Below are 115,343 nucleotides of genomic sequence, written 5' to 3'. Positions count from 1 at the left end.
GTAATCTTCTGGAATGTAATCATACTTCCCCTCCAAGATTCCCTTAAATCCGGTAACGGTGTCTTGAACGGAAACGTATTTCCCGGGCACGTTGGTAAACGTTTCAGCGACTGAGAATGGTTGCGACAGGAAGAACTGAATCCGCCGCGCGCGACCAACAATCGTCTTTTCTTCGTCTGACAATTCATCCATCCCCAAAATTGAGATGATGTCTTGTAGTTCCCGATAACGTTGCAGCTCGTGTTGTACTTCGCTAGCCACTTGGAAGTGTTCCTCACCCACGATGGCTGGATCCAACGCAGACGAGGTTGATGCTAACGGATCCACGGCAGGATAAATCCCTTGTTGCGTTAAAGAACGTTCCAAGTTGGTCGTGGCATCCAAGTGCGCGAACGTCGTGGCGGGCGCCGGGTCAGTATAATCATCGGCAGGAACATAAACCGCTTGAATCGAGGTAATGGCCCCCTTCTTCGTTGAGGTAATCCGTTCCTGGAGCTGACCCATTTCAGTTGCTAACGTTGGTTGGTACCCTACGGCCGATGGAATCCGACCTAGGAGGGCTGAAACTTCCGTCCCCGCTTGGGTAAACCGAAAAATGTTATCGATAAACAACAACACGTCCTTGCCGGCTTCATCACGGAAGTATTCGGCAATCGTTAGCCCCGTTAAGGCAACCCGCATCCGGGCACCAGGCGGCTCGTTCATTTGTCCATACACCATGGCAGTTTGCTTCAGAACTCCCGAACTCTTCATTTCGAAGTACATATCGTTCCCTTCACGGGTTCGTTCTCCAACCCCCGTAAAGACGGAAATCCCGTTGTGTCCCTGCGCAATGTTATGGATTAATTCTTGAATTAAAACGGTTTTACCAACTCCGGCACCACCGAACAGACCAACTTTTCCTCCCCGAATGTAGGGAGCCAGTAAGTCAATTACCTTAATACCCGTTTCCAACACTTCGGTGGACGGGTTAATTTCATCAAATTTAGGTGCAGCCCGGTGAATACTCCACCGTTCCGCATCTGGACCAAATTTCGGGCCACCATCAATGGTTTGGCCTAAAACGTTAAATACTCGGCCTAGTGTGTCATTACCCACGGGCACTTCAATTGGCTTGCCCGTGTTTTCAACTTCCATGCCACGACGTAACCCATCGGTTCCGTCCATGGCAATCGTTCTGACAACTCCGTCACCCAATTCCAGCGCTACTTCTGTTACTAAAACATCGTCATCGCCTTTTTGGACTCTTAAAGCATCATTAATTTCAGGTAAATCGCCATCTAGGGGAAATTCAACATCGACAACCGGTCCAATTACTTGTAAAACTTTACCAGCACTCATTATGCGTTAATTCCTCCCATCATTAGTGATTCAATGCTTCTTGACCACCCGTAATCTCAGTGATTTCGGTCGTAATCGCAGCCTGGCGGGCCCGATTATATTTTAATTCCAACGAAGAAATTAAATCATCAGCATTGTCAGTTGCCGCTTTCATCGCCATTGAACTAGACGAATGCTCCGCCGTCTTGGCATCCAAGATTGCTCCGTACACCAAACTTTCTGCATACTGAGGCAAAATGGCATGGAGCACTTCCTGTTCAGATGGTTCCACTTCGTATTCCGCCGTCAGAGTTTCCGTTTGAATACTCGATCCTGCTCCGGTCGCCCCATCCATACTCTGGCGAATTGATTCCCGATCCATCGGTAACAATTTCTCCGTCCGAAAGTCGGAACGAACCCGGTTTACAAAGTGGTTGTAGCAGACGTACAGTTCACTAAACAAGTGATCGTTGTACATCTGGGTAATGGTCTTCACAATTCCCTTCACTTCTTGGTACGTCGGAATATCAGAAACCCCGCGGTACTCATACGCCACGTTCGCCTGGTTTTTTTTATAAAAATCAGCGCCCGTGCCTCCAACTGCAAGGATTACGTAGTCATCAACGTTCGGAGTCTGCTCTGCGATGAACCGGTTGGTCCCCCGCAAAACATTACTGTTATAGCTTCCGACCATCCCCCGGTCAGACGTGATTACGAGGTAAGCTGTCGGCCCTTTTTTGGCATGGGCTTGATCATTTGAAGGCTGCTGGCTATCTAATAAGTGTGATTGAGCCAAGTGCATTACCACCGACTTAACCTTCGCAACGTATTCATTATAAGTTGCCGTCTGGCCCTGAATTTGATTCAGTTTAACGGTTTGAACCATTTGCATGGCTTCCGTAATTTGGCGGGTATTTTTAGTGGAGGCAATGCGGTGCTTGACTTCATTCATTGATTCAGCCATTGGTTATCCTCCCTTCAAATTTAAGCTTGCGGTTGGTTCGACGTTTGTGCCGCTGTCGGAGTAAATAGTTTAGCAAATTCACTAATGGCAGTGGTGAGTTGTTGCTCATCAGGTAACTTTCCGGTTTCCTTGATGTGTTGCAACAAGTCTTGGTGCTGATCATCAAAGTAATTAAAGAGTTCATTTTGGAACCGCAAAACGTCGTCAACGGCAATTTTATCCAAATAACCGTGCGTCAACGAATACAAAATGATGACTTGCTTTTCAACGGGAAGCGGATCGTGAAGTTTTTGCTTCAAAACTTCCACCGTCCGAGCTCCCCGATCCAACTTGGCCTTCGTGGCATCATCCAAATCAGAACCAAACTGTGCAAAGGATTCCAATTCATGGTAAGAAGCCAAATCAATCCGGAGGGTTCCGGCCACCTTCTTCATAGCCGCGATTTGGGCGTCTCCACCAACCCGTGAAACCGAAGTTCCAGCATCAATGGCTGGTCGATCACCAGAGTAGAACATGTCGGCGTTCAAGAAAATCTGTCCATCGGTAATGGAAATTACGTTGGTAGGAATGTAGGCCGAAACGTCCCCAGCTTGGGTTTCAACGATTGGCAAGGCCGTCATTGAACCGCCACCTAATTTATCACTGAGTTTAGCAGCCCGTTCCAACAACCGGGAGTGGGTGTAGAAAATATCCCCAGGATAAGCTTCCCGGCCAGGCGGACGTCTCAGAATCAAGGAGAGTTCACGGTAAGCGTTCGCTTGCTTCGTTAAATCATCGTAGACGATTAACACGTGCTGTCCCTTGTTCATGAAGAATTCACCCATCGTTGCACCGGAATACGGGGCAATGTAGAGCAGCGGGGCTGGTTCAGAAGGTCCAGCCGTAACTACGATCGTGTAGTCCATGGCGCCAAACTTCCGTAGCGTTTCAACCTGTTGCATCAACGTGGAATCCTTTTGACCAATTGCAACGTAGATACAGATCATATTTTGATCCTTTTGGTTCAAAATCGTATCAATGGCAATGGAGGTTTTCCCGGTTTTCCGGTCCCCAATGATTAATTCCCGTTGCCCCCGTCCGATTGGAACTAACGCATCAATGGCTTTAATCCCCGTTTGGAGTGGTTCATCAACTGATTTTCGGTCCATGATCCCGGGTGCTTTGTGTTCGATTGGCATTTCGGTATCCGTCTCAATCTTGCCGTTTCCATCAATTGGTTGCCCCAGTGAGTTAACCACTCGGCCTACCATTGCGTTACCAACGGGAACTTCCATGATGCGACCGGTTCTTTTGACGGAATCACCTTCCCGAATCCCGGTATAGTCCCCGAGAATCACGATTCCGACGTTGTTGCTTTCCAAGTTTTGAATCATTCCGTAGATTCCGTTTTGGAATTCAACCAGTTCCCCGGATAAGGCATTATCAAGCCCATAGGCCCGAGCCACTCCGTCACCGATGTAGGTAACGATTCCGGTTTCTGCCACCGTGAGCTCATCTTGATAGCCTGCTAATTGTTTTTTAATTAGAGCGCTGATTTCTTCAGCCTTAATGCTCATAAAAGTTTCACCTCTTTCGTTTGCGAGCTCATCACTGCAGTAATAGCCGTTTCAAGTTGTCTAGTTTGGTTTTAATGCTCCCGTCAAACACAACGTTCTCCGCTTGCAAAATTACTCCACCAATAAGTGCTGGATTCGTGTGTTCTTGCAATTCGACCTGGTTGGCCTGTACCTTGTTAGCAAAGGTTTGCGCTAACTGGTCGCGTTGTTCTGGTGCCAGTGGGACTGCAGTGGTCACGCTGGCAATCACAATTCCGTGTTTTTGGTTATAGATTTGCTTAAATTTATCAATTACAGCTTGTAAGTCACTAATGCGCCCATAATCAAACATCATCTGCACCAAGTTTTTGACTGGTTGCGTTGTCACACTCTCAAGCAACGGTTTTAACAACGCTTCCTTTTGGTCCGGCGACAACGCCGTCGACGCGAGGGCCGTGGTCACCGTTGGATCAGCCGTCAAAATGCTTTGAATGGTGGCAAGGTCAGTTTGTCCGGTGGCAACTTGATCCTGCTCTTCTAGGGTCGCATACAATGCCTTCGCGTACCGATTAGCAACTTCATGCTTAGTTAGACTCATACTTATCCAACCCTTCGATGTAGGAATCAATTAACGTCTTTTGATCATTGGCGTCTAAGTTCTTTTGAATCAGCTTGGAAGCAATTTCAATAGATAAATCAGCTACATCATTCTTTGAGTTGGCTAGGGCATCTCGTTGTTGTTGCTCAATGTCCTTCGCGGCATTCTCTTTAATGGTTTTGGCATCCAAGTTGGCACTACTAATAATCGACTCGCGGCGTTTATCCCCGGTTTGTTGCGCCTTGCTAATGATTTCACTTGTTTCTGCTTGCGAATTAGCCAGCTCCGTCTGCCGTTTTTTCGCCAGTTCCAAGGCTTCGTTCCGCGACTTTTCGGCCGTATCAATGTCATTGGCAATCTTATCCGACCGATCCTGCATCATCTTCGTTACGGGCTTCCAGGCAACCACCTTGATCAGCCACATGAGAATAATGAATAAAACCGCGTAGAATAAGGCATCCCCAATGTTAAATGCTTCTCCAATCACTAACATCTATTGACACCTCCTTTGTTTGTTAATCAACTGGTTTGATTACTTGTTGATTACCAACATTGCAATCACGAAGGCTAAGATGGGCATAACTTCGATCAAAGCGACCCCGATAAACATGTTCGTCCGTAAGGTATTGCTTAATTCTGGCTGACGTGCCATTCCTTCTAGCATCTTCGAAATCAAAATTCCGTCACCGATCCCGGCCCCAACTGCGGCACCTGCGATCGCGATTCCAGCTCCAATTGCACCCATAAATACTTCCTCCTTTTCTTATTCCTCAAGCGTAATTTTATGAGAAATATATACACATGATAAAGTTACAAAAACGTAGGCCTGAATACAGCCAATAAATACTGAGAAGGCCATCCATGCCATTTCAATTGGTGCCGAAATAGCCAGGATTGCAATCCCATGCGAAAATGCCATTTTCGCAATCAAACCTGCCAGCAGTTCACCAGCAAAAATATTACCGTACACCCGAATTCCAAGGGTTAAGAAATTAGTAAACTCTTCCATCAAGTTGATCGGTAACAAGTAGGGAATGGGTTGTAGGTAGGTTTCAAAGTGCTGTTTATAACCTAACTTTTGTACCCCCGAGTACTGAGCAATCAACATTGACATCAGCGCAAACGACATTGCAACGATTGGATCGGCCGTGGGACTCTTCACGTAAACAATTCCACCAACTTCAATGTGGAGGAACAACCCCAAGAGGTTTGCTACCAAAATGAAATAGAAGAGCGTAAACGCCCACAGTCCATAATCCTTGGTTGATCCACTTGGCATCGTCGACTTCACAATTCCGTTCGTAAAGTCAATCATGTACTCCAATAAATTTTGCTTGCCCGTGGGCTTCATTTGAATTCGCCGGGAGCAAACATAAACAAAGCCAAACACAATTGCTGCAACAATTATTCCAGAAATCATGTTTCCCACGTTGAAGGTCAAACCGCAAAATTGAAAAGTACGAGTTGGATCCACTAATTATCACCTCTTTTGCCTTTCAAATAGCGAACGGTTGGCGCCAGATTCACACCTTGCTTTACCATTCATTTTAAGAATAACCACGCAGTAGCTAATCCTAAAATTCATTAGAATGATACCACCAAATGAAATTAAATACAAAGTAATTCCTTTAATTATAACCAGTGCGCTTGCCGGTTTTTTTGCCAATCAAAAAGCAGAAATCCACTGATTTCTGCTTTTTGATTTATTTAGTTCCGAATAACCGATCCCCGGCATCCCCAAGTCCGGGCACAATGTACCCATTTTCGAGGCGATCATCCAGCGCCGCTGCGTAAATTTCAACGTCTGGGTGGGCAGCTTCTAGAGCTTGCACCCCTTCTGGTGCAGCCACCAGGCACACAAACTTAATGTTCTGGGCGCCACGCTTCTTCAAGGCATCAATGGCCATGATGGCAGATCCTCCCGTTGCGAGCATTGGATCAACCACTAAGACTTCTCGGTCTTGAATGTCTGAAGGTAATTTCACAAAGTATTCATGGGGTTCGAAGGTGGTTTCGTCCCGATACATTCCCACGTGACCAACCCGGGCACTCGGTAACAGTTCCAAAATCCCATCAACCATTCCAATTCCGGCCCGTAAGATAGGCACGACCGCCACCTTTTTCCCGGCAAGCTTCTTAGTCGTGGCCTTTCCCATTGGCGTTTCGATTTCCACGTCCTGGAGGGGCATGTCGCGGGTGACCTCAAAGGCCATCAAGTTGGCGATTTCGTTGACAACTTCTCGAAATTCATTGGTTCCGGTTTTCTTATCCCGAATGATACTTAGTTTATGTTGAATCAAAGGATGATTCATTACGTGAAATTTACTCAAGGTCAACACTCCTTTTCTTTCTCCGTCTCATCCTATCATACCATGAACTGGCTTACCGCGTAATTGAATGGATGGCACATAATGCCTGCACGGCTTCACGAACTTCAGTTAGCGTTTGTTCATCATGAGGATGCGTGACCGTCCTTGTGATCAACTGGGCGACCTTGCGCGCATCTGCTTCCGTAAACCCGCGTGACGTGATGGCGGGCGTTCCCAAGCGCAGCCCGCTCGTCACAAACGGGCTGCGTTGTTCGTTCGGCAATGCCTCTTTGTTGGTCGTAATGTGTACTGAATCTAACAGGGCTTGGGCGTCCTTCCCGGTCAGTTCGGTCTGCGTAAGATCAACGTTTAACAAGTGGTTGTCGGTGCCCCCAGATACCACTCGGAGGTGCTCTGTGTGCTGAAATTCATCGGCCATCGCCTGCGCGTTTTTAATTACCTGACTGGCATACGTCGTAAATTCTGGTTGCAAATCTTCATAAAATGCAGCGGCTTTCCCTGCAATCACATGTTCCAAGGGGCCTCCTTGGGTGCGTGGAAAGACCGCCGAATTCAGCTGCTTTTGGTACTTAGCTTGCGCCAAAATCAAACCACCCCGGGGTCCCCGGAGGGTTTTATGGGTCGTCGTCGTCACCACGTCGGCAATCCCAACTGGATTAGGGTGTAAGCCAGCGGCCACTAAACCAGCAATGTGGGCCATGTCGACCATCAAGTAGGCCCCCACTTCGTCCGCAATCTTGCGAAAGGCGAGCCAGTCAATCTCGCGACTATACGCGGAAGCGCCAGCCACAATGAGCTTGGGGTGCACCCGTTCTGCTAGTGCTTGAATCGCCGCAAAATCCAGGCGTTCCGTGGTAGCGTCTAATCCATACGCATACGCCTGATAAATTTGTCCAGAAAAACTAACCTGAGCGCCGTGGGTCAAGTGTCCCCCAGCGTTTAAGTCCATCCCTAAAATGACATCGCCAGGCTGTAAAAAGGCCGCATACGCCGCCTCGTTAGCCTGCGAACCAGAGTGGGGTTGCACGTTGGCATATTCCGCGCCAAATAATTGTTTTGCCCGCTCAATCGCCAGGTTTTCCACGATATCAACGTACTGACACCCACCGTAATAGCGGTGGCCCGGGTACCCCTCGGCATACTTATTGGTTAACACCGAGCCTTGCGCGGCCCGCACGGCCTTTGAAACAATGTTTTCGGACGCAATTAATTCAATCGTATCTGCTTGGCGTTCTGCTTCGTGCTGAATTGCGTCCCATAATTTGGGATCTGCTTGTTGGTAGTTTTCCGTCATGATTTAGTCCCCCTTAGGTGCCTGCTAGCGCAGGTCTGCTGTTGAAAAGTGGTGTTGTCCCGCTGCCTTATTTAACCGGTTCATGTACGCTTCTCCCAGTCCGTTTGGAGAAAAGCCTTCCACGAGGATGGTCGTGATGTCTGGATGCAGGTCAAAGGCCCGTAACCCGGCAAATAAGGCGTGACTGGCCGAGTGAATGTCCGTCCCCAAACTGTAAGTTGCAACGTTCTCCGGCCAGGCATAGTGGTTTAGCACGGCGTCTGTGGCTAAAATCCCCACCGGCGTTGGTTGCTGCTGACTCCAGCTCACAACTGTTGCCCAATCAACCTTCGGATCCACAATCTGCACCGCTGCCGTTGGCGAATAGTGGGTATATTTCATTCCGGGGGCCTTGGGAACTTCATCTGGTTTGACCTGCTTTTGCGAGTCCACAATCGGCCCGAGCACGCGCTCCAAATCGGCTCGAGTTACTGCACCGGGCCGTAAAATGGCGGGGTGCGCGGTCGACATGTCAATCACCGTCGATTCCACCCCCAAGTCCGTTGGTCCAGCGTCTAAAATGCCGCCAATCTTCCCCTTTAAATCATGATAAACGTGTTGCGCGGTGGTCGGACTGGGTTTCCCCGACGTGTTGGCCGAGGGTCCAACTAACGGAACCCCGGCAGTTTTAATCAAGTCCAGGGTCGTAGCTTGGCGCGGATTCCGAAAAGCAGCGGTGGTTAAGCCACCAGTTACCTGGAGAGCCAAGCTTCCTGGTTGTAACGGCAAAATAATGGTTAACGGTCCGGGCCAAAAGGTATCCATTAACCGTTGCACGGCCGGCTGAATGGTGGTAACAAACTGCCGGACAGTGGCCTGATCCGCGACGTGGACAATCAGGGGGTTGTCACTCGGACGGCCCTTCGCCTTGTATACCTTTTCCACGGCGGCCACGTTGGTGGCGTCGGCCCCTAAACCATAAACGGTTTCCGTGGGAAAAGCGACCAACTCGCCCTGCTGGATTAACTCCGCGGCAGCGCTTAAATCCGGCGCTTTAAATATCTTAGTTTCCATCTTTAATCTACCTCTCCTTTTTGCATCCGCACCATCCGCTCGTGACCGGCTAGGTCCTGACGAACCTGCAGCTGCGCCGTTGGAAACTGCTGGTGCCAAATTGCGGACACCGCCGATCCCTGCTGATAGCCAATCTCTAAGTACACGCTGGCGTGCTCAGTTAAATACGGCCCCACTGTCGCGGCCAACCGTTCGTACAATTCTAACCCCTGATGGGCAGCAAATAAGGCCGTTTTCGGCTCATAATTGACGACGGTGGCATCCATTACATCTACTTCCGAACTTGCAATGTAGGGTGGGTTGGAAATCACAATGTCAAAGGGCGGCCGGGGAACCGCTTGCAATAAGTCACTAGCAACAAACTCAATCGCCGTTCCCTGCGCCTGCGCATTCTGCTGGGCCACCTGCAGGGCAGCGGGGGAAATGTCGCTTGCCACCACCGTCCAGTCCGGACGGGCCTGTTTTACCGCAATTGCAATTGCGCCACTCCCCGTGCCCACGTCTAACACCCGCAACGGTTGCTTTCCATGGTCGTAAAGCACCCAGTCAACCAGTTCTTCGGTTTCTGGGCGCGGGATCAACACATCGGGAGTGACCATGAGCGTTAAGCCGTAGAACGGCGCCTGTCCCATAATGTATTGGACCGGTTCACCGGCCGCCCGGCGGTCCACGTTCGTCTGAAACCTGTGAACCTGGTCAGCTGCTAACGGTTCCCGGTAGTGCACTAAAAGTTCCGTTTGGTTCCACCCCAACTGTTCCAGTAACAGGTACCGGGCGTCTGCTGGCGCAATTTCTAACCGCTTCAAACGCAAAGAAGCCCACTGCAGGGCTTCAAAGGGAGTTGCGTGGGCATTAAGCTTCGGCATCGTTTAAATGCTCCAACTTTTCGGCTTGATCAGAGATAATCAAGGCATCAATGATTTCATCCAAATCGCCAGCCAAAACCTTATCCAACTTGTTGAGCGTTAACCCAATCCGATGGTCTGTCACCCGGTTTTGCGGAAAATTGTAGGTTCGAATCCGTTCGGACCGGTCACCGGTTCCAACCGCTGATTTTCGTTGGGCGTTATACTCGTCTTCTTCTTGTTGTTTGTAGTAGTCATACACCCGGGCTCGAAGCACCGTCATGGCCTTCGCTCGGTTTTGTTGCTGGGACCGTTCGTCCTGCATTGCCACTACAATTCCGGTGGGCAAGTGGGTCATCCGCACGGCTGATGAGGTCTTGTTAATGTGCTGCCCCCCGGCTCCAGATGACCGGTACACATCCGTCCGAATGTCGGCCGGATCAATTGTGATGTCAACGTCTTCTTCCTCGGGCATTACCCCCACAGTCGCCGTGGAGGTGTGCACCCGCCCGGCTGACTCAGTTTCTGGCACCCGTTGCACCCGGTGGGCCCCATTTTCATACTTAAGCTTTGAATACACCTTGTTTCCGGTAATCATCAGGACAATTTCTTTAAAGCCTCCAACTTCGGTATCGGCTTCATCAATGACTTCGACCTTCCAGCCCTGCATCTCGGCGTACTTTACATACATATTGTACAAATCCGCCGCAAACAAACTGGCTTCGTCGCCTCCAGCCGCTCCGTGGATTTCCATGATGATGTTCTTATCGTCATTTGGATCCTTGGGAATCAAAAGCACCTTAAGCTGTTGTTCGAGTTGGTCCTTTTCCTGTTCCAAGTCGCCAATCTCACTTTTAACCATCTCGGCCATCTCTGGATCCAGCTTCTCTTGGAGCATTTCTTGATCGTCATCAAGGGCCGTACTCACATCCTGGTAGTGATGGTAGGTTTCTACGGTTTCTCGTAAACTTCCCTCTTCTTTAGAGAGTTTCATAAACCGCTTGGTGTCTGCAATCACTTCTGGATCACTGATCAATTCGTTCAGTTCGTCGTAACGATCGGAAACGGATTGTAATTTATCAAAGATTTCGTCCATTTGATTTTCAGCCATTGTCATCCTCTTTTCTCTGGTTTGCTAAAGGTGGATTGTTGTAGTGAGTCCGGCAGACCGGATAATACGATTCATTGCCACCCATGACGACTTGTTCGCCCTCATACACGGGCTGACCGTTGTGGAGGCGGAGATTCATCGTGGCCTTCTTCTCACAAAACCAACAAATCGTTTTCATTTCTTCGAGTTTATCCGCGTACAACAGTAAGTACTTGGAACCTGCAAACAGGTGGTTTTGAAAGTCGTTTTTGAGGCCAAAAGCCATGACGGGAATCTGCAGTTCATCAACAATCTGCGCTAGTTCTAAGATATGATGCTTTTCTAAAAACTGGGCTTCGTCCACCAGAATACAACTGACGGGGTGCTGGTTAGTCGTCATCGCCTTTTTCACAATGGTAAAGGCGTTGGCCGTTGGTTCGATGGAAACGGCCTTCCGGTTCAGGCCAATCCGGGATTCAATCATCCCGGGCGCCTCACGGGTGTCAAGGGCACTCGTGAGCAAAATCACGCGCTTCCCCTGCTCTTCATAGTTATGTGCTACTTTAATAATTTCGATTGATTTCCCACTATTCATCGCCCCATAGCGAAAGAAAAGCTGCGCCACATAATCACCTTTTTCCTAAAAATTCCGCTGCTTTTCATTATAGCTAATTTCGCAGTTCCCTGCATTAAAATTCCCAAATCAACGCGCGCGTCCCTTATTTTCGTGAAATTAATCAATTTATGCTAAAATCTAAGGGATTGCGCAGAAGAATTTAAAAGGATGTGAACCTGAATGACATTGAGAAGTGAGATTGCAACCCTCGCTGGCCGGTCCTCGTACTGGTTTTTGCATAACTTCATGGGCGGCGGAAGTTCGCTCCCTGGTAAAATCACCACGACCCTTGATCCGGATGTCTTAAAGGAACTAGGTAAAAATTACGAAGTCATCATTGTCAGTGGAACCAACGGAAAAACGTTAACCACGGCTTTAATTGTCCAAGTCTTAAAGGAAAAGTATGACCACATTGTCACCAACAAAACTGGCTCTAACATGGTTCAGGGCATTACTTCGACCTTCTTAGAGGCCAAACGGCCCGCCAAAGGGAAAAAGGGCATTGCTGTCCTAGAAGTGGATGAAGCTAACGTTAAACCAATTGTTAGCCAAATTACCCCCAAGATGTTTGTCCTAACCAACATTTTCCGGGATCAATTGGATCGGTACGGAGAAATTTACACGACCTACCAGAAAATCCTAGACGGCATCAAGCTGGCTCCCGATGCGGTGGTCCTCGCTAACGGAGACGAACCGATTTTCCACTCCAAAGAACTCCCGAACCCGCAGGTTTACTACGGTTTTGCTAACCAACCTGCGACGGGTGACCTAAAGGCTGCCCCGAATACCGACGGAATTCTTTGTCCTGTTTGTCAACACCTGCTCCACTATCACTACTTGGTCTATGCCAACCTGGGCGATTACTTCTGTCCCAACTGTGGCTTCCGCCGTCCAGACCTCCGGTTTAAAGTAACGGACGTTTCAGAACGCACGCCCAAAGCATCGAAGTTTGCAATTGACGGTCATCCATACGAAATCGGAGTGGGCGGAACTTACAACATCTACAACGCCCTCGCCGCTTACGCGGTGGGCCGTGAGGTTGGAATTCAGCCCGACCAGATTCGCCATGCGTTTGAAAATAACCAACGTCTCTTTGGGCGCCAAGAAGAAATTAACGTAGCTGGAAAAGACGTCAGCATTATTCTGGTCAAAAACCCTGTGGGAACCAACCAGGTAATCGATTTACTGGCAACGGAACCAGAGCCCTTCTCCTTTGTGGGGCTATTGAACGCCGACTACGCTGATGGAATTGATACCAGCTGGATTTGGGACGGTGAATTTGAACGCTTACCACAAATGAACATTCAACAATTTGAAACCGGCGGTAAACGTTATAAAGACATTACCTTCCGGTTGAAAGTGGCCGGCGTTAACCCAGAACAACACACCGTGCAACCCGATTTAGGCAAAGTAATCGAAGATATTAAACAGATGCCAACTGACAAGGTTTACATCTTAGCGACCTACACCGCCATGATGGAAATGCGGTCCCGGTTAATGAAACAAGGTTACATCAAGGGAGGAAACTAATTATGACCATGAACTTACGCGTGGCGCACCTGTACGGTGACCTCATGAATACCTATGGTGACATTGGCAACATCCTCACGTTACGGTTTTATGCCAACCAAATTGGCGTAACGGTGACCGACCAGATCATTAGTCTCGAAGACGACTTTCAGGCCGATGACTTTGACTTCGCCGTGTTTGGTGGGGGACAAGACTTTGAACAAATGGTCGTGGCCAAGGATTTACCCAATAAACGTGATGAATTAATCAAATTTATCGAACAGAATAAACCGCTGATTGCCGTTTGTGGTGGCTACCAGATGCTCGGTAAGTACTATGTGGATGCAAGTGGTCGTAAGCTACCAGGGATTCACGCCATGAACCACTACACCGAACAGCAACACGAAAACCGCTTTATTGGCGACATCGAGATTCAAAATGAAGCGACCGGCCAAAAGTACCACGGCTTTGAAAATCACCAGGGCATCACCTTTCTTGGTGATGATGAACATGCCCTAGGCAAGGTGCTCAAGGGCTACGGTAACAACGGTGAAGATCAAACCGAAGGAGCCGTGCACAACAACACGATTGGCACCTACTTCCACGGCCCAATCATGGCCCGAAACGGCAACTTTTCCATCCACATGATGTTTGAAGCCTTACAAAATAAGTATCCTGATTATGATTTCACGGACTTAAAAACCAAGGTTAAACCCGAGTCATACTAACAAAGCTAACCAATTCAAAAATGCTCCCACTAAGCTCATTGTGGGAGCATTTTTAGTTAGTCGAATAGTTCAGCCAGATAACTAGCCAGCATCCGATTTCGTTCGTCCATAAACCTTTCATGGACTTGCGGGTGAACCCGGTTGGACAGAAACACCAAGGCACTGCGTCGCTCCGGAACCAGCATGACTAAGGTTCCCGTATAACCGCCCTGCCAGATGTAACGATGACCCTGATACGTTGCTAAGCGCCAGCCAAACGACCGACTTCCATCCTGCATCGGCGTTTGATCTGCATACATCGCCGTAAACATGGCCGGCGTGTACACCTTCCCCGGTGGAGTTAGCTGTAGCATCCACTGGGCAAACCGCTCCGTGTCACGTAACGAACTAAACAGACCCGCCGACCCACAATCAGATCCTAAGACCTGGGCCTTGGGATCATGCACCACGCCTTGTCGGTTAGTCATTGTGTCTGAATCATACGTGGTCGGCACCGTCCGACGGGGATCCGGATGAAACGTGGAGTCAATCAAGCCAAGCGGTTCTAACACCATGTGTTTAATCAACGGCTGAATCGGTAAACCAGCAACGACCCCGGCAATCCACCCTAAAAAGATGTAATTCACGTCTTGGTAGCGCATTTGCTTTCCTAATTGTGGTCCCACGTCTAGGCTCAGCAAAGCCGTCCGCAGTTGGTTTAAATTTAACTGATCCCGGTTAGGAATGTAGCCCGTGATGTCAGCAGTATGGGTCAGCAAGTGTCGTACCGTAACCCGAGGGTGCTTCCACTCGGGTAAATAGGTAGTAATGGAATCGTCTAACCCAATCTGTTGCTTTGAAACGAGCTGCATAATCACCGGAACGGTTCCCATCACCTTCGTCAACGAGGCCATGTCGTATAACTGGTTGGGCTGTAGGGGAACTCTCGTTGGCGCCACTTGTTGGGCGCCAGCAATGCCATCTTCCACGTTTAACCCCGTGATAAAGGCATACGAAGCTCCCGGAACGACCTGGTCGGTAATCATTTGGTTAATCAGGGCCTGCGTGTGTTCAAACCGCATCGTCACGTCCTTCTTTCTTACGTATTGACCACGAGTTGTTACTGTTCAGCATTTTTAATCTGGCTAGCAATATCATCATGCTCGTTAAAATCTAAGTTTAAAAAGGCCTGGCTGGTAACGGGAAAGTGTTCTTGAAAGTCTGTAAATGGTTCCAAGCTCAGTTCGGCATCCGCAACCTCAAAGTCTAGGACGTGGCCCCCAAAATCATGGTCAGCGGCGAGAAAATGGTAGTGAAATCCACCGACTGCGACCCCATTGTACAGTTGGGGGGCGTAGTAGCCGAGCATCGTCCCGCTAACAGCCTGTTTTTCAAAGACCGCCTGTTCCTTAGCCGCTTGTTCCAGGGTTTGATACGGTTTGGTTTGTTTGTGAACGGAACGGGTCTGCACCCGGCTAAACTGCCCCGTCAACTGAAAGGAATAAAACAGGTTCTGCCATGGATGCGCGGAAGCAATTTGTTGTAACGTGGCGTCTCGGCCCTGTCTCTGAATCCGCATTTCTGGTTGGTAATCAGCAAAGTTCACCGTGGCAAAGGGAACCTGGTCGTTGGGTTGTAAGACGTTGACGTCCCCACTAGCGGTAACTTGGTATAACGTCCCCTGTAAAATGATTAATTCTCCATCTAACCCGTCCCCGGTTCCAATCCCGGTATCACCGTGTTTTAACAGTTCTGCGACAGACATTGTCCCGGTAAATAAACCGGCAGTTAGGTCAGCTAGGGTTGAATGCTGGTATAATAGATTCTGGTTCATATTTTATCCTACTTTCTCAACTAACTAAGGAGTTGTTTTACTTTGACTGATGCAAAAATGAATGGTGCCCAAGCCATCGTCAAATCCATGATTAATCAGGGAATCCAGTACTGCTTCGGAATCCCGGGGGCCAAGGTTGACCTCCTGTTTGAAGCCCTCGAATACTGCGAAGATGAACGGGCACCTAAACTAATTGTAACACGCCACGAACAGGATGCTGTGTTCATGGCTGCTGCCATTGGCCGTCTCACTGGTAAACCCGGGGTGGCCATGGTCACCTCTGGCCCAGGAGTTAGTAACCTAGCCACAGGCTTATTGACCGCGACAACTGAAGGGGATCCCGTCATCGCCCTTGGGGGTCAAGTTCCGCAAGATGACGTTAACCGGGCCACCCACCAGGCAGCTCGCAATGCCGAGATTCTGAAAGACGTTACCAAGAGTAGCGTTGAGGTCCAGGATGCGAATAATGCTTCGGAAGTCTTTACGAATGCCTATCAAACGGCGATTGCACCTAAGCAAGGCGCGACGTTTATCTCGCTGCCCCAAAACGTATTAGCCGCTGAAGTTAACCGGCCAGCGTTACAGCACATTGGCATCGTGGACCACGGCCGGGCTGGCAAAACGACCCTCGCTGAAATCACCGACCACCTTCAACGCGCAGAACGGCCCGTGATTTTAGCGGGAATGCGCGCGTCTGCTCCAGAAAATACCCAAGCAATTCGGGCTTTAATTAAAAAGTACGCCCTTCCGGTGGTTGAAACGTTCCAAGGTGCCGGGGTGGTATCTAAAGAACTCGTTGACCGCTACTTTGGGCGGATTGGGTTGTTCAAAAATCAACTCGGTGATTCAATCCTCCGTGACAGTGATCTGATCCTGACAATCGGCTACGATCCCGTGGAATACGAACCTCGGAACTGGCATGACGATAACACGCCGATCATTAACATTGATGACGTGCAAACGGAACTGTCAAACGAGTTTCAACCAACCATCGATACGCAAACCAGCATTGCTAAAACTTTAGAGTCAATTACTGAGGCCCTTCCAGACCAACCGGACTTCCCGGCCACAACCAAGGCCGAGCTAGACCGGTTACGCGCGGAATACGAAAAAATTGACGAAGAAAACTACCATCAGTACGTAAATAACGAGGACCACCAAACGCGGTTGAATCCGTTGAACCTGTTGGAAGTCGTGCAAGAAAACGTTCACGATGATACCACGATCACGGTTGACATCGGGAGTCACTACATCTGGATGGCCCGCTACTTTAAGTCCTACCAACCGCGAACCCTCTTATTCAGTGACGGGATGCAAACCCTCGGAGTTTCCCTCCCCTGGGCGATTGCCGCTTCACTGGTTCGCCCTAAGCAAAAAATCGTGTCCGTTTCCGGAGATGGGGGCTTCCTCTTTTCTGGTCAGGAACTAGAAACCGCTGTCCGGTTGAACTCTAACATCGTCCAACTGATTTGGAATGATTCCCACTACGACATGGTGCGCTTCCAAGAAATTGCGAAATATGGGAAGGACTCGGGAGTTGATTTCAACAACATCAACTACGCTGAAATCGCCAATGGATACGGCGCCACCGGGATTCGGGTTAACAGCCTCGCCGAATTTGAAACGGCTTTCAAAAAGGCCATGCAAATGGACGGCCCGGTTGTGATTGATATCCCCGTTGATTACTCGAATAACATTAAATTAAAGACGTCGAAGTTGCTGTAAACTTTGGTAACGAAAATACAAAAACACCGCTCCTTGTGAAAGGTAGCGGTGTTTTTCGTTTCTTGTCATGCGAATCAAATTAATGCCCCTGCCTAAAAATAATAAGTTACAAGCCTAAATCAGTAACTATTCTTACCGAAGCAAGCAAAAAAGCCCGCCATAGCGAGTTTTTGCAAGTATATGAAAATCAGTAAAAACACGAAATTGGGTATACTGGATTCGAACCAGTACATTATGGATTCAGAGTCCACTGCCTTACCAGTTTGGCTAATACCCAATAAGTACAATAAATATACTACAATGTTGACTCGTCCTTGTCAAACATTATTTAGATTGACTTTTATCCCGACCCAGAGTAAAATGAAATCGTTATATGATAATTATTGCCCGTTGGTCAAACTGGTTTAAGACGTCGCCCTCTCAAGGCGGAGTTACGAGTTCGAGTCTCGTACGGGTAATTCGCAAAAAAGTCGCTGTTAAAGCGACTTTTTCTTTCTCAATTTTTATTAAATTCAATTATCGAGGTTTTTCATGATTTTACTCTTTTTTCCATTGCTTTTATGCTTAATCATTATTTCGTTTTTTCGCGGCAACTGTTGTGGGTGTCTGAGCTTCCTACTGTTATTATTACTAGTTGGCCTCTTTCTGTCGTCCTTTTGGGTTATCGTGGCCCTGGCTGCCACGGGGCTCTTTATTTATGGAGTCACCAGCTACTTTAACAACAACTAAAAACCGGTAATGATCGCAAGTCTCAGATCATTACCGGTTTTTTATTTCTGCGTGAGTTTTTGGTTAATTTCCGCAATCGTTTGCCGCGCGCGTCTCATTTCAATCGTCCACATCACCACGTAAATGATGATGAAAATGATGGTAAAGTTTGCAAAATAGGAAAATTCCAACGGGAACCATTCTGAGACAACCGCTAAGGTCGAAAAAAGCACGTAGGTTACGATAAAATGCAAAACCGTTTGCTTGGTAATGCTCCAACGCTCGACCCCAAAAATTAAGCTACTCAGTGAAAAGACCATGCCCATTGCCATCCACATCACTCCGGCCACTGCCGTCGCGGTTAGTTCTGAACCAAAATGACTAATAAAATCAGGGCTAGATGGGAACATTTGCTTCAAACCGTTTAGTTTTGAAAATAACATCGCGAACCAAAAACCAATCAATAGTCCGCCAGCTGACCCGCTCACTGTGAGATTCCAAATTTGTCTCATCACTAATCCAACTCCTTTTTCATTTTCTGTACAAACCGGCGGGAGGCATAGCTGACCTGTCCTGTTTTCAGACGAACTTCGTATTGCCCAGTTCGACTCAAGGATAGTCGTACTATCAGTGCCACGTTTACAATTTCCGCACTCGAAATTTGAATAAATTGGTGACGTGGTAAAATTGCCCGTAACTGATAAATCCGTTGTTGGAGCCGATATTTGCCTGTTTGCGTTTCGGCATAAACCGCCTTAGCCTCCGTGTAAATACGCTGGAGATCAGCTATCGGAATTGCAAAAGCTTGTTGGTGCTGATAACCGGTCAGCACGTGCGGTTTGCCCCACTGTTCCAGCTCGGTCGCTAATTTGACTAATTCTGTGTCTCTTTGCTTCGCATGTAGCGTGGCAAAGGGCTGCACAAATTGGGATTGTAAATCAAACTCAACTTTCATCTCCTGCCCTCCTTGATGATTAGCTTACCAAGTTCAAGGGTGAAAACAATGGCTAGGCGGTTAAGTGGTTAATTTGCAGGGATAATTGGTTCTAAAAAAAGAACGGTTCCCCGTTCTTCCCAGAATTAATGCTCTAAATTTGTGCTTCCACACTAATCATCTCCAACAAACCTTGGGCACACTCACTACCCTTGTTGCCAGCTTTCCCACCCGCACGATCAAGAGCCTGAGCCATGTCATCCGTCGTTAGCACGCCAAACAGCACGGGCACTGGACTGGTTAATGATACCTGTGCAATTCCGGCCGCCGTTTGGGCGCACACGTAATCATAGTGCGAAGTGGCCCCGCGGACGACCGCACCTAAGGCAATCACGCCGTCGACTTTGCCCGTCTCACCTACCAACTTGGCAATCCTTGGAATTTCAAAGGCTCCGGGTACCCAGTAAACCTGGATATCGGTTTCTGCCACCCCACATTGTTGTAAAGTGGCAATCGTTCCGTCTAACAGTTTTTGCGTAACCAGTTGGTTGAACTTCGCCACGACGATTCCCACGTGACGGTGTTGCCCGTTTAAACTCCCGGTTTTTACTTCCATAGTTAGTCAATCTCCCTTAATAAGTGCTGCATCTTATGTTTTTTCGTTGCTAAGTAGTCCCGGTTCGTTGCGTGCGGTTTAATTTCTAACGGAATCCGCTTGCGCACCGTAATCCCTGCGTTGGCTAGTTGAGTCAGCTTATCCGGATTGTTGGTCATTAAATCAAGCTCCGTAACCCCTTGATCACGTAAAATGGCCGCTGCCAGCTCGTAATCCCGCTCATCTGGGGCAAATCCCAGTTGCTGATTAGCTTCGACCGTGTCCAACCCCGCTTCTTGAAGCCGGTAGGCTGCCAGTTTGTTGGCTAAGCCAATCCCTCGCCCTTCCTGGCGAAGGTATAGCACCGCACCATGTCCGGCAGCTGCAATTGTTTGGAGCGCTGCGGCCAGTTGCTCACCACAGTCACAGCGCAACGAGCCGAACACGTCTCCCGTTAAACACTCCGAATGAACGCGCAGTAACAGTGGTTCCTCAGCCGAAATTTCTCCCTGACTAATCAGTAACGCTGGTTCTTGATCAGCTGACGTTTGGTAAGCCGTCAGTTGAAACGTCCCGTACTGGGTCGGCAATTGCACTGGGGCTAAGCGCCGAAGCTTCCGTTGGAGCTGCGCTTTTCGATACGCCTGTAATTCTGCAATCGTAATAAAGGGATAGCCGGCCTGACGCGCGAATGCCCGTAACTCGGACTGCCGCATCATGGTGCCGTCGTCCTTTAAAATCTCGATGATGGCGGCGACGGGCATGGCTCCAGCCAACCGAGCTAAATCAACCGCTGCTTCTGTATGCCCGTTGCGGGCTAACACGCCACCTTGGCGAGCTTGTAACGGGAAAATGTGGCCGGGATGATAAAAATCAGCCGGCGTGGTCTGCGGATTAGCTAACTGTCGGATGGTTGTAGCCCGGTCGGCAGCTGAAATGCCGGTCGTCGTGGCTTTGGCATCCGTTCCCTGTAAAAAGGCGGTTCCAAAGGCATCCTGTTCCTGCGCCATTGGCTCCAAACCTAAGCGTTGCACCTGGGCTGGGGCCATCGGAACGCACAATAAGCCGCGGGCTTGCGTCACCATCGTGTTGACCGTTGCGGGCGTCATCTTTTCAGCTAACCCGATTAAATCGCCTTCCCCTTCACGATCCTGATCATCGGCTACGACTACCAGGCCACCCCGCTGTAACTGTTGCAGGGCCCCGTCAATTCGATTGGTTGCTGTCATTGTTCATCCTCCCATTCACATATTTGCCTAATACATCTGTTTCCACGTTAACGAGCTCGCCCACGCCGAGTTGTCCTAAATTGGTCTGGTGCAAAGTATGCGGAATCAGACTAACTTCAAACTCCGTCGCAGTCGCAGCTGTTACCGTTAAACTTACTCCATTGACCGCGACCGAACCCTTTTCGACCACTTCCAGTTGGTAGCGAGCTGGTAATGCGAACCGAATCCGCACCGCATTTTCTTCTTCCGTGATTTGGGTCACCGGAACCGTCATGTCCACGTGGCCCAGCACAAAGTGCCCGTCTAAGCGTTGGGTGGATAACAGCGCTGGTTCTAAGTTAACCATGGCTCCTGGGTGGAGCTGTTGTAAATTAGTCCGCTGGGTCGTTTCCGGCATCACATCCACGTTAAATGCGTGGTCGTTGTAATCAATGACCGTTAAACAAATCCCGTTGACCGCAATGCTATCCCCAATCCGACTGTGCAATTGGCTTGGTAACGAGCTTGCAATCGTCATGCGTCCGGACGAAGTGGTTGGCTCCCAGGTGCGAAGCCGGCCGGTTCCCTGAATAATTCCTGTAAACATCATTTCCTCCTTAGTTCGACGCGCCAGTCTGGGCCGAGGTGCTCTACCTGGGACAGGTTCCAGTGCACCGATGGTCCCTGGTACTCACTAAAAACCGGTAAGCCCGGTCCGAAGATCGTCGGCGCTGTATAAACTACCAAGCGATCGACCAAGTCCGCCGCTAAAAACCGGGACTGGACGACACTACCGCCTTCCACCAAGAGTGCTTGCAGCCCCTCCTGCGCTAATCGCTGCACAACTGTGGCTGGCGTCCACTCCTGATCAACTAACACCCGCACGGAAGCCGGCCACTTTTGGCGGGTCGCGTGCCGAGTCAACAACCAGGTGGGGGCTTGCCCGTCAAACAGGTGCAGGTCCGGGGGCAGTCGATCTGCATCCTCCACCAGCGCCACTCGCACCGGCGGATGATCCACGGATTGCTCCCGCACCGTCAGCTGCGGATTATCCACCAATAGCGTCCGTTCGCCGATTAAAATCGCGTGCTGTTGCGCTCGAAGGCGTTGACTATCTTGGTAAGCAGCTGGGCCGGTAATGAACGTGCGCTGGTTGCCAGCCTGATTCATTTTGCCGTCCAGCGTCTGGGCCATTTTAACCGTCACTAGGGGACGTCGCTGCTGGTAAAAGAAGTTGTAGGCCTGATTCAACTCCCCGGTGTCGTTCATAACGGTGACGTCTATCCCGGCCGCAGCTAACATGCGCTGGCCGCGCCCGGCAACCACTGGATTCGGGTCCAACTGGCCAATGACGACCCGCCTAATGCCGACTGCAATCAATTTAACGGCGCACGGAGGCGTTTTTCCGTAGTGACTGCAGGGTTCTAGGGTCACCACCATCGTGGCTCCCTGCGCCAACGTGGGATCTGGCAACTGTTGTAGGGCATCAATCTCTGCATGTGGTCCCCCAAAGCGGTGGTGATAACCGGTGGCAACCACCTGCCCGTCGCGCACAATCACAGCGCCGACCACTGGATTAGTGTACGTATGTCCCCTTCCTTGCCGGGCCGCTGCTTGGGCTATTCGTAATAGCGCTGGTTCATCCAAATCGTTTCCCCCTCTCATTTTCATACCAAACAAAAAGCCCCGCAGTTAAAAACTGCGGGGCTCCCGTTTTTTAAGTTCGTTAAAAGGACCCGGGGGCACGGTGATCGTCAGGAAAACGACCCACTGCACCTAGGTTCTTTTTGGTTTCTTCTCCCATCCAGACTATACTGTCGGTTCTAGACTCTCACTAGATCAACCGCAAAATGCGGGTCACGGACTTCGACTGCTGTCGTTACCGTCGGTCGGGAATTACACCCTGCCCCGAAGAAACTCATTTAGTTGTGCTTTTAATATACCGGATTTTCGTGCACTTGTCTATCCGGGTTCACTTTAATCCAATCATTGGCATCGACCTGCTGGCCATTAGAAAGCGTGATACGGGCGGGAAGCACGCGATCTAAGTGAAAGCCTGCGCGTTGCGCCACGTGATTACTCCGCTGGTTTAAAACCGCGGCGATGATTGAAATCTGCTCGAGTTGGTACGTTGCAAATCCCAACTGACAGAGCGCCAACACGGCCTGGTGCATGAGCCCGTGGCGCACGGCATGATTGGCAAGCCAGTACCCAATTTCTGCAGTCTGGCGTCCAGCTTCTCGCTGGTAGAAGCGGTTAAATCCCATCATGCCAACGGGGTCCCCCTGCCACACCATGACGAGTTGCAAGGACTGATGCTGATCAGCCTGCTTTACAAGTTCCCTTAAAAAGGCAATCTCACTGGCCTGCGTGGTTTTAGGCACCCACGGCAACCACTGCGCTAACGTTTCCCGATCCCGGGCAATCAGCGCTGCTAGCCGGGGACCATCCGTTTCTGGAACCGGCGTCCGTAAGGTCAACTCGTTCGTCACAATCAGCTCCATCATGATTCCCCCTTTTGGTTAGAATCATCGCACTATTCAGTCAATTGGTCAATTTGGTGCCGTTCTGAGTACTGCAAAATGTAAATTGCCACGATAATGAGGACCGCTCCAATCATTTCCACGACGTTTAAAGTGGCGTGGAACCAGAAAATACTGATGATAAAGGTAATTACCGGTTGAATCGCATCTACTAGGCTAATCGCAGCTGAGGAAGTGTAGCGCGTTGCGTAAATGATGGCCGGAAAGGTAATCAACGTTCCAAAGAAAATAATTCCCAAAATGCCCAGGACGCCCCCAAGACTGAGGTGTGGTACCCCAACCCAAATCGGTTGGTGCAGGTTAAAGGCTAAGCTGGCAATCAAAGTTCCCCAGCCCAACACGACGAACGGCGGGTTGTCCTTCCCAATTTCCTTGGGCAGAACCACGTATCCGGCAGCGGTGATCCCAGAAATAATTCCCATGATCAGTGAAATCATCGGAATCGAGAGTTCACTGAGATTCCCCTTGGTTACGGCTAAAAAGACTCCCAAGAGTGCCATTCCAAACACAACTAGATCAACTTTATTCGGCCGTTGGTGTTGAAACAGCAAGGCCCCAAGAAGAATAAACAGGGGAGCTAGGTACTGCAAAATGGTGGCCATACTGGCCCCGTTACTTCCCCCCTGTTGGATGGCAACGTAGAAACTACCCATGTTCCCCGCTAATCCAAACAACCCGTAGGCGACCAGCCAGGCAATTGAGCGCCAACTTTTAAAGACGCCAAAGATTTTACCCTTGTAAATCAGGGCACTTAAAGCCAGTAAAATGACACTTGCAAGCGTGGTCCGCGCTGATAAAAACCAACCAGCCGGAATCGTTTCATTTTGGGACACAAACTGTTGTAAGGTTCCCGAAAATCCCCAAGAAACCGAGGCAAACGTCGCAAATAATAAGCCCTTCGTGGCTCGATTCATTTTTTTCATTGTTCTTCCTCCTCGTTAGTTACCTCTAAGAATACGAAGCTCACCTGGAAAAGTAAATGACCGATGTCAGTTTTTGCGACATCAAACGCAAACAGACCCTAGTGGCAATTCACTGCGGTCTGTCCTTTAACGGGGCTGGCGCTGTGAGTACCAGCTTACTAATAAACTAATGATTAACCCAAGACCCAAGAACGGTACAAAATCGAGACCAACGGCATACAATGGAATCACCTGTAACGCCCACCGATCGAAGGCAGCCAGGGGCGCCAAGCTTAATAATGCTTTCGGTAAGGTATGGATAAAATCAAATATGGCCGGAATTAGGACGATGCCGGTCGTGATCCGATAGATTAACGGCTTAATCCCAAGTACGGGTTTCAATAACCCGAGAAGAATCAGGGTAATTGCCAAGGGATAGAGGAAACTCAACAGTGGCGCAGAATCTTCAATGATTTTTTCCAGTCCGATGTTGGCAATCAAAAAGGAAATTACCGTGGCCGTCAATAAAAGCTTATGGTAACCAATCCGAGGCAGTTGCCGACTTAAATCCTGAGCGAGCGAGGTTAACAAGCCAATCGCGGTGGTCAAGCAGGCTAGAAACGTTAGCGCCGCTAAAACCCCCGCACCCATGATGCCTGTATAGTGGCGCATGATTTCGGTAAACGCGGTTCCGCCATCGGCACTCACCTTTGTAAAGGATAAACTAGCGGCCCCGAGGGCAATCAAGAAGGTATAAATCAAGGCTTCAAACCCCATGGTCAAACCACCAACCTTCGCGACCGACCAGGAACGGTCCCGACTAGACTGCCCAAATGCCTTCAGCGCGGTAATGATAGTTACCCCAAATCCTAGTCCGGCTAGGGCATCCATCGTGTTGTAACCCTGCAAGAACCCGTTAATCAGGGACCCGGTTCCCTGTCCAGCCCGAGGCAATAACGGCAGGTTGCGGATGTCTCCGTATAACAGAAAGGCCACCACGAAGAGAAAGACCATTAACAAGATAAAAATGGGGTTCAAGACCTTGCCCACGTTTTTGGTAACGCTCCCCTCGTGAAATGCTAGGCCAAAGGTTAAAGCAAAGAAGCCTGCTGAAAAGATGATCAAGGCGGGAGTGCCCCAAGCCTTGGGGATAAAGGGTTGAATTCCCATCGAATAGGTTACGGTCGCCGTCCGGGGGGCGGCAATTAATAGTCCTAAAGAAGCGTGCGTCAGGACTAAGAAGCCGATGGCAAAAAATTTACCCGCTGGTCGCGCTAAGTCATACATACTGTTACTCTGCGTGGTACTTAACGCTAAAATGGCACAGAGCGGTAATAAAATTGCGGATAGTAAAAAACCAATTGCGGCTGGGAGCCAGTTAGCTCCGGCCGTTTGCCCTAGGTGAATCGGGAAGATCAGGTTCCCGGCCCCAAAAAAGAGGCCAAAGAGTAAGGAAGCTAAAATTAAATATTGTTTAAATGCCAGTTTGCGTGGCGCATGCGTCGGTAACGTCGTCATGGTTCTCCTCCTAAGTAAGTAAGCTAAATCACGAACAAAGGATGCGTGACCACGGTACCACCTTATTTTCCTGGCGCTTCACAACGCCAGGCTCTGCGAGTCGGTTAATCTTTGCTAACCAAAAACGTCCTGTACTGCTCTAGAAACAGTCCAGGACGTTTTCACGTGTTACCACCCATCTTCCCAATCTAACGATTGGCTCAACGGTATGTTAGCAAATCTAACATACTCCGTGCGGTAATGGGCACTCCCAACAACTACTCGAACTTTCGCAGTTGCAACTTGGAGGTTACTTTCATTCTTTAGAACCTGCTTCCCTTCACACCACCCGGGAATTCGCTGTCAGGGTCCGAAAAATTACTCTCCTCCGCTTGGTTTTTCGAATTAATTAATTGTCATTAATTTACAGGAGATGGGTGGCTTTGTCAAACCTTTTTTGCGCAACTTTGACCCCAAACGAACAAGCTACTCCCCACCAGTCCGACCAGTAAGAACGGGATAAAATCGAGGCCCCAGTTAAACAAGGGAATTACGGCCTGACACCAATGATCGAGAGCCACAAGGGGCGCCAATTGATGGAGGACCGGTGGCAACGTGTGGAGAAAATCCAGGCTGGCTGGAATCAACACCAAGCCCACCGTTATCCGGTAGATTAGATGATTCTGCCGAATCCAGCGGTTCAGCAATGCAAGAACAATCACGGTGATGGCAATCGGGTAGAGCAAACTTAAGATTGGGGCTGAAAATGCGATGATCTGGTCTAAACCAAAGTTGGCAAGCCCAAAGGCGATTACGTTCGCTCCGAGCAAAAATTTATGGTAGCCAATCCGGGGAAACCGATTGCCGAGATCCTGCGCGAAGGAGGTTAACACCCCAACCGCGGTCGTTAGACAAGCTAACAGGGTCAACGTCGCTAATAACGCTGCCCCCAGCGAACCCGTATAGTGGGCCATGATTTGGGTAAAGGCCGTCCCCCCATCCGCACTAACCTTGGTAAAGCGGAGACTCACCACGCCTAAGGCAATCAGACCCATGTAAATGATTGCTTCCAACCCGAGAGCCATTAATCCAATCTTTGCAACAACTATGCCTTGATTTCGCTCGGACTTGGTATAGGAGCGAACCGCGGCGATGATGGTCACCCCAAACCCTAACCCCGCAAGGGCATCCATCGTGTTGTAACCCTCTAAGAAGCCGCCAATCAGCGAACTGGTTCCCTGACCGGGTTGTCCGAGCAACGGCAGGTGCACCGCGTCGCCGTTAACGAGAAAGGCAACTAAGAATAACCCAAATAAGAGGACAACAAACAGCGGATTGAGGATTTTACCTACGCTATTCGTGATGCTCGTTTGCCGGTACGCGAGGAGCACAATTGTTGCGAAAAACAGCGCCGAAAAAATGAGGAGGGCTGGATGACTCCACCGGGTTGGTAAAAAGGGCTGAACCCCCATTGTAAAGGTCACAGTGGCTAACCGCGGTGACCCAATTAGCAGCCCCATCGACCCGTGGGCAGCCAGCAAAAAGAGCAATGAAAAGATGCTCCCCACTGGTAAGACTAATTCAAACATGTTTTTACTTTTGGTCAGACCCAGGGCAAAAATGGACCCGAGGGGTAATAAAATCGCTGACAGTAAAAAACCGATTGCAGCCGGAATCCAGTTCCGACCGGCCACTTGACCCAGATGAACAGGGAAAATTAAATTCCCAGCTCCAAAAAACAGGGCAAATAAAAGTGAGGCTAAAACAATTAACTGTTTAAACCGGAAGTGGTTGGGTGTTTCTAATTCAGACATGGTTGTTGCTCCTAACTTAAAGTGATTAACCATGGTAAGCAAATAAAAAACGTCCCTGTTCATTAACTGAACAAGGACGTTAAAAACGTGGTACCACCTTTTTTAGCGCGTGGTCCGGATCCACTCGCCATCTCATGAGTGCGGTTGCATCTGCTACGCGCCTAGAAAAACCAAAAGCGCCCGCCACCATGCCAACGACACGGTCTAGGACGCTTTTGCGTGTTACCACCCAGAATTCCCGTTTCCAAGTGAAACGGCTCTAAGTACGATTGCAGGAACAACGATACTCGTTTGCGATAATGGGCAATCCCAACAACCCCTCTTCATCATTCGGAGTTGCAACTTGTAGCTGATCTGTCTAAGTGGATAAACATTCTATCGCACCACCCTAGAACTCGCTTCGATTATTCCCCTTAGAACTGGGCTACGCTTCGCTTTTCTGATTTGCTTACTGGTTATCAGTTATTCTACGGTAATTTATGGTTTTGTCAAGCCTAAAAAAAGTGACGTACGCGCACTTTCTCATGACGATGCGTTTGGTAGCCGGTACTAATGGGTTTTAACGCATGCTTCCGGTAGTTTTCATAGTTCATTGGCGTCGGAACGGTCATCTGGGAATCAACGTGCGAACGCCCGGTGGCGTAATCAAAGGCTAACCCGGGTTGCACGTTATACAGATACCGGTTGAAGTGGAAACTCCCATCCGAACTAACCGCTTGCACCCAGACTCCCTTCGCCATTAGATCATTCCCCTGAAAAACCGGCGTGACTTGGTAAATCACGTGTTTTCCCTGGGCAAGGGCGTTGCGGACCGCTTGTTCATTAATCGTCATTACTTTTTGGTTGGCAAAGGCGGTTTGTGTAAATAAATTTTTAGGATTGTCAATCGAGCCCTTGGCGCCCGGCTGATACTTTCCGTTTTCATCTAAATTAAACGTGCACGTGTAGGCAATCAAATGCCCCCGGTTCACGGGAAAGACTCGTTGGCCATTCACCCGCTTCGGTTGGTTTGACCACCCTGTGGGTTTGAACAGCTGCCGTTCTCGTCCCTTGGATTTCCCCAGGTTCTCCTGTGTGAGGTAGGCCGTGGCTGGTTGGGCCCGGTTCAACCGATCTAGATTCGAAAAATCAATCCGACTAACCGGATAATCCTGCGGGCTAATTGTGTCTGGCTGATCGTGATTAACCACGTCGTACGCCTGGGACCCCGATTGGTAGTCCCGTTGTTGTAATTGTTGGTAGCGATCGGTGGTTTGGGGGGCTTGGCCAACTTCCGTTTGTGCGAAACTGACGGAAGGAACTCCTCCCATGCTTAACGTCACACCCATTACCACGCCGATCAGTAAGTGTTGCAGTTTATTCACCTGTCTGCTCCTTTACCTCCGAACGTTAGTTGCCCTATCCATCTTACGAGAAATCCCCCCGCCTGTCAAAATCAGCAGCAAAAAACCAGAACCGGATCAACCCGGTTCTGGTTAACGCTTCTTTAATCAACCACCTGGCCGGCACAGATCGTGTTAACGTGTTCGGCTACCACGTGGGTGCCCAAAAACGGTGTGTTGGTTCCTTTAGACTTAAGGTCGTGAACTGTCAGCTGGCGATCAGCCTCTAAGTCCCACAAAGAGAGGTTGGCAATGCTCCCCACGTGGAGCTTTGGGGCCGTTAATAAAGAAAAAATGCGGCTGGGATTAAAACTCATCCAGTCCAACAAGTCTGCCAAACTGACCGTGCCCGGGGCCACGAGTTTGGTATATAACAAGGGAAACGCGGTTTCTAATCCGGTAATGCCAAAGGCGCCGTCGGTAAAACTCGTACCCTTGTCGGCCTTGGTATGGGGGGCGTGGTCCGTGGCAATCATGTCGATGGTCCCGTCTTGGAGGCCAGCTAGTAATGCCTGAGCATCAGTGGAGGATCGCAGGGGGGGATTCATTTTAAAGAGGGGATCATCAGCTTGAATCATTTCATCGTTAAGCAATAGGTGGTGAGGACTAACTTCCGCCGTCACATGGACCCCATCGGCCTTCGCCCGCCGGATCAACGCTACACTTCGCGCGGTCGACACGTGACAAACGTGATAGTGAACGCCAGTCACTCTTGCTAGTTCAAGATCTCGAGCTAATTGACTGGTCTCTGCAACGGAAACTGCGCCCGGTAACCCTAGGGCCTGGGCGCGGGGACCAGCGTTCATCACGCCGCCCGCCATCAGCGCATGATCCTCAACGTGAGCAGCTAACGGCAATCCCGTTTTGGCAATCCCGACCATGGCATCGTACATGGTTTTGGCACTTTGAATCCCAACTCCGTCGTTACTAAAGCCAATGGCCCCCGCCGCTTGCATTCCGGCAAAGTCCACCAGCTGCTCCGTGGTTTCGTCAACTGTCACCGGCGCATATTGACACACTGAAACCTGCCCCTGCTCCTGGTTGGCTTGCACCAGCTTAGCAAGTTGTACCGGAGTGTTCGGGACCGGTGTCACGTTTGGCATGGCACACACAGTGGTATAACCACCCTGCGCGGCCGCCGCACTGCCAGTTGCAACCGTTTCTTTCGCGGTCTGGCCCGGATCCCGAAAGTGGACGTGCACGTCCACTAACCCCGGTAAAATCACCTTGCCCGTCAAATCAATGACGGTTTGGCCCGGCTGCTCTAAGTGTTCGCCAATCGCCGCGATTTTTCCATCCACGATTAAGAGGTCCCCGGGAACCAGTTGTCGTTCCTGATAAACTTGTCCGTTTTTTAACAGTATTTGTGTCATCCTTCTGCTCCTTTAATTTCAGCAGGATTAATTAATCCCTTGGCAACCAACACGTCCGTCAGAATTGCCATCCGCATGAAAACCCCGTTCTCCATCTGTTTAAAAATTCGTGACTGGGGTTGTTCTACCAAACTGGAATCAATCTCAATCCCCCGGTTGACGGGCGCTGGATGCATGATGATGGCTTCTGGTTTTAGCCGTTGATAACGCGCTTTGGTCAGCCCAAACTCCCGATGATAACGAGCGGCATCAAAGTCAGCTAGCTCGGTCCCTAACCGCTCCTTTTGCACCCGGAGCAACATGACAACGTCTGCATTGTTAACAGCTTCATCGATGGTCGTATCCTGTCCGTAACGTTCAAATTCGGCATTATACCACTGGGCTGGTCCCGCAAACGAAACCTGAGCCCCTAACCGCTGTAGTAACGCCATGTTCGAGCGGGCCACCCGGGAGTGACTAAGATCACCCACAATCGTAATTTTCAAGTCCCGAAAGGTGCCAAATTCTTGGTAAATGGTCATCATGTCTAGCAACGACTGGGATGGATGTTGGCCACTCCCATCACCACCATTAACAATGCTGATGTCTAATTGTTCGGCCAACAGTGGTTGGTAATATTGATTTTCTGGGTGCCGAATTACGGCCACATCCACGCCAATGGCTTGTAAGGTTTTGACCGTATCACTGAGCGTTTCGCCCTTCGTTACGGAACTACCATCGGCGACAAACTGCAACACCTGCATGCCAAGCCGCCGTTCGGCCATTTCAAAACTAGTGTGCGTGCGCGTACTGTTTTCAAAAAAGAGATTCATGGCGTACGTTGGTCGTTGCAACGTCACCGTTTTGCCGGCTTGAAACAGTTGTGCGAGCCGAATTTTATGTAAAACGTCCGCTTCACTTAAATCACTTACAGAAACTAAATCATGTTGTGCTGAATTAGTCATCGTGTCCTCCCTATTGGCGCTACAATAAAGGGGCCTGCTCTCATTAACCTAGCATGCCCCTTTGCAAACACCGCCAGTTAACTTCCCAACCTCGCTGGATTGGGTTAAAGCACCCGCTTTATTCCGTTATTTAATTGGTGATTACTGTAACGAATCTGACGCCAAAAGTCAATTACTGATCGTGCTTGACAACTGGGAACTTCTTCAGTAGGATTAAAACAATTCATCTTAACTTGGTTCAGAGAGACCAAAAGATTTCAAGTCGAATTTAACCTGATAACGCAGTTCGTGCGGTCGTTTTTTCTCTGAACCTGACCCTTGAACTGCGTTTTTAGTTTGCGCAACTGTGCTTAGTTGCGAAAGGAGTCCGAAGAATGGCTACCATCGATTTAAGTGCTACCATTGGTAACGAAACTTTCCACCACCCGTTTGTGAATGCGGCGGGCGTCTGTGACGAAACTGCTCCGGAGATGCAATCGGTTCTGGATTCTGCCGCCGGCGGGTTAACCACTAAAAGTGCAACGCTCGCTCCTCGAGCGGGGAACCCCAAACCCCGGTACTTCGATACCGACTTAGGGAGTATTAACTCAATGGGGTTACCCAACCAGGGATTGGCTTACTACCTTGATTTTATTGCCCATACGGAGACTGATAAACCAATTGATTTATCGGTAACCGGGACCAAGCCGGCCGATCAAGTCGCCGCCTTACAACAAATTCAAGCCAGTAACTTCACCGGCTTGTGTGAACTAAACCTTTCCTGTCCAAACGTCGTGGGCAAACCGCAAATTGGGTACGATTTAGACGCAACCCGCGCCATTTTGGACCAGGTCTGTGCTTTTTACGAAAAACCACTCGGGGTTAAGTTACCGCCCTACTTTGATTTGCAACAATACGACGCGATGGCGGCCATTTTAAACCAGTATCCGTTAACCTATATCAACGCCATTAATAGCGTGGGCAATGGGTTAGTAATTGATCCCAACACCGAAACAGTAGTGATTAAGCCCAAAGGTGGCTTTGGTGGAATCGGTGGTCAATATATCAAACCAGTTGCCCTTGCAAACGTCCGCGCCTTTCGGCAACGACTCCGACCAGAGATTAAAATCATCGGAACTGGGGGCGTAACAACGGGGACTGATGCCTTTGAACTCATTTTATGTGGGGCAGACATCGTTGAACTCGGAACGGTTGTGATGCAAGAAGGCGTTTCTGCCTTTGCCCGCATTACCCACGAACTAGAAACGCTGATGCAGGAAAAGGGGTACCAAACCCTCGCCGATTTTCGCGGTCACTTAAAAACCCAGTCCAACTAACTTAAACCCGACTATGCTGAGCACAGTCGGGTTTTTAGTTACCATTACCAACTAAAAAAGACACTACATCAGTAGTGTCTTTTTGAAAAACTTATTCAAATGAACCCCATGCTACTTTGTTAGTTTCACGAACTGGGCAGTACAACTTGTTTCCAGAGAAACCAGTGTATTCAACCCAAACGTGTCCGTCTTTAACAACGTAACCATCGTAACTGATTTGGGCATTAGCAGGCAAGTAACCTTTAATCTTTGCCTTTAAGTCAGCAGAAGTCCGAACGGCAATCTTCGTGTCACCATTCGTGAAGTAACCTTTTTCAACGTTGAATTGCCCTTCTTTAGCAGCAGATTGGGAAACTAACTTAGCATCCGTAAACTCTGGCTTAGCGCTGGCAACGGCTGGTTGAGCAACAGCTTGGTCGTTGTTTGCAGCTGGTTGTTGGTTAGCTTGGCTGTTATCAGTTGCTGGTTGAGCAGCAGCTTGGTCATCGTTTACAGCTGGTTGTTGGTTAGCTTGGCTGTTGTCTGCGGCTGGTTGCGTAGTAGCTTGGTCATTGTTGGCAGCTGGTTGTTGGTTAGCTTGACCGTTGTCAGTGGCTGGTTGAGCGGCAGCTTGGTCATTTTCAGTAGCTTGGTTGTTAGTAGTTTGGTCCGTGTTAGCAGCTGGTTGTTGAACTGTAGCTTGCGTTTGTGCAGCAGCAGCGCTAACCCCGCCACCAACCCGACCGTACAATACATCACCAGAGAAGTATGAAATTGAATCACCACTAATTACTCCACGGTTTTGGGCATCTAACATCATGCCGTTTCCTTGGTAAATTCCGACGTGGTAGATTCCACCGTCATTAAAGAAAACCAAGTCGCCAGGACGAGCTTCAGAAGCACTGATTGGTTGACTAGCAGCGTATTGAGCAGCCGCCGTCCGTGGTAAGCTGATTCCGTTTTGAGCAAAAACATATTGCGTAAATCCAGAACAGTCAAACCCACCAGGATTTGATCCACCCCAAACGTACGAAGTTCCAACGTGTTGCTGACCAGTCGAAATGACGTCAGCTGAAGCAGTGTTACTAGTGAAGAAGAACGCACCAGCCATCATTGAAGTGGCGATTCCAGCGAACAACCATTTCTTACCTGCTTTATACATCTTAAAGTGAACTTTTTTGTTTTCCATGTTAGTGATAACCTCCGCTGTGAAATTGTCTTTGGTTTAATTTAATTAAGTAACTTACATGATGTATAATAGCACGTCTAACCGTTCCCGGTGGACTTTCAACCTGTTCTTAACCTAACTGTAACCATTTTGAAATATATTGAGAAATAATTAAGCGCTTAGCCATCCGTAAACAAAAAAAGAGAACGCGTTCGCGTTCTCTTTTTTACTAATCATCTGCTTGGTTTAATTTGGCTGCTAACTCCTCGTAGCCCGGTTTCCCGAGCAGGGCAAACATGTTTTGCTTGTATGCTTCCACCCCGGGTTGATTAAACGGATTAATGCCATTCAAGTAGCCAGAAATACCGACAGCCACTTCAAAGAAATAAATTAAGTATCCCAAGCTGTATTCAGACTCATCCGGAATTTCGACCGTCAAGACCGGCACGCCACCGTCGTTATGAGCCAAAACAACCCCTTCGTAGGCCTTATCGTTAACTTCGTTTAGTGACTGTCCCTTGAGGTAGTTTAAGCCATCCAAATTATCAGCTTCCATCGGAATTTCCACGTTGTAAGGTGGGGTTTTAACTTTAACCACCGTTTCAAACAGGTTCCGGAGGCCTTCTTGAATGTACTGTCCCAGTGAGTGTAAATCAGTCGTGAAGTTCGCGGAGGACGGATAAATTCCCTTTTGATCCTTCCCTTCCGATTCACCCATCAACTGCTTCCACCATTCGGCGAACATCCGCAGGTTCGGTTCGTAGTTTTCCACTAATTCAGTTACGTACCCCTTACGGTACAAAATGTTCCGTAACGCCGCATACCGGTACGCCGCATTTTGTTGTAAATCCGCATTTTGATAAGCAGTGGCTGCCTCTGAAGCTCCCCGCATTAACTCTGTGATGTCTGCCCCTGTGGCCGCAATTGGCAGTAAGCCTACTGGAGTCAACACCGAGAACCGACCTCCCACATCATCGGGAATGATAAAGCTTTCGTAACCATTGGAAGCAACTTCTTGACGCAACGCTCCGTTTTTGGCATCCGTTGTCGCGTAAATCCGGTGGTTCGCTTCTTCCTTCCCATACTTCTGAATTAACTTTTCCTTGAAAATCCGAAAGGCAATCGAAGGTTCCGTCGTGGTCCCTGACTTAGAAATGATGTTAACCGAGAAGTCGCGGTCGCCCACAAAGTCCTGTAGTTCCTGGAGATAGGTCGCACTAAGCGAGTTTCCGGCAAAGACGACCTGCACCCCACGCCGATCGGCGGCGGACTTTGAATTATAAAAACTACCGTTTAAGAAGTCCATGGCCATCTTGGCTCCTAAATAGGAGCCTCCAATTCCAATGACCACGAGAACTTCTGAGTCTTGGTTAATTTTATTTGCGGCCGCTTGAATCCGGGCAAATTCCTCCCGATCGTAGTCAGCAGGTAACGTGAGCCAGCCCCGAAAGTCCGCTCCGGCCCCCGTACCGTTCCGCAACTCCTGATCGGCGGCGGTCACTAAGGCTTGCATTTCTGCCAGTTCGTTGTCATGCACAAACTTAGTTACCTTCGTATCATCAAAATTAATGTAAGCCATCTATGTTACTCCCCCATTTCACTCGTTGCTTGTGCTTCGTTAATTGCTTTTTGGGCTAAGACGAAATCACCAAACGTTGCTGAACCGTTGTGATCAATTTCTGGTGCGGTGATGTACTGCTCTAACGAACCAACATTTAGATAGTTGTTAAAGAGAAGTGTAAATTGTGCCCGCACCTTTGCAATAAATTCCGGCGTGCAAACTCCGCCCCCCAGCACTACTTTGTCCGGACGGAACGTCACCGTCAGATCAACGACTGCTTGAGCGACGTAGTACGCAATGATATCCCAGGTTGGATCAACAATCGGCGTATCCTGACCCTTCACCCCGTTCCGGGCTTCAAACGTTGGACCCGAAGCAAGCCCTTCTAGGCAGTCCCCGTGCCAAGGACAGGTACCCTTGAAATCAAGGTCATCGCGGTGCCGACGCACTTTGATGTGCCCAAATTCAGGTGTTCCTTTCACCCCCAAAAAGTCACCGTTGATTACGGAACCCATACCAATTCCGGTTCCAATCGTAATGTAACTCACCGATTTAATGTTTTCGTCGTGCCGTTTCGCACTAACGTATTCTCCGTACGCAGAACCGTTCACGTCGGTCGTCCAAAACATCGGAACCTGGAAGCTTTCTTTCATCTTCCCTAGGAAATCAATGTTACTCCACCCCTTTTTCGGAGTTTTGATAATCCAGCCGTACGTGTCTGAATTTTTGTCAACGTCGATGGGTCCAAAGGATGCAATCCCAAAGGCATCAATGTGATCAAACTTCTTAAAGTACTTAACGGTCCGGGCCAACGTTTCGTCAGGAGTCGTCGTCGGAAATTGGGTTTGGTCAATCACGTTGAAGTTTTCATCCCCAACGGCACACACAAATTTAGTTCCACCAGCTTCAATACTTCCATATAACATAGTCTTATCCTCCTTGGACGACAATTCAATAATTACTTTAATTATAAAGCTCCTCAAATGGGATTGCAATTACTTTTGTAACCGGTTACAAAAAGATCAATTACCGTCCGTAGCTTACTTTTGTAATTTAAACCATAGTCCTTTAACGGGGCTTTCCTTTTGAAATTCACGGTTAACCGGAAAATCACGTGGGGGCTGAAAACTTTGCTTCTCCATGAAGTTCCGCCCCAAAGTTTGACAAGCTCGTTGGGCTACTTGTCGGAAACTTCTGGTCGTAATTGCCGGAGTTTGGGTGGTCATAAACAAATCCGCCTGTTTCGTGGTTAACGCCAATACCTGGGTTAACAGGGAGCTCAAATCCTTGCGAATGTTAAAGGTCGCCTTTTTGCTGCGTAGAAAGGCGGGAACGTTAATCGTGATGAGCTCAAAATGCAGCTGATGCTTAGTTGCATAGTCCAAGAAGCCTAGCAAGTCCATCGTCCGCACCTTCGGCATCGTGGTGGTGAGTTCATTAGCAGCTAACGCCGTTACCAACGCCGGTTTGGCGTGTTTTTTCTGATCGACAGCTTCCGTTTGCACCGCCCCACCCGTGAGCGACGCCGTCACAAAACCAGTCTGATCGAACAACAGGTGCAGGGTTAACTTCGCCCGAGAATGCTTTTTAATCTGAGTACGCACCGGTCGGTAAGCCAGCTCCAGACCGGGCTTACTTGCTCCCGTTAGTTGGATTGGATATTCCGTCCCGCTTTCTGAGATAACCTGTTCGGCAACCGGCGCCGGCGCCAAATCATTCACCGGAGTGATGGTCCCCGTCGGTTGACCCCGGCGCAGTTCATAGAGGTTTTGATATTCTGCTAACGTATTAGTTAACGCAGTCAGCAGCAACTCTCGTTGTCGATATAAGCCCTCGTTTTCCCAAGTAAGTAGCACTTGCCCCGCAAAATTATCAATGGTAAGACCACCGAGACCGTCACCAATCCCATTAAACAACCGGTAGGCCGTCACGCCCTGCTCCACTAACGGGGCGCGGCGTTGAAAAGCCTGGCGCATGAGCCCCGCAAAAAAGGCTGTATCTAAGGTTTGGTTGGCTTTGCGACTCAAAATCCAACCAATACCGTGCCCCTCTTCAGCTAAATAGGCGCTTGCAACGAAATGTCCACTCCTTACTAACGCTACCCATTCACCATTATTCGTGGCATCACTCGCGTGTTCTAAATCCTTTAAACTTAACTGCGGGTAGCCACCTTCGATTTTGCTGGCAGCTGCTCCGGTAATCTCAACTTCTCGCATGTATTTCCCTCGTTTTTCTAAATGTAGTTATTGTCATTGTAACTTGAATCATTACCAATTAGTAGTTATTGAATGCTATAATAGAAACTTGTTTTGAAAGGAGTAGCTTTATGTACAAATTTTTAGTTTTTTTTGATCTCGATAGTACCCTCTTTGACAAAAACTCGCAGGTTACCGATGAGGTCGCCGATGCCATGGATAAAATTCGGGCGAAAGGCGGCTTACCCGCAATTGCCACCGGTCGGACTCTGTATGAAATTCCGGAAACCTTACAGAAAACAAAGATTGACACCGCCATCACCTCCAACGGAGATCACGGAATCTACCAAGGCAAAGAACTCTTTGAACGTCGGATTGATCCGCACACCATTGACGAACTCGATGAATTTGCCAAGCAACATGGAAATTCCATCACGGTCCTCGATCAATTTGGTAAAGGGGCCTCGCGCCACGATGAACTACTGAAAAAAGCCTGTGCCTTTGTACACGCTCCCCTCCCGAAGTTAGTAGATCGATCCTACTGGCACGAACGGTCGATTGACATGATGTTTGTTACGAACACCGACCTCGATGACGTTTACGAAGCAGCCTTTGGCGACCGCTTAAGTTTCTACCGGAACTCCCCTTTCAGTATCGACGTGGTTGACCACGGGGCTTCCAAAGCCAGTGGCATCAAACAGTTGATCGAAGCAACTGGTTTGACCGGGATTCCCACCTACGCCTTTGGAGATGGGAACAACGACATCCCGATGTTAGAGTTCGTTGATCATCCAGTAGTAATGGAAAACGGTCGGGACCGGGTTAAGGAGCACGCGGAATTTGTGACGACTGCCAATACCAATCACGGAATTGTCAACGGGCTTCGTCATTTTAATTTAATCTAATGGCTAAATATGGTACAATTCAATGTGTATCTATCGGGGTCGTTATGGATTCGACGGGTATGGTTCGAACTTGAACTGCATTCCGTACTGCGATGCGTTAAATCGTTCAGTTTAAATTATAACTGCAAAAAATAATAACAATTCTTACGCCTTAGCTGCCTAAACACCAGCTGACGTAGATCCAGCTAGCTTCGTCCATGGGTTAGACCTGGGTCCTAAATTAAGTGGACTGACGCTTGTCTGTCTCCACCTGGGGCAGGAAGAAGAGCTTAATCAGGTTAGCTTTTCATATTAGCCTTGGTTAATGGCGCGATGAAAAGTGAAACTTAAATAATCAACCTATGAGTGTAGACGTTCAAGTGGCGACATATTCGGACGCGGGTTCAAATCCCGCCGACTCCATTAATTGAAAAGCGTACGAGCTAAAGAATAAAATTTTAGCTTGTACGCTTTTCAATTATTTTAGAGGAGTGTATGACATTTATATATAATAAATATTTGTTGTAGAAATTTGATACGCATTTACATCTTCAAAATTAAAAAAATCTATATTCTTTTTAGTTATTAAAATATTATTTTTTTGAAAGTTATAAATATGATACCCAAACATAATAAATAGAACGTTATAATAAACAGTATTATTACTAACTAAATATAATCCTTCGATAAATAGTAACATAAAATTCATAACAATTGATGGAAATGATGAAGGGTTTAATGAAAGTATAGGAATAATAAATGTAACAAAGTAATTAATTATGTCTGCATCAATCGGTCTTACGTTAGTGACAGTTGTTGTGTTTTTTCTAACTTTTTTTGTGTTTTTTATAGATCTAATCCATAAACATAAAACAAAAAATGAAATAATTGATATAATTAGTAAACTAATCCAAAATATCATATTTAATTCAAAAGTATGTTTAAAACTATTTAAAGAAAATTCATCCATGTTATTCAAAAAAATCATAATAAAAATTGGAATACAGGATGAAATGAAAATTATCCAATCAATGCCAATTGAAACAAAACTATACATATCTATCTCCTAGTATCAATTCCATCTTCTTCTCCTAGTAATGTTTTGTAATATGAATCCTGCATAAGATTAATTAGATTCCCTAACTGGTCACTAGTATAGTTTATTTTCCCATTTTTAACATCAATCTGTAATCCTAAATTAAATTTTTTAGAAATATTACTAGTTGATTTTAAATCATCTAAAAATAGAGTTGAAGAATTTCTCTTGCTAAGTTTTACGATTCTTTTTTGTACATTTTTATTTTTAGATACATCATCTTGAAAATTTTCAAAATTTTTAATTTTTTGCTTAAATTTAGGTTGATTATCCAGAAAATCTTTTGCAATTTTTTGAAATTCATCTGATATTTTAAACATTCTTTCGAATTGCAAATGGTTTAAAACATAAATTTTTCCATTATAAAGAATTAAATCAACGTTTTTATCTATACAAATAAAATCATCCATGTTTTCTATTTTCGTGAATGTTTTATTACTTAAGCGCCCAAAAATTGATTGTCTAATTTTCTTTAAACTTCTTGATTTTGAAAAAGCATAAAATGTTCCGGATTCATTTGTAACTTTATAGATAAAAAAATCAAAATTGTCATTAGAAAATTTATACTTAGGCATTGGATTTTTAAGTGAGTTCAGAACATCATCTATTTCTTTTTTATATTCGCTTATATCAACTTTCTCTATAGTATCATCAGTTGATCCAATAATATTGTAATCAGAAACAGTTAATTCATTAAAAGGTTTAGTTATTGAATCCAAAATATTTTGTCTAAATTTTGATTTAATGCTTTTAGATATAGTTGGTGAAACTGATTCTATTTTGCGACTTACTGTCCAATGCATCAAATAAAACTCAATATCTCCATTATTCAAAATTTCATGAACCTCATTATATTTTGATTTTAAATCTTCCATAACTAATATTCCCCTAAAATAAAATTATATGTTTCATAAATTACTTTATATGAATGATAACATAATTATAATACTGTAGTATTAAATTCGAAATTTAACATCTGAATTGTTATAACTTTTTTAAAAATAATTTATTTTTGGTACGATATAATCATTGAGGATCATAATTTAAAAAAGTCTTAAAAGTCATTAACGAAATTATTTTTACTGAACATAATAATTCAACCTCACTAATTAAGAACATTAGCTAAAAGAAGGGCTATTACAATTAAAATAAATAATACAAACTAATTTATTTTAGGTATTATTTTTTAATTTACAGGTAATGAACTTTCTTTAGAACTCGATTTAAAACAATATATCATTAAAAACCAACTTGATAAGATACAAAAAATGTTGAAAATAGTCTATCAATAATACCATTGTCTTATTTGAAATGATTTTAGAAATAGCTACATTAATGTTACTTGAAAAAGTATTAGTAGCAATGAAATAGAGATTTAAAAATCACATTGTTAATTAATACCAATGTTAATAATTTAAATATAAATACTAACAAATTTAGTTAGTTCCCCAAATTAGGAATCGGTCGATCATGAACATAATCCCAATCAGGATTTGAACCAACTTTTTCGGTCGTCTGCCCCGTTTCTTTATTTTTTACATACACCACTCCTGGATTATTTTCATTACTAGTTACCTCATAGTTGTCGTCATCCGCTTCATTCCCATCTGAATTATTCTGAGTTTCATTATTAGCACTTCCATCGTTACTTTGGTTCGTCAGTTCCTTAGAATCATAGACTGGAACAAAATCCCCATCGGGTCCCATATCCCACAACGTGGTCAACATTCCCATTTGTTCTGCCTGAGCTTTTGTCACGTAACTTCTGGTGCCATCAGGGTTCGTTACCAACGCATGGGTGGTGTTCTGAGCATCAATGGCCTGTTTCCGAAATTTTTCCCGATTATATTCGGCTTGTTGTGCGATCTTTGCTTGATCCGTTGAACTATCGTCGTTAGCAGCAGCTGATTGCGTCCCAGTAGCAACATTAGAAGTTTGTGGACTAGCCTGTTCCGTAACCTTCTGCTTTTTAGCTGGTTGAACCGAAGCTTTTTTTCCCTTAACTCTTTTATGTTTCCGCGGTTGCTCGGTAGCTGTTTTATGCTCTGAGCGTGCTAATGCATAGCTTCCCCAGATAACTAACAAAATCAATCCCAGCACACCAATAATCATGATTTTGCCTTTCTTTCCCTTATGATATAAATTAACTCGTTTTTCCATTCCTTATGTTGCCCCCATCATCAGTTTTAATCTTCGTCACTTGAATTTGAATTTTCCGTTTGATTTATTTAGTTAATTTTTTCATTTGCACGCTTCAAATAATCCAGTTGTGCTTCCTGATTCTGCATAAATTCATTTTTTTCGGCTTCAGTTGCTTCCTGACCAGTAGCAACATCAATAATTTTTCCGGTTTTATCATTATGATAACCTGATTGCGCAATCTCATAGCCCACTAAAAAGGCAACTGGAATAACAAATAACAATCCTAATAGAAATTTTTTTAAGGTTTTTCGGTGCTGTTTCTTTACCCTAGTTTCCATCCTTAAACTCCTTATTTGTTTAGTATACTTATTCTATCATTGCAAGCCCACTTTCCCAATCCGGGCTTAGAAAATGATTCCTGAGTAATTTATTCAATAAAACTACGAGCGTTTAAATCAAATTAAGTAAGCCTTTACCCACCATCATTTCTTACAAAAAGAAAGCCCCACTAACTAACGTCAGTGGGGCTTTCCCAGTTGGTAACGCTTCATTTCTGAATGGCTCAGAAATAGTTTGAGTGCTTCGGATAATGTGAGTGTAAGTGTTCCGATAATTTGAGTGCTTCAGATAATGAAAGTTACCAATTAGAATTTTACCATAATCTCCATAAATTAAATAATCATTACTTTAAACAACCTTTGATTGTTTTAGAATCAGCTAATTAAATTTTCACGCAAACTTTATCCATCACCAAACCTTTTACCCCTGTGCTTTTCACAAGCCATAAAAAAGACGATTAATCCTAATGATTAATCGTCTGCTTTACGTTTAAATTACTCTAAATTAGCGTGCCGCTTGCGCATCTCTGCTTCAGCAACACCCGCAAAATCCATGTAGGCCAACGTTAACGCATCCCCAAACAACCACACCGCTTGTTCAAATAAACTCCCCATTGGTTGAATTGAGGCTTGCTCTGACCCCACTCGGTCCTTGCTCTTACCAGGTAAAATGGTCACCACGTCCGCCAGTTTTGCGAGGGGTGAATCGTTCGTGGTTGATAATAGCCACAGCTGAGCTCCCGCCTCGTGGGCCGTAGTCGCGATGTTCACAGTACCAGTCGTAGTTCCAGAGGCCGAGGCTACCAGCAACAGGTCTCCGGCTTGGATCGCTGGAGTCGTCGTTTCTCCCACTACGTAGGCCGTTTTACCGAGCTGAATTAAGCGCATTGCCAGCCCGCGTAACGCCAATCCGGAGCGCCCCCCACCGTAGACAAAGATCCGTGGTGCTTGGTGCACTAAGGTTAATTCGGTTGCTTCAATTGGAACGTCTTGTTGTGCTAATTCAGACAGAATCGTGTGCCACATGCGTGTTCGCCTACTTTAATTTTTCCTTGAATTCAGCAGCTACCTTAGCTGGGTCGTCAGTCGTTGCGATTCCCCCACCCACGATCAATAGATCCGGGTTAGCAGCTTTGACTTCATCAACGTTGTCTAACTTAATTCCACCGGCAATGGCCGTCTTAGTCTGCGTTACGTTTTCCTTGATCTTAGCAAACGTAGCAAATGGAGTTTCCCCCTTAGCTTGTAGGTCATAACCAGTGTGCGTGCCGATGTAATCAGCACCCATTGCGTCGATTTCACGGGCCCGTTTAGCAACGTCAGTTACTCCAATCATGTCGACTAAGATTTCCTTGCCGGCCTCGTGAGCAGCCTTAACGGCATCCTTGATGGATTGATCTTCAGCAACCCCTAAAATCGTGGTGATATCAGCACCGTACTTAAAGGCTTGGTCAACTTCGTAGGAAGCGACGTCCATAATCTTTAGGTCCGCTAGTAAGGTAATGTCTGGAAATTGCTTTCTAATCTTAGCTAGTCCCTCCAAGCCAAAGTTAATTACCAATGGAGTACCGTATTCAAAAATATCAATACTGTCCTTAGTCTGATCGATTAACTTGATGGCTCCGTTGACATCTTCTAAATCAATTGCAAGTTGAATTTTCATGAGTTATTCTCCCTTTACTTATTTTTTATACGTGAATTAACTGTAGCATATTATCCGAAAATTTGAAAAACAAATGCCCCAAATGATGGCAGTTAAATGCAAAAAAATCTCACCAACTAATTAGTTAGTGAGACGTTCTATCAATGTTTATCTGGTTATTTTTAATTCTGGTTTAAGGATAAAGCGATTAATCCAAACCGCTACCAATACACCCACAAATGGTGCAAGAAGATACAGCCAGATGGACTGTAAGGCTAACCCACCGGCGAAAATTGCTGGAAAAAATGACCGAATCGGATTCATTGAAGCCCCGGTTAAGTTTCCGCCAACAATTACTAATACAAACACAGTTAATCCAACGGCAATTGGTGATTGAATCGCATACATATTAGTACGTGCATGATTTAAAACTAAAATCACTAAGAGTAAAGTAGCTGTCAATAAAATCTCAGTTAAAAAAGCGACCACTGGAGAAAGATGGGGAAAAACGGTTCCACCTAAATTATTTTTAGTAACCATCGTTTGCCAACTTTGTCCTTGCTGCTGCAACCAAGAAGTATATGTACCAACAACCGCTAGTTCACCTAGTAAACCGCCTAATAACTGGGAACCGACAAAGATTAAAGCTTCTTTTCCGGACATTCGATTCGTTAGAAACATTGTTAGTGTTACCGCCGGATTCAGATGAGCACCTGAAAGCGGACCGATGACATAAATTAAAACTGCAAGCGTGAAGCCCCAGCCAATTGCTGGACCAAGCAAATCTGGAAATGGCGGGCCAAAAATTAACAAGCCAGTTCCAAAATAGATTAGTAATCCAGTCCCAACTGTTTCACCAAAGATTTTTAGTTTCATTAGTCTACCCCCTTTCAACCGCTAAAACATCATCAATAATACGTAAAAAATTATCTGCTGCTAATGATGAACGACCAATTAACAAGCCATCAATATTGGGCAATGCAAAGATTGCCTTTGCATTGTGGGGAGTAACTGCTCCCCCATATTGAATTCTAATTTGATTAGCGGACGTAGATCCAAAAATAAAGGTTAATGACTTGCGAATCACCTTAGCAGCGTGTTCAATTTCTGTTAACGTTGGGGTCCGATCAGAGCCAATTGCCCACGCTGGCTCGTAAGCAATCACAATTTTACTCGCCCACTTCTTATCAATCCCTGCAAAAGAAATTGCAATTTCTGTCAATGGAGACATCTCAATGTCATTAGGATCGTAGGTAGCGGTATCCTCCGAGATGGCCACGACCGGTAACAACCCATTGCCTAAACTAGCAGCCACTTTTAGTCCAACCGCACCATTACTTTCTTTAAATAATTTTCTTCGTTCGTAGTGACCAATGATGGACCCTTTCACACCAATATCAACCAGGGCAGCTGGGGAAGTTTCTCCGGTGTAAGACCCGTGATTAACATAAAATAAGTTTTCAGAAAAAATGTCCAATGGCACTTGATGTTGCTTAACATAATCAACCATCTTTTCTAGGTAAACACTTTGTGCTGCCACGCCCACTTGCAGTAAATCGGTCAATGGCAACTTTCCCGTGATTGCTTGCAGGAATTCACGAATCTCGCTACGATTCTTATTCATTTTCCAATTAGCCAAAATTAGCGGTAACCGGTTACTCATCATCCTGATTCTCCTTTAATTGCCGTAATTGAATTACGTCACGGATTCGGTAGTATTCAGAACGCATTGCTCGTTCTGTTTCAAGATCCCAACCAAGTTGGTAACTCATTTCGGTAATTACAGCTTCCTGAATTTGCTCCATTCGGGTTGGATCAAACAACAAATAGTTAGTACGACGTAAGAAAAAGTCAATGGGGCGCACCACCATTTCATAATCTAATGAATAGTTCAAAACGCTAGTTTCCGCCAACGTTAATCCGGGTGCTTGGCGACCAGTTTTGACATAGTCAGCAATTTTAAGTGCATTGGACCCAAACAAAGAAGCAATTCTACTAGCCGTTTTCGAATTAAGTCCTGTGTCCATTAGGATTTTAGCAAAGCGCTCCAAGTTTAATTCCACTTTGGTCGGATCAAAATGACCTCCCGAAATTTGATATTCGGTGGAATCAATTAACTTAATCAAATAGTTCCAATGCGTTTGAAAGTACGTTTTCACCTGTTCCATTGCCATTTGTGCCATTAGTCGATAATCAGTTAATTTCCCTCCTGAAACATTGACAACTCCATTATCCAGTTTAATTTGAAACCCGCGAGAAACTTGGGACGCACTTTTATCAGGAGATAACCTGGTGGTTAAATATTGATCTAATTGTTCAATTGACACTTTATGTTCAAAGTAAGCTTGGATTTTTTGGCTTACTTCTCTAATTTGTGAATCATTCAGATTTTTCTTTTGCGTATTACCGTTATAATCACCAGTTCCAATTAACGGCCGAATCCCAACCCAACTGCTTTCTACATCTGCTAAGGTAACGTTAGTGCTTGGAAAATGGTGATTAATGGCACTTAAAAGATAATTAACATCAGCAGGTTCCACCTCTGGATTACGATAATCTCCCCGATAATCAGTATCGGTAGTCCCAAAATAGGTTTTGCCAAATCGGGGAATTACAAAAATCATTCGGCCATCGTGATGACCTGAATCAAAGTAAACGGTCTCTGGTACGTTTAAAACCGCAGTGTCAACAACTAAATGAATCCCTTTAGTCCCCCTAATTTTAGGTTGATGCTGCTGGTCTGCTAACCGAGCCACTTGATCGAACCACGGACCGGAAGCGTTAATCACCAGCTTACTGCGAATTTGAACCGCGGTTTGTGAAAGCTCATCAATTGCAGTCACAACTTTCAGATCGCCATCATTGGCAATTTCAGTTGCCTGTAAATGACTAACTGCAATTGCCCCATCATCAACCGCCTGTTTCAGATTATCAATTGTCAAGCGCGCATCATTATTTTTGTAGTCAAGGTAAATTGCTAATCCTGCTAGCTTAGTTGAGTTAATTTGAGGCAAATATTCCTGCGCTTCTTGAGCATTTAAAAATCGATGCGAAGCGGGACTATTTACGGAAATTCCTGATAATTGATCGTAAATCGCCATCGCCACTTTAATCCCTAACGGGGTGAAGGTTGCATCCGGATCTTTATAAATTGGCATTAGCATTTTAGCTGCTCTAGGAATGTGCGGAGCAATTCTTTGCACCCGTGCACGCTCCTGGACGGTATCTTTAACCACGTCGACATCGAAGGTTTTTAAATACCGAATTCCTCCGTGCACCAATTTGGTAGATCGACTACTAGTTCCTTCGGCAAAATCCTGCATTTCAATTAAGGCCGTTTTTAAACCGGCCCCAGCTGCTTGAACTGCAATTCCTGCCCCTGTGATCCCACCACCAATAATAACTACGTCAAAATCGGTTTGCTTTAATTTAGTCACTAACTCATCCCGTTGCTTGAAAGAAAATTTAACCATTTTGAACCTCCATACTAAATAATTCGGTTGCCTTTACTGCTTTTTGCCAGCCCCGATACAATCGCTGTACTTCATTCGAATTTAACTTCGGGGTAAAGGTTTGGGGTTGCTTTTGCAACTCCTTTAACTCGGCAACATCTTTCCAAACGCCAGTGGCTAGTCCTGCTAAGTACGCTGCTCCGATGGAAGTTGTCTCAACGTCATTGGAACGAACCACTTTTTTTTGCAACAAATCAGCTTGAAATTGCATCAAGTAATCATTTAGCGATGCTCCCCCATCAACATGCAGCTTGGCTAATGGAATGCCAGTATCACTAATCATTGCGTCTACCACGTCACGACTTTGATATGCCAATGATTGTAACGTTGCCTTTACAAAATCAGCCCTCGTAGTCCCTCGTGATAATCCAAAGACCGCACCGCGTGCTTGCGGATTCCAATATGGCGCTCCCAGTCCGGTAAAGGCTGGTACCACATAAATTTCATCGTTACTGTTCGATTGGATGGCCAATGCTTCACTTTCTGAACTTTTAGTTATTAGTTTCATCTGATCCCGAAGCCACTGAATTGCTGATCCCGATACAAAGACCGATCCCTCGAGTGCATATGTAATCTGACCGTTAATTGCATATCCAATTGTAGTTAACAAACCACTCTTACTCTTATTCTTTTTTTTGCCGGTGTTCATCACGATAAAAGATCCGGTTCCGTAAGTATTTTTCACCGCTCCAGGCACAAGCGCTAATTGCCCAAATAAGGCACCCTGCTGATCTCCGATTATGCCCGCAATGGGAATTGCTGCCCCAAAAAAATGTTCCGGAATTGTTTTACCAAAAATCCCCGATGAATCTTTAACTTCCGGTAGCATAATGCTAGGAATTTGTAACAGGTCTAACAATTCCTGACTCCAGCGTAATTTATTAATATCAAAAAGCATTGTTCTGGATGCGTTGGTATAGTCAGTAGCATGAACGGCTCCTCCCGTTAATTTCCATAATAGCCAACTATCAATTGTCCCAAATAATAATTCACCAGCTTCCGCCCGCTGCTGTGCTCCAGAAACCTGATCAAGAACGTAGCGAATCTTAGTTGCGGAAAAATACGCATCAATAATCAGACCTGTCTTTTCTTGAATTAGATCCGTATAACCATCATGAATCAATTGTTCAGCAAGGGGCGCCGTCTGGCGAGATTGCCACACAACCGCGTGGTAAATCGGTAGCCCACTATTTCGATCCCAAATGACCGTTGTTTCTCTCTGATTAGTAATCCCAATGCCAGAAATTTGCTCCGGATTCAGTTTGGCTTTAATTAAAGCAGTTGCCATTACGGCTTGAACTGTCAGCCAAATTTCATTTGCATCTTGTTCCACCCACCCTGGTTGTGGATAATACATTGTAATTTCTCTTTGATCACTAGCGACTGGTTTCCCAGCTTGATCATAAATAATCGCCCGTGCGCTAGTTGTCCCTTCGTCAATTACTAAAATATATTTATTCATTGCTACTATCCTTTCTTTTCACAATAATTCAGCATTAACGTTTAAATTAAGTGAAAAATTCACAACATAAATTCGCTACAGTAGACAAGAAATCAGTTGGTAAAAGTGTTTGTAAGCGGTTTCTTGCCCGAAAACCACTATACTAAAATACTTAAAATTTCACAAGTAACAAGACTTACAGTATATATAATGAAATATTCACAATATCTAATCTTCATAATCATCTAACCACATTTAAATTAAGAAAGCTCATTCTCATTGATTGCGCATTTAGCCAATTTAAAAAGCATCTTCGTGATAATTAGCTCCATCCAGAACTAATCGCGAAGATGCTTTCAGTTAACTATTAAATTAGCTTGCTGTGCTTAGCAACAGCACTTTTCACTGCCAGTTTTTCTTGACCGAAGTTAATCCGATTCCAGGATTAAAGGTATTCGTTGGATCGTTTTTTTGATAATGGTTCACCAAAACTTCTGGTGCATGGTATAAATGTCCCACGTTATGTTCCGCTGGATAAAGCGCTCCGCGGTCATCAAACCGTTTTAACAGGGCTTTTTTTAATTCATGACGATCAACGCCAGGCTGTAAAATATAATCTTGGTGCATTACATGATCCAAAAAATGACCATAGTATAACTTATATTTAATTTTATCGTCAATTTCCTTGGGAAGGGTTTCAAACCAATTTACTTCTTTTCGTGGAAGCGCGACATCCAACGGTAAGATCTCATTTCCTTCCTTTTGGTGGGTTTCTTGATATCTAATTGGTACCGACGCTGCCACATACCGATGAATTGCCGCAAGTTTGGCTTCTTTAGGGGTACATTCAAAATATCCCATTTCGTCTGATTGGGCTAAGTCCCGTAAATAGGCTTGGGCTTCAGCAATCCCAGCATCAGCGACCTTTAATTGTAAATAATGCTCGTATTTATTCCTGAATGCTTCCATGCGCTTCGGCAGTTGATTTGGAAATAAAGAACTGGACCGTTGTAACATCCGATCTACAAAATCAGGCTTAAAAGTTGGAATATGGTGCAACATTCTTTCAGTAGCCGCGCGAAAATTAAATAAGAATGGTAACGGGGTCGTTCCCAAATAATCAATGACCATCAAAGAATCTTTACCATACTTTTTGGCTAAATCATAGGCCTCACGGTGCATGTACTCTCCCGAAATCGGTAAAGATTTAAAGTTCGTTAAAATATGTCTTCTTAACTTTTCCAAGACCGCCGGATCATTGGTCCCAATGTAAAACACCCGTTCCTGTCGGGGTTTTGGATATGTATCTAACCGCACCGCAAAGGCAACTAGCTTCTCAGCTGAGCCAGAAACTTCATATAATTCTTGTGGATCAGCATTGTATCGCGTTGGTTTACCGGAATCGACCGCTCTCACTCGTTTTTCGTAATCACGATTATGACCAACCCGCTCGTCACTAAAGGTAATGTTCTGTTCAGAATAATTATGCTTTTCCAAATTAGTTAAAATTTCTTCTGGAGTCTTTCCTAGTTCAATTCCCAAATGATTAATTAGCTGAAGCTTTCCATCAGCTGTAATTTGTGCATACAACGCTAATTCTGTATAAGCAGGTCCTCGCTGAATCAAGGCGCCACCGGAGTTATTGTTAATTCCACCAATTACAGTTGCTCCAATGTTTGAAGAACCAATTACCGAATGTGGATCTCGACCCACCTGAGTTAACTTTGTTTCTAGTTCATGCAAGGTGGTCCCAGGAAAGGCAATCACTTGTTGCTTATTATCAATTAATTGCAATCCTTTAAGCCGCATCACATTAATGACAATTACATCCCGATCATAAGCTACTTGGCTTGGAACTGAACCTTCCGTTAGACCGGTGTTGGCTGCCTGCATAATGACAATCAAATTGTTAGCTTGAACAACTTGCAGTACCTTCCATAATTCTAGCAGCGAGCCTGGTCTAACCACGGCCAACGCCTCCCCACGACCCGAGCGGTACCCCTCCCGATACTTTAATGATTTTCCTTTTGAAGTAATCACATAGTGGTTACCAACGACGCTTTTTAAAGCACTGATTACGCTCATTAGTTTAACCTCCCATTAATTTAGTTCTAGTATAAAGCAAAGATTTGAGAACCGCTATCATCAAAGTACACAACATTTTAAAATCGATGCTAATTTAATAATTAAGGCACGTAAATTAATTAGTTGTCCAACTTCGCTTGTTAGCAAAAACCCGATCACTTTTTCAAGAACCGGGTTCCCTATCTTAGCTCTATCATTTGGGGTGCTAATGGGGGAAGGGACCAAATGTTTTTACCTAAAAAGAGTCGGGATCGAAAATAACTTCAACTTATAGTCCCCCTAAAAGTTAGACAAAAATCTAATTTTAGTTGCACTTTTTTATGACCAGAGATCGTCCCAAGTTCAGAATTAAAAGCGCTGAATTTTCACGAGCTTGCTTTGATTATTTTTTGTACGTAAATCAACTACATCATATTATCAAAAATCACAAAACAGGAGTTTTTCTGATTTTAGATATTGATTAACTCATAAGCCGGTTTCCCATAGCTTTAATGATCAGTTAGCTTCACATTTTAATCATCATGGGCCTCATTATTTTTTGCTGACTGAAAAGTATCACTTGGCTTCGATTGCTTGCTATCAGAATTAGAGGTATCCCCATCATGATCAGTTTGATCCTGATCGACGGAGCTATCATCCGGTTGGTCATCGTGATTTTGCTCATCTGCACTAGTGTCTGATTGATCGTCAGCGTTTGCTTCACTTGCACTATTATCAGCTTGCTCATCATCCTTAGCCACTGAATTTTTAACTCCAAAATACGTCCACATGTCCTGATTGGTATTAATTTCACTGGTGGCTAAAATTTGATAATTCGTGGGATCCACAATTACTTTTTCTACTGGAGTTGATCCTGCTCCCGTCCCGAAAATCAGCGTTACGGTTCCCTGACTAACATTTTTAGTCAAGAGTACGCCCCCATCGCCAGCCCCACTTTTATTATTTCCAAAAACAAAGATACTGTTTCCCGGAAAGTTCTGGACTGATGCAGGGGCAACCTGATAATTCACAAGATCCTCACCAACTGTTCGATTCCCATCCTGGGAGGAATCATTCACGCGTTGTAAAAAGGCTAAGGCACTTTGCTTGGTCCAGGGTTGCCGAAGAAACCCGGTCTCTGCGGTTGTTTGCTTCCCAGTTGGAGCAGTCACCTGCTTATTACTGCCGGTCTTTGTCCCTTTCTGCACTTTTTTACTAGTGACTGGTACTTTCTTCGCTTGCTTTTGGCCTTGGCGCGCGGCTAAATAGGATCCCCCTATCGTTAAACCCACCAAACCGACCACAACTAAAATTCCCACTATCCATTTAAATCCTTGAGATCGTGATGCACGATGTTTCATTGCTACCTCCGCTAACCTTTAAAATCAGTCTTTAGTACCTAAACCACTGTTCCAACAAAAAACCGACCATTATCCAATGATCAGATCTAACCTAGTTCAAATATTGTGCGAATAATTTCTCATAAATTTCAATGAAATCAAACCACATTTGCACCGAAGCAGATTCGTTGGCTTGGTGCATTTTAAGCGGGTTCCCGGGACCAAACACAGCGTAGTTAGCACCTTGCAACTCGTCGCGTAACAACTCTGAGGCATCCGTTCCTCCCGCCGCACTCAACACTTCCAATTGATCAGTTGCAAATGGGTTAAAACCCTGCTTAGCAAGCATTTCAGCGCCCTGCTGCTGTTCTTCCGCCGAGTAGTGCATCTGTTGCATGTAGGGCGTGGCCAGCTTGATAATCTCGTGAATCAACCGTGAATCGGGGTTGGCAACCACCGGCGGAATGTTCATCAATAATTTCACTTGAATTTCCCCCTCGTGGTGCGCATTAAAGTCGGCTAATACGGCTTTAAAATCGGCAATTACCGCCTCGTTATCGTACTCCGGAACAATCCGGGTATTGATCTGCGCTTCCGCCTTGGCTGGAATCGCATTGATTTGAATCCCACCGCGAAATAAGTCAACCGTAAAGGTCGTTTTCCCTAAGATGGGATCGGGGTTCGCAGTGGCTGTCTGCTCAATCTTCGTCTTAACGACTTCTAAAAAGTCCATTAAATTCTGGATGGCGTTAATGCCAAAGTTAGGACGGGAGCTGTGGGCCGCTTTACCAAGTGCGGTCACCACAAAATCAACTTCCCCCTTGTTAGCATACACGGTTCGGTACCCAGTCGGTTCAGCAATTAGTAGCGCTGAAGAATCACGCATCACACCGTCAGCATGGAGCTTGCGCGAGCCGTGCATATCGGCTTCCTCGCCGGCCGTCAACATTAACCGCAGCGTCCCCTGTAAGGGGACCTGGTGATCATGGAGGTCAATCATGGCAATCACTAGGGCGGCCACGCCCCCTTTCATATCAGTCACACCACTGCCATAGAACTGGCCATCCTTTTGGACCAGCTCAAATGGGTCGGTAGCCCATTCCGCTTCATCAACCGCAACGGTGTCTAAGTGGCCACTCACCGTGAACACCGGTTGTTGGCCCGTTCCAATTTCGGCAATTAAATTTGCCTGGTGGTTCCCCAGTTCCTGAAGTTCACTGGTAATTCCATGTTCAGCTAATACGGACTGAAGGTACTGCGCAACCGCTAATTCATTACCCCCGGTTGTCTGAAACCCGACTAACCGTTCCAGGATTGCTAATTTTGCCTGTCGTTCCATTTCATCCACCTAACTTTGCAACTTATTTTAATTTTTTGACGAGAACCAAATCGGTTTGCGGATCATCCCCCAATTTAAAGGTATGGGTCGTCGTTTGCCGAAAGCCAATTTCATGATAAAAGGCCTTCGCTTTTTCGTTCTCACTCCACACTCCCAGCCACATGTAGTCGGCCGCACGCGCACGTGCTACTTGTTCCGCAAATTCCAACAGTTGGGTCCCAAATCCGTGCCGTTTAAATTCTGGCAGTACATAAAGCTTTTCTACTTCCATCGACTTGCCATCGTAATCCTCGGTTTGGGCCTCTCCAAAATTGAGTTTCATGTAACCACCAATTTTACCATCGACCATAATAAAGTAAAAGGCACAATTAGCTTCTGCTAACTGTTCCTTAATCCGCGCTGGCGAATACTCCTGGTCCAAATAAGCAGCGATGTTAGCATCCGCACTCGAGCCACGGTAGGTATCCCAAAAAGTATTAACGATTAAATCGTGTAATTCTGTTACCATTTGTGGCTCGTTGGTTAGATGTTTAATTTCAGTCGTCATGCGAACTCCAATATTCAACGTAGTCTGTTTGTCAGTAATTTTTGTTAGTATAGCTCATTTTGAATGGAAGTCAAATGAAAATCAGCCGAAAAAAAGCTAAATTCAAACATAATGTTCGGATTTAGCTTGGAAAAATTACCGGTCCTCTTTGCACCGGCTTACTCTAATTGGCTGTTAGCACACCGCATGACAAACAACGAGAGATCGCCCAGGGACTGCCGTAACTGCTGGGTCTGCTGCTTAATCACTTGATGCTGCGGTTCCGTGGGCTGATCGTTTCCAACTTGTTGTAGCAGAGCCGCTAACTGTTGCCATTGCGTCCAAATCGTGTGGTGGCGCTGTTGAAACTGCGTTACCAACTGCTCATCGTGGCTCCGGTCAGAGGAAACCTCGAGCAAGTTAAAATAGTCCTCATTAAAAGTTAACGTTTTATTGAGATCGTCGTTATAACTTTCTAGTTCGTGTTCCCGTGTCAGTGGCAACGTCGGAAGCTTGCGGCCCACCGTGATTAACTCCCGAGAAATCTCGGAATAACCCTGATACTTTTCCAAGCCAAGCGAGGCATCGAAACTATTGCGGCGCTCGGCGCGGAGTTGTGTCCGTAGGTTTGCCACTGACCACAATCCCGGAAAAATAATCCCGGAAAACCCAATTAACGAACTAACAAAGGCTAACCGGTCGCTGCTCTGATCGCGTTCTGCATACAGATGAATTCCCCACGTAAAAAAGCTGAGGAATAACAGAATCCAAATCACGGTGGCCACGCGAAGCCCCCAGTTAGTCAATGCGCGGTGTGATTGTTTACTCTGTTTAATGGTGCCCGACCCCTTTCTGTCATCCGGATATCTACCTACGCCTGGAGATTAGTTAATAACTGATCAGCAACTGCCTGCGGTGACGCCGGATTCTGCCCCGTGATTAATTGACCATCCTGCACGACAAAACGTTTAAACGCTCGTTCTTTGACAAACTGGGCGCCGTGACTAGTGGCGACCTTTTCATTTAGAAACGGAACTCGTTTTGAATTTCCACTCAGTAATTCTTCGCTAGTCGTAAAACCCGTAACCTTTTTCCCGGCAATTAAGTAGTTCCCGTCCGCTAACTTAACGTTCAAGAGCCCGGCAATGCCGTGGCAAACCGTACAAAGGTAGCCACCATTCCCATAAACCGTTTTCGCCAGTCCCTGTAATTCCGAATTATTAGGAAAATCAAACATCACCCCGTGACCCCCAGTAAAGTAGAGTGCCACGTAATCAGCCGGATTAACCTGGTCGGGCTTTAAGGTCTCCGCTAACCCCCGCGTTTGATAATCATGGGTTAAGTACGTCCGTAACGTGTTGTCATCAACGTAATTAGGTTTCATACTCCGCGGATCCAACGGAACGTAACCCCCGCTGGGACTAACATAATCGACTGCTAACCCTGCGGCTTGCACCTTAGCAACAAATTCTGCCGACTCGCCTAACCATAAACCAGTTAGATGATTTGTCCCGGCAAAATTAGCCACATTTGTTTCAACTACCAAAATCTTTTTTGTCATTCCTTTTGCTCCCTTTAGCTTATCCATCCCTATTCTAACCAATTTAACCGCTAGCAACCAGATTGATTTTAATTAATCACAACTAAATTGACTTTTCGACGGTTTCGGTTATCCTAGTAGAAAAAGAAAGGACGACTACTATGAACCCAACCGAAAGAATCCAACTGCTGGCGGACTTAGTTGCCATTCAATCCGTCAATGATCACGAAGAAGAAGTTGCGGACTACCTCGGCCGAGTGTTTGCCAAGCACGACATTCCGACAAACCAAGTTGAATATGCGCCTGGGCGTGCCAATCTTGTGGCCGAAATTGGTCAGGGAACGCCGGTTACCGTTTTTAGTGGCCATGCCGACGTGGTTGCGGCGGGTGGTGACTGGGATACCGATCCATTCATCCTTACCGAAAAGAATGGCAAACTATACGGCCGTGGCGCCTGCGATATGAAGAGTAGTCTGGCTGCCATGGTAATCGCCATGATTGACCTTAAAGAAAGTCAGACTCCCCTTCCCGGTACTGTGCGGTTTCTCCTAACGGTTGGTGAAGAAGTCGGTGAATACGGTGCCGAACAACTCACCAACCAGGGATATCTGGACGATGCCTCAGCCCTAATTATTGGTGAACCAACCGGCTATCAAATTTGCTATGCGCACAAGGGCTCGCTTGATGTCCAGATTGAAGCCAAGGGCCAGGTTGCCCACAGTTCAATGCCGCAGCTCGGCAATAATGCCGTTCAGAACTTGTTGGATCTCCTCACAATTATTAACCAACGAATGAGCCAAATTCACGCCACTGATCCCGCGACCGGCGACTTTTTATTTAATTTTACGGTGTTAAGCGGTGGCGACCAGGTTAATTCCATTCCAGGAACGGCAACGGTCGCTTTAAACGCCCGCACCATCGATAAATTTGATAATGCTGCCGTCCTCGACACCATTCAAGCCGCTGTAAACCAGTTGCAGCACCAAGCTTCGAAGTATCAATTTGACGTACGGGTGCTCATGAATTTGCCCCCTGTCGATGGTCAAGCTGAAAATCAACTGGTAAAACGTGGTCAGCAAGTTGGAGCACAGGTCTCAGGACACCCAATTTCAACCTTTGGTGGAACCTATACGACAGATGCCGCCAAATTCTTAGTTAATCAAGCGGAGGACTTCCCCTTCATGATCTTTGGCCCTGGCAATCAATCTCTACACAGTGCAGATGAGTACATCGATAAACAAATGTACTTCAACTTCATTGACATTTACCAACAGCTGATGCTTAACAATGGCGTCAACACTAACCACTAAAAAAGACCCCGTGAAAATCACGAGGTCTTTTTTGCTGCCTAATCAACTGAACTAGCGTTTATGATGTTTCTTTCTGAGTTGTCTTCCTAGATGAGCGAGGAATAACAAGCCCGTAGCACCTGCTACCCCAAAACTAACGGCGTGCTCACCTAGGCCACTTCTACGCACATGCGCTGCCTGATGATGCCGGTTAATTGCAGTGGGATGCTTAGTCTTCGTTAACCGTTGCTGCGTGGTTCTGTTGGTAGCTGGAATCGACTGCGAACTTGCTAGACTAGCAACGTTCCCCGTTCCACTAGGATGAGCAAGACCGGTAATGGTCTGGGCAACCGGCTGATCACTGGCCTGCAAAATCCCATTAACATTATTTCCTCCTGCTTGTGGTTGTGATACCCCTTGGTAATGGTTATTTGCAAATTGGGTACTAGATTGTCCACTAGTGGCATTAGTTGGCGTTCCTAGTTGCTGCCGGGGTTGTCCAACGTTGCTAACTCTAACCGGGTTCACTGACCCGCCATCACTTGTAACAGTTGGTGAGAAAATCTTTGTATTCGTTTCTGTAGCTTGTTCAAAAGTGGTGCTGCTTGTAGAAGTCTGCTCCGATACAGACCATGAAGTCGAGGCTACTAACGAATTTGATTGAGAAATCGAAATACTTCCAGAACTCTGCTTCGACGCTGAGGTGCTTTCTGAATCTGCTTTGGATGTCGAAACCCTCGATGAAGTTGATTCACTCAACGATTCGGAAAGTGAAATCGATTTAACATCCGAATTAGCATCAGAAGCTGAAGTTCTTTCGGAGCTTTGCTTCGATGCAGAGATGCTTTCGGAGTCTAATTTTGATATAGAGTAACTTGAAGATGCAAACGTACTATCCGATTCGGAAAGTAATCTTGACTTAACTTCCGAATTAGATTCTGAAATTGATGAACTTTCAGAACTTTGTTTCGATTCCGATGTACTTTCGGAATTCAATTTTGATCCAGAATTGCTTAGCAAAGTTGACGTACTTCCGGATTCGGAAAGTAATCTTGACTTAATTTCCGAATTAGATTCTGAAATTGATGAACTTTCAGAGCTTATTTTCGATGCTGATGTACTTTTCGAATCTACTTTTGATGTCGAGTCACTTAGCGAAGTTGAAGTGCTTCCAGATTCGGAAACCGATGCGGACTTAAACTCAGAATTGGATTCTGAAATTGAAGCACTCTCGGAACTTATTTTCGATGCTGATGTCGACTCACTTAGTGAAGTTGATGTACTTCCGGATTCGGATAATGAAGCCGACTTAACTTCGGAATTGGATTCTGAAATTGAAACACTCTCGGAACTTTGTTTAGATGCAGAATTGCTTTCGGAATCTGCTGTGGATAAAGAATCGCTTAACGAAGTTGACGTACTGCCGGATTCAGAAAGTGATGTTGACTTAACCTCAGAATTGGATTCTGAAATTGAAACACTCTCGGAACTTTGTTTCGATGCCGATGTACTTTCGGAATCTTCTGTGGATACAGAGTTTCTTAGCGAAGTTGACGTACTGTCGGATTCAGAAAGCGAGGTTGAATTAACCTCTGAATTAACTTCTGAAATTGAAACACTCTCGGAACTTTGCTTTAAATCAGATGTACTTTCTGAATCGGCTTTTGATGTCGAGTCACTTAGTGAAGTTGACGTACTGTCGGATTCAGAAAGCGAGGTTGAATTAACCTCTGAATTAACTTCTGAAATTGAAACACTCTCGGAACTTTGTTTCGATGCTGAAGTACTTTCTGAATCAACTTTTGATTCAGAATTGCTTAGTGAAGTTGACATACTGTCGGATTCTGATTCGGAAACCGATGTTGAACTAACTTTGGAATTGGATTCTGAGATTGATGCACTTTCCGAATCTGCTTTTGATGTCGAGTCACTTAGCGAAGTTGAAGTGCTTCCAGATTCAGAAAGCGATGTTGACTTAACTTCCGAATTGGATTCTGAAATTGAAACACTCTCGGAACTTTGTTTCGATGCTGAAGTACTTTCTGAATCAACTTTTGATTCAGAATTGCTTAGTGAAGTTGACGTACTGTCGGATTCTGATTCGGAAACCAATTTTGACTTAACTTCGGAATTAGATTCTGAAATTGAACTACTCTCAGAACTTTGATTTGATTCAGATGTACTTTCTGATTCGGCTTTTGATGTCGAGTCACTCAGCGAAATCGACGTACTTCCGGATTCGGAAACCGATGTTGAACTAACTTCGGAATTGGATTTTGAGATTGATTCACTTTCAGAACCTTGCTTAGACGCAGAAGTGCTTTCTGAGTTTGCTTTTGATGTCGAGTCACTTAGCAAAGTTGACGTGCTTCCAGATTCGGAAACCGATATGGACTTAACTTCCGAATTGGATTCTGAAGTTGAACTGCTTTCAGAACCTTGTTTCGATGCCGAAGTACTTTCCGAATCTGCTGTGGATGCTGAGGCACTCATAGATCCAGAAATACTTCCTGATCTGGAAAGTGATGTGGACTTAACTTCCGAATTGGATTCTGAAGTCGAAGCACTCTCAAAACTTTGTTTCGATGCTGAAGTACTTTCTGAAGCAACTTTTGATCCAGAATTGCTTAGCGAAGTTGACGTACTTCCGGATTCGGAAATCGATGTGGACTTAACTTCGGAATTATATTCTGAGGCTGAAGCACTCTCAGAACTTTGCTGCGACGCAGAAGTACTTTCTGAATTAACTTTTGATCCAGAATTGCTTAGCGAAGTTGACGTACTTCCGGATTCGGATAATGAAGCCGACTTAACTTCGGAATTGGATTCTGAAATTGAAGAACTCTCAGAACTTTGTTTCGATGCCGATGTGCTTTCGGAATTCAATTTTGATCCAGAATTGCTTAGCGAAGTTGACGTACTTCCGGATTCGGATAATGAAGCCGACTTAACTTCGGAATTGGATTCTGAAATTAAAGCACTCTCGGAACTTATTTTCGATGCCGATGTACTTTCGGAATCTGATTTTGATCCAGAATTGCTTAGCGAAGTTAACGTACTTCCGGATTCGGATAATGAAACCGACTTAACTTCGGAATTAGCTTCCGAAATTGAAGCACTCTCGGAACTTATTTTCGATGCCGAAGTACTTTCCGAATCTGCTGTGGATGCTGAGGCACTCATAGATCCAGAAATACTTCCTGTTCTGGAAAGTGATGTTGACTTAACTTCCGAATTGGATTCTGAAGTCGAAGCATTCTCAGAACTTTGCTTTGATTCCGACGTACTTTCGGAATCTGCTGTTGATACTGATTCACTTAACAGTACTGAAGTACTGACCGATTCGGAAAGTGAAATAGATTTGAATTCTGAATTGGATTCAGAAGTTGAAGAACTCTCAGAACCTTGTTTCGATGCTAATGTCGACTCACTTAGTGAAGTTGACGTACTTTCATAATCAGAAAGCGATGTGGACTTAACTTCCGAATTGGATTCTGAAATTGATGCACTTTCAGAACCTTGCTTAGATTCAGACGTACTTTCTGAATCTGCTTTGGATGCTGAGGCACTCATAGATCCAGAAATACTTCCTGATATGGAAAGTGATGTGGACTTAATTTCGGAATTAGATTCTGAAGTCGAAGCATTCTCAGAACTTTGTTTCGATGCTGAAGTACTTTCTGAAGCAACTTTTGATCCAGAATTGCTTAGCGAAGTTGACGTACTTCCGGATTCGGAAATCGATGTGGACTTAACTTCGGAATTAGATTCTGAGGTTGAAGCACTCTCAGAAATTTGCTTCGAGGCAAAAGTGCTTTCGGAATCTGCTGTAGATAACGAATTGCTTAGCGATGTGGACTTAACTTCGGAATTGGATTCTGAAATTGAAACACTCTCGGAACTTTGCTTTGATTCCGACGAACTTTCGGAATCTGCTGTGGATACTGATTCACTTAATAGCACTGAAGTACTGACCGATTCGGAAAGTGAAATAGATTTGAATTCTGAATTGGATTCAGAAGTTGAAGAACTCTCAGAACCTTGTTTCGATGCCGAAGTACTTTTCGAATCTGCTTTTGATGTCGAGTCACTTAGTGAAATTGAAGTACTTCCGGATTCGGAAACCGATGTTGACTTAAACTCCGAATTTGATTTTGAAATTGAAACACTCTCGGAACTTTGTTTCGATGCTGAAGTGCTTTCCGAATCAACTTTTGATCCAGAATCGCTTAGCGAAGTTGACGTACTTCCAGATTCGGAAAGTGAAGTTGATTTAACTTCCGAATTGGATTCTGAAGTTGAACTGCTTTCAGAACTTTGTTTCGATGCCGAAGTACTTTTGGAATCTGCTGTGGATACAGAATTGCTTAGTGAAGTTGACGTGCTTCCAGATTCGGAAAGTGATCTTGACTTAACTTCCGAATTGGATTCTGAGATTGATGCACTTTCAGAACCTTGCTTAGATTCCGACGTACTTTCTGAATCTGCTTTGGATGCTGAGGCACTCAAAGATCCAGAAATACTTTCTGATTCGGATAGCGACGTGGACTTAACTTCGGAATTAGATTCTGAAGTTGAATTGCTTTCAGAACTTCGCTTCGACTCCGAGGTACTTTCGGAATCTGCTGTGGATACAGAATTGCTTAGTGAAGTTGAAGTGCTTCCAGATTCGGAAAGCGAGGTGGACTTAACTTCCGAATTGGATTCAGAAGTTGAAGTACTCTCAGAACCTTGTTTCGATGCTGAAGTACTTTCGGAATCCACTTTTGATCTAGAATTGCTTAGCGAAGTTGACGTACTGTCGGATTCAGAAAGCGAGCTTGAATTAAACTCTGAATTAGATTCTGAAATTGAAACACTCTCAGAACTTTGCTTTGATTCCGACGTACTTTCGGAATCTGCTTTTGATACAGAGTTTCTTAGCGAAGTTGACGTACTGTCGGATTCAGAAAGCGAGGTTGAATTAACCTCTGAATTAACTTCTGAAATTGAAACACTCTCAGAACTTTGCTTTAAATCAGATGTACTTTCTGATTCGGCTTTTGATGTCGAGTCACTTAGTGAAGTTGACGTACTGTCGGATTCAGAAAGCGATGTTGACTTAACTTCCGAATTGGATTCTGAAATTGAAACACTCTCGGAACTTTGCTTTAAATCAGATGTACTTTCTGATTCGGCTTTTGATGTCGAGTCACTTAGTGAAGTTGACGTACTGTCGGATTCAGAAAGCGATGTTGACTTAACTTCCGAATTGGATTCTGAAATTGAAACACTCTCGGAACTTTGTTTCGATACTAAAGTACTTTCGGAATCCGCTTTTGATTCAGAATTGCTTAGTGAAGTTGACGTACTTTCTGATTCTGATTTGGAAACCGATGTTGAAATAACTTCGGAATTGGATTCTGAGATTGATGCACTTTCCGAATCTGCTTTTGATGTCGAGTCACTTAGCGAAGTTGAAGTGCTTCCAGATTCGGAAACCGATGTCGACTTAACTTCCGAATTGGATTCTGAAGTTGAAACACTCTCGGAACTTTGTTTCGATGCTAAAGTGCTTTCGGACTCCGATTTTGATGTCGATTCACTCAGCGAAGTTGAACTAACTTCGGAATTAGATTCTGAAGTTGAACTGCTTTCAGAACTTCGCTTCGACTCCGAGGTACTTTCTGATTCGGATTTTGATCCAGAATTGCTTAGTGAAGTTGACGTACTGCCGGATTCGGAAACCGATGTCGACTTAACTTCCGAATTGGATTCTGAGATTGAAACACTCTAGGAACTTTGTTTCGATACCGATGTACTTTCGAACTCCGATTTTGATTCAGAATTGCTTAGCGATGTTGAAGTACTGCCTGATTCGGAAAGTGATCTTGACTTAACTTCGGAATTAGCTTCCGAAATTGAAACACTCTCAGAACTTTGTTTCGATGCTGAAGTACTTTCGGAATCTGCTGTGGATACAGAGTTGCTTAGCGAAGTTGAAGTGCTTCCGGATTCGGAAACCGATGTTGACTTAAACTCCGAATTTGATTTTGAAATTGAAACACTCTCGGAACTTTGTTTCGATGCTGAAGTGCTTTCCGAATCAACTTTTGATCCAGAATCGCTTAGCGAAGTTGACGTACTTCCAGATTCCGAAAGTGAAGTTGATTTAACTTCCGAATTGGATTCTGAGATTGATGAACTTTCTGAACTTTGTTTCGATGCCGATGTACTTTCGGAATCTGCTGTGGATACAGAGTTGATTAGCGAAGTTGACGTACTGTCGGATTCTGATTCGGAAACCGATGTTGAACTAACTTCGGAATTGGATTCTGAGATTGATGCACTCTCTGAACTTTGTTTCGATGCCGATGTACTTTCAGAATCAACTTTTGATATTGAATCATTAAGAGATACCGATGTACTAACGGACGCGGAAGTGCTTTCTAACTCGGCTTTTGATCCAGAATTGCTTAGTGAAGTTGACGTACTTCCAGATTCGGAAAGAGATCTTGACTTAACTTCCGAATTGGATTCTGAAATTGAAACACTCTCGGAACTTTGCTTTGAATCAGATGTACTTTCTGATTCGGCTTTTGATGTCGAGTCACTCAGCGAAATTGACGTACTTCCGGATTCGGAAACCGATCTTGACTTAACTTCGGAATTAGCTTCCGAAATTGAACTACTCTCGGAACTTTGTTTCGATGCCGAAGTACTTTCGGACTCCGATTTTGATCCAGAATTGCTTAGTGAAGTTGACGTGCTTCCAGATTCGGAAAGTGATCTTGACTTAAACTCAGAATTGGATTCTGAGATTGATGCACTTTCTGAACTTTGTTTCGATACCGAAGTACTTTCTGAATCTGCTGTGGATACAGAGTTGATTAGTGAAGTTGAAGTACTTCCGGATTCGGAAAGTGATCTTGACTTAACTTCGGAATTAGCTTCCGAAATTGAAACACTCTCGGAACTTTGTTTCGATGCCGAAGCACTTTCGGACTCCGATTTTGATCCAGAATTACTTAGTGAAGTTGACGTGCTTCCAGATTCGGAAAGTGATCTTGACTTAACTTCGGAATTAGCTTCCGAAATTGAAACACTCTCGGAACTTTGTTTCGATGCTGAAGTACTTTCTGAATCTGCTGTGGATACAGAGTTGCTTAGCGAAGTTGACGTACTTCCAGATTCGGAAACCGATATGGACTTAACTTCCGAATTAGATTCTGAAATTGAACTACTCTCAGAACTTTGTTTCGATGCTGAAGTACTTTCCGAATCTGCTTTTGATCCAGAATTGCTTAGTGAAGTTGACGTACTTCCAGATTCAGAAAGCGATATGGACTTAACTTCCGAATTGGATTCAGAAATTGAAGAACTCTCAGAACCTTGTTTCGATGCCGAAGTACTTTTCGAATCTGCTATGGATACAGAGTTGCTTAGCGAAGTTGACGTACTGTCGGATTCGGAAACCGATGTCGACTTAACTTCCGAATTGGATTCTGAGATTGAAACACTCTCGGAACTTTGTTTCGATACCGATGTACTTTCGAACTCCGATTTTGATCCAGAATTGCTTAGCGATGTTGAAGTACTGCCTGATTCGGAAACCGATCTTGACTTAACTTCCGAATTGGATTCTGAAGTTGAAACACTCTCGGAACTTTGTTTCGATGCTGAAGTACTTTCTGAATCAACTTTTGATTCAGAATTGCTTAGTGAAGTTGAGGTACTGTCGGATTCTGATTCGGAAACCGATGTTGAACTAACTTCGGAATTGGATTCTGAGATTGATGCACTTTCCGAATCTGCTTTTGATGTCGAGTCACTTAGCGAAGTTGAACTAACTTCGGAATTAGATTCTGAAGTTGAACTGCTTTCAGAACTTTGTTTCGATGCCGAAGCACTTTCTGACTTTGCTTTTGATATTGAATCACTTAGAGATATTGACGTACTGTCCGATTCGAAAACCGATGTTGACTTAACTTCCGAATTAGATTCTGAGATTGAAACACTCTCGGAACTTTGTTTCGATGCCGATGTACTTTCGGACTCCGATTTTGATCCAGAATTGCTTAGCGATGTTGAAGTACTGCCTGATTCGGAAACCGATCTTGACTTAACTTCCGAATTGGATTCTGAAGTTGAAACACTCTCGGAACTTTGTTTCGATGCTGAAGTACTTTCTGAATCAACTTTTGATTCAGAATTGCTTAGTGAAGTTGAGGTACTGTCGGATTCTGATTCGGAAACCGATGTTGAACTAACTTCGGAATTGGATTCTGAGATTGATGCACTTTCCGAATCTGCTTTTGATGTCGAGTCACTTAGCGAAGTTGAACTAACTTCGGAATTAGATTCTGAAGTTGAACTGCTTTCAGAACTTTGTTTCGATGCCGAAGCACTTTCTGACTTTGCTTTTGATATTGAATCACTTAGAGATATTGACGTACTGTCCGATTCGGAAACCGATCTTGACTTAACTTCCGAATTGGATTCTGAAGTTGAAGCACTCTCAGAACTTTGTTTCGATGCCGATGTACTTTTGGAATCCAATTTTGATCTAGAATTGCTTAGCGAAATTGAAGTGCTTCCAGATTCAGATAATGAAGCCGACTTAACCTCTGAATTAGATTCTGAAGTTGACGTGCTTCCAGATTCGGAAACCGATTTTGACTTAACTTCCGAATTAGATTCTGAAGTTGAAACACTCTCGGAACTTTGTTTCGATGCCGAAGCACTTTCGGACTCCGATTTTGATCCAGAATTGCTTAGTGAAGTTGACGTACTTTCTGATTCGGAAAGCGATGTTGACTTAATCTCTGAATTAGATTCTGAGGCCGAAGCACTCGCAGAATTTTGTTTTGATGTCGAAGCACTTACGAGCTTAGAAGTACTTTCAGAATTAGATTGCGAAGCTGAAACACGGTTAGAAGTGCTTAACGAAGCCGAATGCGAGTTACTTTGCGAAGCTGAAGTTGACAGTGAGTCTAACTTACTCTGCGAAGCTGATTGGGACTGCGCCGTACTAGTTAACAGTGAATTAGAAAGCACCTTGTTTGCAAATGAAATTGACCGACTGGCTGACCGCCAACGTTGTTGTTGCGCACTCAAACTAAATGAAGCTGAGGCGCTCCCGCTTTGACTCATCCGTCTTGAGGTTGAAAATGAATTAATTCTACTTTGTTCTAACGAGGAACTTCGTGATTCTGATCCTCGACTATCCGTATTCTCCGATTGTGCATTCATCGAATTCGCTACAGAGGCCGACGTACTCATTTGAACCGATTGACTAGTTGCCAATGAAGTCGAAAAGCTCACATTCACTGACCGTCGTGCAGACGTACTCATTGCATCCATCTGCCTTTGACTACTTAATGAAGTTGCTGCCGACCGAGAAGCACTGGTTGCTGCCGCTTGACTAGCCCAATCCGAGGTTGACGCACTACCAGAGGCTGATGCTGAATCATAGCTAGATTCACTGGCTCTTGCTCCTAATACGGATTGTGACTGACTCTGGTTCGCTGATTGACTACTAGAAGTTGAAGCCGAGACTGAAGCACGCACCTCATTGGTACTGGCTTGTGCCGATGTACTAGCCACATCTGAGGCTTCACGACTACCCAAAATACTTAGCGAAGCATAATACAATGCTAAACTGGCTATCAATGATTGATTATAAGCCGTCGAGGCTGATTGTGAAATTGAGGTCGCCACCGAAGCTGGCGTTGAGATCGAGGCACTAGTTGAGGCACTGCTAGATTCCGTCAGTGATTGACTAGTTGACGCTGACAATTGCGCACTTCCCTGCAAGGATTGCGAAAGCGAAGTTGCAATCGACTGGGACGTCCGTTTCGACTGTGGGGCCAGATTCCGTGAGTCTACAATGGAATACTCGGTTGAATAGGCATCTGAAACGGACATTGACCTTGAAGCAGACCCACGTCCAAAGAACCACGGTAATGCATCATACTCACTTTGAGATTTAGACGAACTATAACTCGTAGAATTATATTCACTAACCTTCACACTTGCATCCACGATCGACTGCGACGTGGATTGGGAATGCTGGACTGAAGTTTGAAAGGCCCGACTGGTTGCTGTACTAGTCGAATAAAAGGCCGAGTTAGCTTGCAGATCAAGTGAATCACTGGCTGAAGCTAGTTGCGAGTCCAATTGGGCTTGTAACTCTTGGGCAGCCTGCAAGCTACTTTGATAACTAGTGCTGGCTTCCTCAGAGTACTTCACACTTAACGATGAACTGATTCCTAGCTGATTATCACCAAGGATTTTTGCGGTATAGGAGTGTAACTGTGACGTTTGGATGCTCATTGAATTAACAATCGATGCCGAGGTCATCAAACTCGGAATTTCCAATGACGTATATGAAATACTAAATTCAATCGCATGCGAGAGACTCCGTAAGTTGCTGAGACTCTCATGAATCGAAGTCGCCTGCGACCCACTCAAAGAAGCCAGCTGTGACGGAGTCTCTCTTGGTGCTTCCGATCCCCAACTCGTTGACATACTTTCTGACAAAGACGTTGCCAACGAATCATGTAAGCTGACTGAAGCAGAGGCCGACAAGGACGGGAAATTCAGCACCACTGGTAAGCCTAATACTTTCGAATAAGTCTCACTGTTGGCAATGCCGACAACGGTGTTATATGCATTAACCGCATCCTCGAGTGCCCGTCTAAACACCCGGTCAAGCAAATTATTGCCAAATTGACTGATAATGTAATCAGCAACTCGATTAGCTAGGTCCCGACTTTGCACGCCCGCTTGAAAATACATTTCATCCCCAGGGTTAAGCCCATAGTCGGCCGGGTTAATTTGAACCGTAACGTCCTGATTATAATCAGTGGTGGTATAGGCACCGACTAGTTCCCAAGCACCGGCTCCCCCGTTTGCAGTAGGATTCCAAATGTAAAGATTGGAAGTCTGGTTACCAAAGATATTAAACCAACCCCGGCTGGTTCTAATCTGAATTGAGCCGGAATTACCGTCATAGATGTAATCGTTACCGCTCAAAACGTTATCAACGTTGGCCGAAATGCCCAGCTCAGCCAAGCTCGAGTTAACCAATTTTAAAGCGCGATCAATTGCATCCATAAAAATATTTAATTGATTGTTTTCACCGGCCGGACCAGTTGGAAAATCACTCCGCTGCTTTGCGGTTGAAGAGTTCGTAACTGCCAACGCTTGCCCGTACAGTTCAGACGTCCTGGTTGAAGCAGCTAGTGAATCTGCTGTTACTAGACTCATGGATTGGTTTTCAGATAACGAGTGCTCAATTTGGGCGTCATTCTGCTCACGCTCAGTGGCTTGTGATGCTGCACTGTCGAATGATCCAGTGCTGCTAGTTGACTCGGAACGGTGGTTGTCGCTAGTGGTGGATGATTCAGAATCACTTAACGACTGCTCAGTAGTTGTAGCTGGCGTGACTTCTAACTGTGAATGAGCTGACGCACTCGTCGAGTTAGTAACGGCCTGCTCACTGCTACTGGACTTAGTGGTCGTCTCTGCGACTTGACTGGTTGATTCCTGACTTGGTTGATCTGCCAGCTGATTACTTTGTACTGGTGAAGTTTGGGACTCGCTTGATTGCTGCTCCCCCACTGAACTTGCTGAATCCATCGCTTTTTCTGTCGTCCCCGTTGAAATCTGGGTACTAACGGAACTAGTCGGTAGCGATGCACTCGTTGTAGTTGACGGATTCTCCGATTCTGTTGCTGAATGGGCCGGGATCTTTAACGAAGTTTCATTAACCAGGACTTGATCTTTATCGGTTAGTTCGCGATTAACGGTTGGGGTAACTTCGGCCATTATGACCGGGGTGCCCAACCAAATCGTAGCCGCTGCTCCACTAAGCGTGGCCGTCCCTGAAATTAACCAGCGTCTTCCTGATTTATACATCCGATATCGAACTTTTTGATTGTTCGCAAATAATTCATCAAATCGGCGTTGGTTAAAGTTCTTCATGATCCCGCCTCCCTTTCTAATTAACTTTACGATAATTACCTTAGACCTATTTATTATACGCTTTTTTCCGGATAATACAATCATTAAATAAGGATTATCAATCAGCACTAATTATAACAAAAAGAACCTAGTGAATTAATCACTAGGTCCTTTTACTTTAAATCAAGTTTTTTCAATCAAATCGGAGATTAGTTTTGAGAATTATTGTTCTTATCATTGTTCCGTTTGAAGAGTAAGAACAACAACAATCCAAGAATTCCGAACCCGGCCAAGGCAAAGGCGATTGGTTCTGCATAATTAGAGTTCTGGTGTTGCTTTTGGTTCATCCGTTGCTTGTTAGCAAAGTCCTTCACCTTTGTCTTCGACGAACGCTGCTTATGCTTAGTCTTTTGACTCGCATTTTGATTATTTGCATTCGCGTTCGTCGCATTAGCATTAGCTTGTGCGTTCGCATTCGCGTTCGCAGCGTTGGCATTGCCAGTATTATTCTGGTTATTATCACCGTTGTTATTCGTAGCCAACTGTTGCACCGCTACACCAACCAAGCCAGGAATAATTGCATTTCCATTAACGGCTGCGAGCCCTGCTAAGGCTCCGCTTCCAATTACCGGTGCAAATCCACTACCACCAGCAACGTTCCCGTTGTTTGCTTGCGTTGGATTCATATTACCGTTGTTTCCAGCATTTCCATTGTTAGTGGCATTGTTATCGTTAACAATGGAACTACTAATTGAGCCGGAAACGCTTGCAGAACTTGAAGCACTCGCACTCCGGGAAGCAGCACTAGTTGAACCTGAAGCACTCACACTTGCGTCTGAACTGCTAGTCGATTTTGCTGCTGAATCAGACGTACTAATGATAGCTGAGCCACTCATCGACTTACTGCTTGCATCAGATTCAATCGTTGAGATACTCATTGAAGCACTCTTCGAAGCAGCACTAGTTGAAGCACTATCATCACTAGCAGACTTTGAAACAAAGCTAAGTGAGGCTGACCGACTCATACTCATGGAAGAGTATCGTGAAAGACTCGTCGATCTCGAAGCGCTGTAACTTTGTTGTGAAGCAGAGGCGCTCGTTGAAAGACTTTGCGATCCAGGGTTTGAAGCGTACTGCGAACGGCTTGCCCAGTGACTGGCTGAAGCACTAGCAGACAACGATGATGATGTCGAAGCAGAGGTACTTGCCGAGTTGATGGTAGAAGCACTGACACTCGTTGACGTCTTATCGGACAGACTCGTGGAAGCACTAGCCGAGGCACTCACTGCGTTAACCTTGCTTTCTAGTGAACCAGAAGTACTTGCCGAAGTACTCATGGATTTCACAGCTGACATCCTTGCGGAAACACTGGTTACTGCTGACAGACTCGTGGAAGCCGAATTAGTACCAAAACCATGGAACGAAACAGAAGCTGATAGGCTCTGTGCCTGTGAAGCGCTCATGGAACTAGAACGACTAGCCCGTTTGCTGTTACTGTTAGCAGCACTAGCAGATTCAGAAGCACTCACCGCTTCCATGCTACTTGACGTTGAAGCACGCTTCGAGGCAGCCGACGTACTTGCTGAAGCACTATCACTTTGACTAACAATGTCGTGACTCAAGGACCGCATTGCTGAGTCAGACGTGCTGTCAATTACGGAACGACTGACCGACTTACTAGTTGAAGTCGATTCACTCATCGATGCGCTCTTTGAACCACTCACAGAAGTAGCACTCTTCCAAGCACTAAAGTCACTTTCAGACTTCTTGATCTCGCTAACTGCAGCGGAAGTGCTAGTACTCATGGAAGCTTGTTTTGATAAGAACGTTGAAGTTGAAGCACTCATACTCTGGCCAAAAGCAGACGTACTTGAGGAATCACTTTGTGAGCCTGAGTTGGAAGTGTCCTTACCGAAGCTGGCACTTTGACTTGCCGAAGCACTGGCAGACAACGATGACGATGTTGAAGCAGAGTCACTCGCCGATTCAAAAATCGAAATGCTCTTACTCAACGAATCTTGATCAGAAAAGATTGTCGAAGCGCTGGCTGAGGTGCTCAAGGAGTCAGCGTTACTTGCCATTGAAGCCGAAGCACTGGCAGATAGACTCGTGGAAGCAGTAGCGGAACTACTCAAGGAAGCACTGTGAGCTGCTGACATGCTTGCGGAAGCGGAGTTCATTCCAGAACCACTCAATGAAACTGAGTCAGACAAGCTCTTAACTGTCGAAGTACTCATCGAAGTTGAGCGACTTGCTTCTTTACTGTTGTTAATTGCCATGCTATCAGATGTAGATTCGCTATCAACCTTCATACTGGTTGACATTGAAGCGCTCTTGGAAGCAGTCGAGGTACTCAAGGAAGTACTATCACTTTGACTGACAAGCTTGTTACTCAAGGACCGCATTGCTGAAGCAGAAATGCTATTCTCGATCGATTGACTAACCGAGTGACTCGTGGACGTGGAGTTCAACATGGACGTACTCTTCGAATTACTCTGAACTTTGGCAGATTCAGAAGCGATAATGTCGCTTTCTGACTTCCAAATATGACTCGCAGAAGCGCTCTTGCTTTGACTCAGTGAAGTTGAAGCAGACAAGCTCGTTGATGCTGAAGCACTCTCTGAGGCTTCCTTCATGGAAGTACTTACAGACATGCTTTGGGAGCCGGGTTGTGAGTCGTACTTCGAAATACTTGCACTGGAACTCAAGGAAGCACTAGCTGATTCACTCGCGCTCTTCGATGCCGAAGCACTCGCAGAGTTAACGGTTGAAGCACTAACACTCAGGGAAGCTTCGTCAGATTGTCTTGCTGACTGGCTGGCAGAAGCACTCGTGGAGTTTACTTGACTGTCCATTGAAGCCGAAACACTGGCAGACAGACTGGTTGAAGTCGTTGCCGAACCACTCAGAGAAGCACTCTTAGCAGCTGAAGTACTTGCAGATTCAGAATTAGTTCCGGATCCCAGCTTCGATGCGGACATTGATAGGCTCTTAGCAACTGAAGCGCTCATCGAAGTTGATTGACTAGCATTAACACTTTCGCTAACTGCCTTGTCATTAGAAATTGATTCACTATCTGATTTCGAACTAATTGATGCTGAAGCACTATCGCTTTGAGTGGAAGTACTTGCCGAAGCCTGTGTACTTTCACTAGCAACCGAGTTGCTCATTGATTTAGCGGCAGAATCAGACGTACTGTCCAGCGCCGATTGACTGGCGGATTTGCTGACCGAAGCGCTGATACTCATTGACATGCTCGTGGAAGCACTCTTCAAAACAGCACTATCATAAGCACTGGCATCACTAGAAGACTTTGAGTTAGCACTTGCTGATGCTGATGATGAATTACTCATTGACGTAGTATCTGAGAAGCTCGTTGAATTCGAAGCACTGTCAGAAGCATCGCTCATCGAAGCACTCACTGAATCACTAGCTGATCCTGGAGTTGAGTTTGAAACATTGCTTTCACTTTGAATCATCGAAGCGCTAGCTGATGCTGAAGCACTCATGGAAGCAGAAAGGCTGGCGGAGTTAACCGTTGAAGTACTAATGCTCATCGAAGTTTCGTCAGATTGACTGGCGGAAGCACTCGTGGAAATACTCATCGAGGCTGCCTTACTTTGCATTGAAGCAGAGGCACTGGCCGAAGCACTCGCAGAAACTGCTGCTGAAGTACTCATGGAAGTTGATTCACTGGCTTGCTTACTGTTGCTTGCCAAGTCACTCATGGACTTCGAAGCACTGTCAGAAGCCATGCTAGTTGAAGTTGAAGCACTGTCGCTCTGAGCGGAAGTACTGGCCGAAGCCTGTGTACTTTCACTAGCAACGGAGTTACTCATTGATTTAGCGGCAGAGTCAGACGTACTGTCCAGCGCCGATTGACTGGCGGATTTGCTGACCGAAGCGCTGATACTCATTGACACGCTCGTGGAAGCACTCTTCGAAGCAGAACTATCAGAAGCACTGGCATCACTAGCAGACTTTGAGTTAGCACTTGCTGAAGCTGATGCTGAATTACTCATTGACGTAGCGTCTGAGAAGCTCGTTGAATTCGAAGCACTGTCAGAAGCATCGCTCATCGAAGCACTTACCGACATGCTTTGGGAGCCGGGCTGTGAATCGTACTTCGAACTGCTGGCACTTTGACTCTTCGAAGCACTGGCGGATTCACTCGCACTCTTCGAAGCAGAAGTGCTGGCGGAGTTCGCCGTTGAAGTACTAATGCTCATCGAAGTTTCGTCAGATTGACTGGCGGAAGCACTCGTGGAAATACTCATCGAGGCTGCCTTACTTTGCATTGAAGCAGAGGCACTGGCCGAAGCACTCGCAGAAATTGCTGCTGAAGTACTCATGGAGGCACTTTGTGCCGCTGACGTACTTGCTGATTCAGAGTTATTACCAGAGCCACTCATGGAAACTGAGTCGGAAAGGCTCTTAGCTTCAGAAGTACTCATGGAAGTTGATTCACTGGCTTGCTTACTGTTGCTTGCCAAGTCACTCATGGACTTCGAAGCACTGTCAGAAGCCATGCTAGTTGAAGTTGAAGCACTGTCGCTCTGAGCGGAAGTACTGGCCGAAGCGCTCGCACTGTCACTAGCAACGGAGTTACTCATTGATTTAGCGGCAGAGTCAGACGTACTTTCCAGCGCCGATTGACTGGCGGACTTGCTAGCCGAAGCACTGGTACTCATCGACATGCTCGTAGAAGCACTCTTCGAAGCAATACTATTAGAAGCGCTGGCATCACTAGCGGATTTCGATTCGGCACTCGTGGAAGCTGGGGCACTCGCACTCATTGATGAGGAGGTAGAGAAGCTTGTTGACTTCGAAGCACTATCAGAAGCATCGCTCATCGAAGCACTTACTGACGTACTCCGAGAACTTGGAGTCGAATCTGCATTAGAAATGCTGGCACTTTGACTCTTCGAAGCACTGGCGGATTCACTGGCACTCTTCGAAGCAGAAGTACTAGCAGAGTTTGCAATTGAAGTACTGATGCTCATGGAAGTTTCATCAGATTGACTCGTGGACGCGCGCTTAGACGTGCTCGTAGAATCAGCTTTACTTTGCATTGAAGCTGAAGTGCTGACGGAATCGCTCATTGACTTCGCCGCTGAAGTACTAGTTGAAGTACTTTGGCCAGCGGATTTACTTGCTGATTGTGAGTCCATCCCCGACCCACTCTTCGATACAGATTCCGAAACGCTCTTCATTACTGAATCGCTTTCGGAAGTTGAGGCACTCGCAGAAGTACTTTCGCTAACTGCCTTACTTGTCGAAGCGGATTCACTCGCCGATTCATAACTAGTTGAAGCTGAGGCACTATCACTAGCTTCGGAAGTACTCTTCGAAGCACTCATACTGTCACTAGCAATGGAGTTACTCATTGATTTAGCTTCTGAATCAGAAATACTATCCAGCCCTGACTGACTAATCGACTTCGAGTTAGAAGCAGATTCAGACAACGATTGACTCATTGACTTGCTGGCACTGGCACTAGCAACTTCATTGCTCTTTGAAGTTGAAGCGGAAAGCGACGTACTGTCAACTGCTGATTGGCTAGCCGAATTACTAGTTTCCGCTGACATGCGCTTCGAAGCACTGGCTGAGGCACTGGCAGAACTGGCACTCGTAGAAGCACTGGCATCACGCATTGACTTTTCAACCATGCTTGTAGATGCAGATTGACTTTGACTAGTAGATGCTACCGCCGAAGCACTCGCACTTACTGAGGCACTGGCACTCGCAGAATCATTAGTAGGTCCCGTCTTGGAACCACTTAGTGAAGCCGAAACAGATTCATTAGCCGAATCAGAACTAGAGTTAGCAGCGGAAATGCTCAGTTGTGCACTGTTGGCATCGCTGGCACTCGTGGACGCACTAGCCGTCGTGCTGTCATCAACGTGTTTAGCTGAAGCGGAGTCGCTCACGCTGGCACTCATAGATGAACTGTCAGCAGCCGTTGTGCTAGCTGCCGCACTCATTGAGGCACTTGTAGAAGCAGCGGCAGAGTCTGTACCAGAACCACTTTCCTGTCGGCTTTCACTCGTTGAATGCAATTGACTTAAACTCATGGAAGCAGAAATTGAAGTTTGCTTACTTTGACTTTGTGAGTCATTTGCAATTGAAATTGAAGTCGAGTTGGATTCACTAGTTGAAGCGCTCGCCGAAGCTGAATGGTCGGTCACTTCAGAGGTGCTCATGGAACTAGAAACACTAGCACTAACGCTGTTAGCTCCAACTCCACTTAGAGAATAACTAATTGAGGCGCTTACGGAGGCAGAGCCACTGAGGGAGATGCTTTCCGATGCCGATTTCGAAGCAGAGGTAAACTCCTTGGTAACTGAAGCAGTTGCCGAAGCTTGATCAGAAACCGATTTTTGGTCGCTGTCGCTATGTGAAATCGAACGACTCATCGACTCTGACGTGATCCTTGCTGATTCAGAAGAGCCGGCATTGGTACTCTTACTAATTGAAGTCGAGTTAATTAGGGATAGATTACTATCACTAGCGCTCTTCAGTGAGGCACTCGTAGAAACTGAATTACTCTGTGAGTTAAAGTCTGCTTCACTTTCAGAGGTACTAGCACTGAGAGAAGCAACCGTAGACGCAGGAATCGAATTTGAGTAGCGCGATGCTGATACCGAAAGACTAGCATCCATCGTTGAACGTGATTCACTGGTACTATTTGAAATGTAATTGCTAATCAGCTTACTTGTAATGATGCTATTGCTGTCACTTTGCGAATAAGCAGTGCTTAAATTCTTGGAAGCTTCCGCTGAATTAGATTGATTAACGATTGACTGGCTTTGCCGTTTGTAGTTAGAGTCTTCGATGGAATTAGCAATGCTACCTGAAGTTATGACACTCACGGAAGCACTCCGACTAGCTGAAACACTAGCTTCACTAACTGAAATTGAAGCCTTCATTGAGCTTTCAGCAGAAAGACTCCCACTATTGACCGCTAGTTGGCTAACTGAATCAGACAGTTGCGCGCTAACGGAGGCAGAAAAACTTAACGATTCACTAATCCAACCCGTCTCGGTTGTGCTCGCCGAAGTCATCGATGCCGAACGACTAATTGAGTCCGATTGTTGACTAAGCTTTGAAGCGCTTGAACTACTACTAGTGGAAGCACTTCGCGATTGGCTCAAAATCTCGTCCCGATTAGAAGTTGAGCGGCTAGCCGAACTTGATTGGCTTACGCTAACCGAAGATGATCCCGATAACTGCTGCAAGCTCAGTGACGTTGCCTTACTTGCTAAGTTACTTTGGTAGGTACTAACATTCTGGCTCTGGGCAAGATTCATGCTTTTAACTGTACTAGCTAGATTTGACTGATTAATAGACTTACTTGTTTGATCCGAACTAATTATCGAAAAACTCGCACTTGCTGAGTTAGAGGCTGCCAAAGCTGACTGGCTGGCTGAGCTACTCATTGATTCTAAAGCGCCATTTTCCAGACTCTGGGACCGAAGCCCTACTAATTGATTCTGAAGTACTAATTACCTGACTGTTGGACCCTTCGATACTCGTGGAGTAGTCGTTACTCAACTGTTGACTAGTTGATTGGCTGGCACTCACACTCTTTTCGTAATTCATGCTAGCTTGCGCAGAATCCTGTTGGTAACTCGAGATGCTCTTGTTAACCTTGCTATCCGAAGCAGAAGCGCTCGAAGCTAGGTTGTCAAAAGTCGACGTTGAATTTGAGGCACTAATTGCCGCCGACCGACTCGCCGACCGACTAACAGAATCTTGAACGATGATATGACTATCGTTAATACTCGTCAGCACACTATTTTCATTGGACGACAGTTGACTAGCTTGCAGGCTCAGGTAGTTTTGCTCGGAGTTAAATGAGTCTTGCTCATTTACAGGAGCTCCTCCATTGGGATACTTAACCGCAAATGAGTTGGCTCCTCGTGAAAGAGCTTCAGAAATATAAATATATTGTGAATCGTACCCAGTACTCTCAGCATGGGAAGCCGATGCGCTACCAAGCCACATCGAGTTAGATTGACTCATGCTGTCAAACCCAAGCTTGCTCCGGCTCGCGGAAACAGAAGCGGAAGTTGATAGGGATCCGTCGATGCGACTATTAGATTCTGAATAGGAACGATTCCGGTTAGAAACACTGGCGTTCGTTTGTGAGACCTGATCCTGGCTAGCACTAGTCGACTGGCTAGCACTAGCAGCCACGGAAGCATCCGTTAATTGTGAATTTGAAACAAGTGAACGTGATTCACTCGCTGATGCGGATTGAGAAGCGTAGTCATCGCTAACTGAGTTACTAATGGAATCGATTTCAGAAGTGGTGTAGGTGGACTTGGCTTGGCTGTCATTACTTACAGCCGCCAGTTGCATGTTCATGGAGCCATTCACAACTGAAGTTGAAGCAGACCCGGTTTCACTAACTTGAGCAGCATCCTGGGTTGCTGTAACAGTGGTACTTTCGGATTGACTAGCAGTCGTAGACGTACTTTCCACCCTGTCACTCCCGCTCTTGCTAGTGCTGGAAGTTGACGTCAAATTAGTTGATGCACTCCCGGAACTAGTTGAATCGGACGTCGTTGATTCACTGACCGAGCTTGTGCTGCCACTACTAGAATCACTATTGGAAGTTGAGGTCGACGGAATTGTAGCTTTTTGATTACTAATCAACAGGTCACTATTTTCGTCAACCTGTTTGGAGACTTGTTGGGTGGCATCGGCGAATGTCGAAGGCACTCCTAAAAACAAACTAGCCGCCAGTCCAGTCACGGTTGCAGTTCCGGCAACCAACCACCGTTTTCCGGCTTTGTACATCCGATAACGGATTTTTTTATTGTTATCAAAAATGGCATCACGTCGTTTTTGATTAAATCTGCTCATATCTAGGCTCCTTTTATTTTGAAATCTTGGCAATTAATAGCCAATCGCTAATAAATTTTAAGTTGACGTTTAAAATTTGAAACACAATCTAGTTACATACTTTGATTATCTATAATTATTACAACTTTTTCAAGTGGTAAATCTTGATTTTGTAAAATTTTATAATCAGCGGCAGAAACCTGCACGGTCTGGATCTTCTTAATTCGATCCGTCAGTATATCAGCTAAGTTACCCCTGACCTGCCCCTGGTCGTCCAGCGGACTTTCAACTAACCGTAAAATGTTATGGGACTCGGTGTTCGCAAGTGCCATTAGTTCCACACCCATGTAATCGATGGTCACCGTATCATCCTTAGTGACAATGCTGCGTAGTTGGTCGTTGTAAAAGGCATCTAACGAATCATAGCGCTTTAAGACCTCGTGTGTCTCTGGATCTTCCACCGTCACTAAGTTAATCACCTTTTGATAGAGGTAGTAGCGAACCACCGGACGGTGTCGTTGATCATAAAAGACCATTTCTAACATTTCGTCTTCCGCATAAAACAGGTTGCTGAAGATGGTCCCATCGTAGGCATACTCTTCAATGTAGTCCATGGTGCCATCCGGGTTGGTGTAGCGCACATCCTGCGCCGCTCTTCTAGTGTTTGGATAAAGATATTCCTTGCCAATCTCTGACCCATGGTCATAAATGGAAATGCTCCCATCCTTGTTCACAAACACTTTGTCCCAATAAGGCACCGGCACATCGTTGAAAAACCGATATTGTCCCGGGTGATACTTCCGGTGCGTTAACCGATCCAAAACGTTAATCCCATTCACGCCGGGTTCCCCAAAATACTTCCCTAACTTGGGCGCCGAAACTAACGAAATCACATTTGGATGCTTTGGATCAGACGCTTGCGTTTTAATTTGTTGCCACTGATTATCGGCGACCACGTTATTTACTAGTACGTAATCCATTAATTAAATCCCTCCATTTATCCGCGGTAATGTGATCTTGAAATTCTGCGACGGATTTACTCGTTGCTGCCTGTAACTTGGAGTAGTTATTCCCCGTCAATAACTTTTGCAGGGCCCCTTGAATTTGTGCAACGTTATAATCATCATCGCTCCGCTTGAGATCGACTAGGTAACCATTCACCCCATCGTGCACTAACTCTTGGGCTCCAAACCGCGCATTAAACGTCACAACCGGCAAGCCGGCGTTTAAAGCTTCAATGTAGGTGAGCCCAAAGCCTTCAGAAAATGAGGTCGAAATGAACGCATCATACTTTGGATAAACATGTTCCAAATCGTGGGAAAGGCCTTTCATGTGGATGTAGTCCTCAGCATGGCAGTCTTTAATCGTTTGTTCGAGCTTCTTTTGCTCTTCTCCCTGACCATAAATGTCGAACTGAATTGCCTGCCCCTGGTCGTGCAGTTTGGCAACGGCCTTAATGGCCACGTCCACGTGTTTTTCGGCTGCAAGCCGGGAAGCCGTGATCAACCGGAACGGTTGGTGCGCTTTTCGCCCTTGCTGTTTTGTTACCCCGTCACGAACTCCGCCGACAGGAATGGCCGTTACGATGTCCTTGGCACTTGGCTCGTCAATTAACAGATCATCTCGTTGTAATTTTGTCGCAGTTACGACCCGATCCACCTCATGGATGTGCTCCAACATGTATTCGTAGTGGTCATTCCACAACGGATACTTCGGATCATCCCGATTGGATAATTGATCCGCGTGCACGATGTAAATAATTTTTGCGTCTGGAATCCGGTCTTCCATGAGAACGTCATCGGCAAATTCTCCCCGGTCGATAATAAAATTACTCTTGCCGTGGTAAGCTCGATCAACGCTTACAAAAAAGTACCGATGCAGATCATATAGGTTGCGGAAGAACAAGTGATGACCGTGTTCATTAAACAAATGAATGTTAATCACATTGGGACCACGGTGCACATCATTTTCAATGTGATACATCACCTTTCGTTCCCCGGTTTGAACTGAATAAAGTTCAACCCGCGAAACGCCAACCTGTAAAATTTGATTATCAGGGTGTTGCTTATCTGGTCCCTTAAAGAAGTGTTGCACCACGCGCATTCCTGAATCCGTGATTAGTTCTTGTTTCCGGTTGGTATTAGTCCCATCAATTACCATGGTCCCTTTGTGCGCCTTAATCCGTTTTTTCAGTCCCGTTTTTAAATACTCCTCGCCAAGCACTAAGTATTCCCACAGGTTTAACACTTCGTGATCCTTAAGGCCCCACCGATCCATGGCTTGGTGTAATTCTGGAACCAGGTTTAAAAATAAAAAGCGAAATGGTAACTTGGCTTGTCTAAATCGGGCCGCGCGGTAAAATTCAGCGTGTTCGACACCCGAATTGCCCATGCCCATCGCTTGGTTAATGAAAAAATTCATAGCAATTCCTCTTTCTTTTAATTATCGGACCGTTCCACATCCACTAACAGTTTCTGTGAAATAAGGTCCCCACCGACGAGCTGAACTGAACGTAAATGAAACTCAGTTTTAAAGGCCGTTAACTTCTGTGCTAAATCAGTGGCACTCCAATCGGCTGTTACCCAGACAATGCGATGCGGTTCAACCGTCCAGTGTTCGGATAGCGGGGTCGCATCGACAACGCGATTAAAACTCCGCACAATCACCGTACCCGTCGTAGCCACCGCATCCGTTCGCTTGGGAACGAGGTCAATCGCTGCCATGTCGAACCGCGGTTGGACGGTAAAGGTCCTCCAAACTCGCTCCGGAATAATGAACACGGCCCGAAACTCCAGTTGCTCGTTGTTAAACTTTACCAGTGAAATCTCATAATCAACTTCTTCATCCGTCAACTCAAAGGTTAGCTGCTTCGATAAGGACATCGTCTCATTCACCAGTTGGTGGTGCTGGTCATACGTCAACAACATCAGCCCCACCGATTCTTCTGGCGTAACCACTCCGTCTAAAACGAGATGAAACTTTTCCTGACGGGGTAATTGGGGTAACACCTTACTCCCATAATGTGGTCCTTGGGCGTCGCCAGCTGGAATTTGGGTTTCCCACCAGTGAATTTTCTTGCCTGCCGGTTGCAATTCATTTTGGTACAGAACCAAACCGGTCCGCTTATAAGCAATTTGAGACCCATATGTATCGGTATTTGGATCAGACGAATCCCAGGTTAACCCGTAGATGGTTTCCATATTATGCACCCTTTTTCTGCTTCACACTTGCCTGCTTCACTTTTGGAGACTGCTTGCGCCCAAACTGGGACAACAAGTACCAGTACTGCCGTTGAAACCACGTCACAATCGGGAGCGTCTGGTCATTATGGCGGCCTTCAAAGCCTTTCGCCAGTAATTTCCCGGTCGGATTTAGTTGCACAAAACGCCGGCGAATCCCCTGATAGGCATCACGATTATAGTCATCCTGAAACATGTAAGCAATCGCCAACGTAGTGTTTTGCAAGTGACCATTTTCCAAGTTTTTCCAAAAGCGTTGGTCTAGGTCATGACTGGAGGCGTCCGACAAATCTGGTTCAAAGTACAGTTGCATGTCTTCACTCGTGCGAAAGTCGTTCGGTCGTTTCACCCGGCCGTTCTGCGCAATCGTCCCTAGTTCAGCAAGGGGTTTCCCGAGCACAATCCCGGCTGGATTTAAACGAGCCCCGTAGTAGAGCGCTCCAAACGTTCCCATCGACATTCCAGCTAGGATCAAGTCGGACGGTTTAAAGTCAAGCGCCTGCAGTTTTGCCTGGATGATGGAGACAATTTGGGCTTCAAACTCCTCATCGCCAAGGTAGAACGCCCCGCCTTCCAGGCGCCAATCCGAAATTAACAAGAAGGGGGCCCCAAAGTTTTCCATCATCCGGCGCCCTTCGTAACCTTCCTTAGTCCGATAACCGGCAAAGTAGACGTTCAAGGGTGGTTTTAAGTCCCCAGCATCAAAATAAATGCCGACATTACCATGTAAGGCTTGATCTTGCAACACCACATCGTTTGGCATCATTTCTCCATAGGGACCACGCGACCGCCGGACGTGTAAATTACCGACTTGAACGTGGCCCTGGCCCCTACCGTACAGCAGAACCTGAAAAAACGAAGGAACTTCATTTCCAATCACGTCCAGACTGTGTTCTAATTGATCGCCAGTCAGAAAGGTTGTTTTGATGACCTGCTTGGTTTGTGCATTCGTTTGCGTCAGTTTTAGTCCTAGTTCAACGCCATCCTCTAACTGATAATCTAAAGACACCTTATCGGCCATTTTAGCTGGCAAAAAAAAGGAATCTTGAGGCGCAGTGATTAATTGCCACGTGTCCGTTGGGTTTAACTCTAAATCATGATACACATTGCCCCGCAGTTGAATTGAATTAATGACTTCCCAATTAAAGTGCCAGGCCCGCGGATCAAATCGATACCCATCCGGATCAAAGTAAAAGAAGTGTTGAATCTCCTTCATGAGCTCCTCTGGGGTCTGTCGCTCAGTCACAAACGCACCCTTTAACTCTAAAATCGAACTGGCGGCTGGACTGAGCTCAAGTTGCTCAGTTAGTAAAATTTGGTTAGCGGGGAGCTGACTTAAAACGGCTAAATCATCTAACCAGGGAAACCCGGCGTCCAAAATAAACACGGCATTCCGATACTTCGAATTTAACTTCCCGTTCGCTTTCAACAACGGCTGATTAGGAAATGGGGTTTGGTCCAAACCAGCACTATCACTATGGTAATAATGGTAGTCAGCGGTTAAATATCGAGCTGCTGCCGTATAATCGTCATTCCCAATGTGAATGACCGCGGTCACAAACTTAGGCTTTGCCATGCTTTAAAACTCCCTTCCAGCGCTCTAAAAGCTGGTCTTGTTCGTATTCTTCCATTAAGTCCACACTCGCCACCACGGCTTGATTCCAATGGTGCAGGTCCTGTAAGAAGTAGTTAAGTTGGTCGGGCAGGGTTGCGAGGTCTTGATTATAAAAACCATTTTCCCCGGTCCGGACGAGGTCCGTTGGAGTCGTACTGATAATCGGAACTCCCGCCGAAATAGCCTGAATTTGTTTCTTCAAATCGGCATGCATCCCCATGTATACAAACAGACGGACCTTTTGAAATAGTTCCGCACTGCTCTGGTCCTGCTCTTTAATCAATTGAATTTGGGATTGAAATAAACTAGCCCGATAAAAGCGGTGCAGGTCTGCTTCTGTGAGCTCCACGTCATCGCGGATTACCTCGTTATCAATGTAATCCAACCACTCGGACTCGGTTTGAAAGTTCCGGGGCTGCGCCGCCTCTGTATACGTAGTGAATTCATCACCATTTACATCTACCCCTAGATGTTGCCAAATCCAGCGGCGTTGGTACAATTGCATCAACTGCCTGGAAGCGTCATCTCCCGCCACCAACAGCACCATGTTCTCATCCTGTTGCAATTCAGGTAAGACCCCCTCAACCAGTTGGGCAATCTGGGCTTCGGTCTGGTTGCGTAACTGGAGATAGACAAACTGAGCTTCAAACTCGTTACTTAGCCCGGGGTTAAAGCTCGTGGGGTAGGGCTCAATCGCCACCACTTGTTCTGAATCGTCATCATACTCAGTCTGAAAGCGCTGGGCGAGCTTCTGACTCGGAAACACCCACTGCGTTGCTGGAAACTGACGTTTGAGTTGCGCCACCTTGTCCAAATTAACTTCCGGTTCAAGGAGCGCAACCATGTGCTGGGCCGGTAACGATAAATGAAACTGGTCTTCCATCATCACCCCCGAACGGTAGGCCGCCACCACATGCTCTGGAGTGTGAAAATGTCGTTCGTAGCGTTCTTTAATGATGCTTTGCAGGCTCGGATAGGTCGACAGCGAAAACTCGCTTTGAAAGGCCGGATCAATCTGAAATTGCTGCGCTTCGTCCCGCCAAAAAACCACCTGCTGCAACGGCGTATACCATTCCTGGCGGATAATCTGGTTGGTCGTATTCAGCCATACGGTTGTACTCAAAAAACCGGCATCCGAATAGTAATTAATCCGCCGAACACCATCTGGTTCAAAGTAGACAACTCGCTCCACTTCCAACTGATTATGGACGGTAATTTCCACCGCCAGTGTGTTGTCCTTATACAAACAAACTTGATTGTTACTAGGGTTAAAGAAAGGTTCATAGCCAGCTGGAGTCGGAAAGTCGAACACGTTTAACGGCAAGCCTTCAATCGACTCCACGTGCTGTAAGTCAGCAAATACGTCCCAGTACGGGATGTCTTGCAACCCGAGTTGTTGGAGCTCCCGTTTTAGCGTAAGCGATGATTGCACAAAGGCCAGTTCCACTGGTTCTTCAGCCTGCTGTAACAACTTGGCCAGTCCCACTTCCGGTAAATCGGCGAGCGGCCGCCCGTGGGCATCCTGAAAGTTCGGAATAATTAATGTCATGAGCGCCCCCCCTTAGTTAAAGACTCGATAGCTGTATTTACTGTATAGGGCGTTAATTTGTTCCCACATTCCTTGAACGATGGTAACTAAAATTGCAACGCTCCCAATGTAGACCGTATAATTAGCGATTCCGTGCCATTTGAGCCCGATAATCAGCGGAATGACTGCGATCACAACCAAACACAGTCCCCCAAACGTTGCCATGATTAAAAACCACTTAACGAGGTACTCCGTAGTGGCCGTCCCGGGAAAGACGTTTAAAATGTATTCACCGTTTTCCTTCATCTGCTTTGAAAGTCGCAAGGGCTGGACCGTAATGAAGCCAAAGAGATACGTTAATAGCATGATAATAACCCCGTAGTTTATGATTCCCCACCCCGTTTGTTGGTCAGTAATCGTGTGGACAAAGTTCGAAAAACCACTTGAGTGTAACCTGCTGTTGGCTTCGATTAACTCGTTGGGGATCAAAAACAACGTTGAGGAGAACATAAAGGGCATCGCCCCAGCCACTAAGAGTTTAAAGGGTAAGTACGATTTACTTCCCGTTCCTTCAATGAGCGGCCGTTGTAAAGGGATCCGAAGTTCAATTTGTAACAGCATTACAAGGATGATAATTACAATGACAGTTACCACCCCTGCAACCAACAGGTGTGGCAGCGTCAACGAATAGTTTGAATCTTCCCACCCAAACTGTAAGGCCCGCGGAAGGCCAATTAAAACCCCAGGGAGGATTAACACGGAAATCCCGCCAAGCCCCTTTTCCGTATTTTCATTCCCGAGAAAAACCGTGAACATGGCTCCGGCAACTAGGATGATCACAACTCCCATTTGCGAAACACTCAACGGGAGTTGCTGATTGAACAACACCAGGGGCACTAATGCAGGCTTTAAATACAGCATCAGTTGGGTCGCTTGCAAAATCGCCAAAATTAACGTGATCGTTTTTTGAATGTAGCCGGTTTGGTTCACCGTGAGTCGGTTCACCCAGTCAAAGTCGAGTGCAGACACCGCCTGCCAGATGATTAGGCCGATCATGTAGGGTCCTAATCCCAAGGAGAGGAGCGTTGGAATCTTCAGTTCTCCCCCAACGGTTACTCCCAACATCTGTAAGAAGGTTTGTTTGGAGAGGGCCGCATCCGCTACCGCTGGATCAATTCCGGGAATGATAATGTCTTGCCCTAAGATGGAAATAACTAAGATCAAGAGGGTCCAGCAGATTCGGCTGGTCAAAAGATGGTTACGTAAAAATTTCATTGGTAATAATCGCTTTCTGTGGGTTAAGGAAATTCAACGTCCACGGTTCCGTCTGGCTGGGGAATCACATCTGAATTAGTTAAATTCCTGACAACTTGCAATTTAATGTGCTCGCGCATCGTTTGGTACGCTTTTTGGGCCTCTTTTTGATATTCAAAAATCGGGTTGACCTGCGCGATGGACCGACTTTTGGTAACCTGCATTAACATATCCAACTGGTCAACTTGTTCGACCCAGCCCTGATCAACGGCCCGTAAAACGGCGAGCCGTTCAAAATAAATCCATTGATCTTGATGCGGTAACTGTTGGTGCATCACCTGCAGCCGGTCCTGCATCACCTGCAGTAACAATTTAACCTGGTCGGCCTTTGACAGGTCCACTAGGTCATGGGACGGTTGATAATCCGGATCGACATTTTGATAGATAAAATCGAGTAACGTTTGGGACTCATCAACCCAATCAGCTCGTTTGCTGACAAAGCCCTGCGCCACGGCTGCAAAGCACATGTTCACCACGGAATCTAGCTGGGTCGCCTGCATAATCCAGTTCCGGGTCTGGTAAATGCTTTCCCGTTGAATCCGGGACACTTCCCCATACTGGAGGGTTTCAAAGCGCGCGTTGCGTTCCTGATTAGTCAAAATCTGTTGTGACCGGTTAACGGCATTTCGAAACCGGCCATGGTTGCTCAGCGTTTGTTGCTGATCATGCGCATGGCGGTGGGCAAAGCGCCGAATTGACTTCGGGGCGTTTTCCGTTACGACCTTATCCTCAAGGGAAACGTAGAAGACGCTCTCTCCCGGAGCTCCTTGCCGTCCAGCACGCCCCTGGAGTTGGTTATCAATTCGCCGGTTTTGCATCCGTTCGGTTCCCAGTACCAAGAGCCCACCTAACTCCTCAACTTCCTTACTAATGTTAATGTCCGTTCCCCGGCCGGCCATGGAAGTAGCAACGGTAATGGCGCCCTTTTCGCCAGCATGGCGAATAATTTCGGCTTCCTTCACTTCACTGCGTGCGTTTAACAAACTATGGGGAATCCGTTCCTTTAGCAGTAAGTTCGAATACAGTTCGGAGAGTTCTAAGGAACCAGTTTCAACTAGCACCGGTTGCCCCTTTTGATAGGCCGCTTTCACCACGTCAACCGTCGCTAACAACTTCGCCCGGTTACTGATAAACAAGTGATCGGGAAAGTCCTTGCGAATGTTCGGGCGGTTCGTGGGGACTTTGAAAACGGATAGGTTATACACCTCTAAAAATTCCTTTTTATCGGTCGCCGCGGTTCCCGTCATTCCCGCTAGTTGCTTAAACATCCGAAAGAGATCTTGATAGGTAATGGTGGCCATCGTCCGTTGTTCGGGCGTGATTTCCACCTGTTCCTTAGCTTCTAACGCTTGGTGCATCCCAGCCTGCATCTTCATGCCGGGGAGTTCTCGCCCGTTTTCAGCATCAATTAATACCACTTCGTTGTCTTTGACTACGTAATTCCGGTCCCGTTTTTGAATAGAGTTAGCCCGTAACGCTAACACTAGGTGCCGGTATAAATCCGTCCACTCCTGCGTTAGGAGATTATCGACGTCCAGATACTGCTCCATTTTAACGATTCCCTGGGGGGTAAACCACGCGTTTTTCAGGTCATCACTAATTTCATAGTCGTCGTGTTCCTGTAATAACTGAACGACCTGGTTCGCACTTTGATAGTAATTCGACTGCACCCGAGGAATTCCAGAGATCACCAACGGTGTTTGCGCCGTATCCAATAAAACGGCATCCGCTTCATCAATCAAGGCAAAGTTTAGGGAACGCAAATGTTGCTCTTGCGGTGATTTGGCGAGATTATCAAACAAATAGTCAAAGCCAAGGGTACTATTCGTGGTATACACAATGTCTGCTTGGTAAGTGGCGTCAAGGTCCCGATCCTCGGGCTTCTGACCCAGTTTGGGAACGGCACTTGCCACCGTTAACCCAAGCCACCGGTAAAGCTTACCCATGTCATGCGCATCCCGGGCAGCAAGATATTCATTGGCCGTAATTAAAAAGTTCCCACTTCCCATTAGCCCATGGAGGTACATGGGCATCGTGGCCGTGAGCGTCTTTCCTTCCCCCGTTTTCATTTCGGCAATGTTACCATCTTCCATGGCAACGGCACCTAAAATTTGAACCGGATAGGGATGCAAGTTAAGCACCCGCTCCGCCGCTTCACAAACAACGGCATACGCAGCCGGTAACACGGCCTTTAACCGGTTCCGGTCCCCGTTAACCTGTTCCTTCAAAATTTGGGTTTGCTGCTGCAACTCTTCATCTGCCATTTGCTGATAGGACTCCGCCAGTGTGAGAACCTGCCGCACCGTTTTTTGATAATGCCGTTTTTGCAATCCTGCCATTGTGCCCGAGCCTCTTTCATGAATTCGTTTAAATTAATTGCGAATCTTTTTTAATAATTATATAATTTAGTTACTATGAAGAATAAGGAAAAGTTACTTAACCAAGCTTTAAAAAAAAGATTTAAGCACCTCGAGGAAAATCAGCCGGCCCCACAAAAACCCAGTGTGAAAAAAATGCTGCTTAAGGTTCTAATTGGGGCGTTTGCCCTCTGCTTTGTTGCCCTAATTGTCGGCTCGATGTTAAACTTTTAATCGGTTGATTAGGTCGGCTTCAGAATCCTTTAATTAGGAAATTTTACACTTGTTAGTTGGTTGTTATTTTAGCACTTTTGTAAATTAGACACAATTGGATGTCATTCTAACTAATGTTACGGGCTCCCATAGTAAAAGTCAGCACCAGGAAAATTCCTGGTGCTGACTTTTTAGTTAATTTACACTTATTCGTCATCTGCTTGAGCTTGCGCTGCTTGCCCTAAAATGTTCAAGTAGTTAAACGGCCGGTCAAACTGCGGCTGGAACAACATATCAACCATTGCTAAATCATCGATTGTGTTCCGGTTTTGAATCGCAACGGATAGTACGTTCGCGGACTGCGACACATCGTACATACTCGTTAACGAACCCCCAAGAATCCGCCGGGAATCTGGGTCGTATACTAACGACATTAAAACTGATTCCGTGGTTAACATAAATTCAGGCCGGTAGTTATCTTCGACCAAAACTTGGCGTGCGTTAATGCCCTGGGCTTGGGCCGCAGCCATGGTTAGCCCCGTGGAAACGTAGGTCCGATCATAGAGCATCAAGCCGGAAGACGACTGTGTCCCCATGTACTTAACCTTGTCTTCCGTGAGGTTTTCCCCAACGAGGAGTCCCTGTCGAACTGCATTCGTCGCTAACGGAATGTAGGCATTTTGGCCGGTTGGATTGTAGTGCACCGCGGCACTGTCCCCAGCAGCCAAGATGTCACGGTTCGAGGCATGCATGTATTCATCCGTGATAATCGCTCCGTTGTCCATCATTTCAACTTTACCCTTTAAGAGCCCCGTGTTCGGCCGGAACCCAATGCAGAGGATGGCAATGTCAGAATGAACCCGAGCACCCTTCGCCGTGGTAACCGTAATCCCGGCTTGTTCTTCAACAAACGAGGTCACCTTCGAACCAAGCACGAGGTTCACCCCGTGTTTTTCGTAATCGGCAGCCAAGATGTCAGTAAACTTAGCGTCAAAATACTTGTAAAGCACCCGGGTGGACCCGTCAATCAGGTTAACCTGGTAACCTTGTTTAGAATAAGCTTCGGCGAGTTCAGCCCCAATGTAACCAGAACCAATGATGGTAATGGATTTAGCTTTCGGTGCTTCATCAAAGAGCTTCTTCGCGTCGTTCCAGTTCTTACATAAGTAAACCTTATCGCTTTGAATCCCATCAATCGGTGGGACCACTGGCAGGGATCCCGTGGTCATAATTAGTTTGTCATAAGCAGTTTCACTGACTTCACCCGTTACGAGATCCTTGACCGTGACCACTTTTTGGTCCGGGTCAATTTCTGTGACCTCATGCTGCATTTGGACGTCAGCCCCGAGGTTTTCTAATTCTTCTGGACTAGAGTAAAAGAGTCCCTGTGGATCGTTATTCTTGATTTCTTTTCCAAGATATAACGCGATCCCACACGAAAGGAACGAAATGTTATCGTTCTTTTCAAAGACCGTTACTTCGGCGTTGGGATGGGTTGCTAACGTTTGTTTAATGGCAAATGTTCCTGCGTGGGTACAACCAACTACAACTACTTTCATGGATAATCCCTCTTTCAACTTAATTTTTTAACATTATTTAGCTACCAATATACCATGTTGTGAAAAAAGGTACAATGAAAACGTTTTACTTTTTGGGAAAACTTAATTAATTTAAGTAAATTAGCTACCTCAATCGGGCACTAAAGGCGTTTTCACCTACCGCAACACATCTTGAAGGGTTTTAGTAGTATGTGTAAATGGTTCACAACCAGTGGCCGTTACCCGCACACAGTCTTCAATCCGAACGCCAGCGACCCCCGGAAGATAAATGCCTGGCTCCAAAGAAAAACACATGTTTTCAGCCAGTTGCAAATCATTCCCAGCCATGATGGACGGAAATTCGTGTTCACTCATCCCAATCCCATGTCCTAAGCGGTGAATAAAGTACTCACCGTACCCGGCTTGGTCAATCACATCCCGCGCTACTTGGTCAAGTTCAGCTGCCGTAATCCCAGGTCGCACCGCCGCCTGCGCTGCTAGTTGAGCGTCTAGACACACCTGGTAAATCGTGCGCAGTTGGTCATCTAGGGAACCAACGGCCACCGTTCGACTAGCGTCACTAATGTAGCCGTTGTGCACCGTTCCAAGGTCTAACAGCACTAGCTCATGTTCCTGAATCTTAGTCAAACCGGTATCCCCGTGGGGTTGGGAAGCATGTTTCCCGGCTTGAACTAGCGTGGCAAAGCTCATTTCCATCACGCCCCGTTGCTTTAACTGGTACTCAATTTCCGCGGCAACAGCAGCTTCCGTTTTTCCGGGCGTAATCGTCTTAAAGGCCACTTCAAACGCAAAGTCGGCTTCGCGCCCGGCGGCTTCTAATTGGTCAATTTCGGCCGGCGTCTTAATTAACCGCATCCGTTCGATGGTGGGCGTTAGATCGAAACTAAATTCGGCCTGTGGAAACTGGAACTGTAAGGCCCGGAGCCGCGCAACCGTCAGCTGTTGTTGCTGAATGCCAAACCGCATGGGATTCGCGATTCGATCCCGGACGTGGCCAGCCAGCAACTCAAACGGAGCTTCATGGTCCAGATACCCGTAAACGGGGAATTGCCAGCCAGACGTTTGAATGTCTTCGACTTCGAGCGCCGGAGCAAATAAAAACGGCTCCTGATCGGGAAAGACCACGAGGGCCAGCACCCGTTCAACCGGATCACTGCCAAAACCGGTGAGGTATTGAATCGTTTCGGGGTCACTGAGATAGGCCACCTCCACGTTTTGTTGTTGCAACTGGGCTTGTAACTGCGCTAATTTTTTCATGCTAAATCCCTCCTATTTGCTCGTATCTTACCACATCTAATCTAAAAAACCATCTCGGATTGCGAGGTCCAAGATGGTGTCGTACTTATTCAATTAGACGACCGGTAACAATCAAGCGGTCCGTTTCACCAGGGTTCCCGGAGGCACAGGTCACCAAGGTCAATAACTTCTGGTTGGGAACGTCGTTTAGCACCGCAACGTCCGTTTCTGGAACGATCTTTGTGTTAATAATCCGATACCGATACGTGTGCTTTCCGTCCGTAATTTTAACCACCTGTCCCCGTTTGGCCTTTGCTAACGGCGAAAAGAGCACGTTAGGATCCTGCATGTGGTGACCAGCAAGGGCATAATTCCCCGTTCCCAGTTTTTGGTGTGGTTTCATCGTTCCCGCCCCAATCGTAAGGTTCTCAGAATTCAACCCCTTAAAAATCGGCAGATTGATCTTGACGGCTGGAATTTGAATCGACCCAATCGCATTGGTTTTGCGGGCTTTCTCACTCTCCAAAATGGCATTTTCAGAGACCGCCTGCACGTTTTTATAGTCGTAGTTTCCCTTCTGTTGCTCGCCCTTGCGCACTTCTTGGGGAGAAATCTTCGTCACCTTTTGCTGGCTTTGCCACCGAATCCAATAACTTTCCAGTTGGGAGTTAAAAATCAAGGCGAGGCCCACTAACAGTAATAAAACAATTAAAATTCGTTCCGCCCATTTGACCCAGCGACGGGACCGCATTGGTTGTGCCATTTGTTCGTCCTTTCATACAAAAACAGTCATTGTTACCAATGACTGTAACTTAATTAAGTTAATTTTAGCACATCTGCTTGATTAGTTAGCATCGTTTGGTTGGGTGGACCGAATCAGGGTCGCAATCACGAACCCCACGATAGCCACCCCGAAGAAAGTCCAGTAAACGGCGTGGAAGCCCAGTTGATTAGCAACGTGCCAGCCCGCCCCATGTTGAACGGCTCGACCCGTAAGGTTTACCAAGATCAACGTGGCTACCGCCACTCCGGTTGAACCAAGCACCTGGCGCACCGTCGTGATAACAGCCGTCCCGTGTGACACTAACTGATTCGGCAACGAGTTTGCCCCCAGGGTAACGGCTGGCATCATTACAAAGGCATTCCCACCTTCGATTAACATGGCAAGGCCAATCATTCCCCAGATGTTAAAGATTGGAACCACCGCAAGGATTCCCCAACCCACAACGATCATGGTCATTCCGACCAACATCGTTGGCTTAAAGCCAATCTTATCTGCTAAGGTTCCCGTCAAGGGATTCAGTAAACTTAACAAGGCGGCCCCGGGCACCAAGGCTATCCCTGAAACAAAGGGACTCGCCCCTAAGACCTGTTGGTAGTACAGTGGAAAAATGATGGTGACAACGATCAACGAAATGTACGAAAAGCCGGTCAAAAGCACAGCTAAATCGTAGTTAAAACTCTTCATCACCCATAAATCTAACATCGGATTGGAAACGGTTAACTGCCGCCGGACAAAGCCAGCTAACAGTAAGACCGAAAGCGCCAGAATTACTAATAAAACTGGCCAGTCTGCCCCGGGTTGTCCAACTTTGGTAATCACGTACAAGAGCCCAACTAACCCAAGGGAGTAGAATACGGAAACCCAATCCAGTTTCGAGGGAACTCGGGGCATCACGTCCCGCATGACAAACAACGAGAGAAGCAGGACGAGCGTAATCACGACCATGAAAAAGATGAATAAGCCCCGCCAGCTCGTGTAACGGAGCACAATCCCGGAGATAATCGGACCACACGCTAACGCCGAACCCATTACCAGTCCGGCCACCCCCATGATGGTTCCCCGCTTTTGTTCCGGAGTAATCTCCAGTAACACGGTCTGATACGAAGGAAACAGCACCCCTACGGCAGCAGCTTCCATAATCCGGCCGAGCATTACCATGTAAAAGTTCGGCCCCCAGAAAATAATGAGGGTTCCTAAATCAAACAGGAGTAGGGCTCCCATAAACAGTTGCTTGAAACTAATGTTGTTTAACAACCATGGGCTAATCGGCATGGTAATGCACATTACAATCATAAAGCCCGTGGTGAGCCACTGGACCGTATCGGCTGAGATCAGGAAATACTTCATCAGGGTCGGATAGGCCGTTGACAACGAGGATTGACTAATCGACATGGTGAAGGTTCCAACTAACATCGTGGCAATAAAGAGCCAGCGCGTTAGTGGTTTCATTGGAGTTGCTGCTTTCACTTGGAACACCCTTTCAAAATTAATGGTTTGCTAATAATGATTATAAACCACCGCGTGGCATAAAAAAAGAACGCATTGACGTTCTTTAATTTAAAAGTTAATGCTTCCTTGCACCCGTGGATAAGGGATCACGTCGCGGATGTTATCCATCCCCGTAACGTACATTAACAGGCGTTCAAAGCCAATTCCAAACCCAGAATGCTTGGTTCCACCATACTTACGAAGTTCCAAATACCAATCATATTCTGCTTCCGGTAACTTAAATTCCTGCATTTTAGCTCTTAAAACGGCTTCGCGTTCTTCTCGCTGACTACCACCAACTAGTTCACCAATCCGGGGTACCAGTAAATCAACGGCGGCCACCGTCTTTTCATCCGGGTTATCGCGCATGTAAAAGGCTTTGATGGCACGGGGATAATCGGTTACAAATACCGGTCGGTGAAAGACTTGTTCGGCCAGGTACTGTTCGTGTTCAGCCTTTAAATCAACGCCCCATTCCACTGGGTATTGAAAGGCAACGTCTGCCTCCTGTAGCAGTTCAATTGCCTTGGAATAGGTAATCCGGGCAAACGGTTCAGAAACCGTCTGGTGCAGGCGCGCCAACAGCTGGTCATCAACGTGGTCGTTTAAAAACTGTAAGTCGGCGTGCGCATGGTCTAACAGGTACTGCACGACAAACTGGAGTAACCCTTCGATTTCCGTAACCGTTTCCGGGAGACCCGCAAAGGCCATTTCGGGTTCAATCATCCAAAATTCCGCCGCGTGCCGCTTGGTGTGGGAATCTTCCGCCCGGAAGGTCGGGCCAAACGTATAAACGTTCCGAAAGGCCAGGGCAAAGGGTTCCACTTGAAGTTGACCACTAACCGTCAAGTTGGTTTCCTGACCAAAGAAATCCTGGCTAAAGTCCGTGTGCCCGGCTTCAGTCTTTGCCGGGTGGTCGGGATCAAGCGTTGTCACCCGAAACATCTCCCCTGCTCCTTCAGTATCACTACTTGTAATGATCGGCGTGTTCACGTACACAAAGTCGTGATGTTGCAGGTATTCATGAATGGCAAAGGCGGCTAACGACCGAATCTGAAACACCGCGTAAAAGGTGTTAGTACGGGGGCGTAAGTGCGCAATCGTCCGCAAGTACTCGAGTGAGTGTTTCTTCTTTTGCAGCGGATAATCGGGTGCCGCCACGCCTTCGATATCAACACTATCGGCGTGGAGTTCAAACGGTTGCTGGGCCTCTGGCGTTTCGACTAGTTTCCCGGTAACTTTCACCGTGGAACTAATTGGTAACTTTACCACGTCTTCAAAGTTTGCTAACCGATCTCGCTTGGCAATTACCTGCAGGTTCTTAATGTACGAACCATCGTTTACCTCAATAAACGCAATCTTTTTTGAATCCCGAATCGTCCGAATCCAGCCGGAAATGGTTACTGACTGGTCGGTGTGTTCACTAGGGCTAGCATATAAGTCTTTAACTAAAACATCCATCGTAATTCCTCCGTTACTAGGCGTCTGGTACGCCATTCTAATTCCAAACAAAAAGACCTCATCACTAGGGACGAGGTCTTCGCGGTACCACCCAAATTGTTTTTTCAATTTCGTGAAAAAACCAACTCACTTCGCAATAACGGGCGAAGACCGGGTCTGGTGCGTTTTAAACTTGAGTACTTGTTCCCGCCAGTAGGTGTTCCCCACAAGGAGTTCCATCGAGCTTCCACCATCCTCGATTCGCTGGGTAACATCCTTTGCAGTTGGTCTACCCCAGACACTTGTTGCTTTTAATATACATTAAGCACCCGATGAGTGCAATTGTGGTTTATTGCGGTTTTCGAAGTGCCACACAAGTTCCTTCTGGAACCGTAAAGTCCTTTTGTACTAAGGTTAACTTTCCAGTCTCTGCATCCCGCTGGAACAAGGTCGCATTGTCACTGTTTTGGTTAGCCACAATCAAGAACGCTTCGGTTTGGTTAAAGTTGAAGTCGCGTGGGAATTCTCCTTCGGTGGAAACCCGTTGGACTGGTTGTAACTTCCCATCTGGCTGCACCGCAAAGACGACAATGCTGTCATTTCCCCGGTTGGAAACGTACACAAACCGGTGGTCGCTAGACAGGTGAATGGCAGCGGCTCCGTTGTGGGCGGTCCAATCGGCGGGAATCGTTGACACAATTTGTTCAATTTCAAACTGAGCCGTTTCTTCGTTGTAATTCAAAACGGCCACTTCACTACTTAATTCTCCGACAAGATAGGCCTTCCCCATCTCTTCAATGTAAGTGATGTGGCGGGGACCAAAGCCAGGGGCTAAAGTTAAGCCACTAACGAGTTGCAGTTTGCCTGCTGGCGTTAAATCATACAAGAAGATTTGGTCCAGCCCCAAATCACAGACCACTAGCCGCCCATCAAACGAGATGTCCACGTAGTGGGGATGAGCCCCGTCGGCTTGTTCGGGTTTTGGTCCAACTTGACCGTGGTCATGGACCCGATCCGTAGCGGACAGTAAGCCTTGGGGAGTAATGGTGAAAATTGTTACGTCCCCGGTGTGGTAATTAGCGGTGTAAACATTTTGCCGTTTTTCATCAACCGTGATGTAGGCGGGACTACTCCCCGCTTCCACAATCTTTTCAATTTCCTTGGCCGGTAAAGTCGTCCCGTCTAAATCAAGGACGCCACCGTGAAGTTCATCATCTTCCATGACCCGTTCCACCGCATAAATCCGGTGGGCGTTGGATTCAGCCAAATAGGTCGGCGAACCGGCTTTGGCAACCAACTGTAAGTTTTGTAATGCTGGTTTTTCCGTATCCAATTCAAGTTGATAAATTCCCTGACTTTGATTCTTGGTATACGTTCCAATCAGAAATTTTTCAATCATGTCCCTGCCTCCATTTACTTTTCGTTTATTATCGCACAATCTAAAATGGTGGTAAAGGTAGCAATGACAATCTACCCAATGTGATTTTCCTTTAAGATCAACTCCACTTCCCGCTCCATTTCGGGAGTACGATGCCATTCCACAAATTCCTGAAAATCCTCGGCGGGCATCGTAAAGTGCTGGTTAATGTAATTTTCATAGTTAATGACGTGCACGGAGTGGGGAATGTTGAGTTGGAGGATACGAACCCGTTGCAACAGGTGGCGTTCAACCGCTAGTTCCGCACGACCATTTTGCACCATGTTACTAATCTCTAGATACTTACTGCCGTCAAGCCGGGTAATCTCTTCAATTAAATCTAACGTTTCATGACTTGTTTGTGTCATCGTTTACTCCTCTGGTTACCAATGGCGTTTGTGGACCGTTCGGACACCGCGCCGATCCGCACTCAACTTATTTTGTTGCTCCTTAAACTTTTGCCACGTCGTTTCCTTCCGATCGTGTTTCGTTTGTTTCGTTCGTTTCGTATACTTCATGGTTTCACCTTCTTTAACCCGAGAAAAAAAGAATTGTCTAAACAATTCTTTTTAATCATCTCACTTGTTATTCTACTGTAACACTCTTAGCAAGGTTTCTGGGTAAATCAACGTTTAAGCCCTTATTCAAACTCGTGTAGTAAGCCAAGAGCTGGGCTGGAATAACACTCAATAACGGCGTCAACAGTTCATCTACGTCCGGAATAACGAACGTGTCATCCGGACGAGCAAGACCCTGACGCACAATTGAGAGGGTCTGCGCTCCCCGTGCTGCCGTTTCCTCGAGGTTACTCCGGGTCAACCCGGCCGTCCCGGCTTGGGTAATGATCCCAATCACAGGGGTTCCCGGTTCAATCAAGGCAATCGTCCCGTGCTTCAGTTCCCCTGACGCGAAACCTTCGGCGTGCACGTACGAAATTTCTTTCAACTTCAAGGCGGCTTCTAGTGAGACCGTGTAGTCAATCCCACGACCAATGTAAAACGCTTGGTTCGCTTGAACAAAGTAATCCTGAGCAATTTGATCAATTTCGTTCTTTTCGTCCACGATACTTTGCATTCCCTGAGCCACTACGGCAAGTTGTCCCTTAAGATCAAAGGTCTGCGCGGCCGCAACCCCTTTGGCTTCCCCAACTGCCTTAGCCAAAATGGCTTCTAGGGCAATTTGGGCAGTGTAGGCCTTAGTGGAAGCCACCGAGATTTCTGGACCCGCCTCTAACAACAGGGTAAAGTCGGATTCCCGGGACAGGGTCGAATTAGCCACGTTAGTAATCGTCAAACTCGGTAGGTGTTTTTGGTTCACATTCACAAGAACCTGGCGACTGTCAGCCGTTTCCCCACTTTGCGATAAGAAAATGAAGAAGGGCTTTTCCGATAACAATGGGGTTTCGTAGGCAAATTCGGATGCCACGTGCACTTCCGTTGGAATGCCCGTCAGTTTTTCTAACTGCGCTTTGCCAACTAAGCCAGCGTGATAACTCGTTCCGGCCCCCACGATGTAAATCCGATCGGAATCCCGTAATTTTTCCACAAGTGCTGGCGTAATTACGGGTTGCCCAACTTGATCAAGGTACTTCGCTGACAACTTCCGCATTACGTTTGGTTGTTCATCAATTTCTTTTAGCATGTAGTATGGGTACGTTCCCTTGTCAGAAGCGGTGGGATCAACGCTTACTTCAAAGGTTTCCCGGTCTACTTCTGCCCCTGTTGGGTCATTAACGATAACCTCGTTCGGTCGAACCACACAAACATCCCCGTCTTGAATTTCCAAGAACGTGTGCGTAACGTTCAGCATGGCAATCGAGTCGGAGCACACGACGTTGCAGCCATCACCGAGTCCAATCAACATCGGACTCTTGTTTTTAGCAACGTAAATCGTTTCGGGGTCGTTTCGATCCATTAACATGAACGCGTACGATGAGTTTTCTAACAGTCCCAACGTTTGATTGAAGGCGTCTTTAGTACTCATCCCATCTTTGACAAACTTATCAATTAACTGGACCACCACTTCGGTATCAGTTTGGCTGTTGAAGTGAGCTCCTTGCAGGTATTCATCCTTCAATTCCTGAAAGTTTTCAATCACCCCATTGTGAACCAGGTAAAAGCGTTCGTCACTTGAAAACTGCGGGTGCGCATTTTCAATCGTCACGCCCCCGTGCGTTGCCCAGCGGGTATGACCGATGCCGGCCGTTCCCTGAACCTCAGGACTAATTTTTTTACGTAAATCAGCAATGCTCCCGGTCGTTTTCACTAGGTAGTTCGTTCCATCCGGTTGATCCACAAAAATTCCAGCCGAATCATAGCCCCGGTACTGTAATTTTTCCAGTCCACTTACTAAGATTTCGGTTGCATTTGGATTCCCGGTTACTCCAACCACTCCACACATAATCATTTCCTCATTTCAAATTGGTATAGATGTTTCATTGTTAGTTTAATTTAAGTCACATCTTTCATTGTAGTGTTTTAATTAAGCATTGTCAATTAATAACCGAAATTGGTCTATGTCCGAATCTAAAACAAGAGTGGCCCGTCTGGACCACTCTTGTTTTAGGCTTGATTAACTTGTCCAACGACCTGCGCAATCCGTTCTGCGTAGGCCTGACTTTCTGCTTCGGTCGGCGCTTCCACCATGACCCGAAGCAATGGTTCCGTCCCACTGGGGCGAACCAAAATCCGACCATTACCGTTCATTTCTGCTTCAACCTTATCAATCTCGGCTTGAACAGCGGGGGCCTCCATGGCATGCTTCTTATCAGCAACGTGGACATTCACGAGGCTTTGGGGGTATTTTTGCACCTCCGCTGCTAACTCGGAAAGCGGTTTTTGGGTGGCTTGCATGATAGCCATCAACTGCAAGCTGGTTAACATTCCGTCTCCCGTCGTATTAAAATCTAAAAAGACGATATGTCCGGACTGTTCCCCACCGAGGTTATAGCCGTTGCGATTCATCTCTTCAACGACGTACCGATCCCCGACCTGGGTCTTAACGCTATGCAATCCGTGTGCTTCCATGGCCTTGTACATCCCCAGGTTACTCATTACGGTCGTCACAATCGTATCCTGCTTCAACCGGCCGTGGTCGTCCATGTACTTACCACAAATGTACATGATTTGATCACCGTCCACGAGGTTTCCCTGTTCGTCGACCGCAATACACCGGTCTCCGTCCCCATCAAAGGCAATTCCCAGTTGAGCCCCCTCGTCAACCACTAACCGTTGCAGTTGTTCTGGATGGGTCGAGCCCACCTGATCATTAATGTTAATCCCGTTTGGCGTAGTAGCCATCGTAGTAAAATCTAACCCCAGGTCCGCATACAGCCGGGGCACTAAGGAACTAGTGGCTCCGTTAGCAGCATCCACCACTACCTTCATTCCCGTTAGGTTTTCTGGAATCGTTTGGGCCAAAAAGTGGAGGTATTTTTGCCCAGCCTCCGTATAGTTATCGGCGGTTCCTAACCCCGCCGCTGCTGGCCGGGGAAGGTCATCAACCGGATTTTCTAGCATGGCTTCAATGTCTGCTTCGATCTCATCCGAAAGCTTGTAGCCGTCACCCCCGAAGAATTTGATTCCGTTATATTCAGCTGGGTTGTGGGAAGCCGTAATCATAACTCCAGCGTCGGCTCCCTGGTCCCGCACTAAGTAGGCCACTCCCGGTGTAGTTACTACTCCCAGCCGTAAAACTTCAATTCCAACTGACAATAAACCGGCGACCAACGCCGATTCCAACATTTGCCCGGAAATCCGGGTATCCCTTGAGACTAAGACCCGCGGTTGGTGCTGTTCCCCACTGCGTTTGGTGAGGGCGTACCCTCCCGCGCGACCGGCGCGAAAGGCTAACTCGGGGGTTAACTCCTGGTTGGCAATTCCTCTAATTCCATCCGTTCCAAAATACTTCATCGTTTCTCCTTTAGTTATTCAGTTTTATTCGCTAGTTCATTGGTTTTTTCGACCACTAACTTCACCTCAGTGGTCGATGGTGAGATGATCACATTCACAGTTTTCCCCTGCGCGTCCACCGCATCAATCACGGTCGTCTGCTTGGTGGATTTTCGCAGTTCCTTTGTCAGGTTGACCTTCGCGAGGACTTGATCAATTCGCTGCATCTCATCAGCGGGACCGGTGACACTTACCTTTTGCAGGTCTTGATCGACCCGAGCCACCTTGTAGCCCGTGGCAATTTGATTTTTATCGTACTCGACTTCCACCGGAATCACCTTGGTTTCCCGTTTTTGGATGTTCACGTTAATTTTAGCGGGTTGAATGGTCGCCCTCAAATCCGAGTTCAATCCGGTTTGTTGCAGGCGAACCTGGTGCTTACCGGGACCTAACTCGCTTAAATCCGCCATAACCTTAAAATTACGGGTGTTAGCCGTCGTTGTAACTAACGCGGCCGGACCTTTCAACTGCACTTTAACCTTCGCCGGATAGCCAACCACAAAATACTTGCTGGAATTAACGTTCAACTGCAACGGGACTTCAATCTGCTTCGTCGTCGTGGAGGTGAGCTGCTGGTTGGCTTGATTATCCCGGGCGTTGGGGTTCCCCAGTTTCGCTTGGTTAACCACGAAGAACAAGCCCACGGCAATTACAAAGGAAATTAGCAGTGCAAACGCCTTGCTATCAAAAAACCGGTGCATTACTTGCCACCCCCCATGACCTTACTGAAGAAATCATGTACTTCGCCGTGCCACGTTTTCTTCGTGTTGGGCGTTAATAGCTGACTGCGTAGGTACTTCAAATAGTCTTCTTGACTCATCCCACGGAGTAATTCGTTGTTTTGGGTCAGCGAAACCTCCCCAGTTTCTTCTGATACCACAATCGTAATGGCATCGGTAACTTCCGACAACCCCACGGCCGCCCGGTGTCTGGTCCCCAGTTCCCGCGGAATCAAGTTACTATCAGAAGGAGGGAGGTAGGCATTGGCCGCCGCAATGCGGTCATCCTTAATGATCACCGCCCCATCGTGGAGTGGTGTGTTGGGAATGAAGATGTTAATCAATAGTTCACTGGATACATCGGCATCCAGTTGAATCCCCTTTTCGATCCACTCTTCCAAACCGGTTTTCATTTGGAGCGCAATCAAGGCCCCAATCCGTCGCTTTGAGAGGTATTGAATCGCTCCATCTAAGGAGTGGATCAACTTTTCCGTCCGAGCGTTTGCCTGTTGTGACTGTTTAAACACCGATCGCTGCCCCAGCTTTTCTAAGCCCCGGCGAATCTCTGGTTGAAAAATCACGATACAACCAATGACTCCCCAGTTAATGATTTGATCCAAAATCCACGAGGTCATCGTCAAACCGAGGTACCAACTCAAGACCTTAGCAATCACAAGAATCACAATTCCACGCAGTAATTGAATCGACCGGGTCCCCTTTAACAGCATAAACAGTTCGTAAATTAAAATCCACACCACTAAAATATCTAGGACGTTACTCAAATTGTGTAACGTGAGTAGATTACTCCAATTAATTCCCATTCGTTCGCGTTCCTTCCTGCGTCTTTGTAACAATTATAGCACTCCGCGATCGTCCTTTAATAGGGGGACGTCCGGAAGCTTAAACATTTTGTTAGGTTTTTTTTGTAAATTGCGGTTTAATGAAAGGAGACTAACTTGAGGTGATTTTATATGACAAATAGTAAAAAATGGCAGGTTCGCTTGTTTTTCATCGTGTGGCTGGTCTTTATCAAACTCTTCATCAAAGACTCCCTCTTTGGTTTTCTATTGTTAAACACGTTCTTAGGGTACCTGCCAATTGAAATTAGCTTTCACATTGGCAAAACCCACCAAAACGTCCTCATTTTCTGGGGGCTCACGTTACTATGGTTACTGTTTTATCCAAATGCCCCTTACATTTTAACAGACTTGTTGCATTTGTCATGGCTCCATCCGAATGATATCAACGGCATGTTGAAACTCGATGGTCACATCTGGTTTCTTTACACCTGTCTGTTAATTAGTGCCCTTACCTGCGCGTTTCTTGGGTTTTGGGGACTCATCCACGTTGCCAAGGCCATCACGGCTAAAATTCACGTCCAAATGGCCTTCACCAACTTCCTAGTAACCACCGGATTGATCTGTTTAAGTTCAATCGGGCTCTACATTGGCCGCTTTTTGCGGGTTCACACCGTGTATTTGATTACCAAACCAAAGTTTTACCTTCACATGTTTGCCAATATGTGGAATCACGAAATGATTATCTTTGTCGTTCTCATGACAATCATTCAACTCGTCATTTACTGGATCTACACCATCATCCAGGATCCGCAAGCTTAACCAAACGAAAAGTCCGCGGGTGCAACAATTTGCACCGGCGGACTTTTTTATTGAGCCCCGATAATTCGGACCTCTGGTTCTAATTTAATTCCGGTTTGAGCATCGACAGTGGCCTGAACGTGATGAATGACGTTTAAGTAATCAGTGGCCGTTGCGTGGTCGACGTTGACAATAAAGCCGGCGTGTTTCTTCGAGACTTCAGCGCCCCCCGCGCGGTAACCTTGGAGTCCCGCTTCGTGGATCAATTTCCCGGCGAAATGCCCGCGGGGCCGTTTAAAGACGCTCCCGCACGATGGATATTCCAATGGTTGTTTGGATTTACGCAGGTAGTTTAAATGATCCATTTCCTGTTGAATCAACGCTTTGACCCCGGGCCGGAGTTGAAAGGTCGCTGCGAGGACAATCGCGTGCTGGTCTTGAATCGCGCTGTGCCGGTAGCCAAAGTCCAACTGGTCGTGGGACCACACTTCAATCGTCCCGGCCTGAGTTAAAACGGTGGCAGTGGCTAACACGGAGGCGGTCTCACCACCATACGCGCCGGCGTTCATAAACACACCGCCCCCAATGCTACCGGGAATCCCAGCGGCAAACTCCAAGCCGGTGAGTCCCGCTTGTTGGGCGACCTGCGTGGTGGCGATGTAGGCTGCCCCGGCCTGGGCGTTGACTTGCGTGCCATCGAGCGTAATCTGGTTCATGGCCGTCAAAATAATGGTCAACCCCCGAATTCCGCCGTCTCTGACAATCAGATTACTGGCATTTCCGAGCACCGTCACGGGTACAGCTTGCTCCTGGGCAACCTGTACTAGGGCCTCCACTTGGGCATTCGTTTCTGGAAAAGCCAAAAAATCAGCCGGGCCGCCCGTTTTCGTCCACGAATAGTGGGCAAGGGGTTCATTTTTCAAAATTTTAAAAGCTGTAAATTTAGTGGTTAAATCAACTGTCATTACGCGTTTTCCTTTCAGTCGTCTGCCTTCATTTTACCACGCCCTTGCGGTTAAAACTATCCAAAAATGATATACTAATACCATTACTGCTTACGCCTGTAGCCATTGAAGGAGGCCCACTCATGAACTTTGTTGCCATTGATTTTGAAACCGCCACCAGTAAACGGGCCAGTGCCTGTTCAGTGGCCCTGACGGTGGTGCGTAATGATCAAGTTGTGGACGAATTTTACTCCCTCATTAATCCAGAAACAAGCTTTCACTGGCGTAACGTACAGGTGCACGGAATTCATCAGCGCGATGTTGCACAGGCGCCCACCTTTCCTGAGGTGTGGGAAATCATCAAACCCTTTTTCCGGCCCCACCGGCTCGTGATCGCCCATAATAATCGCTTTGACAATAGCGTGTTAAAAAAGAGCATCGAACGCTATGAACTGCCCGTGCCACACTACCAGACTTTAGATACCGTTAAAACTTCCCGTCAGTTCTACCCGGAGTTTCCAAACCACAAACTTAATACCGTTAGTGAACAACTCGGAATTGACTTACAGCACCATCACAACGCCCTAGCGGATAGCCAAGCCTGCGCCCAAATCCTTCTGACGGAGGCACGCCAGTTTGGCAGTTCAGCGCTACAACCCTTCATCACCAACGTTTAATTAAGCATGCAACAAAAAAACGACCACTCCACCGCCACGTCCAGTAAGGCGGTCCCTAACCCGAGGCCTTGATATGCGGACAAGACCACGATCCCGAGTTCACCCCGCTTTGGATCGGTTTCAGTAATCGTCACAAGCCCCACGAGCTGCTCTGCAACCGTCGCCACGACGATTAGGTTGGTACCCGAACTGTTGAGTTGGGTAATCGCCTCAGCTTCCTCCGCCACCGTGGGCGGGTGGTTATGCGCGTCAATCACCACAAACGCTGACTCGGTCTGCAACTGCGCTCCCAACTGCAACAACGCAGCAGCATCAGTAGCGACTGCTGCCCGTAACCGAACCTCGAAAGCTTCAGTCATGGGTTAACTCCCAACCGGATAAGCCCGTGGTAAAGCGATCTCCCTGGGGGATGAAGGTCACCGTTCGGTCGTCTGGTCCAACATCATCATGGCGCTGAAACTGAATCCGGAGGTAGTCCGCGGGTAATTCAGCAGCCGCAAACTGAGACCATTCGACAACGCTGACCCCTGGACCCGCAAAGTACTCGTCGAGCCCTAAATCAGCAGCACCCCCGGTTTCAAGCCGGTACACGTCCATGTGATAAAGTGGCAGGCGTCCGGACTGGTACTCCCGAATAATCGGAAAGCTCGGACTTTTTACGGTTTGCCGAATCCCGAGACCCCGGGCAATTCCCTTGGTAAAGGTGGTTTTCCCCGCCCCAAGATCGCCATCAAGTAGTAATACATCCCCAGCTTGCAGGTGCGGAGCGAGCCGGGCCCCCAGCTGTTCGGTTTGCGCTGCGGATGTAACTTCAATTGCTTTTGCCATTCCGCCCGCCTACTCTATAACGCCTGTGTCGCAGTGATTAGCGCCACTTTATATACATCAGTGGCGCTGCAACCCCGCGAGAGGTCTGAAACCGGTTTGTTCAATCCCTGTAGGATTGGTCCAATGGCTTCAAAGTCCCCTAGGCGTTGGGCAATCTTGTAGCCAATGTTTCCAGATTGTAAATCAGGGAAGACAAAGACCGTCGCAGAGCCAGCAACCTCAGAAGCCGGTGCCTTTGCTTTTGCAACCGCTGGAACTAAGGCCGCATCAAACTGTAATTCCCCATCTAACGGTAATTCCGGAGCTTGTTGGTGAGCTAATTCAGTGGCTTGCTGAACCTTTGCTACCGCATCACCCTTGGCCGAGCCCTTAGTGGAGAAGCTCAGCATGGCAACCCGTGGGTCGATATCAAACAAATTAGCTGTTTTCGCACTTTCGGTTGCGATTTCGGCAAGTTGTTCGGCCGTTGGCTCGATGTTAATCGCACAATCGGCAAAGATAAACCGGGCATCGTGTTTTTGCATAATGAAAGAACTACTAATTAAATTAACGTCTGGTTTTGTTTTAATAATTTGTAAGGCCGGCCGAATCGTGTCCCCCGTTGGATGAATTGCTCCAGAAACCATCCCATCAGCTTGCCCCATGTAGACCATGGTCGTCCCAAAGTAGTTAGGATCCTTGAGCCATTCTAATGCTTCCATTGCGGAAGTTTTCCCACCGCGCCGGTCCACAATGGCTTGCACCATTGCTTCGGTTTGGTCACTATCAATGTTTTGGTAGTCCAAAATTTTGATGCCATCGAGCTTCGCATTGACCTTTTGGGCCGTCTGCGCGATTTCAGCTTCTTGCCCCAACAAGATGGGTTTAGCAACCTCATCCTTTAGTAATTGATGGGCTGCCAGGATAATCCGTTCGTCATTTCCCTCGGGAAAAACAAGGTGGATGTCTTGACCTTTAACCTTTGTCTTTAAACTTTCAAATAAATCCATGGTTACCTCCTAGTTGGCCATCGTGACCTGTGCTGGTAATTGCCAATCAATGGGCGCTGCTCCCATCGCTGTCAGTGCCGCATTCGTCTTTGAAAACGGCCGGGAGCCAAAGAACCCCCGATTCGCTGACAGGGGACTGGGATGTGCGGATTGAATGACCACGTTCGTCGTTTGATCAATCAACTTAATTTTATTGCGAGCTGACCGCCCCCATAGGATAAACACTACGGGTTCCGGTCGTTCGGACAACTTAGCAATTGCATAATCAGTCAGTTGTTCCCAACCATGCCCTTGGTGTGAGTAGGCCTGGCCGTCTCTGACCGTTAAGACCGCATTTAAGAGTAACACGCCCTGGTCAGCCCAGTGCTTTAAATAACCATGCTGAACTGGTTTAATTCCCAGGTCGTGCTCAAGTTCCTTATAGATGTTTCTCAACGACGGGGGCACCGCCACGTTCGGTTCCACCGCAAAACTCAATCCAATCGCCTGGTGCGGGCCATGATACGGATCTTGTCCCAGAATGACCACCTTGGTAGCCGAAAACGGCGTCCATTCGAAGGCCTGAAAGATCCGCTGCATCGCCGGATAGACGGTGTGCGTTTGGTATTCAGACACTAAAAAGCGCCGTAACTCCTGGTAGTACGGTTTTTCAAACTCTGGTTTTAAAATGGGCCACCAATCATTATCAATGAACCTTTTCATTTCCAAGCCTCCCTTCAGCGCTCACCCCCATTATAACAAAAAAAGAACGGTTCCCCGTCCTTTAATAATGTTTCATTACACGTTCAATTTGGCGTTGCTGATCACGCCGTTTAATGGTTTCCCGTTTATCGTACGTGTGTTTTCCTTTGGCAACTCCAATTAAGACCTTGGCAAAGTTATGCTTTAAATAAACCTTTAACGGCACGATCGTCACCCCTTTGGTCTGAACGGCCGCACTCAATTGTTTAATTTCACGCTTGTGCAGTAATAATTTGCGGGTCCGCAACGGATCGTGATTAAACTGGTTTCCTTCCGTGTACTCATTAATGTGCACGTTCATGAGGAAGGCTTCCCCGTTGCGAACCGAAACAAAGCCGTCCTTGAGGTTAATGCGTCGTTCCCGAACCGATTTAATCTCCGTTCCCGTCAGGGCGAGCCCCGCTTCATAGGTTTGCTCAATAAAATAATCATGACGAGCCTTCCGATTCGTGGCCATCACGTTATCGTGATTGGGCTTTTGTTTCGTATGCGCCATTCTCATTCCATCCTTAGTTTATTTCCGTTTTTGAATTGTAAATTGATGCTTGTGATCCTTAGCGTGAGCGCCCTTGTTAGCAGCCTTAGGCGCATGTGATCCCCGTGCCGACTGCTTTTTAAAGTCCTTGCGGTGCGTCCGTTTGGGTAGCAATTCACTCGTCGGCGTTGCTTCTGGATTAACGATTTCAAAATCAACCGTACTCTGATCGACGTCAACCACGACACACTTAACCCGCACGTCCTGACCAATCTTAAAGGTCCGTTTCGTATTGCGTCCCACAAGCGCCATGTACTTTTCCACGTACTCATAGTAATCATCGGTCATTCGACTAATGTGGACCAAGCCCTCAACCGTATTCGGGAGCTCAATAAAGGCCCCAAACTTCAGCACGGAACTAACCACTCCGTCGAATTCTTCCCCAATCTTATTACTCATGTACTCGGCCTTCATCATGGCGTCTACGTCCCGTTCAGTATCAACCGCCCGGCGTTCCGTTTCTGATGAGTGAATGGCCACGTCACTAACCACGTTCGCGTAAGTCTGCTTCGTAACGTTATTGATTCCATTGTCTTCATAGTAATGAATCAAGCGGTGAATGAACATGTCCGGATACCGCCGGATGGGTGAGGTGAAGTGGGTGTAGTAATCGGCCCCTAATCCAAAGTGCCCAACGCACTTCTCGTTATACTTCGCCTGTTGCATACTCCGTAGCAACATCACAGAAACCACCGCTTCTTCCGGGGTTCCTTCTACCTTCGACAGGATATTTTGCAAAGTCTTTGGTTGCAGGTGGTCAGGATCAGCTTTGACGTTAATCCCAAAGGCAGTCAGGAACTCAAAGAAGTCCTTGATCCGGGTCGGATCCGGATTCTCATGAATTCGATAGATGAACGGCACCTTCGCCTTGTGATAGGTTTCTGCCACCGTTTCATTGGCCGCCAACATAAAGGATTCAATCAAACGTTCGGCCGTGCCCCGCGTCCGGACTTGAATGTCAATGGGGTGACCGGCTTCATCAACAATAATCTTGGCTTCATCATCCGCAAAGTCGATGGCGCCCCGTCGACGCCGGGCTTTATACAGGATCTGGTGCAGTTCGTTCATGGTTTCAAACATCGGGACTAAGCCCGCGTAGTGTGCCCGGGTTTCTGGATCGTGATTTTCCAAGATTTCGTTCACAGCATTGTAGGTCATCCGAGCGGTCGACCGCATCACACTCGGATGAATCCGCGATTTAATTACCTTACCCCGGGGCGTAATTTCCATGTCACAACTCATGCAGAGCCGCAATTCACCCTCATTTAAAGAACAAATCCCGTTGGACAACCGCCGGGGGAGCATCGGAATCACCCGATCCGTCAGGTAAACCGACGTTCCACGCGTGTAGGCTTCTTGGTCTAGCAGACTGCCCTGCTTAACGTAGTGACTAACGTCCGCAATGTGGACCCCTAAGTGGTAATTCCCGTTCGGTAACTTCCATGCCGTAACCGCGTCATCCAAGTCCTTGGATTCTTCCGCATCAATCGTCACCAAGTCTTGGTCCGTAATGTCTTCTCGTCCCACCGTTTCTTCTGGGAGGACGTGATCTGGAATCGCATCTGCGGCTTCCAGCACGTCCGCTGGGAATTGAGACGGCACGTCGTTGGCGTACACGATTTGGAGGATGTCAATCCCGGGATCGTCCACACTTCCGATGATCTGTTTGGCTACCCCGACCATATAATCAGGATGCTTAGCATTGGGATACTCCGTAATGTCGGCCGTCACCACTTCTCCGGGGGTCGGGTGGAGTCCCGCATCGGTCACGTAAAATTTCATCCCGGTTAACTTCTTGTCACGGAGTTTAACCTGACCTAAATACCCCTGGTCATCAGCAGTCGTGAAAAATTCCCCGACCACGTGGTCGTAGTGGTGTTCTAAAATATCGACCACTTTTCCTTGGGGTCCCCGATCCGAATTTTTCTGGGCCGGACGAGTAATTTGCATCACAACTCGGTCAAGGTTCATCGCATTAATCGTGTCATCAGGAGCGATAAAGGCATCTGAAAGTTGTTCGTCGTACGCCACAAAGCCAAATCCCTTGGGATTCGAGTGAAAGACCCCTTCGTGGGTGAGATCACTCGGGTTAATTTTAAAGTTCCCGTCATTTGTAACCACTACGACCCGATCACGTTCCAATTCTGCCAGTTCTTGGACAATCAGCTTAAACGCTGCTGAGCCATGGTACTTTAATTCATCCGCAATTTTTTCTACGTCAAAGCTGACGTTTGGATGATTGCGGAGCACATCCGCAATTTCTTGTTTTAGTTTATTATCTTGCACGTTAGTTTCCTCTTTTTTCTAGTTCAATTTCCCACGCCACGGGAGCATTCCCGTCCGTTTAATATAAAAAAAGCCCCTGTATAGGCACAGGGGTTTTTAATTAATGTTGAGCCATCCACATTAAAATTAGGGCAATGGCAAAAAATAAAATCCCTAATACGACAGTTACCTTTTGGATGAAAGATTCAAATCCACGTGATTTTGATTCTGAGAACAAATCACTGGCACCGCCGGTAAATGAGGCCATTGCATCATTATTTTTCGATGGTTGCATTAAAACGGCGCCGATAATGAGCACGCTCACAATCCATAGAATAATCATTAAAAAATTAGCCACAAAAACTCCTCCTAGCCAGCTGTTCACGGTCTAAACATCATATGCCTTATTATAACACATTGGCAAGCACTATTCTAACCACAGAGGAGCATTCTAACCAGAAAAAAAGTCGTTAGCACGAATGCCAACGACTTTTCTTAGTGATAATTATTTGTTAATGATGTTTTCCCGGGCCGTGTGGTCAAGGTTGTAGAATGAATTGATTCCCTTGTATTGGGCAACGGAACCTAATTGATCTTCAATTCTCATCAATTGGTTGTACTTCGCAATCCGTTCCCCACGACTCATGGAACCAGTCTTGATTTGACCGGCATTGAGAGCCACTACCAAGTCAGAGATGGTCGTGTCTTCCGTTTCACCAGACCGGTGTGAAATGATGGCCGTGTAACTAGCTTCTTTAGCCATGTTAACTGCGTTCACTGTTTCCGTAAGCGTTCCAATTTGGTTCAACTTAATCAAGATGGAGTTTGCAACGTGCATCTTAATTCCCTTTTCCAGGTATTCAGTGTTCGTTACAAACAAGTCATCACCAACGATTTGAACTTTCTTACCAAGTTCAGCAGTGGCAACCTTCCAGTCTTCCCATTCGTTTTCGTCCAGTGGGTCTTCGATCGAAATGATTGGGTACTTGTCAACCAATGAGTCCAGTAAGGCTACGAATTCAGCAGCCGTGTAGGACTTGCCGTCTCCAACCAAGTCGTACTTCTTCGTTTCCGTGTTGTAGAATTCAGAAGCAGCACAGTCAAAGGCAATGCAGATATCCTTCCCTGGTTTGTAGCCAGCCCGCTCGATGGCTTCTACCAAGATTTCAAATGGTTCTTCATTGTTCTTCAAGTCTGGAGCAAATCCACCTTCATCACCAACGGCCGTGGAGTAACCACGTTCGTTGAGGATGGCCTTCAAGTTATGGAAAGTTTCTGAACCCATCCGGACGGCTTCCCGTAACGTTGGGGCCCCAACTGGCATAATCATGAATTCTTGGAAGTCCACCTTGTTGTTAGCATGTTTTCCCCCGTTAATCACGTTCATCATTGGAGTTGGGAGCACGTGGGCATCAAAACCACCCAAGTAGTTGTACAAAGGAGTTCCCAGTTCGTCAGCAGCAGCACGAGCTACGGCGATTGAAACTGCCAAGATCGCGTTGGCCCCTAACTTAGCTTTGTTAGGAGTGCCATCTAACTTGATCATTGCTTGATCAATGCCTAATTGGTCAGTCACATCGTAACCGATGATTTCTTTCGCAATCTTGTCGTTAACGTTGGCAACGGCTTTCGTTACCCCTTTACCCATGTAACGACTCTTGTCGCCATCGCGTAATTCAACGGCTTCGTGTTCACCAGTTGAGGCTCCAGAAGGAACGATTCCCCGTCCCATGGCACCGTCTTCTGTGTAAACCTCGGCTTCCACCGTTGGATTTCCACGAGAGTCAAGGACTTCACGTGCATATACATCAGAAATAATTGACATAATAAATCTCCTTCGTAGTTAGTAAACTATTCTCTATCCACCTAAATTTTACAGTTTTAAAAATCACTTTGCAATCAATTTCACCAATTTAATTGGTGTGGTTAAAATTGGCTAACTGCACGAATTCTTGCGGCACGAGGCTTGCTTTTCCTGCGAGCACCCCATCGATATCTGGTTGTTTCATCAGTTCGTGAATGTTTTCAGCATTCACACTGCCACCGTAAAGAATCCGAACCTGGTTTGCGATTTCATCCGAATAAATGTCTGCAATCGTTTGCCGGATTAGGTAACAACCCTCTTCCGCTGCGTCGGCGGGAGCAGTGTGCCCCGTCCCAATCGCCCAACTAGGTTCATAGGCGACCACCGCATGCCGCATGTCGGTGGCTGCCACCTGTTGAATGGCGGCCGTCACCTGATTTACCATCCAGGAGATGTGATCACCATTTTCGTAGCGACCCATCGTTTCATCACAACAAATGATCGGATACATGTGGTTCCGAAACACCGCCTGGACCTTTTTATTGATGAAATCGTTGGTTTCGTGAAAGTACTTCCGTCGTTCGGAATGGCCCACAATCACGTATTTAATTCCCATCTCACTAAGCGCCTTCGGACTAACTTCACCCGTAAAGGCCCCTTCGTCTTCATAATAACAATTTTCCGCGGCAACCTGTAAGGGACTTTCGTTATGTTCCAGCATCGTCTGTAAAAACAACGGGGAGGCCGCTAATACCGTTTCGACCTCGCTCACCGGGGGAATCTGGTTGTTAATGGTTTCCACAAATTCGGTGGCTGCTTGTAACGATAAGTTCATCTTCCAATTTCCGCCAATAAAGGGAGTTCTCATGTTTTCTTTCTCCTCTCGTTTCCTTAGTTCAATTTTAGCGGAAAACCAGTGAAATAACTAGCAATCACCCCAAAGAAAAAAGACTAACTCGAATTTCGAGTTAGTCTTTACAGCGTTAATCTTTATTGGAAACACAAGCGATCCCTGGAAGGGTCTTTCCTTCAAGGTATTCCAAGGAGGCGCCCCCACCGGTTGAGATGTGAGTTAACTGGTCAGCGACACCTAACTGCTTTACAGCGGCCGTGGAGTCACCACCACCAACGATGGTCGTCGCATCCTTCAGAGTCCCAAGGAAGCGACCAATGGCCAACGTCCCTTCGGCAAACTTCGGCATTTCAAAGACACCCATTGGACCGTTCCAAACGACCGTCTTGGCATCTTTCAGCACGTCTTCAAAGAGTTGAATCGACTTTGGACCAATGTCTAAAGCCATCATGCCCTCTGGAATCGAACCGTCAACAACTTCCGTTTTGGCGTCATTGGAAAACTGGTCCGCACAAACTGAGTCGACGGGGAGCACAATCTTGTCGCCGCCCTTTTTCAAGATTTCCTTGGCAACGTCAATCTTGTCTTTTTCTACCAACGAGTTTCCTACGCCAATTCCCTTAGCAGCGTAGAAAGTGTAAGTCATTCCCCCACCGATAATAATCTTGTCGGCTTTATCTAGGAGATGATCAATCACCCCAATTTTGTCAGAAACTTTGGCCCCCCCAAGAATGGCAATAAAGGGATGCTTTGGATTGTCAACGGCGTTCCCCAGGAACTTAATTTCTTTTTCTAGCAAGAAACCAGCGGCCACGGGCTTGCCTGCTTTTTCCATGGCTGTTGCAATTCCAACGTTTGAAGCGTGGCTCCGGTGGGCCGTTCCAAAGGCATCGTTGACGAACACATCGCCAAGTGAAGCCCAGTATTCACCTAAACTAGGATCGTTTTTCGATTCCCGGTTCACTTGCTTACCGTCGATCACATCTTGGTACCGCGTGTTCTCAGCCAGTAAAACCTGGCCATCTTTCATGTTATCAATGGCTTCTTCCAGTTGTGGTCCTTCATTAACGGGCACAAAGGTTACTGGTTTGCCTAATAACTGGGATAATTTTTCAGCTACCGGACGGAGGGACAGACCCGGCTTGTCGTCCTCTGACTTGATCCGACCTAAGTGAGAGAACAAGATGGCTTTGCCACCGTGGTCAATCACCCATTCAATCGATGGTAAAGCGGCCACAATCCGGTTGTCATCGCCAACCACTCCGTCCTTAATCGGAACGTTAAAGTCGACCCGCATTAAGACCTTTTTCCCTTTGAGATCTAAATCATCAATGATTAATTTACTCATGTTATTTCCTCCTTCGTGACTTCAGATTAAAGCAAAAGGCGGGGGAGGTTTCCCCTCCTCCGCCTTTGCTCAGTAACATTAAGTTGAGCGACTTGTCGTTAAAATTACATTGTAGCAAATTTAAGTAAAGTCCGAACCATGTTACAAGTGAAGCCCCATTCGTTATCGTACCAAGCGACCGTCTTAACTAATTGTAAACCATCGTTTTCAACGATTTCAGTTTGGTTAGGATCGAAAATGGAACCGTGGTCATCATCAATGATGTCTGAAGAAACGATAAAGTCATCGTTGTAACCGTAAGCTTCGTTTTCGTGGCTCTTCATGGCATCGTTAACTTCGTCAACCGTCACGTTCTTGTCCAGCACAGATACTAATTCCGTCAAGGAACCATCAATCGTAGCAACCCGTTGTGCGTGACCCTTCAAAGCACCATCTAATTCTGGGATAACCAAACCAATGGCCTTCGCAGCACCAGAACTGTGAGGAATGGTGTTAACGGCAGCAGAACGGTTGTTAGCAAACTTAGCGCTCCGTGGACCATCTTGCAATGCTTGAGTAGCAGTGTAAGCGTGGACCGTCGTCATGGTTCCAACCTTAACGCCGAAGTCTTTGTTCAACCAGTAAGCCATTGGAGCTAAACAACTCGTAGTACATGAACCAGCTGACACAATCTTGTCATCTTGGCTCAAGACGTCCAAGTTAACCCCTGGAACAACCGTAGTAATGTCACCCGCAGGAGCTGAAATCAAGACCCGCTTAGCACCGGCATCCAAGTGTGCTTGTGATTTTTCTTTGGAAGTGTAGAATCCAGTACATTCAAGTACGAAGTCAACCCCATCGTTCTTAACCCAAGGAATGTTCTTTGCATCACGTTCTGCGTAAACCGGAATGCTCTTACCATCAACGATGATTGAGTCTTCGGTTGATTCCACTTTACCAGGGAAACGACCGTGAACAGAATCATACTTCAATAAGTAAGCTAACATTGAAGGGGTTGTTAAATCATTGATTGCTGCAACTTCGATCCCTTCTGCACCAAGTTCATGAATCCGACGAAATGCAAGACGACCAATTCGTCCGAAACCATTAATACCAATTTTTACAGTCATAATCGGCTTCCTCCTTCAGGAATATCTAAATTTTAATACATAATTATAGTACCACTTTTGTCAGGAAATGTCAGTGATTCCCTTCCCAACCAGGATAGCTTGCTATAACCAATGTATTAGTAGCCGGTCGCTGGCCAACTACGATTTTTAGTATAGCAAATCGCTTTTTGAATGCAACTAAAACACTTTTAATTTAAGGGTTGCTTATTTTAGTGATTTCCGTTAATATAATAAGAGTGTTCTGACGCGCCACTAGTGTAATGGATAGCACGTAAGATTCCGGTTCTTGAGATGGGGGTTCGATTCCCTCGTGGCGCATTATAAATAATATAAAAGATGGGCTGATTTTGTACTCCCCTATAAAATTTGGACATACCATTTATTCATTTTTTAAGGATTTATTCCGATATTCAATCGGAGTAAGTCCTTTTTTGTTACCTGAAATTCTTTCTTCGTTAAACCACTTAACATATTCTTTGCAGACCTGCTTTAACGAAGTTAAAGAGGTCAATTTAATCCGATTTAAACATTCTCTTTTCAATAAACTGAAAAAGCTTTCAATCGGCGCATTATCAAGACAATTACCTTTTCTAGACATGCTTTGAATAACTTGATTAGCTTTAATCCAGCTTTGATAGGATGGAATTTGATAATGAAACCCTTGATCTGAATGAATTATTATCCCAGCTAAATTGGTTAGCTGGGACTTAGTCTCGGTTAACATTTTACCGACTAATTGAAAGCTGGCGTTATCATCAGCTACTAGAGAACTTACTTCATTAGAAGCCTCATCAATAATCGCTGAAATATATCCCTTTTGTCCATTAGCTAGTTTTACCTGGATAATATAAGTGTGAAAACACCTTAAAAGCGCTTTTTTCATTAAAACGTTGCTTTAAGAGATTAGGTGCAATTTTTCCAACTCTACCGCGAAATGAATTATATCTTTTGCTAACCCGCTTAGAATATCCTTCGCTTTTAATTCCCAGTTGGGTCATTAGTTTTCTAACTGTTTCGGAACCAATCCTCATTCCGCGGTTAATCAATTTTAACCAGATTCTTCTGTAACCGAAGGTTTCATGATTTTTATCAAAAATTGCTTTTATTTCTGCTTTAACTTGCTGATATTTATCAGCTTGATAGGTCCGTTTCAGATTATAATATAAGATTGAGCGTGCCATCGAAAAATAATGTCAAAGTTGATTAAGCGAATACTTGGGCCTCAAAATAGTGATTACTTGTGCTTCAAGTTGTCGTTTTGTCCAAGCACGATTCCGTATTCTGAGGCCAGATGTTTTTTAAGCT

At 46.4% G+C, this 115,343-nt stretch carries 98 protein-coding genes, 3 tRNA genes, 1 other RNA gene, 1 pseudogene and 1 riboswitch (1 of these 104 cut by a window edge); of the genes and pseudogenes, 17 read left to right on the top strand and 86 right to left on the bottom strand.

Going from position 1 to position 115,343, the window contains the following annotated elements; translation table 11 throughout:
* From atpD to M8332_RS02375, 13 genes are all read right to left on the bottom strand, one after another.
* Nucleotides 1-1,341, bottom strand: partial view of a F0F1 ATP synthase subunit beta gene (atpD, locus tag M8332_RS02435; RefSeq protein WP_252780605.1) — the 5' portion only. The gene continues 72 nt to the left of window position 1, outside the view; the window shows 1,341 of its 1,413 coding nt (coding positions 1-1,341); the start codon lies at nucleotides 1,339-1,341; its stop codon lies off the left edge, out of view.
* Nucleotides 1,342-1,363: 22 nt separating this feature from the next.
* On the bottom strand, nucleotides 1,364-2,284 hold the full coding sequence (locus M8332_RS02430) for a F0F1 ATP synthase subunit gamma (protein ID WP_252780604.1): 921 nt from the start codon (nucleotides 2,282-2,284) through the stop codon (nucleotides 1,364-1,366).
* 20 nt (nucleotides 2,285-2,304) lie between these two features.
* Nucleotides 2,305-3,840, bottom strand: a complete 1,536-nt coding sequence (gene atpA, locus M8332_RS02425; protein ID WP_252780603.1) for a F0F1 ATP synthase subunit alpha — start codon at nucleotides 3,838-3,840, stop codon at nucleotides 2,305-2,307.
* A gap of 31 nt (nucleotides 3,841-3,871) precedes the next feature.
* A complete protein-coding gene (atpH, locus tag M8332_RS02420) occupies nucleotides 3,872-4,417 on the bottom strand; it encodes an ATP synthase F1 subunit delta (RefSeq protein ID WP_252780602.1) in 546 nt (181 codons plus the stop codon).
* Complete coding sequence (gene atpF, locus M8332_RS02415) at nucleotides 4,404-4,910, bottom strand: F0F1 ATP synthase subunit B (protein WP_252780601.1); 507 nt, start codon at nucleotides 4,908-4,910, stop codon at nucleotides 4,404-4,406. The genes atpH and atpF overlap by 14 nt, the downstream gene beginning before the upstream one ends.
* A 39-nt stretch (nucleotides 4,911-4,949) precedes the next feature.
* Nucleotides 4,950-5,162 carry a F0F1 ATP synthase subunit C gene (atpE, locus tag M8332_RS02410; RefSeq protein WP_252750032.1) on the bottom strand — a complete coding sequence of 71 codons (213 nt, stop codon included), beginning with the start codon at nucleotides 5,160-5,162 and terminating at the stop codon, nucleotides 4,950-4,952.
* 18 nt (nucleotides 5,163-5,180) lie between these two features.
* The gene (gene atpB, locus M8332_RS02405) at nucleotides 5,181-5,837 is read right to left on the bottom strand and encodes a F0F1 ATP synthase subunit A (RefSeq protein ID WP_252780600.1); all 657 of its coding nucleotides are present in this window, start codon (nucleotides 5,835-5,837) and stop codon (nucleotides 5,181-5,183) included.
* A 283-nt stretch (nucleotides 5,838-6,120) separates the two neighbouring features.
* On the bottom strand, nucleotides 6,121-6,747 hold the full coding sequence (gene upp / locus M8332_RS02400) for a uracil phosphoribosyltransferase (RefSeq protein ID WP_252780599.1): 627 nt from the start codon (nucleotides 6,745-6,747) through the stop codon (nucleotides 6,121-6,123).
* A gap of 52 nt (nucleotides 6,748-6,799) precedes the next feature.
* The gene (glyA, locus tag M8332_RS02395) at nucleotides 6,800-8,041 is read right to left on the bottom strand and encodes a serine hydroxymethyltransferase (protein WP_252780598.1); all 1,242 of its coding nucleotides are present in this window, start codon (nucleotides 8,039-8,041) and stop codon (nucleotides 6,800-6,802) included.
* A 24-nt stretch (nucleotides 8,042-8,065) separates the two neighbouring features.
* Entirely contained in the window at nucleotides 8,066-9,094 is a 1,029-nt protein-coding gene (locus tag M8332_RS02390) for an L-threonylcarbamoyladenylate synthase (RefSeq protein ID WP_252780597.1), read from the bottom strand.
* Nucleotides 9,095-9,096: 2 nt separating this feature from the next.
* The gene (prmC, locus tag M8332_RS02385; RefSeq protein WP_252780596.1) at nucleotides 9,097-9,960 is read right to left on the bottom strand and encodes a peptide chain release factor N(5)-glutamine methyltransferase; all 864 of its coding nucleotides are present in this window, start codon (nucleotides 9,958-9,960) and stop codon (nucleotides 9,097-9,099) included.
* The gene (gene prfA, locus M8332_RS02380; protein WP_252780785.1) at nucleotides 9,947-11,035 is read right to left on the bottom strand and encodes a peptide chain release factor 1; all 1,089 of its coding nucleotides are present in this window, start codon (nucleotides 11,033-11,035) and stop codon (nucleotides 9,947-9,949) included. The genes prmC and prfA overlap by 14 nt, the downstream gene beginning before the upstream one ends.
* 7 nt (nucleotides 11,036-11,042) lie before the next feature.
* Nucleotides 11,043-11,624 (bottom strand): thymidine kinase, encoded by a 582-nt coding sequence (locus M8332_RS02375; protein WP_435370801.1) that lies wholly within the window; start codon nucleotides 11,622-11,624, stop codon nucleotides 11,043-11,045.
* A 201-nt stretch (nucleotides 11,625-11,825) separates the two neighbouring features.
* Between M8332_RS02375 and M8332_RS02370 the strand changes: the two genes are divergently transcribed.
* Nucleotides 11,826-13,175 carry a Mur ligase family protein gene (locus M8332_RS02370; RefSeq protein ID WP_252780594.1) on the top strand — a complete coding sequence of 450 codons (1,350 nt, stop codon included), beginning with the start codon at nucleotides 11,826-11,828 and terminating at the stop codon, nucleotides 13,173-13,175.
* A gap of 2 nt (nucleotides 13,176-13,177) precedes the next feature.
* Complete coding sequence (locus M8332_RS02365) at nucleotides 13,178-13,882, top strand: type 1 glutamine amidotransferase (RefSeq protein WP_252780593.1); 705 nt, start codon at nucleotides 13,178-13,180, stop codon at nucleotides 13,880-13,882.
* A gap of 56 nt (nucleotides 13,883-13,938) precedes the next feature.
* On the opposite strand, the gene M8332_RS02360 is transcribed toward M8332_RS02365, so the two are convergent.
* Together M8332_RS02360 and budA are read right to left on the bottom strand one after the other, a co-directional pair.
* A complete protein-coding gene (locus tag M8332_RS02360) occupies nucleotides 13,939-14,943 on the bottom strand; it encodes a serine hydrolase domain-containing protein (RefSeq protein WP_252780592.1) in 1,005 nt (334 codons plus the stop codon).
* 38 nt (nucleotides 14,944-14,981) lie between these two features.
* Entirely contained in the window at nucleotides 14,982-15,695 is a 714-nt protein-coding gene (gene budA / locus M8332_RS02355) for an acetolactate decarboxylase (RefSeq protein ID WP_252780591.1), read from the bottom strand.
* Nucleotides 15,696-15,752: 57 nt separating this feature from the next.
* Between budA and alsS the strand changes: the two genes are divergently transcribed.
* A complete protein-coding gene (gene alsS, locus M8332_RS02350; protein WP_252780784.1) occupies nucleotides 15,753-17,420 on the top strand; it encodes an acetolactate synthase AlsS in 1,668 nt (555 codons plus the stop codon).
* 204 nt (nucleotides 17,421-17,624) lie between these two features.
* On the opposite strand, the gene M8332_RS02345 is transcribed toward alsS, so the two are convergent.
* Nucleotides 17,625-17,697: transfer RNA gene (locus M8332_RS02345), tRNA-Gln, on the bottom strand.
* A gap of 107 nt (nucleotides 17,698-17,804) precedes the next feature.
* Between M8332_RS02345 and M8332_RS02340 the strand changes: the two genes are divergently transcribed.
* A tRNA-Glu gene (locus M8332_RS02340) sits at nucleotides 17,805-17,878 on the top strand.
* A gap of 312 nt (nucleotides 17,879-18,190) precedes the next feature.
* Here M8332_RS02340 and M8332_RS02335 read toward each other — a convergent pair.
* From M8332_RS02335 to M8332_RS02275, 13 genes are all read right to left on the bottom strand, one after another.
* Nucleotides 18,191-18,640 (bottom strand): DUF3021 domain-containing protein, encoded by a 450-nt coding sequence (locus tag M8332_RS02335; protein WP_252780783.1) that lies wholly within the window; start codon nucleotides 18,638-18,640, stop codon nucleotides 18,191-18,193.
* 2 nt (nucleotides 18,641-18,642) lie between these two features.
* A complete protein-coding gene (locus M8332_RS02330) occupies nucleotides 18,643-19,083 on the bottom strand; it encodes a LytTR family DNA-binding domain-containing protein (protein WP_252780590.1) in 441 nt (146 codons plus the stop codon).
* A 133-nt stretch (nucleotides 19,084-19,216) separates the two neighbouring features.
* A complete protein-coding gene (gene ribH / locus M8332_RS02325; RefSeq protein WP_252780589.1) occupies nucleotides 19,217-19,678 on the bottom strand; it encodes a 6,7-dimethyl-8-ribityllumazine synthase in 462 nt (153 codons plus the stop codon).
* Nucleotides 19,679-19,680: 2 nt separating this feature from the next.
* Entirely contained in the window at nucleotides 19,681-20,886 is a 1,206-nt protein-coding gene (gene ribA, locus M8332_RS02320) for a GTP cyclohydrolase II (RefSeq protein ID WP_252780588.1), read from the bottom strand.
* A complete protein-coding gene (locus M8332_RS02315) occupies nucleotides 20,864-21,475 on the bottom strand; it encodes a riboflavin synthase (RefSeq protein WP_252780587.1) in 612 nt (203 codons plus the stop codon). Before M8332_RS02315 ends, ribA begins: the two co-directional genes overlap by 23 nt.
* Complete coding sequence (gene ribD / locus M8332_RS02310; protein WP_252780586.1) at nucleotides 21,472-22,512, bottom strand: bifunctional diaminohydroxyphosphoribosylaminopyrimidine deaminase/5-amino-6-(5-phosphoribosylamino)uracil reductase RibD; 1,041 nt, start codon at nucleotides 22,510-22,512, stop codon at nucleotides 21,472-21,474. Before ribD ends, M8332_RS02315 begins: the two co-directional genes overlap by 4 nt.
* Nucleotides 22,513-22,653: 141 nt before the next feature.
* Nucleotides 22,654-22,785, bottom strand: a riboswitch (FMN riboswitch).
* Between the two features lie 14 nt (nucleotides 22,786-22,799).
* Complete coding sequence (locus M8332_RS02305) at nucleotides 22,800-23,372, bottom strand: GNAT family N-acetyltransferase (RefSeq protein ID WP_252780585.1); 573 nt, start codon at nucleotides 23,370-23,372, stop codon at nucleotides 22,800-22,802.
* A gap of 29 nt (nucleotides 23,373-23,401) precedes the next feature.
* Nucleotides 23,402-24,331, bottom strand: a complete 930-nt coding sequence (locus M8332_RS02300) for a DMT family transporter (RefSeq protein WP_252780584.1) — start codon at nucleotides 24,329-24,331, stop codon at nucleotides 23,402-23,404.
* Nucleotides 24,332-24,457: 126 nt separating this feature from the next.
* On the bottom strand, nucleotides 24,458-25,828 hold the full coding sequence (gene brnQ, locus M8332_RS02295) for a branched-chain amino acid transport system II carrier protein (protein WP_252780583.1): 1,371 nt from the start codon (nucleotides 25,826-25,828) through the stop codon (nucleotides 24,458-24,460).
* 425 nt (nucleotides 25,829-26,253) lie between these two features.
* On the bottom strand, nucleotides 26,254-27,621 hold the full coding sequence (brnQ, locus tag M8332_RS02290; RefSeq protein ID WP_252780582.1) for a branched-chain amino acid transport system II carrier protein: 1,368 nt from the start codon (nucleotides 27,619-27,621) through the stop codon (nucleotides 26,254-26,256).
* A 494-nt stretch (nucleotides 27,622-28,115) separates the two neighbouring features.
* Nucleotides 28,116-28,985 carry a DNA/RNA non-specific endonuclease gene (locus M8332_RS02285; protein WP_252780581.1) on the bottom strand — a complete coding sequence of 290 codons (870 nt, stop codon included), beginning with the start codon at nucleotides 28,983-28,985 and terminating at the stop codon, nucleotides 28,116-28,118.
* Between the two features lie 122 nt (nucleotides 28,986-29,107).
* On the bottom strand, nucleotides 29,108-30,376 hold the full coding sequence (locus M8332_RS02280; RefSeq protein WP_252780580.1) for a dihydroorotase: 1,269 nt from the start codon (nucleotides 30,374-30,376) through the stop codon (nucleotides 29,108-29,110).
* Complete coding sequence (locus M8332_RS02275; protein ID WP_252780579.1) at nucleotides 30,373-31,320, bottom strand: aspartate carbamoyltransferase catalytic subunit; 948 nt, start codon at nucleotides 31,318-31,320, stop codon at nucleotides 30,373-30,375. Before M8332_RS02275 ends, M8332_RS02280 begins: the two co-directional genes overlap by 4 nt.
* Before the next feature lie 374 nt (nucleotides 31,321-31,694).
* On the opposite strand from M8332_RS02275, the gene M8332_RS02270 reads away from it, so the two are divergent.
* A complete protein-coding gene (locus M8332_RS02270; protein WP_252780578.1) occupies nucleotides 31,695-32,636 on the top strand; it encodes a dihydroorotate oxidase in 942 nt (313 codons plus the stop codon).
* A 91-nt stretch (nucleotides 32,637-32,727) separates the two neighbouring features.
* On the opposite strand, the gene M8332_RS02265 is transcribed toward M8332_RS02270, so the two are convergent.
* The 4 genes from M8332_RS02265 to M8332_RS02250 all read right to left on the bottom strand — a co-directional run bounded on the left by M8332_RS02265 (nucleotide 32,728) and on the right by M8332_RS02250 (nucleotide 37,560).
* Nucleotides 32,728-33,804 carry an NlpC/P60 family protein gene (locus M8332_RS02265; RefSeq protein ID WP_252780577.1) on the bottom strand — a complete coding sequence of 359 codons (1,077 nt, stop codon included), beginning with the start codon at nucleotides 33,802-33,804 and terminating at the stop codon, nucleotides 32,728-32,730.
* A 208-nt stretch (nucleotides 33,805-34,012) separates the two neighbouring features.
* Complete coding sequence (locus M8332_RS02260; RefSeq protein WP_252780576.1) at nucleotides 34,013-35,362, bottom strand: glucose-6-phosphate isomerase; 1,350 nt, start codon at nucleotides 35,360-35,362, stop codon at nucleotides 34,013-34,015.
* Between the two features lie 5 nt (nucleotides 35,363-35,367).
* Entirely contained in the window at nucleotides 35,368-36,270 is a 903-nt protein-coding gene (locus M8332_RS02255) for an ROK family protein (RefSeq protein ID WP_252780575.1), read from the bottom strand.
* A 114-nt stretch (nucleotides 36,271-36,384) separates the two neighbouring features.
* Nucleotides 36,385-37,560, bottom strand: a complete 1,176-nt coding sequence (locus M8332_RS02250; RefSeq protein ID WP_252780574.1) for a class I SAM-dependent rRNA methyltransferase — start codon at nucleotides 37,558-37,560, stop codon at nucleotides 36,385-36,387.
* A gap of 110 nt (nucleotides 37,561-37,670) precedes the next feature.
* Here M8332_RS02250 and M8332_RS02245 point away from each other — a divergent pair, with 110 nt between their 5' ends.
* Nucleotides 37,671-38,444 carry a Cof-type HAD-IIB family hydrolase gene (locus M8332_RS02245; RefSeq protein WP_252780573.1) on the top strand — a complete coding sequence of 258 codons (774 nt, stop codon included), beginning with the start codon at nucleotides 37,671-37,673 and terminating at the stop codon, nucleotides 38,442-38,444.
* Between the two features lie 35 nt (nucleotides 38,445-38,479).
* Nucleotides 38,480-38,849, top strand: a transfer-messenger RNA (tmRNA) gene (gene ssrA / locus M8332_RS02240).
* A 76-nt stretch (nucleotides 38,850-38,925) separates the two neighbouring features.
* Here ssrA and M8332_RS02235 read toward each other — a convergent pair.
* The 16 genes from M8332_RS02235 to M8332_RS02160 all read right to left on the bottom strand — a co-directional run bounded on the left by M8332_RS02235 (nucleotide 38,926) and on the right by M8332_RS02160 (nucleotide 55,424).
* Nucleotides 38,926-39,480 (bottom strand): KwaA family protein, encoded by a 555-nt coding sequence (locus M8332_RS02235; protein ID WP_252780572.1) that lies wholly within the window; start codon nucleotides 39,478-39,480, stop codon nucleotides 38,926-38,928.
* A gap of 2 nt (nucleotides 39,481-39,482) precedes the next feature.
* Complete coding sequence (locus tag M8332_RS02230) at nucleotides 39,483-40,394, bottom strand: Kiwa anti-phage protein KwaB-like domain-containing protein (protein WP_252780571.1); 912 nt, start codon at nucleotides 40,392-40,394, stop codon at nucleotides 39,483-39,485.
* Between the two features lie 565 nt (nucleotides 40,395-40,959).
* Nucleotides 40,960-41,679, bottom strand: a complete 720-nt coding sequence (locus M8332_RS02225) for a hypothetical protein (protein WP_252780570.1) — start codon at nucleotides 41,677-41,679, stop codon at nucleotides 40,960-40,962.
* Nucleotides 41,680-41,747: 68 nt separating this feature from the next.
* A complete protein-coding gene (locus tag M8332_RS02220; protein WP_252780569.1) occupies nucleotides 41,748-41,999 on the bottom strand; it encodes a hypothetical protein in 252 nt (83 codons plus the stop codon).
* 495 nt (nucleotides 42,000-42,494) lie between these two features.
* Entirely contained in the window at nucleotides 42,495-43,025 is a 531-nt protein-coding gene (gene hxlB / locus M8332_RS02215; RefSeq protein WP_252780567.1) for a 6-phospho-3-hexuloisomerase, read from the bottom strand.
* Nucleotides 43,026-43,035: 10 nt separating this feature from the next.
* Nucleotides 43,036-43,662, bottom strand: a complete 627-nt coding sequence (gene hxlA / locus M8332_RS02210) for a 3-hexulose-6-phosphate synthase (RefSeq protein WP_252780565.1) — start codon at nucleotides 43,660-43,662, stop codon at nucleotides 43,036-43,038.
* A gap of 147 nt (nucleotides 43,663-43,809) precedes the next feature.
* Nucleotides 43,810-44,517 carry an MIP/aquaporin family protein gene (locus M8332_RS02205; protein WP_252780564.1) on the bottom strand — a complete coding sequence of 236 codons (708 nt, stop codon included), beginning with the start codon at nucleotides 44,515-44,517 and terminating at the stop codon, nucleotides 43,810-43,812.
* Between the two features lie 4 nt (nucleotides 44,518-44,521).
* Nucleotides 44,522-45,307, bottom strand: a complete 786-nt coding sequence (gene tpiA, locus M8332_RS02200; protein ID WP_252780563.1) for a triose-phosphate isomerase — start codon at nucleotides 45,305-45,307, stop codon at nucleotides 44,522-44,524.
* Entirely contained in the window at nucleotides 45,297-47,114 is a 1,818-nt protein-coding gene (locus M8332_RS02195; RefSeq protein WP_252780561.1) for an FAD-dependent oxidoreductase, read from the bottom strand. Before M8332_RS02195 ends, tpiA (M8332_RS02200) begins: the two co-directional genes overlap by 11 nt.
* Nucleotides 47,107-48,615, bottom strand: coding sequence for a glycerol kinase GlpK (glpK, locus tag M8332_RS02190; protein ID WP_252780559.1), 1,509 nt, complete (start codon nucleotides 48,613-48,615; stop codon nucleotides 47,107-47,109). The genes M8332_RS02195 and glpK overlap by 8 nt, the downstream gene beginning before the upstream one ends.
* A 381-nt stretch (nucleotides 48,616-48,996) precedes the next feature.
* Nucleotides 48,997-50,679: a D-lactate dehydrogenase gene (gene dld / locus M8332_RS02185; protein ID WP_252780557.1), complete on the bottom strand. Its 1,683-nt coding sequence runs from the start codon at nucleotides 50,677-50,679 to the stop codon at nucleotides 48,997-48,999.
* 512 nt (nucleotides 50,680-51,191) lie between these two features.
* Nucleotides 51,192-51,950, bottom strand: coding sequence for a hypothetical protein (locus M8332_RS02180; RefSeq protein ID WP_252780555.1), 759 nt, complete (start codon nucleotides 51,948-51,950; stop codon nucleotides 51,192-51,194).
* A gap of 160 nt (nucleotides 51,951-52,110) precedes the next feature.
* The gene (locus tag M8332_RS02175) at nucleotides 52,111-53,337 is read right to left on the bottom strand and encodes an ArgE/DapE family deacylase (protein WP_252780553.1); all 1,227 of its coding nucleotides are present in this window, start codon (nucleotides 53,335-53,337) and stop codon (nucleotides 52,111-52,113) included.
* Between the two features lie 22 nt (nucleotides 53,338-53,359).
* Nucleotides 53,360-53,884: a GNAT family N-acetyltransferase gene (locus M8332_RS02170; protein ID WP_252780552.1), complete on the bottom strand. Its 525-nt coding sequence runs from the start codon at nucleotides 53,882-53,884 to the stop codon at nucleotides 53,360-53,362.
* Between the two features lie 158 nt (nucleotides 53,885-54,042).
* Nucleotides 54,043-54,648 (bottom strand): hypothetical protein, encoded by a 606-nt coding sequence (locus M8332_RS02165; RefSeq protein ID WP_252780550.1) that lies wholly within the window; start codon nucleotides 54,646-54,648, stop codon nucleotides 54,043-54,045.
* Between the two features lie 86 nt (nucleotides 54,649-54,734).
* On the bottom strand, nucleotides 54,735-55,424 hold the full coding sequence (locus M8332_RS02160) for a type 1 glutamine amidotransferase domain-containing protein (protein ID WP_252780549.1): 690 nt from the start codon (nucleotides 55,422-55,424) through the stop codon (nucleotides 54,735-54,737).
* Between the two features lie 140 nt (nucleotides 55,425-55,564).
* Here M8332_RS02160 and M8332_RS02155 point away from each other — a divergent pair, with 140 nt between their 5' ends.
* Nucleotides 55,565-56,713, top strand: coding sequence for an ArgE/DapE family deacylase (locus tag M8332_RS02155; RefSeq protein ID WP_252780547.1), 1,149 nt, complete (start codon nucleotides 55,565-55,567; stop codon nucleotides 56,711-56,713).
* Nucleotides 56,714-56,764: 51 nt separating this feature from the next.
* Here M8332_RS02155 and M8332_RS02150 read toward each other — a convergent pair whose 3' ends face one another.
* The gene (locus M8332_RS02150; RefSeq protein WP_252780545.1) at nucleotides 56,765-57,220 is read right to left on the bottom strand and encodes a hypothetical protein; all 456 of its coding nucleotides are present in this window, start codon (nucleotides 57,218-57,220) and stop codon (nucleotides 56,765-56,767) included.
* A 175-nt stretch (nucleotides 57,221-57,395) separates the two neighbouring features.
* Between M8332_RS02150 and M8332_RS02145 the strand changes: the two genes are divergently transcribed.
* The 5 genes from M8332_RS02145 to M8332_RS02125 all read left to right on the top strand — a co-directional run bounded on the left by M8332_RS02145 (nucleotide 57,396) and on the right by M8332_RS02125 (nucleotide 65,819).
* Complete coding sequence (locus tag M8332_RS02145) at nucleotides 57,396-57,566, top strand: hypothetical protein (protein WP_252780544.1); 171 nt, start codon at nucleotides 57,396-57,398, stop codon at nucleotides 57,564-57,566.
* A 135-nt stretch (nucleotides 57,567-57,701) separates the two neighbouring features.
* A complete protein-coding gene (locus tag M8332_RS02140) occupies nucleotides 57,702-58,859 on the top strand; it encodes a hypothetical protein (RefSeq protein ID WP_252780542.1) in 1,158 nt (385 codons plus the stop codon).
* Nucleotides 58,860-58,961: 102 nt separating this feature from the next.
* On the top strand, nucleotides 58,962-60,149 hold the full coding sequence (locus tag M8332_RS02135; protein ID WP_252780541.1) for a hypothetical protein: 1,188 nt from the start codon (nucleotides 58,962-58,964) through the stop codon (nucleotides 60,147-60,149).
* A gap of 30 nt (nucleotides 60,150-60,179) precedes the next feature.
* Nucleotides 60,180-62,468, top strand: a complete 2,289-nt coding sequence (locus tag M8332_RS02130; protein WP_252780540.1) for a hypothetical protein — start codon at nucleotides 60,180-60,182, stop codon at nucleotides 62,466-62,468.
* Between the two features lie 51 nt (nucleotides 62,469-62,519).
* Entirely contained in the window at nucleotides 62,520-65,819 is a 3,300-nt protein-coding gene (locus M8332_RS02125) for a hypothetical protein (protein WP_252780539.1), read from the top strand.
* 2,720 nt (nucleotides 65,820-68,539) lie between these two features.
* Here the strand turns inward: M8332_RS02125 and M8332_RS07215 are convergent.
* The 10 genes and pseudogenes from M8332_RS07215 to secA2 form a co-directional block, all read right to left on the bottom strand.
* Nucleotides 68,540-68,659: pseudogene (locus M8332_RS07215) on the bottom strand (KxYKxGKxW signal peptide domain-containing protein); the annotation flags it as partial.
* A 188-nt stretch (nucleotides 68,660-68,847) separates the two neighbouring features.
* Nucleotides 68,848-75,567, bottom strand: coding sequence for a serine-rich family protein (locus M8332_RS02120; RefSeq protein ID WP_252780538.1), 6,720 nt, complete (start codon nucleotides 75,565-75,567; stop codon nucleotides 68,848-68,850).
* A 502-nt stretch (nucleotides 75,568-76,069) separates the two neighbouring features.
* Nucleotides 76,070-77,509 carry a KxYKxGKxW signal peptide domain-containing protein gene (locus M8332_RS02115; protein WP_252780537.1) on the bottom strand — a complete coding sequence of 480 codons (1,440 nt, stop codon included), beginning with the start codon at nucleotides 77,507-77,509 and terminating at the stop codon, nucleotides 76,070-76,072.
* Between the two features lie 92 nt (nucleotides 77,510-77,601).
* Nucleotides 77,602-78,468 (bottom strand): hypothetical protein, encoded by an 867-nt coding sequence (locus tag M8332_RS02110; protein WP_252780536.1) that lies wholly within the window; start codon nucleotides 78,466-78,468, stop codon nucleotides 77,602-77,604.
* A complete protein-coding gene (locus tag M8332_RS02105) occupies nucleotides 78,446-79,909 on the bottom strand; it encodes a glycosyltransferase (protein ID WP_252780535.1) in 1,464 nt (487 codons plus the stop codon). Before M8332_RS02105 ends, M8332_RS02110 begins: the two co-directional genes overlap by 23 nt.
* Before the next feature lie 17 nt (nucleotides 79,910-79,926).
* Nucleotides 79,927-80,688 carry an accessory Sec system protein Asp3 gene (locus tag M8332_RS02100; protein WP_252780534.1) on the bottom strand — a complete coding sequence of 254 codons (762 nt, stop codon included), beginning with the start codon at nucleotides 80,686-80,688 and terminating at the stop codon, nucleotides 79,927-79,929.
* Nucleotide 80,689: 1 nt separating this feature from the next.
* Entirely contained in the window at nucleotides 80,690-82,303 is a 1,614-nt protein-coding gene (gene asp2 / locus M8332_RS02095) for an accessory Sec system protein Asp2 (RefSeq protein WP_252780533.1), read from the bottom strand.
* Nucleotides 82,290-83,891, bottom strand: a complete 1,602-nt coding sequence (gene asp1 / locus M8332_RS02090) for an accessory Sec system protein Asp1 (protein WP_252780532.1) — start codon at nucleotides 83,889-83,891, stop codon at nucleotides 82,290-82,292. Before asp1 ends, asp2 begins: the two co-directional genes overlap by 14 nt.
* Before the next feature lie 12 nt (nucleotides 83,892-83,903).
* Nucleotides 83,904-85,145: a hypothetical protein gene (locus tag M8332_RS02085; protein ID WP_252780531.1), complete on the bottom strand. Its 1,242-nt coding sequence runs from the start codon at nucleotides 85,143-85,145 to the stop codon at nucleotides 83,904-83,906.
* 23 nt (nucleotides 85,146-85,168) lie between these two features.
* Nucleotides 85,169-87,523, bottom strand: coding sequence for an accessory Sec system translocase SecA2 (gene secA2, locus M8332_RS02080; protein WP_252780530.1), 2,355 nt, complete (start codon nucleotides 87,521-87,523; stop codon nucleotides 85,169-85,171).
* Nucleotides 87,524-87,598: 75 nt separating this feature from the next.
* Here secA2 and M8332_RS02075 point away from each other — a divergent pair, with 75 nt between their 5' ends.
* Nucleotides 87,599-87,775, top strand: coding sequence for a hypothetical protein (locus tag M8332_RS02075; RefSeq protein WP_252780528.1), 177 nt, complete (start codon nucleotides 87,599-87,601; stop codon nucleotides 87,773-87,775).
* A gap of 185 nt (nucleotides 87,776-87,960) precedes the next feature.
* Here the strand turns inward: M8332_RS02075 and M8332_RS02070 are convergent, their stop codons facing one another.
* From M8332_RS02070 to cdaA, 12 genes are all read right to left on the bottom strand, one after another.
* Nucleotides 87,961-89,313 (bottom strand): FAD-dependent oxidoreductase, encoded by a 1,353-nt coding sequence (locus M8332_RS02070; protein WP_252780527.1) that lies wholly within the window; start codon nucleotides 89,311-89,313, stop codon nucleotides 87,961-87,963.
* A 156-nt stretch (nucleotides 89,314-89,469) separates the two neighbouring features.
* A complete protein-coding gene (locus M8332_RS02065; RefSeq protein WP_252780525.1) occupies nucleotides 89,470-90,570 on the bottom strand; it encodes a M24 family metallopeptidase in 1,101 nt (366 codons plus the stop codon).
* A gap of 85 nt (nucleotides 90,571-90,655) precedes the next feature.
* Nucleotides 90,656-91,312 carry a class A sortase gene (locus M8332_RS02060; protein ID WP_252780524.1) on the bottom strand — a complete coding sequence of 219 codons (657 nt, stop codon included), beginning with the start codon at nucleotides 91,310-91,312 and terminating at the stop codon, nucleotides 90,656-90,658.
* An 81-nt stretch (nucleotides 91,313-91,393) separates the two neighbouring features.
* A complete protein-coding gene (locus M8332_RS02055; protein ID WP_252780782.1) occupies nucleotides 91,394-92,782 on the bottom strand; it encodes an MFS transporter in 1,389 nt (462 codons plus the stop codon).
* A 108-nt stretch (nucleotides 92,783-92,890) separates the two neighbouring features.
* Nucleotides 92,891-94,282, bottom strand: a complete 1,392-nt coding sequence (gene asnS, locus M8332_RS02050; protein ID WP_252780781.1) for an asparagine--tRNA ligase — start codon at nucleotides 94,280-94,282, stop codon at nucleotides 92,891-92,893.
* 328 nt (nucleotides 94,283-94,610) lie between these two features.
* Nucleotides 94,611-95,660: a lactonase family protein gene (locus M8332_RS02045; RefSeq protein WP_252780522.1), complete on the bottom strand. Its 1,050-nt coding sequence runs from the start codon at nucleotides 95,658-95,660 to the stop codon at nucleotides 94,611-94,613.
* Between the two features lie 71 nt (nucleotides 95,661-95,731).
* Complete coding sequence (locus M8332_RS02040; RefSeq protein ID WP_252780521.1) at nucleotides 95,732-96,046, bottom strand: hypothetical protein; 315 nt, start codon at nucleotides 96,044-96,046, stop codon at nucleotides 95,732-95,734.
* 15 nt (nucleotides 96,047-96,061) lie between these two features.
* Nucleotides 96,062-96,196 (bottom strand): hypothetical protein, encoded by a 135-nt coding sequence (locus M8332_RS07190; RefSeq protein ID WP_274706353.1) that lies wholly within the window; start codon nucleotides 96,194-96,196, stop codon nucleotides 96,062-96,064.
* A 67-nt stretch (nucleotides 96,197-96,263) separates the two neighbouring features.
* Nucleotides 96,264-98,078 carry a glutamine--fructose-6-phosphate transaminase (isomerizing) gene (gene glmS / locus M8332_RS02035; protein WP_252780520.1) on the bottom strand — a complete coding sequence of 605 codons (1,815 nt, stop codon included), beginning with the start codon at nucleotides 98,076-98,078 and terminating at the stop codon, nucleotides 96,264-96,266.
* Between the two features lie 161 nt (nucleotides 98,079-98,239).
* Nucleotides 98,240-99,589, bottom strand: coding sequence for a phosphoglucosamine mutase (glmM, locus tag M8332_RS02030; RefSeq protein WP_252780519.1), 1,350 nt, complete (start codon nucleotides 99,587-99,589; stop codon nucleotides 98,240-98,242).
* A 14-nt stretch (nucleotides 99,590-99,603) separates the two neighbouring features.
* Complete coding sequence (locus M8332_RS02025) at nucleotides 99,604-100,329, bottom strand: CdaR family protein (protein WP_252780518.1); 726 nt, start codon at nucleotides 100,327-100,329, stop codon at nucleotides 99,604-99,606.
* On the bottom strand, nucleotides 100,329-101,168 hold the full coding sequence (cdaA, locus tag M8332_RS02020) for a diadenylate cyclase CdaA (protein ID WP_289847027.1): 840 nt from the start codon (nucleotides 101,166-101,168) through the stop codon (nucleotides 100,329-100,331). Before cdaA ends, M8332_RS02025 begins: the two co-directional genes overlap by 1 nt.
* Before the next feature lie 150 nt (nucleotides 101,169-101,318).
* On the opposite strand from cdaA, the gene M8332_RS02015 reads away from it, so the two are divergent.
* Nucleotides 101,319-101,966, top strand: a complete 648-nt coding sequence (locus M8332_RS02015) for a DUF1361 domain-containing protein (RefSeq protein WP_252780517.1) — start codon at nucleotides 101,319-101,321, stop codon at nucleotides 101,964-101,966.
* A 47-nt stretch (nucleotides 101,967-102,013) separates the two neighbouring features.
* On the opposite strand, the gene murB is transcribed toward M8332_RS02015, so the two are convergent.
* On the bottom strand, nucleotides 102,014-102,910 hold the full coding sequence (gene murB / locus M8332_RS02010; RefSeq protein WP_252780516.1) for a UDP-N-acetylmuramate dehydrogenase: 897 nt from the start codon (nucleotides 102,908-102,910) through the stop codon (nucleotides 102,014-102,016).
* A gap of 122 nt (nucleotides 102,911-103,032) precedes the next feature.
* Here murB and M8332_RS02005 point away from each other — a divergent pair, with 122 nt between their 5' ends.
* Nucleotides 103,033-103,566 carry a 3'-5' exonuclease gene (locus tag M8332_RS02005; RefSeq protein ID WP_252780515.1) on the top strand — a complete coding sequence of 178 codons (534 nt, stop codon included), beginning with the start codon at nucleotides 103,033-103,035 and terminating at the stop codon, nucleotides 103,564-103,566.
* Here the strand turns inward: M8332_RS02005 and M8332_RS02000 are convergent.
* The 11 genes from M8332_RS02000 to gap all read right to left on the bottom strand — a co-directional run bounded on the left by M8332_RS02000 (nucleotide 103,563) and on the right by gap (nucleotide 114,038).
* Complete coding sequence (locus M8332_RS02000) at nucleotides 103,563-103,925, bottom strand: GNAT family N-acetyltransferase (protein ID WP_252780514.1); 363 nt, start codon at nucleotides 103,923-103,925, stop codon at nucleotides 103,563-103,565. The two genes, M8332_RS02005 and M8332_RS02000, sit on opposite strands and share 4 nt — an antisense overlap.
* The gene (tsaE, locus tag M8332_RS01995) at nucleotides 103,918-104,394 is read right to left on the bottom strand and encodes a tRNA (adenosine(37)-N6)-threonylcarbamoyltransferase complex ATPase subunit type 1 TsaE (protein ID WP_252780513.1); all 477 of its coding nucleotides are present in this window, start codon (nucleotides 104,392-104,394) and stop codon (nucleotides 103,918-103,920) included. The genes M8332_RS02000 and tsaE overlap by 8 nt, the downstream gene beginning before the upstream one ends.
* Before the next feature lie 14 nt (nucleotides 104,395-104,408).
* Nucleotides 104,409-105,383 (bottom strand): phosphate acetyltransferase, encoded by a 975-nt coding sequence (gene pta, locus M8332_RS01990; RefSeq protein WP_252780512.1) that lies wholly within the window; start codon nucleotides 105,381-105,383, stop codon nucleotides 104,409-104,411.
* A gap of 9 nt (nucleotides 105,384-105,392) precedes the next feature.
* Nucleotides 105,393-106,085, bottom strand: coding sequence for a uracil-DNA glycosylase (locus M8332_RS01985; RefSeq protein WP_252780510.1), 693 nt, complete (start codon nucleotides 106,083-106,085; stop codon nucleotides 105,393-105,395).
* A 61-nt stretch (nucleotides 106,086-106,146) separates the two neighbouring features.
* On the bottom strand, nucleotides 106,147-106,620 hold the full coding sequence (gene smpB / locus M8332_RS01980) for an SsrA-binding protein SmpB (RefSeq protein ID WP_252780509.1): 474 nt from the start codon (nucleotides 106,618-106,620) through the stop codon (nucleotides 106,147-106,149).
* 18 nt (nucleotides 106,621-106,638) lie between these two features.
* Entirely contained in the window at nucleotides 106,639-108,945 is a 2,307-nt protein-coding gene (gene rnr, locus M8332_RS01975; RefSeq protein WP_252780507.1) for a ribonuclease R, read from the bottom strand.
* A 100-nt stretch (nucleotides 108,946-109,045) separates the two neighbouring features.
* Nucleotides 109,046-109,282, bottom strand: a complete 237-nt coding sequence (gene secG, locus M8332_RS01970) for a preprotein translocase subunit SecG (RefSeq protein WP_252749875.1) — start codon at nucleotides 109,280-109,282, stop codon at nucleotides 109,046-109,048.
* A 147-nt stretch (nucleotides 109,283-109,429) separates the two neighbouring features.
* Nucleotides 109,430-110,749 carry a phosphopyruvate hydratase gene (gene eno / locus M8332_RS01965; RefSeq protein ID WP_252749874.1) on the bottom strand — a complete coding sequence of 440 codons (1,320 nt, stop codon included), beginning with the start codon at nucleotides 110,747-110,749 and terminating at the stop codon, nucleotides 109,430-109,432.
* A gap of 88 nt (nucleotides 110,750-110,837) precedes the next feature.
* Nucleotides 110,838-111,596, bottom strand: a complete 759-nt coding sequence (tpiA, locus tag M8332_RS01960) for a triose-phosphate isomerase (RefSeq protein WP_252780506.1) — start codon at nucleotides 111,594-111,596, stop codon at nucleotides 110,838-110,840.
* 115 nt (nucleotides 111,597-111,711) lie between these two features.
* On the bottom strand, nucleotides 111,712-112,929 hold the full coding sequence (locus M8332_RS01955; RefSeq protein WP_252780504.1) for a phosphoglycerate kinase: 1,218 nt from the start codon (nucleotides 112,927-112,929) through the stop codon (nucleotides 111,712-111,714).
* 104 nt (nucleotides 112,930-113,033) lie between these two features.
* Nucleotides 113,034-114,038, bottom strand: a complete 1,005-nt coding sequence (gene gap, locus M8332_RS01950; protein ID WP_252749871.1) for a type I glyceraldehyde-3-phosphate dehydrogenase — start codon at nucleotides 114,036-114,038, stop codon at nucleotides 113,034-113,036.
* Nucleotides 114,039-114,284: 246 nt separating this feature from the next.
* Here gap and M8332_RS01945 point away from each other — a divergent pair.
* Nucleotides 114,285-114,356 (top strand) — tRNA-Arg (locus M8332_RS01945).
* 61 nt (nucleotides 114,357-114,417) lie between these two features.
* Here M8332_RS01945 and M8332_RS01940 read toward each other — a convergent pair.
* The gene (locus M8332_RS01940) at nucleotides 114,418-114,921 is read right to left on the bottom strand and encodes an IS3 family transposase (RefSeq protein WP_252780503.1); all 504 of its coding nucleotides are present in this window, start codon (nucleotides 114,919-114,921) and stop codon (nucleotides 114,418-114,420) included.
* A complete protein-coding gene (locus tag M8332_RS01935; protein WP_252780502.1) occupies nucleotides 114,863-115,219 on the bottom strand; it encodes an IS3 family transposase in 357 nt (118 codons plus the stop codon). The genes M8332_RS01940 and M8332_RS01935 overlap by 59 nt, the downstream gene beginning before the upstream one ends.
* Nucleotides 115,220-115,343: the final 124 nt, after the last annotated feature.

The organism is Fructilactobacillus ixorae (assembly GCF_024029915.1).
Classification (GTDB): domain Bacteria; phylum Bacillota; class Bacilli; order Lactobacillales; family Lactobacillaceae; genus Fructilactobacillus; species Fructilactobacillus ixorae.
The sequence above is the reverse complement of the archived record's forward strand: the minus strand, read 5'-3'. Positions and strand labels throughout refer to the sequence as shown.

What these genes read in the sequence shown, in the direction of transcription:
- M8332_RS02000 (WP_252780514.1), bottom strand. Translation starts at nt 103,925, where the DNA reads ATGACTGAAGCTTTCGAGGTTCGGTTACGGGCAGCAGTCGCTACTGAT.
- dld (WP_252780557.1), bottom strand. Translation starts at nt 50,679, where the DNA reads ATGAGCGTAATCAGTGCTTTAAAAAGCGTCGTTGGTAACCACTATGTG.
- asnS (WP_252780781.1), bottom strand. Translation starts at nt 94,282, where the DNA reads ATGGATGTTTTAGTTAAAGACTTATATGCTAGCCCTAGTGAACACACC.
- tpiA (WP_252780563.1), bottom strand. Translation starts at nt 45,307, where the DNA reads ATGATGAGTAACCGGTTACCGCTAATTTTGGCTAATTGGAAAATGAAT.
- M8332_RS02160 (WP_252780549.1), bottom strand. Translation starts at nt 55,424, where the DNA reads ATGACAAAAAAGATTTTGGTAGTTGAAACAAATGTGGCTAATTTTGCC.
- glmS (WP_252780520.1), bottom strand. Translation starts at nt 98,078, where the DNA reads ATGTGTGGAGTGGTTGGAGTAACCGGGAATCCAAATGCAACCGAAATC.
- M8332_RS02255 (WP_252780575.1), bottom strand. Translation starts at nt 36,270, where the DNA reads ATGTTATATGGAAGTATTGAAGCTGGTGGAACTAAATTTGTGTGTGCC.
- M8332_RS02330 (WP_252780590.1), bottom strand. Translation starts at nt 19,083, where the DNA reads ATGAAAGTTGAGTTTGATTTACAATCCCAATTTGTGCAGCCCTTTGCC.
- M8332_RS02315 (WP_252780587.1), bottom strand. Translation starts at nt 21,475, where the DNA reads ATGATGTTTACAGGAATTATTCAGGGAACCGGCCGGCTTCGCACCTGG.
- M8332_RS02075 (WP_252780528.1), top strand. Translation starts at nt 87,599, where the DNA reads ATGAAGAATAAGGAAAAGTTACTTAACCAAGCTTTAAAAAAAAGATTT.
- M8332_RS07190 (WP_274706353.1), bottom strand. Translation starts at nt 96,196, where the DNA reads ATGAAGTATACGAAACGAACGAAACAAACGAAACACGATCGGAAGGAA.
- M8332_RS02110 (WP_252780536.1), bottom strand. Translation starts at nt 78,468, where the DNA reads ATGGATTACGTACTAGTAAATAACGTGGTCGCCGATAATCAGTGGCAA.
- M8332_RS02390 (WP_252780597.1), bottom strand. Translation starts at nt 9,094, where the DNA reads ATGGAAACTAAGATATTTAAAGCGCCGGATTTAAGCGCTGCCGCGGAG.
- tpiA (WP_252780506.1), bottom strand. Translation starts at nt 111,596, where the DNA reads ATGAGAACTCCCTTTATTGGCGGAAATTGGAAGATGAACTTATCGTTA.
- glyA (WP_252780598.1), bottom strand. Translation starts at nt 8,041, where the DNA reads ATGACGGAAAACTACCAACAAGCAGATCCCAAATTATGGGACGCAATT.
- tsaE (WP_252780513.1), bottom strand. Translation starts at nt 104,394, where the DNA reads ATGGCAAAAGCAATTGAAGTTACATCCGCAGCGCAAACCGAACAGCTG.
- prfA (WP_252780785.1), bottom strand. Translation starts at nt 11,035, where the DNA reads ATGGACGAAATCTTTGATAAATTACAATCCGTTTCCGATCGTTACGAC.
- M8332_RS02120 (WP_252780538.1), bottom strand. Translation starts at nt 75,567, where the DNA reads ATGAAGGCTTCAATTTCAGTTAGTGAAGCTAGTGTTTCAGCTAGTCGG.
- M8332_RS02265 (WP_252780577.1), bottom strand. Translation starts at nt 33,804, where the DNA reads ATGGAAAACAAAAAAGTTCACTTTAAGATGTATAAAGCAGGTAAGAAA.
- ribA (WP_252780588.1), bottom strand. Translation starts at nt 20,886, where the DNA reads ATGACAGCAACCAATCGAATTGACGGGGCCCTGCAACAGTTACAGCGG.
- M8332_RS02260 (WP_252780576.1), bottom strand. Translation starts at nt 35,362, where the DNA reads ATGGCTTACATTAATTTTGATGATACGAAGGTAACTAAGTTTGTGCAT.
- atpE (WP_252750032.1), bottom strand. Translation starts at nt 5,162, where the DNA reads ATGGGTGCAATTGGAGCTGGAATCGCGATCGCAGGTGCCGCAGTTGGG.
- gap (WP_252749871.1), bottom strand. Translation starts at nt 114,038, where the DNA reads ATGACTGTAAAAATTGGTATTAATGGTTTCGGACGAATTGGTCGTCTT.
- asp1 (WP_252780532.1), bottom strand. Translation starts at nt 83,891, where the DNA reads ATGACATTAATTATTCCGAACTTTCAGGATGCCCACGGGCGGCCGCTC.
- M8332_RS02060 (WP_252780524.1), bottom strand. Translation starts at nt 91,312, where the DNA reads ATGGCACAACCAATGCGGTCCCGTCGCTGGGTCAAATGGGCGGAACGA.
- M8332_RS02270 (WP_252780578.1), top strand. Translation starts at nt 31,695, where the DNA reads ATGGCTACCATCGATTTAAGTGCTACCATTGGTAACGAAACTTTCCAC.
- ribH (WP_252780589.1), bottom strand. Translation starts at nt 19,678, where the DNA reads ATGGAAGTAAAAACCGGGAGTTTAAACGGGCAACACCGTCACGTGGGA.
- M8332_RS02225 (WP_252780570.1), bottom strand. Translation starts at nt 41,679, where the DNA reads ATGGAAAAACGAGTTAATTTATATCATAAGGGAAAGAAAGGCAAAATC.
- atpA (WP_252780603.1), bottom strand. Translation starts at nt 3,840, where the DNA reads ATGAGCATTAAGGCTGAAGAAATCAGCGCTCTAATTAAAAAACAATTA.
- prmC (WP_252780596.1), bottom strand. Translation starts at nt 9,960, where the DNA reads ATGCCGAAGCTTAATGCCCACGCAACTCCCTTTGAAGCCCTGCAGTGG.
- murB (WP_252780516.1), bottom strand. Translation starts at nt 102,910, where the DNA reads ATGACAGTTGATTTAACCACTAAATTTACAGCTTTTAAAATTTTGAAA.
- secA2 (WP_252780530.1), bottom strand. Translation starts at nt 87,523, where the DNA reads ATGGCAGGATTGCAAAAACGGCATTATCAAAAAACGGTGCGGCAGGTT.
- atpB (WP_252780600.1), bottom strand. Translation starts at nt 5,837, where the DNA reads ATGATTTCTGGAATAATTGTTGCAGCAATTGTGTTTGGCTTTGTTTAT.
- cdaA (WP_289847027.1), bottom strand. Translation starts at nt 101,168, where the DNA reads ATGGGAATTAATTGGAGTAATCTACTCACGTTACACAATTTGAGTAAC.
- M8332_RS02040 (WP_252780521.1), bottom strand. Translation starts at nt 96,046, where the DNA reads ATGACACAAACAAGTCATGAAACGTTAGATTTAATTGAAGAGATTACC.
- M8332_RS02370 (WP_252780594.1), top strand. Translation starts at nt 11,826, where the DNA reads ATGACATTGAGAAGTGAGATTGCAACCCTCGCTGGCCGGTCCTCGTAC.
- M8332_RS02245 (WP_252780573.1), top strand. Translation starts at nt 37,671, where the DNA reads ATGTACAAATTTTTAGTTTTTTTTGATCTCGATAGTACCCTCTTTGAC.
- M8332_RS02360 (WP_252780592.1), bottom strand. Translation starts at nt 14,943, where the DNA reads ATGCGGTTTGAACACACGCAGGCCCTGATTAACCAAATGATTACCGAC.
- M8332_RS02055 (WP_252780782.1), bottom strand. Translation starts at nt 92,782, where the DNA reads ATGAAACCACTAACGCGCTGGCTCTTTATTGCCACGATGTTAGTTGGA.
- M8332_RS02175 (WP_252780553.1), bottom strand. Translation starts at nt 53,337, where the DNA reads ATGGAACGACAGGCAAAATTAGCAATCCTGGAACGGTTAGTCGGGTTT.
- M8332_RS02430 (WP_252780604.1), bottom strand. Translation starts at nt 2,284, where the DNA reads ATGGCTGAATCAATGAATGAAGTCAAGCACCGCATTGCCTCCACTAAA.
- M8332_RS02250 (WP_252780574.1), bottom strand. Translation starts at nt 37,560, where the DNA reads ATGCGAGAAGTTGAGATTACCGGAGCAGCTGCCAGCAAAATCGAAGGT.
- M8332_RS02205 (WP_252780564.1), bottom strand. Translation starts at nt 44,517, where the DNA reads ATGAAACTAAAAATCTTTGGTGAAACAGTTGGGACTGGATTACTAATC.
- M8332_RS01940 (WP_252780503.1), bottom strand. Translation starts at nt 114,921, where the DNA reads ATGAAAAAAGCGCTTTTAAGGTGTTTTCACACTTATATTATCCAGGTA.
- M8332_RS02305 (WP_252780585.1), bottom strand. Translation starts at nt 23,372, where the DNA reads ATGATGGAGCTGATTGTGACGAACGAGTTGACCTTACGGACGCCGGTT.
- M8332_RS02230 (WP_252780571.1), bottom strand. Translation starts at nt 40,394, where the DNA reads ATGGAAGATTTAAAATCAAAATATAATGAGGTTCATGAAATTTTGAAT.
- eno (WP_252749874.1), bottom strand. Translation starts at nt 110,749, where the DNA reads ATGTCAATTATTTCTGATGTATATGCACGTGAAGTCCTTGACTCTCGT.
- hxlB (WP_252780567.1), bottom strand. Translation starts at nt 43,025, where the DNA reads ATGTGGCACACGATTCTGTCTGAATTAGCACAACAAGACGTTCCAATT.
- M8332_RS02155 (WP_252780547.1), top strand. Translation starts at nt 55,565, where the DNA reads ATGAACCCAACCGAAAGAATCCAACTGCTGGCGGACTTAGTTGCCATT.
- M8332_RS02275 (WP_252780579.1), bottom strand. Translation starts at nt 31,320, where the DNA reads ATGACTAATTCAGCACAACATGATTTAGTTTCTGTAAGTGATTTAAGT.
- hxlA (WP_252780565.1), bottom strand. Translation starts at nt 43,662, where the DNA reads ATGAAAATTCAACTTGCAATTGATTTAGAAGATGTCAACGGAGCCATC.
- brnQ (WP_252780582.1), bottom strand. Translation starts at nt 27,621, where the DNA reads ATGTCTGAATTAGAAACACCCAACCACTTCCGGTTTAAACAGTTAATT.
- M8332_RS02115 (WP_252780537.1), bottom strand. Translation starts at nt 77,509, where the DNA reads ATGAGCAGATTTAATCAAAAACGACGTGATGCCATTTTTGATAACAAT.
- M8332_RS02365 (WP_252780593.1), top strand. Translation starts at nt 13,178, where the DNA reads ATGACCATGAACTTACGCGTGGCGCACCTGTACGGTGACCTCATGAAT.
- M8332_RS02170 (WP_252780552.1), bottom strand. Translation starts at nt 53,884, where the DNA reads ATGACGACTGAAATTAAACATCTAACCAACGAGCCACAAATGGTAACA.
- asp2 (WP_252780533.1), bottom strand. Translation starts at nt 82,303, where the DNA reads ATGGCAAAGCCTAAGTTTGTGACCGCGGTCATTCACATTGGGAATGAC.
- smpB (WP_252780509.1), bottom strand. Translation starts at nt 106,620, where the DNA reads ATGGCGCATACGAAACAAAAGCCCAATCACGATAACGTGATGGCCACG.
- M8332_RS02025 (WP_252780518.1), bottom strand. Translation starts at nt 100,329, where the DNA reads ATGCACCGGTTTTTTGATAGCAAGGCGTTTGCACTGCTAATTTCCTTT.
- M8332_RS02045 (WP_252780522.1), bottom strand. Translation starts at nt 95,660, where the DNA reads ATGATTGAAAAATTTCTGATTGGAACGTATACCAAGAATCAAAGTCAG.
- M8332_RS02375 (WP_435370801.1), bottom strand. Translation starts at nt 11,624, where the DNA reads ATGAATAGTGGGAAATCAATCGAAATTATTAAAGTAGCACATAACTAT.
- M8332_RS02005 (WP_252780515.1), top strand. Translation starts at nt 103,033, where the DNA reads ATGAACTTTGTTGCCATTGATTTTGAAACCGCCACCAGTAAACGGGCC.
- glmM (WP_252780519.1), bottom strand. Translation starts at nt 99,589, where the DNA reads ATGAAGTATTTTGGAACGGATGGAATTAGAGGAATTGCCAACCAGGAG.
- budA (WP_252780591.1), bottom strand. Translation starts at nt 15,695, where the DNA reads ATGAACCAGAATCTATTATACCAGCATTCAACCCTAGCTGACCTAACT.
- atpH (WP_252780602.1), bottom strand. Translation starts at nt 4,417, where the DNA reads ATGAGTCTAACTAAGCATGAAGTTGCTAATCGGTACGCGAAGGCATTG.
- M8332_RS02220 (WP_252780569.1), bottom strand. Translation starts at nt 41,999, where the DNA reads ATGGAAACTAGGGTAAAGAAACAGCACCGAAAAACCTTAAAAAAATTT.
- M8332_RS02015 (WP_252780517.1), top strand. Translation starts at nt 101,319, where the DNA reads ATGACAAATAGTAAAAAATGGCAGGTTCGCTTGTTTTTCATCGTGTGG.
- M8332_RS02335 (WP_252780783.1), bottom strand. Translation starts at nt 18,640, where the DNA reads ATGAGACAAATTTGGAATCTCACAGTGAGCGGGTCAGCTGGCGGACTA.
- M8332_RS02235 (WP_252780572.1), bottom strand. Translation starts at nt 39,480, where the DNA reads ATGTATAGTTTTGTTTCAATTGGCATTGATTGGATAATTTTCATTTCA.
- M8332_RS02300 (WP_252780584.1), bottom strand. Translation starts at nt 24,331, where the DNA reads ATGAAAAAAATGAATCGAGCCACGAAGGGCTTATTATTTGCGACGTTT.
- M8332_RS02105 (WP_252780535.1), bottom strand. Translation starts at nt 79,909, where the DNA reads ATGAATTTTTTCATTAACCAAGCGATGGGCATGGGCAATTCGGGTGTC.
- atpF (WP_252780601.1), bottom strand. Translation starts at nt 4,910, where the DNA reads ATGTTAGTGATTGGAGAAGCATTTAACATTGGGGATGCCTTATTCTAC.
- M8332_RS01985 (WP_252780510.1), bottom strand. Translation starts at nt 106,085, where the DNA reads ATGAAAAGGTTCATTGATAATGATTGGTGGCCCATTTTAAAACCAGAG.
- M8332_RS02100 (WP_252780534.1), bottom strand. Translation starts at nt 80,688, where the DNA reads ATGGAAACCATCTACGGGTTAACCTGGGATTCGTCTGATCCAAATACC.
- M8332_RS01935 (WP_252780502.1), bottom strand. Translation starts at nt 115,219, where the DNA reads ATGGCACGCTCAATCTTATATTATAATCTGAAACGGACCTATCAAGCT.
- brnQ (WP_252780583.1), bottom strand. Translation starts at nt 25,828, where the DNA reads ATGACGACGTTACCGACGCATGCGCCACGCAAACTGGCATTTAAACAA.
- M8332_RS02085 (WP_252780531.1), bottom strand. Translation starts at nt 85,145, where the DNA reads ATGAAATTTTTACGTAACCATCTTTTGACCAGCCGAATCTGCTGGACC.
- glpK (WP_252780559.1), bottom strand. Translation starts at nt 48,615, where the DNA reads ATGAATAAATATATTTTAGTAATTGACGAAGGGACAACTAGCGCACGG.
- M8332_RS01955 (WP_252780504.1), bottom strand. Translation starts at nt 112,929, where the DNA reads ATGAGTAAATTAATCATTGATGATTTAGATCTCAAAGGGAAAAAGGTC.
- M8332_RS02065 (WP_252780525.1), bottom strand. Translation starts at nt 90,570, where the DNA reads ATGAAAAAATTAGCGCAGTTACAAGCCCAGTTGCAACAACAAAACGTG.
- pta (WP_252780512.1), bottom strand. Translation starts at nt 105,383, where the DNA reads ATGGATTTATTTGAAAGTTTAAAGACAAAGGTTAAAGGTCAAGACATC.
- M8332_RS02280 (WP_252780580.1), bottom strand. Translation starts at nt 30,376, where the DNA reads ATGACACAAATACTGTTAAAAAACGGACAAGTTTATCAGGAACGACAA.
- M8332_RS02195 (WP_252780561.1), bottom strand. Translation starts at nt 47,114, where the DNA reads ATGGTTAAATTTTCTTTCAAGCAACGGGATGAGTTAGTGACTAAATTA.
- M8332_RS02070 (WP_252780527.1), bottom strand. Translation starts at nt 89,313, where the DNA reads ATGAAAGTAGTTGTAGTTGGTTGTACCCACGCAGGAACATTTGCCATT.
- alsS (WP_252780784.1), top strand. Translation starts at nt 15,753, where the DNA reads ATGAATGGTGCCCAAGCCATCGTCAAATCCATGATTAATCAGGGAATC.